At 37.7% G+C, this 115,343-nt stretch carries 108 protein-coding genes, 3 tRNA genes and 1 pseudogene (2 of these 112 cut by a window edge); 58 read left to right on the top strand and 54 right to left on the bottom strand.

Annotated elements, in window-relative coordinates:
- Together Q0874_RS15470 and Q0874_RS15465 are read right to left on the bottom strand one after the other, a co-directional pair.
- Positions 1-73: the beginning of a phosphotransferase enzyme family protein gene (locus tag Q0874_RS15470; protein WP_299164424.1), read on the bottom strand. Its footprint begins 983 nt before the window's first position; the window shows 73 of its 1,056 coding nt (coding positions 1-73); its start codon is at positions 71-73; its stop codon lies beyond the left edge, outside the window.
- 11 nt (positions 74-84) lie between these two features.
- Positions 85-981 (bottom strand): sugar phosphate nucleotidyltransferase, encoded by an 897-nt coding sequence (locus Q0874_RS15465; protein ID WP_299164423.1) that lies wholly within the window; start codon positions 979-981, stop codon positions 85-87.
- A gap of 142 nt (positions 982-1,123) precedes the next feature.
- Here Q0874_RS15465 and hemN point away from each other — a divergent pair, with 142 nt between their 5' ends.
- The 4 genes from hemN (at position 1,124) to Q0874_RS15445 (ending at position 6,039) form a co-directional block, all read left to right on the top strand.
- Positions 1,124-2,485 (top strand): oxygen-independent coproporphyrinogen III oxidase, encoded by a 1,362-nt coding sequence (hemN, locus tag Q0874_RS15460; protein ID WP_299164422.1) that lies wholly within the window; start codon positions 1,124-1,126, stop codon positions 2,483-2,485.
- Positions 2,486-2,516: 31 nt separating this feature from the next.
- Positions 2,517-3,341, top strand: coding sequence for a universal stress protein (locus tag Q0874_RS15455; RefSeq protein ID WP_299164421.1), 825 nt, complete (start codon positions 2,517-2,519; stop codon positions 3,339-3,341).
- 295 nt (positions 3,342-3,636) lie between these two features.
- A complete protein-coding gene (locus tag Q0874_RS15450) occupies positions 3,637-4,563 on the top strand; it encodes an RraA family protein (RefSeq protein WP_299164420.1) in 927 nt (308 codons plus the stop codon).
- A 45-nt stretch (positions 4,564-4,608) separates the two neighbouring features.
- Entirely contained in the window at positions 4,609-6,039 is a 1,431-nt protein-coding gene (locus Q0874_RS15445) for a mandelate racemase/muconate lactonizing enzyme family protein (protein WP_299164419.1), read from the top strand.
- A gap of 8 nt (positions 6,040-6,047) precedes the next feature.
- Here Q0874_RS15445 and Q0874_RS15440 read toward each other — a convergent pair whose 3' ends face one another.
- The 3 genes from Q0874_RS15440 to Q0874_RS15430 form a co-directional block, all read right to left on the bottom strand.
- Positions 6,048-6,920, bottom strand: coding sequence for a PIG-L deacetylase family protein (locus Q0874_RS15440; protein ID WP_299164418.1), 873 nt, complete (start codon positions 6,918-6,920; stop codon positions 6,048-6,050).
- Positions 6,921-6,930: 10 nt separating this feature from the next.
- Positions 6,931-8,322, bottom strand: coding sequence for a Gfo/Idh/MocA family oxidoreductase (locus tag Q0874_RS15435; protein WP_299164417.1), 1,392 nt, complete (start codon positions 8,320-8,322; stop codon positions 6,931-6,933).
- 78 nt (positions 8,323-8,400) lie between these two features.
- Entirely contained in the window at positions 8,401-8,832 is a 432-nt protein-coding gene (locus Q0874_RS15430) for an Rrf2 family transcriptional regulator (protein WP_299164416.1), read from the bottom strand.
- 123 nt (positions 8,833-8,955) lie between these two features.
- Between Q0874_RS15430 and Q0874_RS15425 the strand changes: the two genes are divergently transcribed.
- From Q0874_RS15425 to Q0874_RS15385, 9 genes are all read left to right on the top strand, one after another.
- Positions 8,956-9,462, top strand: a complete 507-nt coding sequence (locus Q0874_RS15425) for a cytochrome c (RefSeq protein ID WP_299164415.1) — start codon at positions 8,956-8,958, stop codon at positions 9,460-9,462.
- An 11-nt stretch (positions 9,463-9,473) separates the two neighbouring features.
- Positions 9,474-10,055 (top strand): fasciclin domain-containing protein, encoded by a 582-nt coding sequence (locus Q0874_RS15420; protein WP_299164414.1) that lies wholly within the window; start codon positions 9,474-9,476, stop codon positions 10,053-10,055.
- A gap of 33 nt (positions 10,056-10,088) precedes the next feature.
- Complete coding sequence (nosZ, locus tag Q0874_RS15415) at positions 10,089-12,044, top strand: Sec-dependent nitrous-oxide reductase (protein ID WP_299164413.1); 1,956 nt, start codon at positions 10,089-10,091, stop codon at positions 12,042-12,044.
- A 131-nt stretch (positions 12,045-12,175) separates the two neighbouring features.
- Positions 12,176-12,835: a hypothetical protein gene (locus Q0874_RS15410; RefSeq protein WP_299164457.1), complete on the top strand. Its 660-nt coding sequence runs from the start codon at positions 12,176-12,178 to the stop codon at positions 12,833-12,835.
- Positions 12,825-13,259 carry a nitrous oxide reductase accessory protein NosL gene (locus tag Q0874_RS15405; protein ID WP_299164412.1) on the top strand — a complete coding sequence of 145 codons (435 nt, stop codon included), beginning with the start codon at positions 12,825-12,827 and terminating at the stop codon, positions 13,257-13,259. Before Q0874_RS15410 ends, Q0874_RS15405 begins: the two co-directional genes overlap by 11 nt.
- Before the next feature lies 1 nt (position 13,260).
- A complete protein-coding gene (locus Q0874_RS15400) occupies positions 13,261-13,557 on the top strand; it encodes a cupin domain-containing protein (RefSeq protein ID WP_299164411.1) in 297 nt (98 codons plus the stop codon).
- Between the two features lie 8 nt (positions 13,558-13,565).
- Positions 13,566-14,798 carry a nitrous oxide reductase family maturation protein NosD gene (locus tag Q0874_RS15395; protein WP_299164410.1) on the top strand — a complete coding sequence of 411 codons (1,233 nt, stop codon included), beginning with the start codon at positions 13,566-13,568 and terminating at the stop codon, positions 14,796-14,798.
- Positions 14,795-15,505, top strand: a complete 711-nt coding sequence (locus Q0874_RS15390) for an ABC transporter ATP-binding protein (protein WP_299164409.1) — start codon at positions 14,795-14,797, stop codon at positions 15,503-15,505. The genes Q0874_RS15395 and Q0874_RS15390 overlap by 4 nt, the downstream gene beginning before the upstream one ends.
- Positions 15,498-16,280, top strand: coding sequence for an ABC transporter permease (locus Q0874_RS15385; protein ID WP_299164408.1), 783 nt, complete (start codon positions 15,498-15,500; stop codon positions 16,278-16,280). Before Q0874_RS15390 ends, Q0874_RS15385 begins: the two co-directional genes overlap by 8 nt.
- Here the strand turns inward: Q0874_RS15385 and Q0874_RS15380 are convergent.
- The 12 genes from Q0874_RS15380 to Q0874_RS15325 all read right to left on the bottom strand — a co-directional run bounded on the left by Q0874_RS15380 (position 16,277) and on the right by Q0874_RS15325 (position 28,132).
- A complete protein-coding gene (locus tag Q0874_RS15380; RefSeq protein WP_299164407.1) occupies positions 16,277-16,780 on the bottom strand; it encodes a DUF1643 domain-containing protein in 504 nt (167 codons plus the stop codon). The two genes, Q0874_RS15385 and Q0874_RS15380, sit on opposite strands and share 4 nt — an antisense overlap.
- Before the next feature lie 18 nt (positions 16,781-16,798).
- The gene (deoD, locus tag Q0874_RS15375; RefSeq protein ID WP_299164406.1) at positions 16,799-17,503 is read right to left on the bottom strand and encodes a purine-nucleoside phosphorylase; all 705 of its coding nucleotides are present in this window, start codon (positions 17,501-17,503) and stop codon (positions 16,799-16,801) included.
- Positions 17,504-17,506: 3 nt separating this feature from the next.
- Positions 17,507-18,157, bottom strand: coding sequence for a deoxyribose-phosphate aldolase (gene deoC, locus Q0874_RS15370; RefSeq protein ID WP_299164405.1), 651 nt, complete (start codon positions 18,155-18,157; stop codon positions 17,507-17,509).
- A gap of 9 nt (positions 18,158-18,166) precedes the next feature.
- On the bottom strand, positions 18,167-19,438 hold the full coding sequence (locus Q0874_RS15365) for an acetyl-CoA hydrolase/transferase C-terminal domain-containing protein (RefSeq protein WP_299164404.1): 1,272 nt from the start codon (positions 19,436-19,438) through the stop codon (positions 18,167-18,169).
- Positions 19,439-19,487: 49 nt separating this feature from the next.
- Positions 19,488-20,189, bottom strand: coding sequence for a sulfite exporter TauE/SafE family protein (locus Q0874_RS15360; RefSeq protein WP_299164403.1), 702 nt, complete (start codon positions 20,187-20,189; stop codon positions 19,488-19,490).
- Between the two features lie 8 nt (positions 20,190-20,197).
- Complete coding sequence (locus tag Q0874_RS15355; protein ID WP_299164402.1) at positions 20,198-20,644, bottom strand: FixH family protein; 447 nt, start codon at positions 20,642-20,644, stop codon at positions 20,198-20,200.
- Positions 20,645-20,672: 28 nt separating this feature from the next.
- A complete protein-coding gene (gene ccoG, locus Q0874_RS15350; RefSeq protein WP_299164401.1) occupies positions 20,673-22,082 on the bottom strand; it encodes a cytochrome c oxidase accessory protein CcoG in 1,410 nt (469 codons plus the stop codon).
- Positions 22,083-22,122: 40 nt separating this feature from the next.
- The gene (locus Q0874_RS15345; RefSeq protein ID WP_299164400.1) at positions 22,123-23,079 is read right to left on the bottom strand and encodes a cbb3-type cytochrome c oxidase N-terminal domain-containing protein; all 957 of its coding nucleotides are present in this window, start codon (positions 23,077-23,079) and stop codon (positions 22,123-22,125) included.
- A gap of 5 nt (positions 23,080-23,084) precedes the next feature.
- Positions 23,085-23,267: a CcoQ/FixQ family Cbb3-type cytochrome c oxidase assembly chaperone gene (locus tag Q0874_RS15340; protein ID WP_299164399.1), complete on the bottom strand. Its 183-nt coding sequence runs from the start codon at positions 23,265-23,267 to the stop codon at positions 23,085-23,087.
- A gap of 3 nt (positions 23,268-23,270) precedes the next feature.
- Complete coding sequence (ccoN, locus tag Q0874_RS15335; RefSeq protein ID WP_299164398.1) at positions 23,271-25,472, bottom strand: cytochrome-c oxidase, cbb3-type subunit I; 2,202 nt, start codon at positions 25,470-25,472, stop codon at positions 23,271-23,273.
- A gap of 2 nt (positions 25,473-25,474) precedes the next feature.
- Positions 25,475-25,690: a cbb3-type cytochrome oxidase assembly protein CcoS gene (gene ccoS / locus Q0874_RS15330; protein ID WP_299164397.1), complete on the bottom strand. Its 216-nt coding sequence runs from the start codon at positions 25,688-25,690 to the stop codon at positions 25,475-25,477.
- A 72-nt stretch (positions 25,691-25,762) separates the two neighbouring features.
- On the bottom strand, positions 25,763-28,132 hold the full coding sequence (locus Q0874_RS15325; RefSeq protein WP_299164396.1) for a heavy metal translocating P-type ATPase metal-binding domain-containing protein: 2,370 nt from the start codon (positions 28,130-28,132) through the stop codon (positions 25,763-25,765).
- Between the two features lie 115 nt (positions 28,133-28,247).
- Here Q0874_RS15325 and Q0874_RS15320 point away from each other — a divergent pair, with 115 nt between their 5' ends.
- A complete protein-coding gene (locus tag Q0874_RS15320) occupies positions 28,248-28,943 on the top strand; it encodes a Crp/Fnr family transcriptional regulator (protein ID WP_299164395.1) in 696 nt (231 codons plus the stop codon).
- Between the two features lie 157 nt (positions 28,944-29,100).
- The gene (locus tag Q0874_RS15315; RefSeq protein ID WP_299164394.1) at positions 29,101-29,943 is read left to right on the top strand and encodes a universal stress protein; all 843 of its coding nucleotides are present in this window, start codon (positions 29,101-29,103) and stop codon (positions 29,941-29,943) included.
- Positions 29,944-29,994: 51 nt separating this feature from the next.
- Here the strand turns inward: Q0874_RS15315 and Q0874_RS15310 are convergent, their stop codons facing one another.
- Together Q0874_RS15310 and Q0874_RS15305 are read right to left on the bottom strand one after the other, a co-directional pair.
- Positions 29,995-30,213: a hypothetical protein gene (locus tag Q0874_RS15310; RefSeq protein WP_299164393.1), complete on the bottom strand. Its 219-nt coding sequence runs from the start codon at positions 30,211-30,213 to the stop codon at positions 29,995-29,997.
- Positions 30,214-30,280: 67 nt separating this feature from the next.
- Entirely contained in the window at positions 30,281-31,468 is a 1,188-nt protein-coding gene (locus tag Q0874_RS15305) for a hypothetical protein (protein ID WP_299164392.1), read from the bottom strand.
- Positions 31,469-31,709: 241 nt separating this feature from the next.
- Here Q0874_RS15305 and Q0874_RS15300 point away from each other — a divergent pair.
- Positions 31,710-31,874: pseudogene (locus Q0874_RS15300) on the top strand (NAD(P)/FAD-dependent oxidoreductase); the annotation flags it as partial.
- A 266-nt stretch (positions 31,875-32,140) separates the two neighbouring features.
- Complete coding sequence (locus Q0874_RS15295) at positions 32,141-33,298, top strand: homogentisate 1,2-dioxygenase (protein ID WP_299164391.1); 1,158 nt, start codon at positions 32,141-32,143, stop codon at positions 33,296-33,298.
- On the opposite strand, the gene hutG is transcribed toward Q0874_RS15295, so the two are convergent.
- From hutG to hutH, 4 genes are read right to left on the bottom strand one after another with little or no spacing between them, the layout of a single operon-like run.
- The gene (hutG, locus tag Q0874_RS15290) at positions 33,290-34,258 is read right to left on the bottom strand and encodes a formimidoylglutamase (RefSeq protein WP_299164390.1); all 969 of its coding nucleotides are present in this window, start codon (positions 34,256-34,258) and stop codon (positions 33,290-33,292) included. The genes Q0874_RS15295 and hutG overlap by 9 nt on opposite strands.
- Before the next feature lie 4 nt (positions 34,259-34,262).
- The gene (locus Q0874_RS15285; protein WP_299164389.1) at positions 34,263-36,287 is read right to left on the bottom strand and encodes a urocanate hydratase; all 2,025 of its coding nucleotides are present in this window, start codon (positions 36,285-36,287) and stop codon (positions 34,263-34,265) included.
- Between the two features lie 5 nt (positions 36,288-36,292).
- A complete protein-coding gene (gene hutI / locus Q0874_RS15280; RefSeq protein ID WP_299164388.1) occupies positions 36,293-37,549 on the bottom strand; it encodes an imidazolonepropionase in 1,257 nt (418 codons plus the stop codon).
- 5 nt (positions 37,550-37,554) lie between these two features.
- Positions 37,555-39,135 carry a histidine ammonia-lyase gene (gene hutH, locus Q0874_RS15275; RefSeq protein WP_299164387.1) on the bottom strand — a complete coding sequence of 527 codons (1,581 nt, stop codon included), beginning with the start codon at positions 39,133-39,135 and terminating at the stop codon, positions 37,555-37,557.
- Positions 39,136-39,262: 127 nt separating this feature from the next.
- Here hutH and Q0874_RS15270 point away from each other — a divergent pair, with 127 nt between their 5' ends.
- The gene (locus Q0874_RS15270) at positions 39,263-39,817 is read left to right on the top strand and encodes a nitroreductase (RefSeq protein ID WP_299164386.1); all 555 of its coding nucleotides are present in this window, start codon (positions 39,263-39,265) and stop codon (positions 39,815-39,817) included.
- Between the two features lie 3 nt (positions 39,818-39,820).
- On the opposite strand, the gene Q0874_RS15265 is transcribed toward Q0874_RS15270, so the two are convergent.
- Complete coding sequence (locus Q0874_RS15265; protein ID WP_299164385.1) at positions 39,821-40,336, bottom strand: DUF456 domain-containing protein; 516 nt, start codon at positions 40,334-40,336, stop codon at positions 39,821-39,823.
- A gap of 130 nt (positions 40,337-40,466) precedes the next feature.
- Between Q0874_RS15265 and Q0874_RS15260 the strand changes: the two genes are divergently transcribed.
- The 11 genes from Q0874_RS15260 to Q0874_RS15210 all read left to right on the top strand — a co-directional run bounded on the left by Q0874_RS15260 (position 40,467) and on the right by Q0874_RS15210 (position 48,831).
- The gene (locus tag Q0874_RS15260) at positions 40,467-40,943 is read left to right on the top strand and encodes a hypothetical protein (protein ID WP_299164384.1); all 477 of its coding nucleotides are present in this window, start codon (positions 40,467-40,469) and stop codon (positions 40,941-40,943) included.
- A gap of 10 nt (positions 40,944-40,953) precedes the next feature.
- Positions 40,954-41,505, top strand: coding sequence for a crossover junction endodeoxyribonuclease RuvC (ruvC, locus tag Q0874_RS15255; RefSeq protein WP_299164383.1), 552 nt, complete (start codon positions 40,954-40,956; stop codon positions 41,503-41,505).
- A 6-nt stretch (positions 41,506-41,511) separates the two neighbouring features.
- The gene (locus Q0874_RS15250; protein WP_299164382.1) at positions 41,512-42,258 is read left to right on the top strand and encodes a DUF3667 domain-containing protein; all 747 of its coding nucleotides are present in this window, start codon (positions 41,512-41,514) and stop codon (positions 42,256-42,258) included.
- Positions 42,258-43,391 carry a radical SAM family heme chaperone HemW gene (hemW, locus tag Q0874_RS15245; RefSeq protein WP_299164381.1) on the top strand — a complete coding sequence of 378 codons (1,134 nt, stop codon included), beginning with the start codon at positions 42,258-42,260 and terminating at the stop codon, positions 43,389-43,391. Before Q0874_RS15250 ends, hemW begins: the two co-directional genes overlap by 1 nt.
- Before the next feature lie 18 nt (positions 43,392-43,409).
- The gene (locus Q0874_RS15240; protein WP_299164380.1) at positions 43,410-44,162 is read left to right on the top strand and encodes a cyclase family protein; all 753 of its coding nucleotides are present in this window, start codon (positions 43,410-43,412) and stop codon (positions 44,160-44,162) included.
- Complete coding sequence (locus Q0874_RS15235; protein ID WP_299164379.1) at positions 44,159-44,518, top strand: DUF4260 domain-containing protein; 360 nt, start codon at positions 44,159-44,161, stop codon at positions 44,516-44,518. Before Q0874_RS15240 ends, Q0874_RS15235 begins: the two co-directional genes overlap by 4 nt.
- Positions 44,511-45,134, top strand: coding sequence for a DUF4230 domain-containing protein (locus tag Q0874_RS15230; RefSeq protein ID WP_299164378.1), 624 nt, complete (start codon positions 44,511-44,513; stop codon positions 45,132-45,134). Before Q0874_RS15235 ends, Q0874_RS15230 begins: the two co-directional genes overlap by 8 nt.
- A 97-nt stretch (positions 45,135-45,231) precedes the next feature.
- The gene (locus Q0874_RS15225) at positions 45,232-45,561 is read left to right on the top strand and encodes a Dabb family protein (RefSeq protein WP_299164377.1); all 330 of its coding nucleotides are present in this window, start codon (positions 45,232-45,234) and stop codon (positions 45,559-45,561) included.
- 72 nt (positions 45,562-45,633) lie between these two features.
- A complete protein-coding gene (locus tag Q0874_RS15220; RefSeq protein ID WP_299164376.1) occupies positions 45,634-45,993 on the top strand; it encodes an MmcQ/YjbR family DNA-binding protein in 360 nt (119 codons plus the stop codon).
- 60 nt (positions 45,994-46,053) lie between these two features.
- On the top strand, positions 46,054-47,826 hold the full coding sequence (locus tag Q0874_RS15215; protein ID WP_299164375.1) for a DNA mismatch repair protein MutS: 1,773 nt from the start codon (positions 46,054-46,056) through the stop codon (positions 47,824-47,826).
- 3 nt (positions 47,827-47,829) lie between these two features.
- Complete coding sequence (locus tag Q0874_RS15210; protein ID WP_299164374.1) at positions 47,830-48,831, top strand: metal-dependent hydrolase; 1,002 nt, start codon at positions 47,830-47,832, stop codon at positions 48,829-48,831.
- 39 nt (positions 48,832-48,870) lie between these two features.
- Here Q0874_RS15210 and Q0874_RS15205 read toward each other — a convergent pair whose 3' ends face one another.
- Both Q0874_RS15205 and Q0874_RS15200 read right to left on the bottom strand, forming a co-directional pair.
- A complete protein-coding gene (locus Q0874_RS15205; RefSeq protein WP_299164373.1) occupies positions 48,871-49,971 on the bottom strand; it encodes a DUF4407 domain-containing protein in 1,101 nt (366 codons plus the stop codon).
- A gap of 157 nt (positions 49,972-50,128) precedes the next feature.
- Positions 50,129-51,520 (bottom strand): dipeptidase, encoded by a 1,392-nt coding sequence (locus tag Q0874_RS15200; RefSeq protein WP_299164372.1) that lies wholly within the window; start codon positions 51,518-51,520, stop codon positions 50,129-50,131.
- Positions 51,521-51,681: 161 nt separating this feature from the next.
- Between Q0874_RS15200 and Q0874_RS15195 the strand changes: the two genes are divergently transcribed.
- Positions 51,682-51,763 (top strand) — tRNA-Leu (locus Q0874_RS15195).
- 382 nt (positions 51,764-52,145) lie between these two features.
- Here the strand turns inward: Q0874_RS15195 and Q0874_RS15190 are convergent.
- The 4 genes from Q0874_RS15190 to Q0874_RS15175 all read right to left on the bottom strand — a co-directional run bounded on the left by Q0874_RS15190 (position 52,146) and on the right by Q0874_RS15175 (position 57,007).
- Positions 52,146-54,542, bottom strand: coding sequence for a DUF2309 domain-containing protein (locus Q0874_RS15190; RefSeq protein ID WP_299164371.1), 2,397 nt, complete (start codon positions 54,540-54,542; stop codon positions 52,146-52,148).
- Positions 54,539-56,023, bottom strand: coding sequence for a proton-conducting transporter membrane subunit (locus Q0874_RS15185; RefSeq protein ID WP_299164370.1), 1,485 nt, complete (start codon positions 56,021-56,023; stop codon positions 54,539-54,541). Before Q0874_RS15185 ends, Q0874_RS15190 begins: the two co-directional genes overlap by 4 nt.
- 114 nt (positions 56,024-56,137) lie before the next feature.
- Positions 56,138-56,422 (bottom strand): hypothetical protein, encoded by a 285-nt coding sequence (locus Q0874_RS15180; protein WP_299164369.1) that lies wholly within the window; start codon positions 56,420-56,422, stop codon positions 56,138-56,140.
- A 276-nt stretch (positions 56,423-56,698) separates the two neighbouring features.
- Positions 56,699-57,007, bottom strand: a complete 309-nt coding sequence (locus Q0874_RS15175) for a hypothetical protein (RefSeq protein ID WP_299164368.1) — start codon at positions 57,005-57,007, stop codon at positions 56,699-56,701.
- Between the two features lie 113 nt (positions 57,008-57,120).
- Between Q0874_RS15175 and Q0874_RS15170 the strand changes: the two genes are divergently transcribed.
- The gene (locus Q0874_RS15170; protein WP_299164367.1) at positions 57,121-58,044 is read left to right on the top strand and encodes a LysR family transcriptional regulator; all 924 of its coding nucleotides are present in this window, start codon (positions 57,121-57,123) and stop codon (positions 58,042-58,044) included.
- Between the two features lie 407 nt (positions 58,045-58,451).
- On the top strand, positions 58,452-59,750 hold the full coding sequence (locus Q0874_RS15165; RefSeq protein WP_299164366.1) for an MFS transporter: 1,299 nt from the start codon (positions 58,452-58,454) through the stop codon (positions 59,748-59,750).
- Positions 59,751-59,876: 126 nt separating this feature from the next.
- Here the strand turns inward: Q0874_RS15165 and Q0874_RS15160 are convergent, their stop codons facing one another.
- The 6 genes from Q0874_RS15160 to Q0874_RS15135 form a co-directional block, all read right to left on the bottom strand.
- Positions 59,877-61,172, bottom strand: coding sequence for a TRAP transporter large permease (locus Q0874_RS15160; protein WP_299164365.1), 1,296 nt, complete (start codon positions 61,170-61,172; stop codon positions 59,877-59,879).
- A gap of 5 nt (positions 61,173-61,177) precedes the next feature.
- Positions 61,178-61,636 (bottom strand): TRAP transporter small permease, encoded by a 459-nt coding sequence (locus Q0874_RS15155; protein WP_299164364.1) that lies wholly within the window; start codon positions 61,634-61,636, stop codon positions 61,178-61,180.
- The gene (locus tag Q0874_RS15150; protein WP_299164363.1) at positions 61,637-62,614 is read right to left on the bottom strand and encodes a TRAP transporter substrate-binding protein; all 978 of its coding nucleotides are present in this window, start codon (positions 62,612-62,614) and stop codon (positions 61,637-61,639) included.
- 546 nt (positions 62,615-63,160) lie between these two features.
- Entirely contained in the window at positions 63,161-64,522 is a 1,362-nt protein-coding gene (locus tag Q0874_RS15145; RefSeq protein WP_299164362.1) for a sugar porter family MFS transporter, read from the bottom strand.
- A gap of 62 nt (positions 64,523-64,584) precedes the next feature.
- The gene (locus Q0874_RS15140; protein ID WP_299164361.1) at positions 64,585-64,848 is read right to left on the bottom strand and encodes a hypothetical protein; all 264 of its coding nucleotides are present in this window, start codon (positions 64,846-64,848) and stop codon (positions 64,585-64,587) included.
- Between the two features lie 125 nt (positions 64,849-64,973).
- The gene (locus tag Q0874_RS15135) at positions 64,974-66,212 is read right to left on the bottom strand and encodes a glycosyltransferase N-terminal domain-containing protein (RefSeq protein ID WP_299164360.1); all 1,239 of its coding nucleotides are present in this window, start codon (positions 66,210-66,212) and stop codon (positions 64,974-64,976) included.
- Positions 66,213-66,306: 94 nt separating this feature from the next.
- On the opposite strand from Q0874_RS15135, the gene Q0874_RS15130 reads away from it, so the two are divergent.
- Genes Q0874_RS15130 through Q0874_RS15115 form a run of 4 tightly spaced genes read left to right on the top strand, consistent with a single transcriptional unit; the run spans position 66,307 to position 70,216 of the window.
- A complete protein-coding gene (locus Q0874_RS15130) occupies positions 66,307-67,461 on the top strand; it encodes a DegT/DnrJ/EryC1/StrS aminotransferase family protein (RefSeq protein WP_299164359.1) in 1,155 nt (384 codons plus the stop codon).
- Between the two features lie 57 nt (positions 67,462-67,518).
- Positions 67,519-68,535, top strand: a complete 1,017-nt coding sequence (gene galE, locus Q0874_RS15125; RefSeq protein WP_299164358.1) for a UDP-glucose 4-epimerase GalE — start codon at positions 67,519-67,521, stop codon at positions 68,533-68,535.
- A gap of 23 nt (positions 68,536-68,558) precedes the next feature.
- Positions 68,559-69,836, top strand: a complete 1,278-nt coding sequence (locus Q0874_RS15120) for an amidohydrolase family protein (protein ID WP_299164357.1) — start codon at positions 68,559-68,561, stop codon at positions 69,834-69,836.
- Positions 69,837-69,862: 26 nt separating this feature from the next.
- A complete protein-coding gene (locus Q0874_RS15115) occupies positions 69,863-70,216 on the top strand; it encodes a hypothetical protein (protein WP_299164356.1) in 354 nt (117 codons plus the stop codon).
- Between the two features lie 20 nt (positions 70,217-70,236).
- Here Q0874_RS15115 and Q0874_RS15110 read toward each other — a convergent pair whose 3' ends face one another.
- Complete coding sequence (locus Q0874_RS15110; RefSeq protein WP_299164355.1) at positions 70,237-70,767, bottom strand: alpha-ketoglutarate decarboxylase; 531 nt, start codon at positions 70,765-70,767, stop codon at positions 70,237-70,239.
- Positions 70,768-70,866: 99 nt separating this feature from the next.
- Between Q0874_RS15110 and Q0874_RS15105 the strand changes: the two genes are divergently transcribed.
- Genes Q0874_RS15105 through odhB form a run of 3 tightly spaced genes read left to right on the top strand, consistent with a single transcriptional unit; the run spans position 70,867 to position 75,894 of the window.
- The gene (locus tag Q0874_RS15105; RefSeq protein ID WP_299164354.1) at positions 70,867-73,683 is read left to right on the top strand and encodes a 2-oxoglutarate dehydrogenase E1 component; all 2,817 of its coding nucleotides are present in this window, start codon (positions 70,867-70,869) and stop codon (positions 73,681-73,683) included.
- The gene (locus Q0874_RS15100; RefSeq protein WP_299164353.1) at positions 73,683-74,645 is read left to right on the top strand and encodes a peptidoglycan DD-metalloendopeptidase family protein; all 963 of its coding nucleotides are present in this window, start codon (positions 73,683-73,685) and stop codon (positions 74,643-74,645) included. The genes Q0874_RS15105 and Q0874_RS15100 overlap by 1 nt, the downstream gene beginning before the upstream one ends.
- A 25-nt stretch (positions 74,646-74,670) precedes the next feature.
- A complete protein-coding gene (odhB, locus tag Q0874_RS15095; RefSeq protein WP_299164352.1) occupies positions 74,671-75,894 on the top strand; it encodes a 2-oxoglutarate dehydrogenase complex dihydrolipoyllysine-residue succinyltransferase in 1,224 nt (407 codons plus the stop codon).
- 28 nt (positions 75,895-75,922) lie between these two features.
- On the opposite strand, the gene Q0874_RS15090 is transcribed toward odhB, so the two are convergent.
- Positions 75,923-76,369, bottom strand: coding sequence for a retropepsin-like aspartic protease (locus Q0874_RS15090; RefSeq protein WP_299164351.1), 447 nt, complete (start codon positions 76,367-76,369; stop codon positions 75,923-75,925).
- Positions 76,370-76,409: 40 nt separating this feature from the next.
- On the opposite strand from Q0874_RS15090, the gene Q0874_RS15085 reads away from it, so the two are divergent.
- The 8 genes from Q0874_RS15085 to Q0874_RS15050 all read left to right on the top strand — a co-directional run bounded on the left by Q0874_RS15085 (position 76,410) and on the right by Q0874_RS15050 (position 81,784).
- On the top strand, positions 76,410-77,177 hold the full coding sequence (locus tag Q0874_RS15085) for a TatD family hydrolase (RefSeq protein ID WP_299164350.1): 768 nt from the start codon (positions 76,410-76,412) through the stop codon (positions 77,175-77,177).
- A 61-nt stretch (positions 77,178-77,238) separates the two neighbouring features.
- Positions 77,239-78,267, top strand: coding sequence for an asparaginase (locus Q0874_RS15080; RefSeq protein ID WP_299164349.1), 1,029 nt, complete (start codon positions 77,239-77,241; stop codon positions 78,265-78,267).
- Positions 78,268-78,336: 69 nt separating this feature from the next.
- Positions 78,337-78,427 (top strand) — tRNA-Ser (locus tag Q0874_RS15075).
- Between the two features lie 187 nt (positions 78,428-78,614).
- Positions 78,615-79,400 carry a MotA/TolQ/ExbB proton channel family protein gene (locus tag Q0874_RS15070; protein ID WP_299164348.1) on the top strand — a complete coding sequence of 262 codons (786 nt, stop codon included), beginning with the start codon at positions 78,615-78,617 and terminating at the stop codon, positions 79,398-79,400.
- Between the two features lie 24 nt (positions 79,401-79,424).
- Positions 79,425-79,868, top strand: coding sequence for a hypothetical protein (locus Q0874_RS15065; protein WP_299164347.1), 444 nt, complete (start codon positions 79,425-79,427; stop codon positions 79,866-79,868).
- A 13-nt stretch (positions 79,869-79,881) separates the two neighbouring features.
- Positions 79,882-80,490 (top strand): biopolymer transporter ExbD, encoded by a 609-nt coding sequence (locus Q0874_RS15060; RefSeq protein ID WP_299164346.1) that lies wholly within the window; start codon positions 79,882-79,884, stop codon positions 80,488-80,490.
- 20 nt (positions 80,491-80,510) lie between these two features.
- On the top strand, positions 80,511-80,993 hold the full coding sequence (locus Q0874_RS15055; RefSeq protein ID WP_299164345.1) for a biopolymer transporter ExbD: 483 nt from the start codon (positions 80,511-80,513) through the stop codon (positions 80,991-80,993).
- A 107-nt stretch (positions 80,994-81,100) separates the two neighbouring features.
- On the top strand, positions 81,101-81,784 hold the full coding sequence (locus tag Q0874_RS15050; protein WP_299164344.1) for a porin family protein: 684 nt from the start codon (positions 81,101-81,103) through the stop codon (positions 81,782-81,784).
- A gap of 2 nt (positions 81,785-81,786) precedes the next feature.
- Here Q0874_RS15050 and Q0874_RS15045 read toward each other — a convergent pair whose 3' ends face one another.
- The 6 genes from Q0874_RS15045 to pyrH all read right to left on the bottom strand — a co-directional run bounded on the left by Q0874_RS15045 (position 81,787) and on the right by pyrH (position 89,615).
- Positions 81,787-82,392, bottom strand: a complete 606-nt coding sequence (locus Q0874_RS15045; RefSeq protein WP_299164343.1) for a hypothetical protein — start codon at positions 82,390-82,392, stop codon at positions 81,787-81,789.
- Positions 82,392-83,849, bottom strand: coding sequence for an RNA polymerase factor sigma-54 (gene rpoN, locus Q0874_RS15040; protein ID WP_299164342.1), 1,458 nt, complete (start codon positions 83,847-83,849; stop codon positions 82,392-82,394). The genes Q0874_RS15045 and rpoN overlap by 1 nt, the downstream gene beginning before the upstream one ends.
- A 62-nt stretch (positions 83,850-83,911) precedes the next feature.
- Entirely contained in the window at positions 83,912-85,345 is a 1,434-nt protein-coding gene (gene asnS / locus Q0874_RS15035) for an asparagine--tRNA ligase (protein WP_299164341.1), read from the bottom strand.
- Between the two features lie 96 nt (positions 85,346-85,441).
- Positions 85,442-87,844, bottom strand: coding sequence for an MMPL family transporter (locus tag Q0874_RS15030; protein ID WP_299164340.1), 2,403 nt, complete (start codon positions 87,842-87,844; stop codon positions 85,442-85,444).
- Positions 87,845-88,313: 469 nt separating this feature from the next.
- Positions 88,314-88,868, bottom strand: a complete 555-nt coding sequence (gene frr, locus Q0874_RS15025) for a ribosome recycling factor (protein WP_299164339.1) — start codon at positions 88,866-88,868, stop codon at positions 88,314-88,316.
- A gap of 39 nt (positions 88,869-88,907) precedes the next feature.
- The gene (pyrH, locus tag Q0874_RS15020; protein ID WP_299164338.1) at positions 88,908-89,615 is read right to left on the bottom strand and encodes a UMP kinase; all 708 of its coding nucleotides are present in this window, start codon (positions 89,613-89,615) and stop codon (positions 88,908-88,910) included.
- 155 nt (positions 89,616-89,770) lie between these two features.
- Between pyrH and Q0874_RS15015 the strand changes: the two genes are divergently transcribed.
- Positions 89,771-91,642 (top strand): peptidase M61, encoded by a 1,872-nt coding sequence (locus Q0874_RS15015; RefSeq protein WP_299164337.1) that lies wholly within the window; start codon positions 89,771-89,773, stop codon positions 91,640-91,642.
- 135 nt (positions 91,643-91,777) lie between these two features.
- Here Q0874_RS15015 and tsf read toward each other — a convergent pair whose 3' ends face one another.
- The 4 genes from tsf to rplM form a co-directional block, all read right to left on the bottom strand.
- Positions 91,778-92,602: a translation elongation factor Ts gene (gene tsf / locus Q0874_RS15010; protein ID WP_299164336.1), complete on the bottom strand. Its 825-nt coding sequence runs from the start codon at positions 92,600-92,602 to the stop codon at positions 91,778-91,780.
- Between the two features lie 57 nt (positions 92,603-92,659).
- A complete protein-coding gene (gene rpsB, locus Q0874_RS15005; protein ID WP_299164335.1) occupies positions 92,660-93,832 on the bottom strand; it encodes a 30S ribosomal protein S2 in 1,173 nt (390 codons plus the stop codon).
- 231 nt (positions 93,833-94,063) lie between these two features.
- Positions 94,064-94,450: a 30S ribosomal protein S9 gene (gene rpsI / locus Q0874_RS15000; protein WP_299164334.1), complete on the bottom strand. Its 387-nt coding sequence runs from the start codon at positions 94,448-94,450 to the stop codon at positions 94,064-94,066.
- Positions 94,451-94,906 (bottom strand): 50S ribosomal protein L13, encoded by a 456-nt coding sequence (gene rplM, locus Q0874_RS14995; protein ID WP_299164333.1) that lies wholly within the window; start codon positions 94,904-94,906, stop codon positions 94,451-94,453.
- Between the two features lie 283 nt (positions 94,907-95,189).
- Here rplM and Q0874_RS14990 point away from each other — a divergent pair, with 283 nt between their 5' ends.
- On the top strand, positions 95,190-95,687 hold the full coding sequence (locus Q0874_RS14990; protein ID WP_299164332.1) for a hypothetical protein: 498 nt from the start codon (positions 95,190-95,192) through the stop codon (positions 95,685-95,687).
- A 164-nt stretch (positions 95,688-95,851) separates the two neighbouring features.
- Here the strand turns inward: Q0874_RS14990 and Q0874_RS14985 are convergent, their stop codons facing one another.
- The 3 genes from Q0874_RS14985 to Q0874_RS14975 all read right to left on the bottom strand — a co-directional run bounded on the left by Q0874_RS14985 (position 95,852) and on the right by Q0874_RS14975 (position 100,064).
- Positions 95,852-96,073 carry a T9SS type A sorting domain-containing protein gene (locus tag Q0874_RS14985; protein ID WP_299164331.1) on the bottom strand — a complete coding sequence of 74 codons (222 nt, stop codon included), beginning with the start codon at positions 96,071-96,073 and terminating at the stop codon, positions 95,852-95,854.
- 112 nt (positions 96,074-96,185) lie between these two features.
- Positions 96,186-99,023, bottom strand: a complete 2,838-nt coding sequence (gene polA, locus Q0874_RS14980; protein WP_299164330.1) for a DNA polymerase I — start codon at positions 99,021-99,023, stop codon at positions 96,186-96,188.
- A gap of 57 nt (positions 99,024-99,080) precedes the next feature.
- On the bottom strand, positions 99,081-100,064 hold the full coding sequence (locus Q0874_RS14975; protein ID WP_299164329.1) for an isoaspartyl peptidase/L-asparaginase family protein: 984 nt from the start codon (positions 100,062-100,064) through the stop codon (positions 99,081-99,083).
- Positions 100,065-100,105: 41 nt separating this feature from the next.
- On the opposite strand from Q0874_RS14975, the gene Q0874_RS14970 reads away from it, so the two are divergent.
- From Q0874_RS14970 to Q0874_RS14960, 3 genes are all read left to right on the top strand, one after another.
- The gene (locus Q0874_RS14970; RefSeq protein WP_299164328.1) at positions 100,106-100,828 is read left to right on the top strand and encodes a copper homeostasis protein CutC; all 723 of its coding nucleotides are present in this window, start codon (positions 100,106-100,108) and stop codon (positions 100,826-100,828) included.
- Positions 100,829-100,885: 57 nt separating this feature from the next.
- Complete coding sequence (locus Q0874_RS14965; protein ID WP_299164327.1) at positions 100,886-102,115, top strand: metallophosphoesterase; 1,230 nt, start codon at positions 100,886-100,888, stop codon at positions 102,113-102,115.
- 91 nt (positions 102,116-102,206) lie between these two features.
- On the top strand, positions 102,207-102,503 hold the full coding sequence (locus tag Q0874_RS14960; RefSeq protein ID WP_019670695.1) for a co-chaperone YbbN: 297 nt from the start codon (positions 102,207-102,209) through the stop codon (positions 102,501-102,503).
- A gap of 43 nt (positions 102,504-102,546) precedes the next feature.
- Here the strand turns inward: Q0874_RS14960 and Q0874_RS14955 are convergent, their stop codons facing one another.
- Complete coding sequence (locus tag Q0874_RS14955; RefSeq protein WP_299164326.1) at positions 102,547-105,906, bottom strand: DUF2723 domain-containing protein; 3,360 nt, start codon at positions 105,904-105,906, stop codon at positions 102,547-102,549.
- Between the two features lie 170 nt (positions 105,907-106,076).
- On the opposite strand from Q0874_RS14955, the gene Q0874_RS14950 reads away from it, so the two are divergent.
- Positions 106,077-106,148, top strand: a tRNA-Gln gene (locus Q0874_RS14950).
- A gap of 59 nt (positions 106,149-106,207) precedes the next feature.
- On the opposite strand, the gene Q0874_RS14945 is transcribed toward Q0874_RS14950, so the two are convergent.
- Complete coding sequence (locus Q0874_RS14945; RefSeq protein ID WP_299164325.1) at positions 106,208-107,512, bottom strand: cation:proton antiporter; 1,305 nt, start codon at positions 107,510-107,512, stop codon at positions 106,208-106,210.
- A 208-nt stretch (positions 107,513-107,720) separates the two neighbouring features.
- Between Q0874_RS14945 and rimP the strand changes: the two genes are divergently transcribed.
- From rimP to infB, 3 genes are read left to right on the top strand one after another with little or no spacing between them, the layout of a single operon-like run.
- Positions 107,721-108,182 (top strand): ribosome assembly cofactor RimP, encoded by a 462-nt coding sequence (gene rimP / locus Q0874_RS14940; RefSeq protein WP_299164324.1) that lies wholly within the window; start codon positions 107,721-107,723, stop codon positions 108,180-108,182.
- Positions 108,183-108,194: 12 nt separating this feature from the next.
- Entirely contained in the window at positions 108,195-109,427 is a 1,233-nt protein-coding gene (gene nusA / locus Q0874_RS14935; protein ID WP_299164323.1) for a transcription termination factor NusA, read from the top strand.
- Positions 109,428-109,469: 42 nt separating this feature from the next.
- Entirely contained in the window at positions 109,470-112,163 is a 2,694-nt protein-coding gene (gene infB / locus Q0874_RS14930) for a translation initiation factor IF-2 (RefSeq protein WP_299164322.1), read from the top strand.
- 87 nt (positions 112,164-112,250) lie between these two features.
- Here infB and Q0874_RS14925 read toward each other — a convergent pair whose 3' ends face one another.
- On the bottom strand, positions 112,251-112,622 hold the full coding sequence (locus Q0874_RS14925; RefSeq protein ID WP_299164321.1) for an SPOR domain-containing protein: 372 nt from the start codon (positions 112,620-112,622) through the stop codon (positions 112,251-112,253).
- Between the two features lie 235 nt (positions 112,623-112,857).
- Here Q0874_RS14925 and Q0874_RS14920 point away from each other — a divergent pair, with 235 nt between their 5' ends.
- Both Q0874_RS14920 and Q0874_RS14915 read left to right on the top strand, forming a co-directional pair.
- Entirely contained in the window at positions 112,858-114,246 is a 1,389-nt protein-coding gene (locus Q0874_RS14920) for a cytochrome c3 family protein (protein WP_299164320.1), read from the top strand.
- Between the two features lie 33 nt (positions 114,247-114,279).
- Positions 114,280-115,343: the 5' portion of a TAT-variant-translocated molybdopterin oxidoreductase gene (locus tag Q0874_RS14915; protein WP_299164319.1), read on the top strand. 2,059 nt of this gene lie beyond the right edge of the window; only the first 1,064 of its 3,123 coding nucleotides appear in the window; its start codon is at positions 114,280-114,282; its stop codon lies off the right edge, out of view.

The following is a 115,343-nucleotide window of genomic DNA, read 5'->3' as shown; positions in this document are numbered from 1 at the left end:
TGGGCTGTATTTTATACTCCTTTCTCTCAATGGAAAAATAAGGCAAAACAGCGTTGGGGCCATAGCTATCCATTGATATATGGTCTACGCAGATTCAACAGGCCATAGTGGCGTTCTGTATTCTCCATTATCTGTCATGTCCTGCAATTCTTTCATAGCTTTTTCCTTATCATCGGCATAGGTTATTCCAAACCATTTGCTGTCTGAAGGTATTACTGCAACGCTTACTTCATTTTGTTCTAGCATTTTCTGAATAACAAAAGGAATATATACTTCACCTCCGGCAATGTTTTCCTCATTTTCCAGAAATATTCGCAGATCATGTTCGATATGGTCAAAAATAGAAGGATTACAAACCCAAAAATTCATACTCACCAATTCATCACCACTAAAATGAAGTCCGGAATCCATGTCTGTGAGTCCGCCGTTCACTTTTTGAATTTTAGTGCGTTCCACTACCGAATGCAATTTATTTCCATCTCTTTTGCAAACTCCTCTGGAAACGGAACCATATTCTGAAAGGGTATCCTCAAGGGTATATGCTACCAAGGCATATGCATCTTTGTTCTCTCTTGTTTTGATAAAATTGGATGCATTTTTATATGCGGCCTTGCCATAGTAGTCGTCTGCATTTATAATGGCAAAGGGATTTTTTATGACATGTCTGGCAGTCCAAACAGCATGCGCAGTTCCCCAGGGTTTACCTCTTTCTCCATTAAATCCAGTTCCGTCAGGCAGGTCTGTAAGTTCCTGTGAAAGTACATCGAGTTTTATATGTTTGGGTAATTTTGGAGACAAGTAATTCTTTAAAAAATCAACATTGTCCTTTTGAGTTATTACAACTATATGATTAAACCCATTTTCTAAAGCATCGTATATACTGAATTCCATAAGAAACTCATTTTTGGGCCCCAAACCGTCAAACTGTTTAAGTTTTCCATATCGGCTGCCTCTTCCGGCTGCCATAAGTAAAAGTGTCATAATTCTATTGTTATGGCGGCAAAAATAAGTTTTTATAACGGGAATCGTAAACTGGATTAAGATTTTACCTAAAATTAAAACTGATTTATGTCATATTATATTGGACTTAAAACAAATAGATTTGTTGAAAACACTTTTTCTGATGGGCAACTTAGTACGCAAATACAATATCCCGGGTCCTCGTTATACCAGTTATCCTACAGTTCCCTATTGGAATATGGATACATTTTCGGGAAAAGCCTGGAAAGCTACGATAAAGAGAAGTTTTGATGAAAGCAATGCCACCGAGGGTATCAGTCTTTATATTCATTTGCCATTTTGTGAACAGATGTGCACGTTTTGCGGGTGTCATAAGCGTATTACTAAAAGACATGAGGTAGAAAAACCTTATATAAGCACCTTATTAAAGGAGTGGAGTTTATATTGCGAACTTTTTGATACCAAGCCCAAAATTAAGGAATTACATTTGGGAGGAGGTACCCCGACTTTCTTTTCTCCCGACCACCTTAAAGTATTAATTAACGGAATATTCAGGCATGCAGAAAAAGCAGAAAATTATGAATTTAGTTTTGAAGGGCACCCCAATAATACTACCAAGACTCATTTACAAATGTTGTTTGATCTGGGGTTTAGAAGGGTGAGTTTTGGTGTGCAAGATTATAACGATACCGTACAAAAAGCAATTCACCGTATTCAGTCTTTTGAAAAGGTAAGAGATGTTACGGAATGGTCTCGTGAAATTGGATTTACTTCTGTGGGCCACGATTTAATTTTTGGACTCCCATATCAAACGCTGGAACATGTTAAGGATACTATTTTAAAAACCAAATTGTTAATGCCTGATCGTTTGGCATTTTATAGTTATGCCCATGTACCCTGGCTTAAGGGGAACGGTCAAAGAGGATACAATGATAAAGATCTGCCTACCGCAGAAGAAAAGCGTAATCAGTATGAGAGTGGAAAAGCTTTATTAGCTGAGGTGGGTTACCACGAAATAGGAATGGATCATTTTGCTCTGGAAAGTGATTCCCTTTACATTGCTATGGTCTCTGGAAAACTTCATAGAAATTTCATGGGTTATACTGCCTCCAAAACGCAACTGATGATTGGTCTTGGAGTTTCTAGTATTGGCGACAGCTGGTATAGCTTTGCACAGAATGTTAAAAGCCTGGAGGAATATGAACATCTGGTAGGAAATAATATTATCCCTATTTACAGAGGCCATATTTTAACCGATGAAGATCAATTTATAAGAAGGCATATATTGAATTTAATGTGTAGATTTGAGTCAAGTTGGGATCAGGAAAGTGAAAATTCCGAACTTTTAGAGCAGATCTTGACAAGGCTAAGGGAAATGGAAAAAGACGAATTAGTTGAAATTAGCGTTAATAAAGTTAGGGTTACTGAAAAGGGAAGACCCTTTATAAGAAACATATGTATGGCATTTGATGTGTTATTACATAGGAAAGCCCCTGAAACCAGGCTGTTTTCCATGACTATTTAAAAGTGTTTAATTTACCTTAAAATCTAAGACAATGAAAACAATCATAGTACCTGTTGATTTCTCCGAGCAGTCCGAAAACGCTTTAAAAGTTGCGGCCTCCCTATCTAAAAAGCACGGGGCTGAAATTATTGCACTTCATATGCTGGAATTAAATGAAGCAATGATTTCATCTTCGGAAGGATTTCATCCTGAACAAACCGTGTTTCTCATTAAAATGGCTGAAAAACGAATTACCGAGTTTTTAGACAAACCCTACCTGAAGGGTGTAAAAAAAGTAACTCCTATTATAAAGCATTTCAAAGTATTTAGTGAAGTAAATGATATTGCTGAAAAACATGGGGCCGATATGATTATCATGGGCTCTCATGGCAGTGATGGACTTAAAGAAATATTTGTAGGTTCCAATGCCGAAAAAGTAGTGAGAAATTCTGAAATTCCGGTTCTGGTGATTAAAGATGAATTGGAAGATTTCAAGGCTGAAAACTTTGTATTTGCCTGTGCTTTTAAAGACGAAAGCCTTCTTGCATTTCGAAAAGCCAAGGAATTTGCAGATAAATTATCAGCTAAACTGCATTTGGTCTATATAAATACTCCGGGAGACAATTTTTTAAGTACTCAGGATGCTTATGAAAAAGTAAACAAGTATTTGCAAAAAGCTGGTGCTGGTAAGGAAGTCAATATATATAATGATTATAGCGTTGAGAAGGGTGTTTTAAATTTTAGCGAAAGTATCCATGCCGATGTAATTGGAATCCCTACTCATGGCAGAAAAGGGCTATCACATTTCTTTATGGGTAGTATTGGAGAGGATATTACCAATCATTCCAAAATTCCTGTAATCACATTCAAAATATAGTTTTAGGTTGATTAATTAATTGATATGATAAAGGGGAATCCAAAACGATTCCCCTTTATTTATTTATAAATACATCAAACCAACGAGACTTCTTAGTGCACCCTAAAATTGTCTGAGAAGCAGAACTAATGGATCAAATTCTTTCATGGTTTTCTGGAAATCGTAAACTTGTCTGTCCCTATCTATGGATTAATAGTTATTCTTTAAAAGGCCGTCACGGCCTTTGTTTACTAATTTTTTTTGGCTATCTTAATTACCTTAAATTTCCATATAACCTTGTAAGTGCTAACCAATTATGAAAGCCTATTTTTTATATTTCTCGCTGGTGTTTTATTTGTTTATAAACACAACTTTGAATGCCCAGACAATGTCCAGGGAACAAATGATTGAATATACTTCTGACTGGACAGGGGATCGATTTGAGGATGGTAGGCCAAAAATACCGGATAGTTACCTGGAACGTGCAAAGAATATCTCCATTGAAGAAGCCTGGGGCGCAATGAGAGGTCAGGGTTATTACAATCAATTTGAAGGTGATTGGATGATGATACATGAAGATATGCCAATGACCGGCCGAGCATTAACAGCTCAATACATGCCGACCAGGCCGGATATCAATGACATAATAACAAAAAAAGGTACAGCAGAAGGGAGAATAGGGGCATCCAATTCCTGGCCAATTGATGCATTACAGCAGGGAGATATTTACGTTGCTGATGGATTCGGAAAGATAATTGATGGCACCCTTATTGGCGATAATCTCGGTAATGCCATTTATACAAATTCTGGAAATGGGGTGGTCTTTGACGGTTCTTTAAGGGACCTGGAAGGCTTAGAACGCATTGAAGGGTTTAATGCATTTGTAAGGGGCTGGGATCCATCTTATATAAAGGATATGATGCTTACAGGTTTAAATACCCCAATAAGAATAGGCAGGGCTACGGTAATGCCGGGCGATTTGGTTCTGGCTAAACGGGAGGGTGTTATTTTTATTCCTGCCCACTTGGTGGAGCAGGTCATTACGCAAGCAGAATTTGTTGCATTAAAAGATGAATTTGGTCATCTGAGACTCAAACAAGCAAAGTATACACCAGGTGAAATTGATACAAAATGGACAGAAGCGATCAAAACTGATTTTTTGAACTGGATTGAAGAAAATCAGGATAAACTACCAATGAGTAAAGAAGAGCTTGATAATTACTTAAAAACCAGGACATGGTAAGTCTTTTAAATTTCTATTTCAATAACCCTTCAAACCCAACTAAATATGTACACCAATAAAAAAGAAAACCCCAGGGATAAGGAAATACAAAATGATACTAAAGGCAGGCGTTCTTTTATAAAGAAAGTAGGTTTGGGCGGATTAAGTCTGGCAGGATTAACGGCAGCTTCAGCCAATGAGCAACTTTCCTACGTATCCCAAAATGTAAATAGAAACTCAAGTCCGTCTACCCTGAAAATTACAGATATGCGAATTGCCGAAATTGGAGGAGATGTTGCATTCAGGACCCCAATAGTAAGGATTTATACAAACCAGGGTATTGTAGGCCATGGAGATGTTAGAGATGGCGCAGCAAAAGAATACGCTTTGTTTTTAAAAAGTAGGATTTTAGGGGAAAACCCTTGCAATGTGGAACGCTTGTTTGGAATTATAAAACAATTTGGATTTCACGGACGTCAGGGAGGTGGAGTATCAGCTGTGGAGATGGCGCTTTGGGACCTTGCCGGGAAAGCCTATAATGTCCCGGTTTACCAAATGCTGGGAGGGAAGTACAGGGATAAAGTTAGGCTATATTGTGATACAACAGTTTCCAAAGATGCCAATGAATATGCCAATAGAATGCAGGCCAGAATTGATCAGGGGTATACGGCACTTAAGATGGATATTGGCATTAACCTAATTAAAGACATCCCCGGAGCAATAATCAATTCTCCGGATGCGGACTATAATCCTTATCGCTATGAATACCGGTCCTATAATCTAACCAAACATCCATTTACCCGGGTTCAGATCACTGATAAGGGTATAGATTTATTAATGGAGTACCTTGATGTAATGCGTTCTAAAATAGGTTATGACATTCCTATGGGCACGGATCATTGGGGTCATTTTGGGGTGAACGAGGCTATCAAAATTGCCAGGGCAACAGAACCTTATAATTTGGCTTATATAGAAGATATTATCCCATGGCAATACACAGAACAATGGAAAGAAATTACGCAATCTTCCACCACGCCTACCCAAACCGGGGAAGATATTTACGGCCTCGAGGGAGGCTTTGAAGAACTTATCAAAACCAGATCTGTAGATATTGTCCATCCCGACCCAAATACTGCAGGGGGCATATTAGAAACCAAAAAAATAGGTGATTTTGCTTCAAGACATGGAATTGGTTTTATGCATCATCATGCAGCGGGCCCCATATCTTTTATTGGATGTGTACACAGTGCTGCAGCTACGGAAAATTTTATGTGGCTGGAACATCATGCAGTGGATAAAAACGACTGGGAGAACTTGGTTACTGGATTCGAAGGACCTATTGTAAAGGATGGTTATGTGACAGTTCCTGAAAAACCGGGTATAGGTGTGGAATTGAACGAAGAAGTAGTTAAAAAACACCTGATCAAAGGGGAAAAATTATTTGCACCTACCCCTGAATGGGACAAGATCCGTGCGTGGGACAGACTATGGAGCTAAGTGCTTTGCTAATTTTTTTGGAGCATAGGAAACAACTTTCTTAATTCCTCATCTGTCGGTTGATTTCCGTATTCACAAATTTCAAAACTCTCTACATGTTTTATTTCGGAGGCTTTATCACCATACCATTTTTTAAGAGCGGCTAATGCCGCTTTATTGGGTGCATTTGATCGCCAGTTCGCCAGCATTTTAAGTCGTTCCTGTTCTCCTATCGGAACCTTCTCCAGATTTCCTGATGTCCAGGGAAGCCATTCAAAAAATTGTGATTCATGCGCTGCCAGGGCGTAAATTTTCTGATCAAAAACAGCATCAATAGCCACAACAATATCCGGCTTAAATGGGTTTGGACGTTGAAAGCGATCTTCAGAATACAAAAAAACAGGATTCTTTTTTAGAGGGGGAGTATCGGCGGCAACATTTGGTACAATAACCATATAAGCCGCATCCTGAACCAGGATACCTGTATAGCGATGATCAGGGTGGTAGTCATTTGGCCTGGGGGCTATTACTACATCCGCATTCCATTTACGGATCTCACGGATGACCTTCAACCTGTTTTCCAGCGTAGGCATTAGTTCCCCGTCGTGGTTATCCAAAACTGTATATTCTACCCCAAAACGTTTTCCGGCTTCTTCGGCTTCGGCAAACCTGATTTTTGCCAATGTACCACCACCTTTGTTATAATGTCCGGCATCCCCATTGGTAAGAGAAACAAATTTTACCCTATGACCCATCCTTGCCAGTAGAATAGCTGTCCCACCGGCATCTGAATCGCAATCATCCGGGTGGGCACCAAATACAATGACATTTACAGTACTGGTTTGAGCATTACATAAATGGAAGGTAAATAATAAAATAAAAGTAAGAAGCAGACTTTTCATAATTTGCGGTTTAGGTTAGTTTCATTCCAACAGGGTCCCAGTTAACCGGTTTGTTCTTATAATAGCTTTCATTTGCCAGCAAAGCAGCTCCTGCTGCCCTAAGGCCAAAATTAGGGTCTTGTATTATTGTGTTCTTGCCACGGATTGCCTGGAAGAAATTAAAAAAATGGTCATAGTGACCTCCTTTGTAGTCGTCTGGCGCTTCCCAAAGTGTTTCCCCAATATTCAACGCAGATTCTCTGTTTTCCTGGTTTTTAGAGGCATATTCTGCTCTGATTTTCTTTTGAGTTTCTTCCGTATAAGCAATCATGGAATAATTACCAGGGGTCCTTCCCAATTTGGTGCGTACAAGTTTTACAGAATTTGAGCCTACCTCCATAACTCCTTCTGTTCCTACCAGCCTGAAGCCTCCTCCGCCACCAGATCCTGCAATAAAATTCACCCTGAATGAGGCGTTAAAAGCGGCATGCGTTTCAGTTTTGGGATAATCGTAAAAGGTTAATGTAACATCAGGAACATCGCGCCCGTCCTTCCAGTAGCGCAAACCACCTGTAGAAAGTGCCCGGGATGGTCCTTTTGAACTGATGATATAATTTAATGTGGAAAATGCATGAACAAACAGATCTCCGGCCACGCCGGTTCCATAATCCCTGTAATTCCGCCATCTAAAAAAACGTGTAGAATCAAATGGGACTTGTGGAGCTGTTCCCAGGAAGGTATCAAAATCTACTGTATTTGGATCGGCATCAGGAGGAATAGGATATTGCCAGGCCCCTTCCGCAGAATATCTGTCGTTATACATATCCAGAAGCACCAGGTCACCAATTGCACCATCTTCATAAAGAAGCCTTGCTTTTTCGTTTCCTAAAGAGGACATCCCCTGGCTTCCTACCTGGCAAAGCGCACCGGTATCTTTTTGAACTTTTATAATTTCATGGCCATCTACGAAATTTTGCACCATTGGTTTTTCACAGTAGACAGCTTTTCCTGCTTTCATGGCCTCAATTGTGATTTTTTTATGCCAGTGATCAGGGACCGCTACAATAACGGCATCAACATCACTCCGGTTAAGGATCTCTCTGTAATCTCTGGTAACAGCTATATCCTCTCCCCAAAGTTCTTTAGCCCTGTCTAACCTGCCTAAATAAAGATCACAAGCGGCTACAAGTTTAACACCTTTAACTTTTAATGCGGCTGTGGTGTCATATATTCCTTGGATACCGGATCCTATTAGCGCCAGATTTATCTGATCATTTATAGCAAAGGTATTTTCTTCATAGGTTCTGTTAAGTACTAGTTTTTGATGATAAGAGGAAGCTAAAATTTGTGGTGCTGTGGAAATTGCAGCTGCGCCTAAACCGGCCCGTCTTAAGAATGACCTTCTTGATTGATTCTTTTTCATGTTGGAGTACTAAGGTTGATACTTTCTTTTTAAAGAAGTTTAAATTACACTTTTTTAAGAAGTACTCCAAGAAGTTAATCAGACAGGTAAAAAAGTTTTGTTTAATTCTAAATCCTTCGCCAGGTCATTTATGGTTTTATTTTCCAGTAGTGTAATCATTTTTGATCTTGAAGGACTTATTAATCTGTGGATCGGACATGGTTTTTGCTCATTGCAGTCTTCTAAACCCAGCATACAGGTTTCCATCCTTTTTTTACCATCTATAACCTCTATTATTTGCATTACAGTTTCATTTTTATTAGATGGAGTAACGTAGAACCCCCCTTTAGGGCCCCTGGTGGAAGAGATAATTTTGCGCTTGGAAAGTTCTTGTAATAATTTGGCTATATAAGCTTTTGGAAGGTTTATTCTTTCACTAATATCCTTTACCATCATTTTATTATTCTCATCGGTATGTAGCGCGAGATATAAGACTGCTTTTAGGGCATATTTTGAAGAATTTGAGAGCATATTTTGAAATATTAAATTAATATATAATGATAAAAAGATATTATTGTCCTTAATATGATTAATATCATGTTTTTTCTTTCTTTCTCCTTTTATTTTTGAAAATTAATTGACAACTATCATAGAATGAAAAAACTTAATGAAATTACCGTATTCCTTTTTGCACTTTTAATGATAAGCTGTGGGGGAAAAGAAGAAAAGAAAAAAGAGGGTTTTAGTGTTACCAGGCAAAAAACAGACACTGAACAGCCCGTCACACCTCCCGAAACTTCTGCTACAAAAGCATCGGAGCGCGTTGATCTGGACAACAAGGGTATTGGCCCAGTGACTTCACTAACCTTAAATCCGGAAATAGACCAGGCAATGGCTGTAACTGGAAAAGAGGTGTATGACCAAATGTGCCTGGCATGCCATAGAATAGGCAAAAAATTTATTGGCCCGGCCCCTAACGGCATCCTTGAAAGACGTACACCGGAATGGGTTATGAACATGATTCTTAATCCTGATCAGATGGTAAAAGAAGATCCATTGGCGAAAGATTTGTTGCTAGAGTTCAATGGATCCCCAATGGCGAATCAAGGTCTTACTGAAGAACAAGCAAGGGCTGTGCTGGAGTATTTTAGAACTTTATAACAAACAATCATATGAAAACAATTACTAAATTAAGACTACTTGTTGGTTCATTTTTTATGCTGATTTTATTTGTCGGTTGTAAAAATGAAGCTAAAATAGAAGGAACAACTTCTTCAACAACACCAACAACTGAAGAAGATAAAGAACGTGGCCAGGCCTTTATTGAAGATGACGGATCAACTCCTAATGTACTACAGATTGCTATTGGTTCTCCGGATCATACAACGCTGGTTGCGGCTGTACAAGCTGCTGACCTTGAAAATGTTTTGGTAAATGCTGGTCCGTTAATGGTATTTGCACCTACTAATGAAGCCTTTGCTGCACTACCTGAAGGAACGGTTGACAACTTGTTAAAGCCGGAAAATAAAGAGGCGTTGGCCAATATCTTAAAATATCATGTTACGCCTGGAAATTATTCTAAAGATTTTCTAAAGAAGTTTAAAAAATTAGGGCAGGCCAATGATCAAAATGTAATGATTGTTGTTGAAGGGGATGATGTTTTTGTTGGAGGTGCTAAAATTATAGGCAGTGTTAAGGCAGGTAACGGAATTGTTCATGTGGTAGACAAGGTAATGTTACCACCGGAAGAATAAAAACATTAATCAATTAAAACTAAAAATAAAACAATGAAAAATTTAAGCTATTTAATTTGTGTCCTCTTTGGGTTAGGAATTACCTTAAGCAGCTGCAACAATCAATCTCAGAAATCAAATGGGGCTTTATCATCAAGCGCTGCTGAAAAAGTGTATGTAGCTCCTGGTGAACAAGACGAATTCTACGCTTTCCTTTCTGGAGGTTATAGCGGAAACCTTACGGTATATGGACTTCCCTCAGGGAGAATGTTCAAGGAAATCCCCGTATTCTCACAATTCCCGACTTCGGGATATGGTTATTCGGAAGAAACCAAACCGATGCTGAACACTTCTTTTGGATTCGTTCCTTGGGATGATTTACATCACCCTGATATTTCACAAACTAATGGTGAATTGGATGGTCGATGGATTTTTGTAAATGGGAACAATACTCCCCGTATAGCAAGGGTAAGTTTGAGTACTTTTGAGACCGAAGAGATTATTGAGGTTCCAAACAGTGCAGGTAACCACAGTTCGTCATTTATTACGGAAAACACGGAGTATGTCGTAGCTGGCACACGCTTCTCAGTGCCCGTGCCACAGCGCGATATGCCCATTAATGAATACAAGGGAAATTTTAAAGGCGCTTTATCTTTTATTAGTGTTGCGCCTGATAACGGCCGATTAAATCTGGAATTCCAGATATTGATGCCAGGTTTCAATTATGACCTTTCGCATCCCGGTCGTGGAAAATCTCATGGATGGTTCTTCTTTTCAACGTATAACACCGAAGAGGCCAATTCTCTATTAGAAGTTATGGCTTCGCAAAATGATAAGGATTTTATCGCTGCTGTAAACTGGAAGAAAATAGAGGAGTATGTTAAAAATGGTGGCGGGACTAAAATGCCTGCCAACTATGCGCACAATGTCTATGACGAGGAAACCCATACAGGGACTTCTACCATGATAAAAGAGGTAGTTACGGTAGATCCAACCAAAGTACCCGGAGCTTTGTACTTCCTGCCCACACCTAAATCACCACACGGCTGTGATGTAGATCCAACGGGAGAATATATTATTGGTAGCGGAAAACTGTCTGCAGACATTACGGTACATTCGTTTGATAAAATGTTGGCCGCAATCGAAGCAGAAAAATTTGATGGAGAGGCTTATGGTATTCCTATTCTCAAATTTGAGGAGGTCTTAGCAGGTACAGTAAAAAGTGGAGGTTTAGGCCCACTTCATACCGAATTCGATGACAAGGGGAATGCTTATACTACCTTCTTTATTTCCTCAGAAGTGGTAAAATGGAAAGTGGGAACCTGGGAGGTTGTCGATAGAAAACCGACTTACTATTCTGTAGGACATTTGATGATTCCGGGTGGAAATTCAAGAAAGCCTTTCGGGAAGTATGTTGTTGCTATGAACAAGATTACCAAAGACAGGTATCTTCCTACTGGTCCTGAAATGGAGCACTCTGCTCAGATTTATGATATTTCAGGGGAAAAAATGGAATTGATTTATGATTTCCCAACCCACGGTGAACCGCATTATGCTGCTGGTTGCCCTGCCGAGTTGTTAGCATCAAATTCGAAAAAGATCTATCGATTGGATGAAAATAAGCATAAATATGCCACTATGGGTGTTGATGATGCACGTGTAGAACGCAATGGGAATGAAGTACATATTTATATGTCTACTATCAGAAGTCATTTTACTCCAGACAATATTGAGGGTATCAAAGTAGGGGATAAGGTTTATTTCCATATCACCAACCACGAGCAAGATTTTGACGTACCACATGGTTTCTCCATAATTGGTCAGGGGACTTCCGAAATTCTAGTAATGCCAGGGCAAACCAAGACCTCGTTATGGGAACCTAAAAAGGTTGGGGTATGGCCATTCTACTGTACCGATTTTTGTTCTGCTTTACACCAGGAAATGCAAGGTTATGTTAGAGTATCTCCTGCTAATTCAAATATTGACCTTTCCTGGTCTTTAGGCGAATGAAAGTACTCTGGTAAATAATTTTATTTCACATATAAAAGCGGGCTGTGTCTAAGACCTGCCCGCTTTTTTCACAAATTAAAGTATCCTTCCAAAGCCACGTTTGATTTGTAAACAATCAAAAAGCAGAAATGATGAAAAAAGCAAGTATCCTGATGATCATTGGTCCTTTGTTTCTTTTGGGATTGTATGTTTTCCCGCTCTGGAACATAATGCTCGGAGCACCTCAATATCCGGAACCTTTGGGAATGAATATATATATTGATGGTATTAAGGGAGTTGATGAATTTGATATTCAGAACATTGACGGTCTTAACCACTACATTGGCATGCGTACACTACCAAAACCTGAGGATATGTGGGAGTTTAGTACCTTTCCATGGGTCATTGGAGGAATGGTAGCCTTAGGTGTATTGATAGGCCTGTTGGGATTTTTTGAAAAAGTTAGCTATAAATGGTTTATGGGATGGTTCGTACTCATGAGTATCTTAGGAGTACTGGGTATGTATGATTTTAACGAATGGATGGTAGATTACGGCACCAATTTAGATCCTAATGCTATAATGAAACTCACCAACGCAGACGGCACTCCTGTGAGCTACAAACCACCACTTTTTGGGCATGTAAAAATGCTTAATTTTGACGTAACCTCTTTGCCATCGACAGGTGCGTGGTTCATGTTTGTGGGTATGATGATGACTGTAATGGCATTTTTTGTGGGTAAAAAAGCATGGAAACCCGAAAGAAGTGCCAATTCGGTAAGACCGATTAAAGTAAAACCAAATGATAAATAAATTCATTTTTTTAAGTTTAGTCCTATTCATATTCGCTTCATGTGAGGTAAGTCCAAAACCAATTATTTATGGTTCTGATGGATGTCATTTTTGTTCAATGACCATTGTAGATAAGCAACATGCAGCTCAAATAGTAACTAAAAAAGGGAAGGCATTTAAATTTGATGCGGTGGAATGTATGCTTAATCATATGAAAGACATAGATACCGTTGAAGTTGCACTTTATTTCTGCAATTACTATGAGCAACCAGGAGAACTGATAGCCGCACAGGAGGCAACTTATCTGATAAGTGAAAATATACCCAGTCCCATGGGGGAATTCTTAACCGCATTTGACAATATGGAAGCTGCAACCGTGGCAAAAGAAGAAAATGGAGGAGAGCTCTATTCCTGGAATGAACTTTTGAAACACATGAATAATTAAAATGATGTATACGGTTAATAATGGAATTAATTCACAGGAGTATAATAAGCTTCAGATTCATAAGCTGGTAAATACTGAAAACTTAAAAATATTAAGTATTAGCCTTGAAAAAAACGCTATCTTTCCTGAACATGTGTCACCAAAAGATGTACAATTAATTGTCTTGGAGGGCGCTATTATTTTTTATATCAATCAGAAAGAGTACCATCTTTCCAAACATCAACATTTCTCCTTTCCTAAAGATGAAAAACATTGGGTAAAAGCACTCGAGAATTCAAAATTCCTTATAATAAGGTAATACTGATTATGGGTAAATATTTTCTATTAGGAATATTGTTTCTAAGTATCTTTAGTTTAAAAGCAAAGACCTTGGTAGTATGCTCAGACTGTGAGTTTAGGTCTATTAAAGATGCTGTTTCAAAGTCTTCAAAATTTGATACTGTTCTTATCAAAAAAGGCACCTACAAAGAGTTCAATATCCTTGTAGACAAACCCTTAACCTTAAAGGGTGAAAACTACCCCGTAGTAGACGGCGAAGACCGTGGCGAAATCATACGCGTTGTTTCCGATAATGTGACTATTGATGGACTATACATTATTAACGTCGGCACAAGTTACACTACAGATTACGCCGCTATCCGGGTAGTTAAAAGTGAAAACTTCCTGATACAGAACGTAGTATTGGAAAAGCTCTTTTTCGGTATATATCTTGAAAAATCGAATAACGGTAAAGTGTATAACAACAAGATTAATGGCGATGCAGTGGATGAGTATAATTCTGGTAATGGTATTCAATTATGGTATTGCCACAATGTTCAGGTAGACCAAAATATTGTACAAGGTGTACGCGATGGTATTTACCTGGAGTTTTCTGATAACATTACCATCAATAACAACCTAAGCACAAATAATCTGAGGTATGGCCTTCATTTTATGTTTTCAAACGATGATGTGTACACAAATAATACCTTCGAGAACAATGGCGCTGGTGTGGCCGTAATGTTTTCAAAGAAAATTACAATGCGCAACAATACTTTTTCAAAAAACTGGGGTACAGCTTCTTTTGGTTTGTTATTAAAAGAGATCAATGATGCAGAAATTACAGGCAATATTTTCACCAATAATACTATCGGTATCAATGTAGAAGGATCCAATAGAATAAATTATTACAACAATGAATTTATTAGTAATGGTTGGGCTTTGAAAGTAAAAGGGGCATGTTATGCGAATTCATTTGTAAATAACAACTTTCTAAATAATTCCTTTGATCTATCTTATAACAGTAAAATTAACGACAATGTCTTTAAGGAGAATTATTGGAGTAATTACGCTGGTTATGATTTAAATAAGGATGGGGTAGGAGATGTACCTTACAGACCTGTTAAACTATTTTCATATATTGTGAACAGAACCCCTGAAACTATTGTACTACTGCGCAGTTTATTTATGGATATCATAGATTTTTCAGAAAAAGTATCGCCCATTTTTACACCGGATAATCTAATGGATAATAGCCCCCTCATGAAAAGAATAAAATGATAAAAATTGAAGACCTCCACAAAAAATTTGGTAGGAATCAGGTACTGAGCGGAACAAACCTTTCTATTAAAAGTCCTGGTATTTATGCCGTGCTTGGCCCTAATGGTTCTGGTAAAACCACTCTAATAAAATGTATTTTAGGAATGGTAATTCCTACTTCAGGTGAAATTGAAGTCGAAGGTAAGGCTGTCAAAAAAAATTGGAAATACAGACAAGAAATCAACTACCTGCCCCAGATAGCCAATTTTCCGGGGAATTTAAGGGTATTTGAACTAATAGCAATGATCAAGGATTTAAGGCAAAAGCCAAGTCAGGATGATGTTCTTATTTCAAGCTTTGGATTAGCTCCATATTTAAATAATAAACTGGCTTCCTTGTCTGGCGGCACCAGGCAAAAGGTAAACATACTTTTGGCTTTTATGTTTAACAGTCCGCTAATTATTTTGGATGAACCTACCACTGGTTTGGATCCGGCTGCCTTAATTAGTTTAAAAAAGCTTATTCAAAAGGAAAAGCAGCAGGGCAAAACTATTTTGATTACAACTCATATCATGCAGTTTGTTGAAGAAATGGCTGATACAATAATATATCTGCTGGAAGGTAAAATCTATTTTAAAGGAACTATCAAGGAGCTCAAAGAAAGGACAGGTGAAAATAATTTTGACCACGCTATAGCTACAATAGCAACAAATTTTGAGAATGTTTAAAATACTGAAATACAGCTTTTACGACCTAATGCGAAGCAGATGGAGCTATGTGTATTTTCTGTTTTATCTTGCCCTTGGTTTTGTTCTTTTATTTCTAAACAATGATGTTTCCAAAGCAGTTATTACGCTTATGAATGTTATCATTGTCCTGGTTCCGCTAATAGGCACAATTTTTGGCGTAATGTACTTCTATAATTCCAAAGAATTCACTGAACTTTTACTGGCGCTGCCCATTAAGCGTTCTTCTATTTTTACAGGGCAGTATTTAGGCGTAGCGGGTTCTTTGACCTTAAGTTTGGTAATGGGACTTGGGATTCCCTTTATTGCATACGGACTTTTTAGGAGCAATGCCATTTGGGATTTTTCACTATTATTGGTCGTTGGAGCATTTCTGACGTTAATTTTCACCGCTTTGTCGTTTAACATTGCATTGTCCAATGAAAATAAGATTAAAGGATTTGGTTATGCTGTATTATTATGGTTGTTTTTTGCGGTAATTTATGATGGGTTGTTTCTATTATCACTTATAATATTTGAGGACTATCCTTTAGACAAATATTCTTTGGTGGCCACAATGCTTAACCCTGTAGATCTTTCCAGAACACTAATACTTTTGAAATTAGATATATCTGCCCTTATGGGTTATACGGGGGCTGTATTCAAATCTTTTTTCGGAACGAGATCAGGGTTCTTTATTTCAATCTTTATGTTGATTTTATGGACACTTATTCCATTGTATAATCTCATTAGAAAAGCAAACAAAAAGGATTTTTAGAAAGAATAAGGTTCGATAAAATCTTTATAAGTTCCTCTTGATGGATGTACCCTGGTTTTAAGCAGTCTTTTTTTGGGATAATCCTGTAATATGGCATGTATTACATTCCGGCGTTCCGAATAAGAATTGGTTTTGCCCCAGGCAACTATTACGATATCGGAATCTTCTATAGCCTGCCTTATAAAACTGTCATTCTCTTTCCCGATTTTAGATGAAGCTCCTTTAAAATCTTTAGTTTGTATATAGGCAAACAGATTAACTACTATAATAGTTTTTACGTTTCTAAATGGCTCAACTTCTTTTTCAAAAATGAGTTTTTCCAGAAATTGAACAGATTTGTCCGCAAATTTTGAATTGGCAACGCTGGGATTTTGCATGATAACACAAAGGGTGTTGCCGCTTGTTTTTACCGCATTTTCTATTGTAAGCTGATAGCGGAATTTTTTACAATCAGAAAATTTGGCTTTTACCAGTACGTCAGGGATGTGTTTATAAATCATCGTTCAACAAATGCTTAATCAGTCTTGGCAAATGTTCAGAGCAATTTTAACCATTTCTTCAAATGTTCGTTCCCGTTCTTCGAAACTGCATTTTTCACCGGTCACCAAAGAGTCCGAAATTGTAAGGATAGCCAGTGCCTCAATATTATTTTTTGCAGCTATAGTATAAAGCCCGGCGGCTTCCATTTCAACGCATAGCACGCCATAGTTAGCCCATTTTTTGTAGGCCAAAGGATCTTCATCGTAGTACTGATCTGAAGAAAGTACGTTACCGGCTTTTATAGGAATGTTGTTTTCCTGCGTGTATTGAACAGCCTTCATCAACAAATTAAAATTGGCCGTAGGTGCATAACTGACATCGTTAAAAATAGCATTATTTATACCCGAATTTGTAGAAGCGGATAGGGCCAAAATAATATCCCTAATCTTAACATCTTCATGATAAGACCCTGCGGTACCCACCCGGATTATTCTTTTCACATCATATTCTTTAATAAGTTCATGATAATAAATCATGGCCGAAGGGATGCCCATACCACTTCCCTGTATTGAAATGCGTTGCCCTTTAAATTCCCCGGTATAACCCAGCATACCACGAATATTTGAGTAACAATAAGCGTTATCTAAAAACGTCTCAGCCATCCATTTGGCACGTAGAGGATCACCCGGCATTAAAACTGTATCGGCAATCTCATTCTTTTTTGCATCAATGTGAGCACTCATAGATTATGGATTAGTCTCTTTAACTATTTCAATTCCTGAGGAAGTGCCGAGACGAGAAACACCCATATCTATGTAGCGTATAGCAGTTTTTTTATCCTTTATTCCTCCTGAGGCTTTGATTTGTATTTTGTTTTGAATTATGCGCTGGATTAATTCAATATCTTCAAAAGTAGCTCCTCCTGAGCCAAATCCGGTTGAAGTCTTTACAAAATCAGCCTTACCCTCAACAACCAGCATACTGGCTATTTTTTTTTCTTCAGCAGTTAAGTAACAGGTTTCAATAATTACTTTCAAATTCCTGGAGCCAATGACCTGTTTTATTTTAGCTATTTCATCTTTTACCAGACGGTATTCTTCGAATTTTAACCAACCAAGATTTATAACCATATCTATTTCATCTGCCCCATGTTCAATGCAGTATTTGGCCTCACACAGTTTAGCTTCAGTAGACATGGCACCTAACGGAAAGCCAACTACAGCGGCTATTTTGATATCGGAATCCTTTAATTCTTCCTTTGCCAGCGCAACATAACAACTATTAACGCAAACAGCGTAAAAATTAAATTCCCGGGCTTCAGCGCATAACTGTTTTATTGCCCTGGGCGTTGCCGTAGGCTTTAATAAAGTATGGTCAATATATCGCTCTATTTGCATTAATGCGTTTTAAGATCGTTCAAATCGTTCATATGCGGCTTTTATCAACATTTCACGATGGTCCGGGTGTGAAATAGATATCAGGGCTTTTGCCCTTTCATACAAATTTTTACCAAAAAGATTTACCACACCAAACTCAGTAACCACATAGTGAACGTGAGCTCGGGTGGTCGTAACTCCCGCACCCTCTTTAAGGGTAGGGGTAATCTTGCTTACTCCTTTTGCCGTGGCTGAGGAAAGTGCAAAAATTGGTTTTCCTCCTTCTGAAATAGCGGCACCTCTTATAAAATCCATTTGACCGCCTACACCGGAAAAGTGTCGTTGTCCAATACTGTCGGCACACACCTGCCCGGTTAGATCTATTTCAATGGCACTGTTTATTGCCGTTACTTTAGGGTTTCTTGAAATTACACTGGTATCATTGGTATATCCCGCTTCTTTGAAATGTACCAGTGGATTATCATCTACAAAATCGTATAAATTTTTAGTGCCTGCGGCGAAACAAGTAACAATTTTACCGGTTTTAATCTCTTTTTCTTCTCCTGTAATAATGCCTTTCTCAACCAAAGGTAAAAGACCATCGGAAAACATTTCTGTATGTACCCCCAATCTTTTATGGTTGTGTAAATTGCTTAAAACGGCGTTGGGAATATTTCCGATACCTAATTGCAAAGTAGCGCCATCCTCAATTAGTTCGGCAACATTTTTTCCAATTGCGTGTTCTAAATCTGTTATTTGTGTAATTGGTGCAACATGGATAGGCTGATCAACCTCAATAGCCATATCAATACTGTTTTTATGAATAATACCATCTCCGTGAGTCCTTGGTACCTGAGGATTAATCTGAGCGATTACTTTTTTTGCCGTTTGTATTGCCGGCAAAGCAATATCTACAGAAACTCCTAAAGAACAATACCCATGACGGTCCGGGGGAGATACCTGAACCACTGCCACATCAAGGGGTAATATATTTCGCCTGAAAAGAAAATGTATTTCGCTAAGAAAGATGGGTATATAATCACCTTTATTTGTATTCACGGCTTTTCTAACATTGCCTCCAACAAAACAACTGTTTATATTAAATGCCTGATTATAGGGAGGTATTGCATATTTCACCTCTCCTTCAGTATGAATTGAAATAATCTCTACTTGTTCTAGTTCCTCATATCTTTCACAAATACTATTAATTAAAGTATTGGGAGTCATAGCAGCTCCTTGCAGAAATATTCGATCCCCGGATTTTACAATGGCGGCAGCTTCTGCTGCGGTAACAATTTTCATGTTAGTATTATATTGGATTTATAAAGCGCCTCATTTAAATAAATTAAGGCTAATGACATTCTAATTCTGTAGAAACCATTTCAACCATTGGTTTTGGGGATACATATGGTATTCCTAAACCCATTCCTCTCAGAATAAAAAGTAATCCTATGATAACTACAAAAACGGGTATTAATTTACGTATTCGCCGCTTAGAAGAATCCTTTAATATTCCACTCAGATAAACGGCTGTTGACATTAATGGAACAGTACCTAAACCAAACAAAATCATATATAACGAACCTTCAAGAGCTGTACCCATGGCAATTGCTCCCAACAGGGCCATATAAACCAGTCCGCAAGGCAGGAACCCATTTAAAAAGCCAATAGTTAGAAAAGTATCTGCCGTTTTCTTTTTCAATGCTTTACCTAAACTACTTTTAATTTTTCCAATAATGCGATACACAGGTCTTGAAAAGCTAAGCCTGCTCATATAGTTAAAGGGCATGATTACAATTAATATCATGAGTACCCCAATAAGAATCGATAATTTTTGCTGTATACCAAAGATGTATAGTCCCTTTCCCAATAGGCCAAATAATAAACCAATAATGCCATATGCCATTAGTCTTCCAAAATGGTAAATGAAAACCTGACCTGCTTTTTTATACTTATTATTCCGACTTACAGGCAGCATAAAGGCAATGGGTCCGCACATGCCTATGCAGTGTAAACTCCCCAAAAGGCCTAAGACTAAAGCAGACAATAACATATTACTAATTAATAGGTGATACTTTCTTTTACCAGGTACTTTTTGCCCTGATAATTCCAGTAAATTTTAATGTCCCAGCGACCATCCAACAAACGTTTGTCAGGTATGAGCAAATGTTTATTGGATAAACTTAAAGGAAAGTCAAAATCCAAGTGTTTATTGGATGGTCTATATAGGGACACTTTACCTTCTATTTCTTTATAATTCATTTTTGGTGGGAAAGTAATGGCTATTCCATTTTCCTCGTTAACAAAACTGAATTGGGCAGCATAATCTTTGGCATTATTAAGTGCGTCAATCTCCTTCTGATAAGCCAGTTCTTCCTTGTAATACTCCTCTGTGACTAAATCATGATTGGCACTGTTATCTGTACTTGCAAGAATTACGAAATACATTATAAATGCAATAAATGCGATAAATGCCAAAACTATTCCTGTTCCCCAGTTAAACTTCATATTTTTTATTTCTTATTAATGAATACTCCTAATTATAGCTTCTAGGTGCCAGGAATCTGGCCGTTGTTGTTTCAATTAATTGATCTCCACTATATACCCCAATCTTCAATTTGTCTTTATCACCATTCAATGCAGCATTATTAATTTCTATAAACAAGGTGCCTTCTGCCAATTGCTGTGCAGGGACCTCAAAACTGCGATGTGATACCAAATCAATTTTTCCTTTATGAGAGAGAAGTTTAAAACTAACATCACTAATGTCTTTGGATGTTTTATTTATCAGCTTGTAGGTGTACACATTACTGATTATGTTACCTTCTTTATGTTCATATAGTTGTCCGGGTAACCTTAAAATATTGGCTTCCAGATCATTTCTTAAGAAAAGCATACCAATGAGCACTCCAATTAATATGACAAGTACTGCAGAGTATCCTTTTAATCTGGGACTAAAAGTAAATTTCGCCTTTTTTTCAATATTGTCTTCACTGGCATAACGAATAAGACCTTTCGGAAGGTCTATTTTTTCCATAATCGTGTCACATTCATCTATACAAGCCGTACAATTCACACATTCTAATTGAGTTCCATTTCTAATATCAATACCAGTAGGGCATACATTAACACATTGAAAGCAGTCTATACAATCTCCATAACCCTGTGCTTTCCTGTCTTCATTTTTTCGAAATTTCTTCCGACCATTTTCGGCTTCACCGCGTTTATGGTCATAGGCAACTACAATGGACTTATTGTCTAATAATACCCCTTGCATTCTCCCATAGGGGCAGGCAATTATGCAGACCTGTTCTCTGAACCATGCAAAAACAAAATAGAATACTGCCGTAAAAACAAGAAGAGACACCAATGTATTCATATGGGTAAGGGGACCATCTGTGATGTATTGCATTAATTTGTCACTCCCAATAAGATAGGCCAGGAAGACATTTGCAATTAAAAAGGACATTACAAAGAAGGCGAACCATTTTAGTAATCGTTTCCGTATTTTATCTGCATTCCATGATTGCTTTGCCAATCGCATCTGAGCACCTCTGTCTCCATCTATCCAATACTCAATTCGCCTGAAGACCATTTCCATAAATATAGTTTGAGGACACATCCATCCACAAAAAATACGTCCAAATGCCACGGTAAAAAACGCTATAAAAATTACCCCTATAATCATAGAAATAACAAAAAGGTGGAAATCCTGCGGCCAAAACGGAAAGCCAAAAATATTAAACCGACGCTCCAAAACATTAAACATCAGGAACTGGTTACCATTAAGTTTAATAAATGGTGAAGCAAAGAGGAAGATCAGCAAACCATAACTAACCCATTTTCGATACCTGTAATACCTGCCACTAGGTTTTTTAGGGAATATCCAGGCCCGCTTTCCTTCTTCGTCAATGGTCCCAATGGTGTCCCTGAAATTCTCTTCCATAGCTTTATCTTCTATCCCCTATTCATACCTAAGTATGAATTTATTCATTAATAACCACCGAGGTAGAGTCCGTCTCCTTATCCGGAGTAGCATCATTAGGCGCGCTTTCCTCTTCTGGAGCATTTTCGTCTACCCATAGGTCTCCTTCAGCTGCCTTGGGATTAGCTGGTGTAGTGCCTTGAAAACTTAGCAGATAACTGGCTACCTGTGCCATTTCTAATGGTTTAAGCGTTTGCTTCCATGAAACCATTCCTTTACCGGCCCGACCACCTTCCGAAATGGTATTAAACACATTTTTAATTCCACCTCCCAGGATCCAATATTCGTCTGCAAGATTTGGGCCAATCCCTCCGCCACCATCTGCCATATGACATACAACGCAATTGGTTTCAAATATGGATTTTCCTGCACTAATATCTGAGGCTTCAGTTAATAATGCCACAGTATTTACATCTACCAGATCTTTAGCAGTTTTTTTATAAGCTTCAATTTGGGCCTGTGCTTCTGCTACCTCCAGTTCATATTCTAAATCCTGATCATAATCGCCATAAATTTCGAATCTTATAAGGTATATAACCCCAAAAATAATGGTGGCATAAAAAAGGTAAACCCACCATGGCGGTAATTTATTGTCAAGCTCTTTTATACCATCATAGTTGTGATCCAAAATGATTTCACCTTCAGCCTCTATGGGTTTGGAGCCTAGTAGTTTTTGGTACATTTTCTTACCCCAACTCCATTCCAGTTGTTTAGATTTAGATTCCAAATACCTTTCTTTACCTTCTGAGGAAAGGGTTTGAAACATAACATTTTCTATAGACTTTAAAATAAGCTCAATTGCAATTAAAATTAATAACACCATCAACAGAAAGAACTGTGTTATAGGATATTCAATAAATGCAGGTTTTTCTCCGGAGTCAATAAAGTACTCCATCAGTCCGAAGATGATAAAGAATATTATAGGGATTCTGATCCACCAGGGTGACATATTTTTCATGGCTCTTATTGTTTTGGTTGATTATCTTCTAAGGGTATTTCACTTACTTCTTTTATATGCTCTTTGGAGGCGGTAAATACCCACCAAAAAAGAATGGCAAAAAATATAAAGAAGATAAGTAATGATATCATGGGATACGTGGCAATGCCTTCCATACTTTCCATGTGATTTTTTATAAATTTTAGCATGATCTACTTGTTTTCTGACAATAATTCGTCGGTTTCCTTAACTTTTATATCCGTACCTAGCCGCTGTAAGTAAGCGATTAGCGAAACTATTTCACGATCACGCATTTCTACAAAGTCCAATCCGTTATCCGCAGCGTATTTTTTATCTGCTTCATAGGATTTTACAAAATCGGGATCAGCATAAAGGTTTTCTTCTATTTGTATGGACTGTTCTTCCATAGAAGCCTCTGCATTCGCAATTTCCTCTTCGGTATAAGGTACACCGAGACTTACCATTGCTTCCATTTTTCCCTGTATATCACTTCTGTCGTGTTCATTGAGAACTAACCACTGATATGCCGGCATTATGGAACCTGAAGAGGTGCTTTGGGGGTCATACATATGGTTAAGATGCCAACTATCGGAATATTTACCCCCAATTCGCAATAAATCAGGCCCTGTACGTTTACTCCCCCAAAGGAATGGGTGATCATAAACAAACTCTCCTGCTTTGGCGTATTCTCCATATCGTTCCACCTCGCTTCTGAAAGGACGAATCATCTGAGAATGACAACCTACACAACCTTCACGTATATAAAGATCTCTTCCCTCCAATTCCAGAGGAGTATATGGTTTTACACTTGTAATAGTTGGTATATTTGATTTTACCAGAATAGTTGGGACTATCTGGACAATCCCCCCAATAAGAATGGCTATTGTAGCAAATATTGTCAATTTAATAGGTTTGCGTTCCAGCCAGGTATGATACGTTTCTCCTGCGGTTCTTTTTTTAGATACCCTGGTTAGGGCTGCCGCTTCTGCAAGTTCATCTTCCACCTTGCTACCCGAGCGAACCGTAACTACTATGTTGTACAACATTACAATAAACCCAACAATGTACAGGCTGCCACCAATCGCCCGCATCCAGTACATTGGCATAATTTCATTTACCGTCTCTAAGAAGTTCCCGTAAACAAGGGAGCCATCCGGATTAAATTCTTTCCACATCAAAGCCTGAGTAAAGCCGGCGACATACATGGGCAAGGCATATAATATGATTCCTAAAGTACCAATCCAAAAGTGGAAATTAGCCATAGGGATAGAATGCAGTCTGGTTTTAAACATTTTGGGCACCATCCAGTATATCATTCCAAAGGCCAGAAAACCATTCCAGGCAAGGGCACCTACATGGACATGTGCAATAATCCAATCACTAAAATGGGCTATGGCATTTACATTTTTCAGGGATAACATGGGACCTTCAAAAGTCGCCATCCCATAACCTGTAATTGCAACCACCATAAATTTAAGGGTTGGGTCTGTACGTACCTTATCCCAGGCTCCTCTAAGGGTCAGTAACCCATTTATCATACCACCCCAGGAAGGAGCAATAAGCATAACTGAAAATGCTACACCTAAATTTTGTGCCCAATCGGGTAAGGCCGAATAGAGTAAATGGTGAGGTCCGGCCCAGATGTAAATAAAAATCAATGACCAGAAATGGACTATGGAAAGTCTATAGGAGTATACAGGCCTGTTGGCCGCTTTAGGAACAAAATAATACATTAGTCCTAAAAAAGGTGTGGTAAGGAAGAAAGCCACAGCGTTATGACCGTACCACCATTGAACCAAAGCATCCTGAACTCCTGCATATACCGAATAACTTTTTAAAGCGCTAACCGGTAATTCCAAACTATTAAAGATATGAAGAACAGCTACTGTTACGAATGTGGCCAAATAGAACCAAATAGCCACATAAAGGTGACGTTGTCTTCTTTTAACCATTGTTCCAATCAGGTTCCATCCAAATGCGACCCATACAAGCGCAATTGCAATATCAATTGGCCACTCCAACTCAGCATATTCTTTAGAAGTACTATATCCAAGAGGAAGCGTGATTGCTGCCGCTACTATTATAGCTTGCCACCCCCAGAAGTTAAACTTACTTAGGAAGTCACTAAACATACGGGCTTTGAGTAAACGCTGGGTAGAGTAATAAACCCCGGCAAAGATAGCGTTCCCTACGAATGCAAAGATAACAGCATTGGTGTGCAATGGGCGAAGTCGTCCGAAACTTAGAAATGATATTCCATCTGTTATATTAGGGAATAGAAACATTAATGCAAGTAGTAATCCTACGAGCATACCAATGATTCCCCAAAACAAGGTGGCATAGAGGAAATTTTTTACGATCTTGTTGTCGTAATAGAACTGTTGTACTTCCATAATTACAAATTTTGCTTTTTATTTAGTTGGTTTGATTTTTTGATTTTAGTAGTAGGTTCTATAGTTGTGTTTTTTACAACTTCATCTTCAAATAACATTCTGACTGAGGGAGTATACGAGTCATCATACTGCCCGCTCCGAACAGAAATGATAAAAGCAGCAAAGAAAACCAGTGCTACTACAATACTAATTGTAAGCAATAAATAAATGACACTCATACCTACCTGAATTCTGGCGTAAAACTACATTTGTGGACAATTTCAAAAAATGACATATGTCAGGTTCTTTAATTAATTTAACTTCTTTCCTATTACATTGGTTGCAAGTGTAGCAAAAGCCACAATGCTAATTGAACTCAATGGCATTAAGATTGCTGCAATTACGGGTTCTAACTGTCCTGTCACAGCAAAATAAAGCCCAACCACATTATACATCAATGAGAGAATAAAACACAATTTAATAATTTTTATGGCCTTTTTAGAGGCCAGAATGTAATTGTTAAGATATTTAAATTTTGTAGCATCAAGAATTCCATCACAGGCGGGGGAGAAAACGTTTATGTTTTCAGAAATTGCAAGACCCACATTACTCTGTGCCAGAGCACCTGCATCATTTAGACCATCACCCACCATTAGGACCTTTTTGTCATTAGCCTGTAACTCGCTTATAAACTCCAACTTATCCGTTGGTTTTTGATTAAAATATAAAGGGGTCAATTTTGGTAAAAGCTTTTCCAGCCTGGTCTTTTCTCCTGAATTATCGCCCGATATTACGGCTAAATCCATATAGCGCCCCATTTCTTTAAAAACTTCCGAAACTCCTTCCCTGTAATTATTATTAAAAACAAAACACCCCTTATAGGCATCATTTGCGCTTACATGAACGGAGGTGCTGTTATAATCACTTTGTTGTTGATGCCCTACAAAATCTGCGGAACCAACTTTAACGTCGCTCTTGTCCTTAACCCCTTGTACTCCTTTCCCTGTATATTCCCTATACTCATCAAGGGTTTCTATATCGTGTTCTTTTAACAATGCATATAGTGATCTGCTCAGCGGATGGTTGGATGCCCTCAGGGTATTTTTTAGCAAGGATTCCTCCTCAACAGAAAGCTCCATGCCTTCATAGGAAATTGAACTAGATTGCGTTGTTGTTATTGTACCGGTTTTATCAAATATTGCAGTATCTATTTGAGCCAACTGCTCTATTACACTACTGTCCTTCAGATAGAATTTTTTACGTCCGAAAATCCGTAACATATTGCCCAGGGTAAACGGAGCTGCAAGGGCAATAGCGCACGGACAGGCAATGATAAGTACAGCTGTAAAAACATTAAATACCTTACTGCTGTCCTGATACATCCAAAAAGATGCTGCAATTATGGCAATAGCCAATACAGCTATTGTAAAGCGTTTTCCTATGCTGTCTGTTAAAGTTTGAAAAGCAGTTGTCTTGTCTTTTTGGAAAACCGAATTACCCCATAATTGCGTGAGATAGCTCTGAGAAACACTTTTTAAAGTTTCTATTTCAATTGCGCCATAACACTGTCTGCCACCGGCAAAAACTTTATCACCGGAAATTTTTTGGACAGGCTCTGATTCTCCGGTTACAAAGCTATAATCTATTTGGGCCTTCCCGTTTATAAGGATTCCATCTACCGGAATTAGTTCCTTATTCCTTATTAGTAACCTGTCGCCTCTTTTAATATCATATACCTGAACTGTTTCCTCTTTCTTTTTTTTGCTTAATCTGGTAACTGCAATAGGGAAATACGACTTGTAGTCGCGTTCAAAAGAAAGGAATGAATATGTTTTTTGTTGAAAGAATCTCCCAACCAATAAGAAGAAAATTAAACCCGTAAGACTGTCAAAGAAGCCCGAACCCAAGTCAAAGAATATTTCGAAACTACTGCGAGTAAAAAGCACCAAAACACCCAGGGCAATTGGCACATCAATATTTAAAAGTCCGGAACGCAATCCTTTGTAAGCAGAGATGAGATAATCACTACCTGCATAAAATACAACAGGGAGTGAAAAAGCAAACATCAACCATCTGAATAAACCTTTGTACTGATCAAGCCAAAATTCCCCCACCTCAAAATACTCCGGAAAAGATAAAAACATAATATTCCCAAAAGCAAAACCGGCAACACCAAGTTTATATAATATACTTCTGTCTGTTTTACTCTTACCCTTGTCATAATCATCAAGGGAGATATAGGGTTCATAACCAATTTTTGCTAATAATATAACCAGTTCTTTTAATGTAACCAGTTCCGCTTTAAAAGTAACTCTAACTGTTTTTTTTGGGAAGTCTACCTGTGAATTCGTAATTCCGGGATGTAATTTTTTTAAATTCTCCAACACCCAAATACACGAACTGCAATGTATACCTGGAATAAACAGATTAACAATTTGAACAGTTCCATCATCAAATTCAATTAATCGTTGTGCAATGGTATTGGAAGTGAGAAAATCGTATTTTCCTTCAATGGCTAATGGAGTAGTACCCGCGCCTGATTGAAGATCATAGTAATAGGTCAGATCATTAGACTGAAAAATCTCATAGACTGTTTTACATCCGTTACAACAGAAATTCTTATCGTCAAATACTATCGCCGTGATGTTGCAGTTATCACCACAGTGGTAACATTTACTCATATTAATAACATTTGCTTACTACCTGAATGCGAAATTGTAGTAATTTACTTAAAATATATATGATATTTGTCACCTTTTCGATAATTTTGAAGTTCAATAGCGTAAACAAAAATCCATGGGCTCTGAAAACAGGTGCGAGAATTGTATAGTACGTCAATTTAATTCCTTACGGGCTATGAGTAAGGATGAATTAAAACAGGTTTCTGATTCAAAGATTTCCAAAAGCGTTAGAAAAGGCGAAGCTATTTTCGAAGAAGGAGAAAAACTAAACGGGGTGTTTTGTGTTCGGGATGGGGTTTCAAAGCTTTCTAAACTAAGCTCTAACGGAAAAGATCAAATAGTGAAATTAGCCACAAAAGGTGAAGTTATGGGTCAACGTTCTGTGATTGCAGAGGAGACTTCAAATTTAAGTGCAGTCGCTGTTAACGATATGGAACTTTGCTTTATTCCCAAAGAAGTAATTGTGAATACCTTACACAAGAATCCTGGTTTTACATTTGAAGTCCTTCGCCTCATGTCACATGACTTAAGAGAAGCAGATGATGTGATTGTAAATATTTCTCAAAAAACTGTAAAACAACGTATCGCAGAAGCATTCCTTTATCTTAAATCTAACTATGGTGAAGACGCGGACGGATATTTAGTTCTTACCCTTTCAAGGGAGGATATAGCTAATGTTGTTGGCACTGCCACGGAATCCTGCATTCGAATTATTTCGGAATTTAAAAAGAAGGGCTTGCTAAAGAGTTCCGGGAAGAAACTTGGAATTTTGGATGAAAAGAAATTAAGCGAACTTGCTGAAGGATTTTAGTTCAGCACTTCAGTACTAATTCAGCCCCAATATAGTTCCTGCCTAAAGTAAATAAGTACTTGTCAATAATTATTCAGGATTTAAAAACCTGACATATATCATTGTTTCCATGTAATCCCAGAGGTATTTTTACACCGTTGTTTCTTTAATCGGGTGTATGAAAAACATATTATTACCAACAGATTTTTCCAAAAATTCTTTAAATGCTGCAAAGTTTGCAATTGAATTTTTTAAAGAAGAAGAATGTGCTTTTCATCTTTTAAATACATATACCCCTGCTATAGTACACAGCCGTTTTATGGCTGCTACTATTCATGGAGGGTTACTTGAAGATAATGTTCGATCCGAGTCTGAGAGTGGATTGGAAGAATTTTTGAATCAAATCAATACGTATTATAAATACCCTCAACACAGTTTTAATTGCGTTTCTTCGTTTAATCTGCTAACCGAAGAAATCAAAGAGCTTGTGGAAGCAAAGGATATTGATTTTATAGTAACAGGTACAAAAGGATCATCTGGCTTTGAGGAGGTATTTTTGGGAAGTAATACCGTAAGAATAATTAAGGCCGTAAGAACATGCCCAATTCTGGCGGTACCGGAAGATTTTGAGTATATAAAACCTGTTAGAATTGGTTTCCCTACCGATTTTAAAAGAAATTTTAGTGTAGAAGTAATTAAGCCTTTGATTCAGCTGACTGCTAAATTTGGAGCTACTATAAATATAATGCATATTAGCGAGGAGGAAGAATTGAACAAGTACCAGCATTCAAATAAAGATATATTACTGGAGTATGTTTCGTCTGTATCACATTGTTTGCATAGCATGCCTTATTTTGCCAGTAAATCAGATGTGATTGAATTCTTCATAAAGGAGTTTGACATCCAATTGCTTGCCCTTGTACATTATCGACATGGATTTCTGGAAGAATTGGTTAAAGAACCTGTGGTCAAACGCATTGCGTTTCACACGCCAATACCTCTTCTGGTATTACCCGACTAGTTCAGAAAAAAAATAAAGAAGAATTAATCTCTTCCAACCGAGGAGGAGCATTTATTTGCTTATTGGGTAATCCTCATAGAAGTCTTCAAATGTTTTTGAAGTTTTGTAGTTGTCTGTAAGTACTTTATAGACCATATAAACTATCATTATCTGACCAAGTACAGTGAGGTAAAAGACCCAGCTAAAAGCGAAATTCATAGTGGCCATTATGGTCACCATTATTAACAGGATAGTGGTTGCTCCAACCCAAAACATAGCAGAAGATTTCATTTTTTATTTTAAAGTTATCTAAAATCAAAAAACGCCGGTGTTAACGCAATGATAAATCTGTAGATATTTAAAAATTCCAGAACATATCTTCGGTTGGAATATTCTTTTGTTTGCCAAGATCCAGAGGGCTAAAATTTAATACGTTAAATAAGTACCAAATACTGGATGAGATTGCCGGAGTGCTCGAGGCATTTTCCCACAATAAAGAGGAACCATAACTGGTGCCTTCATTTGTTGCATACGGAAGGCCTAGTGAATTTAACTGGGCCGAATTATTCATTTGTGCATTTTTTAGTTGCTGTAGAATTCCATTGGCTTCGTTGGCCAAATTGGCTTCTTTGAAAGCGAGGGCCATTTGCGCGGTACCTTCTAACCAAATAACATCTTTATCTTCATCAAAACAATAACCGGTAATTTCTTTGCCGTTATAACTTGCCACCTGGGTGTTTTTGTAGCGTTCTGCTTTAATAAGTACTTCTTCGGGGAAATTCTTAAATATTAAATAACCCAGGGAATGCAAATCCATAGCATAATAATGGGTCTCATTTTCCGGCCACGCCACAAGCAGCTTGTCATTTGTGTTCCAGCGTTCTTGTTTAAGATAATTTAATATACCCTTATGAAAATCGTCATAACCTTCAACTGCGTTAAAAGCAGTTATAATTCCTTCGGTTATTTTGTGTATTTGTGTCCCATCTTCCCTGAACCCGCCCCATAGGCCTCCATCTTCATCCTGCAGGCTCCTTATCCAGTTTTCCAAAAGCTGGGCTAAAGGCGTATACTTATTATTTCCAGTTTTTTGGTAATAGTTATTTAGCGCTATCAATAACCAGGCATTATCGCCAAGCCAAATAGTGTTACCATTATTTCCAGCGCTATCTCTGAATTGAAAAAACCCTCCTCCGTTTAGAACGAATTCTAAATCGATTTGGTCATTGAAATAATCAAAAATATGCTCGGCTTTTTCATATTCTCCAACGGATATAAATGCCAGAGCAGCCAATGAATTATCGTACAGGGAAACAAAATTCGAATCTTCAGTGCTTGTTAAAAGGCCATTGCTAAGTTGAACATGGCTGATCCATTTATAGATTTCCAGCTCTTCCCCTTTGAGTGTATTTTCAAAATTATTTTCAGGGAGGTCAATACCAACTGCCTCAACCTCTTCAAGAGAAACAGACTCATAAACTGAATCCAGTGTGCAGGAAGAGATAAAAAAATATAAGATGGTATAAAATAGTAACTTCTTAAGCATGATGTAGGCGGTTTTTTGATTTGGGCAATCGTCTTATAAAATTAATACTCAATGGCCAGGGCTATAGAGTTTTACGACCAACGAATGGTATGTCCGACAAAATTCAATGCTAAACACAGCTTATCCCAAAAATGAGTTTTTAGCTGAAAGCTGATCTATTCAACTCCGTTAAAAAACATCGATGAACGGTAAGAGTTTCCTTATTTTTGTTTTAAATTATTTTATGAATCTTCCTGGTATTGAATTTGGAGGCTTCTTTGCAAGGTTTATCTGGATGTTTGTTCACCTAATGTCGCTCGTTGGATTCAGGAACAGAGTAATCGTATTTTTTAATTGGGTTTATAATTACATTAATTATGATAAAGCCGCATGCTTAATAGTCAGACCCTTCAAGAACAGATTATAAAACGGCTTAATTATAACATCTAATTTGGAATCCTTTTTATATCTTTGTGGTGTTGTGTTGTGCATCATTAATAATGGTGTATGTGTATAGATGCCGATATTGATTCGGTACTTACCAATGAAAGGCTTTCCAATTTGGGAGGCTTTTTTTTTATAAGCATACCTTGGTTGACGGAATAAAATAATTGCCGGATATTTATGGGGCTTTATTTTACAAAACCTTGAATTTGTCGTAATTTTAGTGATGACTTTTAAAGAGATCTGCTCATGCCATTATATCATAAACTTGGAAGTTTACCACACAAAAGACATACGGTTTTTAAGAAAAAAGATGGCAGTTTACACTATGAACAGTTATTTGGAACCATAGGCTTTGACGGAATGTCTTCCCTAATGTATCATCTATACCGGCCAACTATGGTTAAAGAGGTGGGTGATTCAAAGGACATTTCCCCTAAAGCGGCGGTTAAGTATAATATAAAATCCAGATTGCTAAAAGGTTTTCAGGTATCCCCGGAGGATGATTATCTCGAAAGCCGAAAAGTGGTGCTATTCAATAGTGATGTTCATGTTGGGCTCGCAGCCCCTAAAAAATCAATGACTGATTACTTTTATAAAAATGCAGACGCGGATGAATTACTCTTTGTTCACAGGGGAAAAGGAACGCTTAAAACGATGTTGGGTGAAATTCCTTTTGGATATGGGGATTATATTTTAATACCTCGCGGAATGATCTATCAAATAGAATTTGAAGATGAAGATAACAGACTCTTTATTACAGAGTCTTACCATCCCATTTATACCCCCAAGCGATATAGGAACTGGTTTGGACAACTTTTGGAGCATTCACCATTTTGCGAACGTGATTTTAGACTTCCGGAAAATTTGCAAACGCATGATGAACTCGGAGATTTTGTAATTAAAGTCAAAAAGCAAGGCCAGTTGCATCAAATGACGTATGCATCTCATCCTTTTGACGTGGTCGGCTGGGATGGATATAATTACCCATATGCTTTTTCCATATTTGATTTTGAACCTATTACGGGGAGGGTGCATCAACCGCCACCGGTTCACCAGACTTTTGAGACAAGTGCCTTCGTAGTTTGTTCCTTCTGCCCTCGCCTATATGACTACCACCCACAGGCTATACCAGCACCCTACAATCACTCGAACATTGATTCGGATGAGGTGCTTTATTATGTTGAAGGCGATTTTATGAGTCGGAAAAATATTGATCAAGGTTATATCTCTCTTCATCCTGCAGGAATTCCTCATGGTCCCCACCCTGGAACATACGAGGCCAGCATTGGCAAGAGTGGTACGGAAGAATACGCGGTAATGGTTGATACATTTAAACCACTGCAATTAACAGAAGCTGCGCTTGCAATTGATGATGGTACTTACTATCAGTCCTGGTTAGAGTAGGGCAACTTTATGTATAATAAAATGAAGCAGGCTTGCGGCCAGTTTGGCGGTTTGATCATCGCGGTCATATGTCGGATTGAGTTCGGCTACATCCGCACTTATTAATTTATTTGTTGCAATGAGTGTATCTAAGGCAACCATTGCAATATCTACCGAAAACCCCATGGGGGAGGCAGCGCTAACACCTGGTGCAAAAGCAGAAGAAAAACCATCTAAATCTATTGTCAGGTATACAAAATCTACTTCTCTACAGAACTCATTAATTTTATTAATCACGTAAGAAGTATTCTGCTTATGAAAGAGTTCGGCCTCAATATATTTTACATTCCATTTGCGGGCACACTCAAATAATATAGTGTCGTTGGCATCATTTCTTATCCCAAGACACAAATAATGGAAGTCCAAATTTTGGGTGTTATTATCGGTTGCAATTTGATAAAATGGTGTTCCGGAATTATTGCCATTTTCATTCGATCTTAGATCAAAATGGGCATCCAGGTTTACTATTCCAATTTTTTGGTCATTGCCCACAAATTTTTTAATTCCATTATAATGTCCGTATGCTATATCGTGCCCTCCCCCTAACAATAATGGCAAGCCTTTATGGTGCAAAATCTGAGCTGCTTTTTCAGCCAATACACTTTGCGCTTTCTCCATGTCATCTCCTACACATACCACATTACCCCCGTCATAAATGGCAGTACTTTCATTTAAATGATGTGGTAGTTTTGCCAACTGCCGGCGTGTAGCCTGAGGGCCTTCCTTTGTTCCTGTTCTGCCCTTATTTCTCTTTACACCTTCATCACATTCATAACCCAGGATTACGAAAGTTTTATCTCCGTATACCGGGATATTTTGCAACTCCAGATCTATTTGCTCTACCTTCTGGTAAACATATAGATTCTGATCGGCCTTTCGACCAGTCCAAATATTTTTGTCTGTTGGTTTGTATAAATTCATTGGGTTATTCAAATAAGCCATCTAATAATTTATCAGCCACTATGTTGGGTAGTGTAACTTTTAAATTAGGGCTGCGTTTCATCTCCCTTTTAATGGCGAACAGTGCTTCCTTATTTCTGGCCCAACTTCTGCGCGATATCCCATTATTTACATCATAGAATAGCATATTTTTAAGTCGTTCAGAGGCTTGGTCTGAACCATCAAGGACCATCCCGAATCCCCCGTTAATCACCTCGCCCCACCCAACTCCACCGCCATTGTGAATGGAAACCCAGCTTGCTCCTCTGAAGCTATCTCCAATAACATTGTGGATCGCCATATCTGCAGTAAACTGACTTCCATCGTAAATATTGCTGGTTTCCCTGAATGGAGAATCTGTACCGCTTACATCATGGTGATCCCGCCCCAGGACAATAGGTGCAGAAATTTTCCCAGAACGGACGGCCTTATTAAAAGCCTGGGCGATCTTAATCCTTCCTTCCGCATCTGCATAAAGGATACGTGCCTGTGAACCTACCACCAGCTTATTGGAATCGGCTTCTCGAATCCATTTGATATTATCTTCCATTTGCTGCTGAATCTCTTCAGGTGCAGAATTTCTGATTTTCTGCATAACACTTAAAGCTATTTCATCCGTCTTTTGAAGATCTTCAGGATTACCCGAGGTACATACCCATCTAAATGGACCAAACCCAAAGTCAAAACACATCGGCCCCAAAATGTCCTGAACATAGGACGGGTATTTAAAATCAATATTGTTTTCAGACATAACATCGGCACCGGCCCTTGAGGCTTCCAGTAAAAAAGCATTTCCATAATCAAAGAAATAGGTTCCTTTTTCCGAATGTTTATTAATTGCATTCACCTGCCGTCTCAAAGATTCCTGAACCTTTTCTTTAAACAATTCCGGGTTTTCCGCCATCATAATATTTGCTTCGTCAAAGGTCAATCCGGCGGGATAATACCCTCCTGCCCATGGATTGTGCAGAGAGGTTTGATCTGACCCAAGGTGAATAAATAATTCTTCCTCATAAAATCGTTCCCAGACGTCAACTACATTCCCAACATAGGCCAGGGATAATATTTCATTCCCGGCTATTGCCTGTTTGGTCCTACGAATCAGACTGTCCATATCAGCATGAAGTTCATCAACCCAACCCTGTGAATATCTTTTAGTTGCAGCAGCCTCATTTACTTCGGCACAGACCGTAATACAGCCAGCAATATTCCCTGCTTTTGGTTGGGCTCCGCTCATGCCGCCTAAGCCGGCAGTAAGGAATATTTTGCCTTTCGGGGATTCAGTTTTTAGTAATACCTTTCTGAAAGCATTCATTACCGTAATGGCAGTTCCATGTACTATGCCTTGCGGGCCAATATACATATAAGATCCGGCAGTCATTTGCCCGTACTGCGTGACCCCAAGAGCGTTGAATTTTTCCCAATCGTCCTGACTGGAATAGTTGGGAATCATCATTCCATTTGTAATTACCACCCTTGGGGCTTCCTTGGAAGACGGGAATAAACCCATAGGATGTCCGGAATACATATGAAGGGTTTGTTCATTGGTCATGTTTGCCAGATATTGCATGGTCAACAGATATTGTGCCCAATTCTGAAAGACGGCACCATTACCTCCATAAGTAATTAATTCTTCAGGGTGCTGTGCCACTTCAGGATCCAGATTATTCTGTATCATAAGCATTATCGCTGCTCCCTCCACTGTTTTGGCAGGATATTCTGAAATTGGCCGGGCATGTATTTTATATTCCGGTTTAAAACGATACATATAAATTCGACCATATTTTTCCAATTCCATAGCAAATTCTGCAGAAAGCTCAGAATGCCAGGCAGGAGGAAAATAGCGTAGCGCATTTCTTATCGCCAGCTTTTTTTCATCCCGGCTTAGGATCTCCTTTCTCTTTGGTGCATGATTCAATTCAGGAATTCGCAGCCTTGATGGAGGTAATACTTTAGGAATTCCCAGTAGGATCTCATCGCGAAAACTCAATTGTATTTTGGAACTTTGCATCTTTCCTATGGGTTATGTTTGTCGTAAATTAATTTACCTTTTTTAAATACCATACATGGCTTAAAAGCCCCCTGGTTGTAAAGAACTTCATTGAAATCGTCCGTATGAAACAGGTTAAAATCGGCAAGATAACCAGCTTTTAGTTTGCCTCTATCTGATAATTGAAGTGCTGCCGCTGCCCTAAATGTTATTCCGGCCAAAACTTCCGCATTTGTTAATTTTTGCATGGTTCCCAATATGGCCGCCTGGGTAAGTAGATCGCCCATAGGGGCAGACCCCGGATTATGATCACTTGCAATGGCCAAGGCACCACCGGCATCCAGAATTTTCCTGGCAGGAGTAAAATTACATCCCAAGCCTAAAGATGCCCCGGGTAAGGCTGTGGCTATCACATCACTTTTTGCTAATAATTCTATTTCATGGGTTGTACTTGCCTCCAAATGATCTGCACTGACCGCATTAAATTTTACGGCAACCTCACTTCCTCCCACAGAGAACTGATCTGCATGGATAGTAATTTCAAAACCCATTTTAGCAGCTTCGGAAAGGTAAGGCGCTATTTCAGCTAGGTTAAATGCGCCTTTTTCAATAAAGGCATCAACTCTGTTTGCTAATTTTTCTTTCTTTAAAATGGGGAACAGTTGCGCACTTATTTCTGATAGATACTCAGACGAATTACCCTTAAAATCCCTTGGGAGCATATGAGCTGCCAAACAAGTGGAGACAAAATCCAATGGGAACTGATCATCAGCCTCCTTAATTGCCTGTAGCATCTTTAGTTCTTCCTTTACTGAAAGACCGTAACCACTTTTGACCTCAATGGTGGTTACGCCATTTTTAAGATGCTGTTTGGCTCTTTTAATTATTCCCTTGATCAACTCTTTTTTTGTAGCCTTTCTTGTTTGTTGTACAGTATCCCAAATACCACCTCCTTCCTCCGCAATTTCTAAATAGGTTTTGCCCGCATTCCTCATAGCGTAATCCCTGGCTCTGGATCCTCCAAAACAAATATGGGTATGAGAATCCACAAATCCGGGAAGGCAAATATGCTTTCCTTCTAACCTAATCAATTTTACGTCCAGATCTTGTACGTCGGATTTGAGTTTTTTAAAACTATCCACGGTTTTAATAAGGCCGTCCACAAAAAGGATTCCTGCATTTTCAATAATCTGTAACTGACTATCAGAAACAGCGCCTTTTAAGGGTATTCCTGTCATAGGAATTACCTGGCTTAAGGGTCCAATAAGCGTTAATTGCTCCATAGTCATTAATAGTTTTCAAACTCTTCTGAAAAAGATGTCTGTAAAGAGAGATTCTTTTTTTTACAAACCTTATTTATACGCTGTATTATGGTTTGGTTTCTTACCAATTTTATTCCTTGTTCTATATCATCGGCAAAAACCCTGTCTTTTTTTGCGAAGGCCACTTTTTTACGAACTTCCTTATGCACTTCTTCAAGCAATATCCCTGATTTTAAAGGTTTTCTATATTCAAAAGCCTGGGTGGCCGTAAGTAATTCAATGGCCAATATTTTTTCCAAGTTTCCAAGTACTCTTAAAGCTTTTCTGCCTGCAATAGACCCCATGCTTACGTGGTCTTCCTGCCCCATAGAAGTAGGAATGCTGTCTGCGCTGGAAGGAAAACAAAGCCCTTTGTTTTCACTCGCCAAAGCCGCAGTGGTGTATTGAAGGATCATGTATCCTGAATTTATCCCTGTATCTTCCATGAGCAATTTAGGAACTCCCGGACTATTGCCTTCCAGTGCCAGGTAAATCCTCCTGTCTGAAATATTGCCCAATTCAGAAGCTGCCAGACAGGCATAATCTAATGCCATAGCCAGTGGCTGTCCGTGAAAATTACCACCACTTATTGTCAATTCTTCATTGATGATAATTGGATTATCTGTTACAGAATTCAGTTCTACCTGTACCAATTCCTTGAGGTGTAACCAGGCATTTCTGGATGCTCCATGCACCTGAGGAATACAACGCAGTGAATAAGGATCCTGCACCCGCTCACAATCAATATGATTTTCCATGATCTCAGAACCTTTCAGGAGTAATTTAACCCTTTGTGCCACATGTATATTACCCTGAAAGGGCCGTAGCTTATGCAGTTCATTATAAAAAGGTTTTACGGAACCCTGCAAACCTTCGATCATCATTGCGCCGATAATATCAGCATGTGAGAGGCAATTGTGTAATTTTTCCAATACTCTTATGGCATGTGCTAAGATAAACTGAGTGCCGTTTATAAGTGCCAATCCCTCTTTGGGACCAAGTTCCAGAGGTTTCAACCCTGTTTTTTTAAATAATTCCTCCGTTCCAATAATTTTGTTTTCAAAAAGGACCTTACCAAGCCCAATTAGTGGTAAAAACAGATGAGAAAGAGGAGCTAAGTCTCCTGAAGCCCCAACTGATCCTTGAGAAGGCACCAGTGGAATAGCATCGTTTTCTATATGCCAAAGAATTCTATCCAGGGTTTCTATGGCTATCCCGGAATATCCCTTGGCAAGTGAATGTATCTTTAAAATAAGCATCAGTTTAGCCAGTTCTGTCTTTATCGGCTTGCCAACGCCAACACTATGGCTTTTGAGAATATTTGTCTGTAAAATTCTGGTTTCTTCTTTAGAAATATTTGTAGTGCATAAGGGCCCGAACCCGGTATTTATCCCATAAACAGCCTGTCCTTTTTCAACTATATTTTCAACTACAAGTTTGCTCTCCTGAACTCGTTTACGTGAAGCATTTGATAATTGACCTTGAATTGTGCCTCTTGCAATTCCTAATGCGAGGCTACAGCTAAGTTCTTCTTCTCCATACAGAAAGGTATGAGTTGGTGAAACCATTAATTAGTATTTTTAGTACTATAAATGTATTCATTAAGTTTCAGAAAAATGGAATTGCAGCCCCACTTTAATTTGAATATTATATCACCGTTAGAAATTCTAACTTTGTAAAACTAAAATGTTTAGAATGATATTTGAATTGATTAAAAAGAGGCGATCTGTATTTCCTGCTCAATACACGAATCAGCCAATAGATAGATCAGAGATTGAAAAAATTCTGGAAGCAGCAAACTGGGCACCGACCCATAAAAAAACGGAACCCTGGAGGTTTAAGGTTTTTCTGGGAAATTCAAAAGAGCAGCTAGGCCAGTTTCTTGCAAAAAAATATGAGGAAACAGAGGCGAATCCAAAAGCTTTTAAAGTTAAAAAACTACTCGACAACCCAAGCAGGTCGGCGGCTGTTATAGCAATATGTATGCAAAGAGATCCGAACGAAAGCCTTCCGGAATGGGAAGAAATTGCAGCAACGTCAATGGCTGTTCAGAATATATGGCTTTGTTGCACAGAAATAGGAATAGGTTGTTATTGGAGTTCACCGGGACTCATAAAATATATGGGTGAATTTATTGAACTCGGTGAAGGGGAACAATGTCTCGGGTTTTTATACATGGGACATTACGAAGAGGAAATCTCTGTTGGGGATAGAAAACCTGTTGAGGAAAAGGTGGTTTGGTTTAATTAGGGGCTAGTAAAAAAACGGGAATAGGTCTTCCTTAAATTCCCAGGCTTTAGCTATAAACAGCCCTAAATAAACAATAGTTACCACAAATTTTAAGAATGTGCCGGTAAGAAAACCTATAAAAGAACCAAAAGCGGCCTTAAGTGCTGTTTTATTATCCGCCTTATTTATTAATTCTCCAATCAGTGCTCCAACAAATGGCCAAATAATTATTCCTAAAATGCCCAGAATAGGGAATAATATAGCCACAAGCAACCCCACTACGGTTCCGGCCATTCCGGCATTGCTGCCTCCAAATTTTTTCGTGCCCATTGCCGGGATAATATAATCTAATGCAAATACTATTGCCGCCACTAAAAAAGTGATGCCCAAAAACCACCAATCATTAGGTACTGCTCTGGTTAGAACCAATAGCAAAAGACCTATCCAGCTTATTGGAGGTCCGGGTAAAACGGGTAAAAAACTCCCCAGGATTCCAATGAACATAATGAAAAAACCCAAAAATAATAAGGCAATGTCCATAAAAATAATTTGTAATTGAACGAAGATAGCGTCTATTTGTTACATGTCTTTTTGGGGAAGCGGGAAATCCAGAAATTCTGGGGCTTATTTGCCCGAAAAAATCGTAATTTTCCGCAAGAATACCTATTAGATGAGGAAGTTGCTAATTTTGTTTTGTCTTTGCCTGATATCTTCCTGTGATTTGTTTACTTCAACCGAAGTTAAAACACAAAAACTGGTTGAAAAAGAATTACAGGCAATCAATTGGAATGATGTTGACCAATATCCTCTGTTCGATGATTGTGACGAAACGGCGTCTAAAGCTTCACAAAAAGAGTGTTTTGAAAACACCTTACTTTTGCATTTTTCGATGACCTTACAGGAATTCGAATTTATTTTAGACAAAGATATTGAGGAAGTAGTATATGTAGATTTCCTGGTTGATAAAGAAGGAAAAATTACCGTTTTGAATATTGATAAAAACAGACTTATTCAGGAACAGATTCCTGAATTTGATGGGATTGTCAGCAGAAGTCTTAAAAGTCTGCCTGCATTAGGGCCGGCTTTAAAAAGAGGAATTCCGGTGAATGCTAAGTTCAGGATTCCTATTATTTTAAATTCAGAGTAAACAAAATAAATTGCAAAACGAAAAAATTATATTGGGCATTGATCCGGGAACCACTATCATGGGATTCGGAATCATTAAAGTAACCGGGAAGAAGATGACATTTATTCAAATGAATGAATTACTCCTCAAAAAATACAATGATCCCTTTACCAAACTCAAACTTATTTTTGAACGAACCATAGAATTGATTGACACCTACCATCCGGATGAAATTGCCATTGAAGCTCCCTTTTATGGGAAGAATGTCCAATCTATGCTAAAACTTGGCCGGGCACAGGGCGTGGCCATGGCGGCCGGGCTATCAAGGCAAATTCCGATAACTGAATATATGCCAAAAAAAATAAAAATGGCAATTACGGGTAATGGCAATGCCAGTAAAGAGCAGGTAGCAAAAATGCTCCAGAGCACTTTAGGACTAAAATCACTTCCAAAAAATTTGGATAGTACAGATGGCCTTGCGGCGGCGGTATGTCATTTCTATAATGAAGGAAGGGTGGAAGTAGGCAAGAGTTATACAGGATGGTCTGCATTCGTAAAACAAAATGAAGATCGATTAAAATAAATAGGATTGACTTCGGAATCAAAATATTGCAAGAATTGCGGAGCATTAGCAAAAGATTTGTTTTGTGCACATTGTGGGCAAAGGACATCAGTTAATAAGGTAACGCTCGGAGATACATTCAATGACCTGACAGACAATATGTTTTCCCTCAGTGCCCCACTTCCCTTGACCTTAAGAAGGTTGGTTTTAAATCCGGGTGCATTGTTTAGAGAATACCTTAGTGGTAAAAGGAAAAAATACTATAGCCCCATTTCGTTTTTTATTTTGTCAACTCTGGTTTATCTTTTCATCAGGTGGGCCATTGATTTTGACAATTATCTAGAGATCTCAGCAGGAACCTTTGAGGAACAGATAGATATGGAACTATTTTCTCCTGCCAGGGATTATATGTTTCAAAACATTAAATCCCTGGCATTCATTCTTGTTTTCACATTAGCTGTATTCACAAAATTTTTCTTTAGTAAGAAATATACGCTGGCCGAATACATCGCCGTTTCTTTTTATCTGAATGGTTTTTATTCGCTGTTTGCTGCTTTAAATTTATTCTATATACAATATGTGAATCCCAAAATTCAGTATTTGGCCATGGTCGTTATGTGTGTCTATTTTATTTATGCTATGATATCATTCTTTCGAAACCAGCGATTGAAGGTAGGATTAAAATCTTTTATGATTTACTGGTTAGCATATGGTACCTATGTATTAATCGCAATTAACATTTCCTATCTTATTGTAATGTTTGAACAACTCTGATGGCTGGCATCTACATTCACATTCCATTTTGCAAACAGGCCTGTCATTATTGTGACTTTCATTTCTCTACTAATTTGAGGAAAAGGCAAGATATGGTAAGCGCCTTGCAGAAGGAATTATTGCTTCGCAAAGCTGAATTGAAAAATGAAGAAGTACAGACCATTTATTTTGGGGGCGGTACGCCATCGGTTCTAGAAATAGGAGAAATCAATGAAATTATAAAAACTGTTGATGAGAATTATAGGGTGATTAAGTATCCTGAAATAACCCTGGAAGCCAATCCGGATGACTTATCCATAAAAAAAATAAAGGAGTTGAGTGATTCTCCTATTAACAGATTAAGTATTGGCGTACAATCCTTTTTTGATCAGGACCTTAAATTGATGAACAGGGCGCACGATGCCAAAGAAGCCGATTTATGCCTCAATGAGGCCAAAAAGTATTTTGATAATATTTCTATTGACCTTATTTATGGGATACCCGGGATGACAAATGCGCGTTGGGAGGAGAATATTAATAAGGCCTTGTCTTATGAGTTGCCACATATTTCCAGTTATGCATTAACGGTGGAGCCCAAAACTGCTTTAAAAGCATTTATTGACAAGGGAATTATTCCCAATGTAGATGATGAAGTGGCCGAGGAACAGTTTAATATACTATGTACCCTTTTGGAGAAGGAAGGGTTTATAAATTATGAAATCTCCAACTTTGGGAAGGAAGGATATTTCTCTAAGAACAATACAGCGTATTGGAAGGGAAAAAAATATATAGGGATAGGACCTTCGGCACATTCTTATGACGGCACAAAAAGGGCATGGAATATCAATAATAACTCGAAATATATCAGATCAATTAAAGAAAATATACTGCCGTTGGAAGAGGAAGTACTCAGCAAAACAGACCGATACAATGAATATGTCATGACCGCATTGCGAACAATTTGGGGAGTTTCTTTGGATAAAATAAGAAACGAATTCGGGACTGGTTATTACGAGTACCTATTGGATCAATCTGATAAATATATCAAAGAGAAATTACTTGTAACAGAAGGGGATAAGCTCTCTGTCACTAAAAAAGGAAAGTTTTTATGTGATGGGATTGCTAGCGATTTATTTATGATTAAATTGAAATAAGATTTCTGATTAGAAGACATGCTCGCACGAATAAAACATAATAGCAAGGAATACAAGATAGATTTGTCAAAGCCTCTGGATATTTCGATTCCTTTGAGGGGCAATGAATCGAATGTAAGAGCCTGGAATCTGGATCCACCTAAGATACAACCACATAAGGAAGAGGGTTTTATTGGGAAAGTATCCGAAGGTGCTTCCGTAAATTTTAATGATATCAGTTTTAATCCACATGCGCATGGAACTCATACAGAATGCCTTGGACATATCACAGAAGAGACCTATTCCATAAATAGGCAATTGTCAGACTATTTTTTCCTGGCTGAGGTGGTCACCATCGCTCCTGAAAAATATCAGAATGATTTTGTGGTCTCCAAAAAGCAAATTCAATATGCGATTGGAAACAAAAAATGTGAAGCACTCATAATCAGAACTTTACCTAACATTGAAGATAAATTATCAAGAAAATATTCCGATACAAATCCACCTTATTTATTGGAAGAAACAGCTCAATATTTAGTGGATAGGGAAATTAATCACTTGCTCATAGACCTCCCTTCCATTGACAGGGAAAAAGACAATGGAGCGCTATTGGCACATAGGGCATTCTGGCAAGTTGAAGGCAAGATGCGTACCAGGGCCACTATTACAGAATTTATATTTGTAAACAATTCTATTAAAGACGGCACTTATATTTTAAACTTGCAACTGGCCCCAATGGAAAATGATGCCAGTCCTAGCAGGCCGGTAATATTTAAACCTATAAAGTCATGAATACCCTAATCAGGTTAGAGGAATTTGCAATGTTTGTATTTGGGTTCTATCTTTTCACATTCCTCCCTTTTTCCTGGTGGTGGTTTTTTGTGTTTCTTCTGGCCCCGGATATTGGAATGATAGGATATATTTTAGGCAATAAAATTGGAGCGATTTCATATAATATCTTTCATCATAAAGGTTTGGCAATAGTTATTTATATTTTTGGAGCGTATTATTCTCTTCCTTTGTTAGAAGGATCCGGGATAATTTTGTTTTCACACTCAGCTCTGGACAGAACTTTGGGTTATGGCTTAAAGTATAAGAAAGGATTTAAGTTTACACATTTGGGAGAAGTAGGAAAAAACAATGGATAGTATTTTTGAACTGTTTTTGGGGTTAATATTAGGGGCAATCTTAATGTATTGGATGTACTCATTATTTCGTATTAAGAGGAGCAAAGAGCTCACAGAGCATCAATCCACAATAATATTGGAAAAAATTAAAAGCGTCTGTAAATTGATCTCCGTGGAGGGTGATTTTGCTGAGATTTACAAATATGAAAATACCAGGGAGCACTTTATGAGTTTGCTTAGCAGCAAGAAAACGGCCCTGATAGTAATTAATGCAAAAGCTCAAATAGGTTACGACCTTAAAAAAGTATTAATGCATGCCGATACGGATAAAAAGAAAATAATTCTTACTAACTTTCCTCAGCCGGAAGTGCTTTCTATACAACCGGAGCTTGAATTTTACGATATAAAAAATGGCCTTTTCAATTCATTTACTCCAAAAGATTTGACAGCCCTAAATCAGGAAGCTAAAAAACATGTCATGGAGAAAATTCCCGAAAGCGGGCTCATGGATACAGCCAGGCGGGAAGCTTTGGAAGCTGTTTTATTAATTGAGAAAATTGTTGAAACTATCGGGTGGAAATTAGATTACTCGACTTTAGAATTAAGCGACCATAAAAAACCTTTTATTGAAAAATAGAGTTATAAATTTAAATCGTAATAACATGAAAAAGGCAGTTTGTATTTTAACCATTTTATTAATATCCATAACCGCATACAGTCAACAAGATAAGCATATGAAAAATTTAGATCCAGGTTTTGTACATACCGTATATTTTTGGCTCAACAATCCGGATGACACGGATGACCAAAAGCAATTTGAAAAGGCGATGAAGAAGTTCATGAAGAAGTCGAAACATGCAAATACACATTATGTTGGAAAGCCTCCAAAGGCTACGCGCGATGTTGTAGACGATTCATTTACATATGCTTTGATCGTAAGTTTTAAATCTGCCAAAGAACAGGAGAAATACCAGAAAGAAAAGGCGCATCTGGAATTTATTGAGGAGGCACAAAGCCTTTGGAATAAGGTAATTGTATACGACTCCCAGGGAGTCAAACTATGATCTTTCCAAGAAGTACCTGAGCTTTTTTCACAGTATATTTTAGCTAAATAGTACATTAAAACGCTTTTGAATATGAACATTGAAGAATTCAGAGAACTTTGTTTATATAAAAAAGGAGTTACGGAAGAATTTCCTTTTGATGCGGACACGCTGGTCTTTAAGGTGATGGGTAAAATCTTTACCATTGCCCCGCTTGAACGAATTCCATCTCAGGTGAATTTAAAATGTGACCCCGAAAGGGCCATTGAATTGCGGGAAACCTATGATGGAATTATTACCCCAGGATATCATATGAGCAAAGTACACTGGAACACATTATTTCTGGAACAGCTGCCGGCTAAACTGATATCAGAACTTGTGAATCATTCATACGAATTGGTGGTTTCTAAGCTAACAAAGAAACAAAAAGCCGCGCTCGAGGGTATGATATAATCTTTAAATCCCTTTAAGAATACCATATCTTTACCACCTCAATTTAAAGAGCTATTGTATATGCCTAACCCTGCCAAGTTCTACATAAAAAGAAAAGACAAATTGAGTGAGCTGCTTGTTCAGGTGAAACGACAATTATGGCTCTCCAGTATGATTAGGCTGACGGTTTTTATCCTGGCAATTTTTGGGATATACCTGTTTTATGACAACTCAAATTATATTCTTTTAACTGTTCTTTTTGCAGTAATACTTTTTCTTTTTTTGGTTTCGAGGCATAGCGACCTGACTTACCAAAAAAATAAATTGTTAGCCTTGATCTCCATTAATGAAACGGAGTTGCAGGTATTGGCTCGAAAATTTCATGAGCTCCCTGATGGAAAAGAATTCATTGACCGTGGACATTTTTACAGTCAGGATATAGATCTTTTCGGGAAGGGTTCTTTTTACCAATATTGTAATCGCACGGCTTTACCGGAAGGCGGTAAAACATTGGCAGGACTATTTACTGAAAACAATATCGAAAATGTAATAGAAAAACAGGAAGCCATAAAAGAACTGGGATCAGTAGCGGAATGGAGGCAGGAATTTTCGGCTGTTGCTAAATTGATAAAAACGGAAATCTCGTCGGCTAATTTAATAAGTTGGCTTAAAACGTATCAGACATTCGTTCCAAATCTGATGAAAATATTACCTAACGTGTTTTCGCTTTTGTCACTGGCAGTTATTTGCCTCTATTACTTTGATTATCTTCCGGGATGGGGGTTATTGTTTTGGTTTTTCCTTGGACTGGGTATCACTGGTAAGTATTTAAGCAGGGTCAATGCGCTTTCTCAGAATACATCGCAAGCACAGAGTAGTTTTCAACAATATCAAAAATTGATATTGCTTTTGGAGAATATGAAATACCAATCCCAATTGTTGCAGAATGAAAAGGAGTACATCCTGGAAGAAGGCATAAAGGTTTCTCAAATTTTAAAACAGTTTTCAGGGATGTTAAATGCTTTTGACCAAAGGAATAATATGATTTTTGGTGCTTTGGCTAATGGGTTTCTATTGTGGGACCTCAGGTATGCTTATTCCATAGAGAAATGGATTAGTGTTCATGGTAATAGTGTAGAGCGCTGGCTTAATACCATAGCTTTTTTCGACTCTTATAACAGTCTGGGAAATTTTGCTTTTAATCACCCCGATTATACTTTTCCTGAAATTACAAAAAATGATCTTATCATTGAAGCCAAAAATATCTCACATCCCATGCTCGACCCGGCTGAAGGGGTCACAAATAATTTTAAAATTAGTAAAGAAGAATTCTTTGTAATTACCGGTGCAAATATGGCCGGTAAAAGCACATTCCTGCGAACGATCTCCCTTCAGATTGTCATGGCCAATATGGGCCTGCCAGTATGCGCTACCTTTTTGCGATACCAGCCCATTAAACTGATTACGAGCATGCGAACTGTAGATTCTTTGACAGAACACGAATCCTACTTTTTTTCAGAACTTAAACGCTTAAAGTTTATTATTGATAGTATCAGTGATGATCAATATTTTATTGTGTTGGATGAAATCCTAAAGGGAACCAACAGTACAGATAAGGCTATAGGTTCCAGAAAGTTTATCGAAAAGTTAGTTGGTTCTAATTCAACCGGGCTTATAGCTACCCATGATTTAAGTCTGTGTGAGGTAGCCAAAAGTCTGGAAAAGGTTGATAACTACTATTTTGATGCTGCAATAGTAAATGATGAATTGCATTTTGATTATAAGTTCAAAAAAGGTATTTGTCAAAATATGAATGCTTCATTTTTGTTGAAGAAAATGAAAATAGTTGAATAATAGATGGATTCACTAACGCAAATAGTTTTAGGGGCCTCAGTTGGTGAGGTGGTACTTGGTAAAAAGGTGGGGAATAAAGCTATGCTTTATGGTGCAATTGCCGGCACAATACCCGATCTTGATGTCTTGAGTCGCTATTTTGTAGATACGGTTACTTATACCGAATGGCACAGAGGATTTAGTCATTCTATTCTGTTTAGCCTTTTGTTTGCCCCCGTTTTTGGATGGCTGATTTCTAAAATTGAAAAAAATTCCGGAGTAAGCTGGCAGGAATGGTCCAAACTTATGTTCTGGGGTTTGTTTACCCATCCTATTTTGGATTCCTTTACCACCTGGGGCACGCAACTTTTTTGGCCTTTTGATGTTCGCCTGGCCTTCCAGAATATTTTTGTAATTGATCCTTTATATACGCTTCCTTTTCTGTTTTTCCTGATTTTGACCATGAGACAACACAGGCTTTCACCGGCCAGAAGAAAGTATAATCGAATGGGTCTTATTGTTAGTAGCGGCTATCTAGTGGTAACCTTGCTGTTGAAGGGTATTACCTATAAGAAATTTACAGATAATTTGGAGGATCAGGAGATTGCTTATGAACAGATCCAAACCAGGCCAACCCCATTTAATTCAATACTATGGACTGCAAATGTGGATGCGGGGAAAGAATATTTAATAGGTGAATATTCCTTGTTTGATACCAAACCAATTGTGTTTAGGGGTTATCCAAAAAACCATGCCTTTTTAGGAGAACTGGCAGGTGAGGATAAGCTTAACCGGTTAATAAAAATTACCGAAGGCTGGTATACCATTTCGCGGAAGGAGCAAACCTTACTCTTTAATGATCTTCGTTTTGGTTTGATAAGCCTGAATCCCATTGATCCAAAATTTGCTTTTAGCTATAAGTTGCTTAAACTAAAAAATGAGGTCATAGTTGAGGAAACCCCAAAATTTAAAGAAGACGCACAAAACGTTTTAATTGAATTATGGGTGAGAATCTGGGGAAATTAATCCCCGTGTAACCAATTCTTTATTATTGGTTAATATTCCTTATAAGCTTTTTATCTGCAGATCGTGAAAGGTATCTGCCTGCAGCCGTAATAACTCTTCGGCTTTCTGTTTTTTATACGCGTAAACGGCTTCTTCTTCAGCTATCTCACCATATATTTTTTCATTCAGAGAAGTGTCTGTGGCCAGGATTTTTTGGCGTTGCAATACTTTTTGCATCACCCAGGTCTCTACGGCACTTTCCTCATCTTCCAGTTTTAGGTCATAAGGTCCTTTTGGAGCCAGAAGCTTAACAATTATAGGTGAGGTTTCTATAGCAAGGAATAGAAGGAAAATAAAGAAAGAGGGAAACCAAGCGAGTTCTCCCAGCGCATTTATTCGTGCCATAAGACCGTCAAATCCGTCAATAATGGGTTGAGAATCATTAACTGCCTGCGAATATTCTGTATTGAGCGCTGCAATCTGGGTTTCTATATCTGCAATCTTGGTTGCATTTGTTTCCTTTAATTGTTTTAATTCTAACAAAGCCGCATCATGCTTTTCGCGTTTTTCTTTATACACCGGTCCTTTGCCTAAAAGCATAGTACCTGCCCTTCCTTCCGCCTCGGAAATATAGGTGTCGTAGAGTGCATTTGTTTCAGCCTCTTTTACATTTATCTCATCTTTAAGTGATGCAACATCTTCATTCAGGCTGGCAACCACCGGAGTGTATTGCTGAGCAATCTGCGCTTTATTTGCCAGGGTGAGTTCGTTTTTTTGTTCCAATAAAACCTGGTTAATTTCCTTTTCGAAAATTTTCATTTCCAAAGGTTTGGAGATTACAACGGCAATAATGACTGCCAAAATTATCCTGGGGGTAGCCTGTAAAAATTCACTTTTAAGACTGTCTCTTTTTTTAATAGTAGAGACAATAAACCGGTCCAGGTTAAAAATTAGAAGGCCCCAGATAAGTCCAAAAAAGATAGCGGTATAAACGTTGTCAAATACAGTGTATAACGCATAACTACTTGCAATAAAGGCCATTACAGCGGTAAAAAAAACAGTAGCACCTATGCCTGCGTATTTGTTTTGTTCTCCTGAAGAACAGGATTCAAGAATGCCCGTGTCCGCTCCGGAACAGAGGATAAAAAAGCGTCGTATCATTATAGTGTTCGTTTTTGATTCTAATGGTTAGAACGCAATTTGCTATGATTTGTTACACTATAATGAAATAAAAATACCTCATTAAGAGGGTTTTATGATTTAAAGGAATTTTCCCTCTTAATTTTTAAACAAATCTGGCTTTTATTCAAATCTGAATTTACTTAGAAAATAGTTCTGTATAATATTTATAGAAATAGGGTATTGTTTCAATTCCTTTTAAAAAGTTCCATACTCCAAAATGCTCATTCGGGGAATGAATGGCATTGCTGTCCAGTCCAAAACCCATTAAGATGGACTTCGATCCTAATTCCCTTTCAAATAATGGTACAATAGGAATGCTACCGCCGTTTCTCTTGGGTACGGGTACTTTTCCAAAGGTTGTCTCATAGGCTTTACTGGCCGCCTGGTAACCTATACTATCAATAGGGGTTACATAACTTTCACCACCATGGTGAGGAATAACTTTTACCTTAACTCCCGCAGGGGCAATATTTTCAAAATGGGTTTTAAAAAGTTGAGTGATCTCATGCCAGTCCTGATGTGGTACGAGTCTCATTGATATTTTTGCATGTGCCTTACTCGCAATAACGGTTTTTGCGCCTTCTCCTGTATAGCCGCCCCATATACCGTTTACATCTAGTGTAGGCCTAATGGAGTTTCTTTCATTTGTAGTATATGAAGATTCGCCAAAGACATCATCAATATCCAGCGCCGCTTTATATGCCTCCAGGTTAAAAGGCGCTTTTTCCATAGCGCTCCGCTCCTCCCGGGAAAGTTCATCTACCTTATCATAAAATCCGGGAATGGTAATATGGTTATTTTCATCATGCAAAGAGGCAATCATTTTTGCAAGGATGTTGATAGGATTAGCCACCGCACCTCCGTAAAGCCCTGAATGTAAATCCCTGTTTGGCCCGGTTACTTCCACTTCCACATAACTCAACCCCCTCAGGCCGGTAGTGATAGAAGGAACATCATTAGCGATCATTCCGGTATCGGAAATTAGAATAATATCATTGGCTAATTTTTCATGATTCTCTTTTACAAATGCCCCCAGGCTTTCGCTTCCTACTTCCTCTTCCCCCTCAATCATAAATTTAACGTTGCAGGGAAGCTCGTTGTTTGCAACCATGAATTCAAGTGCTTTCACATGCATATAGACCTGTCCTTTATCATCAGAGGCTCCACGGGCATAAATGGCTCCATCGGGGTGGAGTTCCGTTTTTTTAATTATAGGCTCAAATGGTGGGGAGTCCCATAGGTCTAATGGATCTGGTGGTTGAACATCATAATGGCCATAAACCAGAACCGTTGGTAGATTCCTATCAATTATTTTTTCTCCATAAACGATTGGATATCCCTGAGTTTCACAAATCTCGATAACATCACAACCGGCATTTTTTAAAGAAGTGGCAAAAGCTTCTGCAGTATCCAGGACATCCTGAGAATAGGCAGAATCTGCACTGACAGATGGCATTTTTAGAAGTTGGATGAGCTCATTTATAAATCGATCTTTGTGTTGATTCAGGTAAGCCTTTATGTTTTGCATTATAAATAATTTCAAGAATCACTAAATTTACGAAAAGAAGGTTGATAAATTTAAAGTTCGATTATTTTTAAATTGAAATTTTGCTTTATATTTGCATCCCCTTAATACCGATAGTTACTCCTCCATAGTAATACTAAGGAGAAGACATCGGGCTGGGAAATGCAGGCGTGGTGGAATTGGTAGACACGCTAGACTTAGGATCTAGTGCCGAAAGGTGTGAGAGTTCGAGTCTCTCCGCCTGTACGAAGTAAAGGCCCATCCATTTTTGGATGGGTTTTTTTATGAAAGACGGAGAGAGGAGAAGTTTATCCCGCCATCGGCGGGAAGTCTCTCCGCCTGTACTTTGGAAAAGGCCCCTCTTTGTGAGGGGCTTTTTTCTTTTTCTGAAGCGTGGAATTAAAAATAAGGAGAGACGAGAAGTTTATCCCGCCATCGGCGGGAAGTCTCTCCGCCTGTACAGTTTAAAACCTCAACTAGTTAGTAATTTACATGTTGAGGTTTTTTAATTCTGAACAATATGCGATCAGTTTCGAGGAATGACCCTCTCCTGGTTGTACATGGTGGCAATAATAAGGGTACGGTCCTTAAGAACGTTATCCAGATGGCTTTCCTGGATCATAAGTCCTTATATTAAAATTTCATCGAAGATTTCAACATCAACCTTTGTACGATAATTTTCTTCACGAACACCTTCTTCCGTCGTTGGAACCCATTGCATATTTTTTTCGTAAAGCTTAATATCATTTTCTTGCAAGGGATCCATCACCATTAAATAGATCCATTCATTATCCAGTAATGTTTTTAAGTTTTCATTCCGTAAAAGTATATCTGTTACCCGCGTTATTGGTGCTTGTATGAGCACTGAGAGACGTATCGGCTTATGGTACATCTCGCGATCTGATTGAAATAATGATTGTAACGGCAGACCCATTTTTAGATCTCCGCCGTTGCCCTGGACCACCCCAAATTTACCAGTGATATTATGTGTAATTTTGGAGCCTCCTCCAAATTTATCATTGTCAACTGTGGAAAAATAATAATGGTTGTTGATCCACTGGGTGACTACCATAGGTCCCTGCATAATGCCTTCCAACGCCTTTCCTTTTATGTCCAATTCCCAGTCGTAGGAATGAAGGAAGCAACGGCTATCAAGGTTGTCATTTTTAGTAAGTGCCCTGGGTGCCACGATGAACCCTGCATTTTTTGCCAGACCCCATTCGGGTCTGGTCTCCCCCCAATCATTTGCTTTACGTTGGGCTAAAGCAATACTATTCCCTTGTATACCGAACCTATCTTGGGTTGCGGTTTGCTGTGCGCTTAACAAATCCGATTTTAAGTTAAGCAATTGCTCTTTATGTGAATCGGGAACTTCGGAATCAAAAATTACAATTTCATCTGTAGTCGTATTATGTTCGGCACCTATGAAATGAGTATCTGTCGGAATATTAAAATGATTATTATCCGCCAAGGCTTTTCTTACTTCGGGTAGATTTGCCAACTTGGCCAACATACGGGCGTTATGCCTGCCCGGGCTTGCCGCGCAGGCTCCACAGTCAAGGCTTGAACCAAACGGATTGTTTGCGGAATGGCTACCATGGCCTATAAAAAGTACTAAAGGTGAAAACTGTTTCCAACCTGTGAGGTCAAAAGCAGATTTTACAATGGCTACTTTTTCATCCAGGGTGATTTGAAGACTAATTTCATCTTGCGTAGTGGCGCTGTTGATTTCCGGTTCGCAAAAGGTCTCATATGATGAAATGTTTTTCTTTTTGAGGCGATAAAAATATCCTGGAGTTAAAGTACGGGCCAATAGAGATAATCCATAATAGAATCCCGATCCTTCCACATATCCAAAAGCAGAAGGAAGCATATTCTTCATCCTTCTTAGAAAATATTCACCGAATTTCAAGATTTCATTTTTCTTTTTATAAGCCAACATATTTTCATTTTTGCTAGCCTGTCGAATTTCAGAGACTTTATAGGCAGAAGACACGATTGGGGGGCATGATTTACGGACCAGGTCATCGTTCAAATTCTCATAGTCCATCGCTATGCCAAAAAATCCGGCGTAACCATAGGTCTCATAATTACCTTTGGATTCCACGTGTCTTCGTATAAGCTCCGATCGGGTATCTATACAGAAGACCATTTGTGCGTCAGGGCAAGGTTCCCCGTTCCTGGAAGGTTTTGTGGTTATCGATTCTTTCTTCAAGGTTTTGATAAGCTGGTTTTGCCAGCTTTTTTCCCAAGCTTTCAACCAGATATATTGAAGTTTTGAGATCATATTATCTGTCTCGTCCTTTTCAATTTCGGGTAGTATCTGATCCTTCAATTGTTGCGCTATCCATAGACGCACCCCCAAATAATCTTCTAGGCTGATAGGATATTCTTGCTGCCAAAGCGAGTTGGATTCAATGCGGTAATTGATAAAGCCGGTCCATCCCGGTAATGCGGCTAAATGATATGTGAAGATTTTAGTGCACTCTTCTTTGGAGTAGCCGGTTAAAACATGTGCCAATGCCTCCGAACTGGTTTTTGGTATTTCACAAAGAGCCTTTATTCCTATCTCACTGTCATATATGGCCAATTTTCGCCATGCTTTATAAAAACCATCTTTTTTTCCTGGCATTTCCCATTCGGCCAGACCTTCATCCATAAAAATGGCAAGCCACTTTGCCATGATCCTGTCTAAATCATGGTTTATATTTTTTTCCTGGACCCACTTTTGGGATTGCATTTGTTGCAAATAGAATTCCGGAGATTTGGACAATCCGTTTTCTCTCAATAGTGCAATGAGTATATTTTTTTCAATTTCTCCTTGCTCCCAAGCCTGGCGATATAATGAAGTTTCCGGGAAAATCTTCGCGTTTAAAAGATCTTTGGCGCTATTCACTGCATCTTTGAAAGATACTTTTTCATAGCCTGATAAAGGATTCGAGGTTACGAAAGAGTACAAAGGCCAGGTTTTTCCAATAACTTTAGATGCTTCTTCGATACTTTTAAGAATGTGTTGTTGGATCATAAAGATTTAGATTTATACATTAAGATGGATTTCTTATAGGGTTGGGATACGTTTAATAGCCTTACATAGAGCCAAGGGACTTTGCGGTAAATTCCTAATTTCATGATGAAAAAACCGACCAAAAACACAATACCAAATACAACCTGTATCACTGAAAGAGACCGAGGTACGGCTACCATAGGCATTTCAGCCATCAAAGCTGTTACCCATTTGTACATTAGGGCATATATCCCTATACCGCATATGAACAAAACTGGGGGTAAAATTGTTTTCTGTAAAACCGATAGACTTTGCTGCTTGACAATATTATAAGTTACCTGTCCTACTGTAATTGCTACAATAAGCGTAAGGAAAATTCCGCTGTCCAGTTCCGTTCCCTTTCCTGTTAATAGGGCAAACAGAATGGCTCCTAGTATACCGAAGAACAGTACAACTACGGCTTGAAACGGTTTTATCCTTATCTGTGGTGGTTTTTGTGGTTTTGAGTGTTCTATTGCCTCCCCGGAAGCAAGGAACAAATACGCCTTATAAAATCCATGTAGGATCAAATGTACAACGGCTGCATTGAAAAAGCCTAAACCACACTGCATGATCATAAAACCCATTTGAGCGATGGTAGAGCAAGCCAGTTTTTGCTTCACGTTGACCTGAAGAAGCTTGGTGAACTGTGCTATTATGGCTGTTAGCCCTCCGATGATAAAGAGAACGTTCAATGTATTTGAAGCAAACATTAAGGTTGAAAACAATGCCAGCAAAATTCCTGCACCATTAACAAAACCTGCATGCATGAGGGCCGAAGCAGGTGTGGGTGAGGTCATTGCAGAAAGCAACCAGCGATGGAAAGGGTAAATTGCCGATTGAACAATGGCGGCAGTAATGACGCATATGGCCGCGATAGATACAATATACAGCGGCAATTCATTCAATGAAGAAACCAGACCACTTACTGTAAATTTTCCGCTTTCGAAGGCCAGCAATAGTACTCCGGCGCTCAGGAAAAAGGTACCTGTGAGAAAATAACGCTGCGTAAATTTTGAAGCTTCTCGGGCTTCTCCCCAATTGGAATCTATTCCAATCAATCTGGACATAAAAAATCCCATTCCCAACCAGCTGAGCAGAAATAAGATAATATGATCGGACATTACAAATAACATAACGGATAAGGTAAAACCCAGGCATAGTGCCATAAAGCGAGAATGGTATCTAAAACCATTTAGATAATTCCCGGCATAGGTGCTGACTAGCGCACTAAAGAATGTGACGGTGGTTAAAATTAAAATGGTAAAGCCGTTAACCCTCAATATACCTCCCAGGGACCATTCGGGAATACTTGGAAAATAATACATCATGTATACCAGATTGCCTGTGAATAGCAGCCATAGAAAAGAAGTAATTATTTTTGGAAAGGCTAAGGAAAATGATTTATAACTTTTTTCAATGGAATTTTGAGTGCTTTCCTGTAAATTATTTTCAAGAGTCATTTTTAAGTTTTTAACAATTTTTAGTTTGCAAAAGGTTGATAGAAATACTTATATCAAATATGTTCTGACTATTTCTTGAACTTCAGGTTCAGAATCATTAAACATTCTCTAACATTATGAATAGGATTTCTCAAAAAGTTTAATGTCTATAGTGCTATTGATTTCCAGTTCGTAGCCATTTTTGTGGGCACTTAGCACTAGTTGCTCAATGATTTTCTTGGCTTCCTTCAACTCTTTGATCCGGTCTTCAGAGCTCAGATCGGCATCCGGCCCCTCATGTCTCAGGTTGAGTGATTTTACCGTATGGAATTTGATCTTGTCGTTGATCAGCGATAAAAGCACATCCGCAGCTTCAGCCGGACTAAATCGCCCTTTTATAAATGCGATGTTTTCTGTCATTTGGACAATATCTGATCTGTTCGATCTTTAGGGTTTGAGATTGTTCGATAATTGTTACTTCGTATTTTGGAGATGAAAATCATACTCAAAATAAGGCTACATATTAATATTCTATCCAGTAAAATAGAATCATTAACATAGGACATCATGATAAAGAATAGCAGGGCCACCATGCCTGCAATTGGTAAAATTTTAGATTTTGATAAATGCATCTGTTCTTTTTTTAAATATTAGATTTCGGTTTACCGCATAATTTTATTTTAGCTTTTAGAACCATCATTCGGCAACAGTAATTTGCAGGACACCATTTATCTTTAGATTACGTCCCAGGCCTCTGGTATTGGAAATGAATTCTTTTGCAATTCTTTTTTCTTCTCGAAGCTCATTGATTCGACCGTCTAGTTGGTTCGTTTCATATTTGTGGTTTCCTTCCCAAAGCTGGAGCCTTTGTATTTTGTGAAAATTGATTTTTTCATCGATCAAAGCAATGATTACATCTGAGGCCTCTGATGGAGTGAACTCCCCTTTAATCAATTGAATTTTTTGTGTAGTTTTTTCAGTTTGTACCAATTCTTTTGTTTCCATACTGCTTGTTTTTAGGATTTATACGAGTTCAATTTTTAATTCGGTGGCAAAGATTATACATTTTAATTATAAAAAATTATTTATATTAGTTATGTTATATATAAATAATATTTATGAATTATACTTTGCACCAACTCCAAATATTTTTGAAAATAGCTGAAATACAGAGTATTACCAAGGCTTCTGAAGAGCTCCATTTGACCCAACCTGCGGTATCCATACAGCTTAAAAATTTTCAGGATCAGTTTCCAATTCCACTTACTGAAGTTGTAGGCAGAAAGATTTACATCACAGATTTTGGAAAAGAAATAGCCCAGGCTGCGGAAAAAATAATCAACGAAGTATATGCCATCAATTACAAAACCTTGGCTTATCAAGGTGAACTTTCGGGGCGACTCAAAATATCGGTAGTTTCTACTGGCAAATATGTGATGCCACATTTTTTATCGGACTTTATGAACCGTAATAATGGTGTAGACCTTATTATGGATGTGACCAACAAATCAAGGGTAATTGAAAGTCTTGAAATGAACGAGGTGGATTTTGCTTTGGTCTCAGTCTTGCCCAAAAAATTAAAGGTGAATCGGGTGGAACTCATGCCAAACAGACTTTTTTATGTGGGCAGCAACAATTTAAAATTCAAGAATGCACCCACCAAAAAAAAACTGTTCGAAGTTCTTCCGTTAATTTATCGGGAGCAAGGATCGGCCACTAGAAATGCCATGGAGACTTTTATATCGAGGAACAAATTTTCAGTACGGAAAAAGATGGAGTTGACTTCAAATGAGGCGGTGAAACAAGCAGTAGTTTCAGGTCTGGGATGCTCGATCATGCCTTTGATCGGAATAAAAAATGAACTAAAAAACAAAGACCTGCAAATAATACCGGTCAAAGGGCTTCCTATTACAACAACGTGGAACCTGATATGGCTAAAATCGAAAAAACTATCCCCGGCGGCGATGGCCTATCTTGATTTTTTGAATTCTGAAAAAAAAGACATTATAAATGAGAAGTTCGAATGGATTAATGACTTTTAACTATGGTTGAAAATGGATAAGCGGAGTTAATTCCTATGCCATTTATTCCAACCCTGGTCTATTCCCGTATTACGATCATATTAAAGTTATAATAATTCAGCCTGCTTTTTGAAAAATTAATCATTCTCAATTAACACAAGGGTAGCATATTTTGTAGTATTAAATGGTGCCTAGTGGAATATCTTTTAATTTTAAATATCTAAAAATGTATTAGATCTTTTGGACACTCAAGTCAGAATTAGTTCAGTGACTATCTAAAGGGTCTAATTTGCTAACTTTACCCTATCGATCCAAAAAGGTCAGTTAGCCAACATTAATCAACTTTTTTTTTCGAACAGGAATACAATTTTACGTAAGATTTATAGTAAAGTTGTGGAGCTGGGTGTAATCGAATCAAAATACCAAAGATGCAAAAAACCACGAAGGAGCTTATTGACGGACAATCTCTGTCGAAATTACAATACGCGACCTTTTTTGTATGCTTCATTATGAATATTTTGGACGGGATGGACGTCATGATTATTTCCTATTGTGCATCCGCAATTGCAAATTCCTGGCAGGTGGGCCCGGAGGAGCTGGGCATTGTTTTCAGTTCGGGACTTGCAGGGATGATGATTGGAGCTATGTTTTTGGCACCCTTTGCCGATAGGATCGGAAGAAAGAAAATGATACTGATCAGTGCGTTTTTGATGGGTGCCAGTATGCTAATGACTACCTGGTCACAAAATGTTTCCGAATTGATATTGTTGCGGTTTTTAAGCGGTATAGGCATAGGAAGCATGTTGGCAAGTACAGCAGCACTGACCGCAGAGTATGCCCCCGACCGTAAAAGGGATTTTTGGGTCAGTTTTGTTTTGTCCGGCTATCCCGTAGGAGCTGTATTAACAGGTATAGTATCGGCAAGTTTAGTACCGGCTTATGGATGGCCTATTATGTTCAAACTGGCCGGACTAGCCTCCTTTATCTGCTTGCCACTTATCTATTTTTCACTGGCGGAATCGATTTACTTTTATATAAATAAACAACCTAAAGGAGCGTTGCTCAGGGCAAATACAATTTTGAGTAAACTGGGACATGAACCATTGGAAAGACTCCCGAAACGGGAGGTAAAATCTTCAGGTATTCCAGTGAACAAGCTACTCAACAAAGAGTACAGGATACCTACATACCAGTTATGGACGGCCTTATTCATGGCATTTGGATGTTTGTACTTTCTAATAAGTTGGATACCAAAACTTGCAGAGGCTACAGGTCTTTCAATGTCATTGGCAATCTATGCCGGTACGGTTTTCAATGTAGGGGCCTTTTTTGGGATCATTATCCAGGGCTATTTTTCCTCACGAACAGGATTAAAGAAAACAGTGACTGTTTTTTTGGTGTTAACAGGCATTTTGATGGCCACTTTTAAATTGTTTAGCGGCTCCAGTTCCTTGCTCTTTGTAATTGGTTTGCTCGGTTTTACGTTACAAGGTGGTTTTGTGGGATTGTATGCAGTTGCTGCAAGGATGTATCCAACAGAATTCAGGACTACCGGGCTGGGCTGGGCTATCGGTATTGGCAGATTCGGTGCTGTGATTGGGCCGGCTCTGGGTGGTGTCCTTATAGGAATGGGGCTTTCGATGGCGGAAAATTTTTTGATTTTTTCCATTCCGTCCATACTTGCAGGTGTGGTCACTTTTTACTTAGCTTCAACAAAACTATCCTAAAGTAAAATTCAAAAGGCCCTTATCATACAATTGTTAATAGCATAAGAGAGTTGGAAGAGAAATACAATTATAGTAATAGGATAGAGAATTTCCATTATGATGCGATGATTAAGCATGTCATTATTACTACAAATCAAACAAGCCAGGCAACCAAAGACTTAGTTGAGGGAAATAGGTAATAAGGAACAGCGCAATAATCATTACTACAAATAGTGGTAGCAAAGGTTTAATTACTTTTTCAATTGTAGTGTTGGCGATTCCTACGCCTACAAATAATACTGATCCTACCGGTGGTGTACATAAGCCAATACAGAGGTTTAAAATCATAATAATTCCAAAATGCACCGGATCTAATCCAAGCTTCATCACCACCGGTAAAAATATGGGGGTGAAAATAAGGACGGCAGGAGTCATATCCATAAATATTCCAACGAAAAGAAGCAGAAGGTTTATGATAAGCAATATCATAATCTTATTATCACTAATGCTCAACAAACCTGTACTGATGTCCTGCGGGATATTTTCAAAAGAAAGCGCCCATGACATGCTCATTGATGCACCTATCAATAACATTACAATGGCAGTTGTAGAGGATGAATCCAATAAGATTTGAGGAAGTTTCTTAAAAGTAATTTCCTTATAAATAAAACCAAGTATAACGCTGTAAAGTACGGCAATAGCCGATGCTTCCGTAGCTGTAAACATCCCTGTTACGATACCCCCAATGACCACCACCAACATAAATAAGCTGGGGATAGCATCAATAAATGTTTTAAGTATATTCTTAAATGTACTTCGCTTTCCAACTTTATACCCTTTTTTCCTGGCCCAATAAGAAGCTACCAGCATTAATAATAAACCTGTAAGTATTCCGGGAATATAACCGGCTAAAAATAATGCTGCTATAGATGCACCACCACTAGCAAGGGAATATACTATCAGCACATTACTTGGAGGAATTAAGAGTCCGGTGGTTGCCGAAGTAATATTTACCGCAGCACCAAATTCCCTGGAGTATCCCTCTTTTTCCATTTCAGGGCCTAATATGCTGCCCATGGCAGATGCAGATGCCATAGCAGAACCTGCAATAGCACCCATTAGCATGGCTGAAATAATATTAATAAGAGCCAAGCCACCAGGTAGGGCCCCAACTAATGTTTTTGCAAAAGCAATCAACCTGTGCGCAATACCTCCTTTATTCATTAACTCACCCGAGAGAATAAAAAATGGAATGGCAAGGAGTGCAAAACTGTCTAATCCCGTCCCAATGCGTTGAGCGACTGTTGTAAATGCAGGTAATGCGGGAATGCTCACCAACATGGTGAGCAATGCCGATATTGTTATACTCCAGGCTACAGGAGTACCTATTGCAAGTAAGCCTATAAAGCTAATCACCAAAACAAGGATAGGTATATACTCCATTTGACTTATTGATTTAAAATATCGGAAATTTTGTAATATATGATCAGCAAACCGCTTATAGGTATAACCATATATACTACAGCTAAAGGAACTTGTAATGCAGGGGAAAATTGATCGAGCACATAGGTAACATAGACCAATCTGAAGCCGCCAATAACCAGGGCAAGCAAGCAGAACAGAATAATTAAAATACGGACTACTAGTCTTAATTTTTTTTGAGTTTTTGCACTTAACCTGGAGGGGAGTACATCTATAGCAACATGCTTGTTTCGCCCCGAAACGTAGGCAGCTCCCAGTATACCTATCCATATCATCAGGTACCTCGCCAGTTCATCTGTAAAGGAACTGGGGGCTCCCAGGAAATATCTGCTAAATACCTGCCATAGAACATTAATAACCATAATACTCATTATGATTATTAAAAGCTTAGCCAAAACTTTGTCGATCTTATTCCTTATTTCCATTTATTGAGTTTCCTGAATCTCTTGTATTAATCTATACAGTTCTTCATTCTCTTTGTATTGTTCATAAATGCCCTTAACCTTTTCTGAAAACAGGGTTTTATCTGGTCTTATAATTTTAACACCTGCTTCCTGCACTGCATCTAAGGCTTCTTTTTCAGACTCCATCCATAATTTCCGCTGGTAACTTATCGAATTTTCTATAGCTTGTGTCAGCCACCCTTTTTCTTCTAAAGAAAGCCTATTCCATAAATGAGTGCCCGCAAGAAGTACGTCGGGTAGAACAGTATGCTCATCCAGCGAATAGTATTTGCAAACTTCATAATGACGGGAAAGGTAAAAACTTGGGGGATTGTTTTCAGCACCATCCACAACCCCTTGTTGTAAAGAAGTGTATAATTCACCCCAGGATATTGGCGTTGGGGAGCCGCCAAAGATGGTTACCATATCTATTGCGGTAACACTTTCCATGACCCTAATTTTTAGTCCATCAAGATCATCAGGCGAATTTATGGGCCTGTCTTTTGTATAGAAACTTCTACTGCCCGCATCATAATAACCTAAACCTTTAAGCCAGTATTTTTCTCCATCTTCCAAAAGTTGTCTCCCAACCGGACCGTCCAAAACTTTAAACGCATGCTGTCTGTCCCTGAAAAGGAAAGGGAGCCCTAATATTTTCATTTTTGGTGCAAAATTTTCTAAAACCCCAACAGAAACTTTAGTCATATCAAGGCTTCCAATTTGTAAAAGCTCCAAACATTGACGCTCTGTTCCCAGCTGTTGACTGGGATAAATTTCAAGAATGAGTTTTCCCTCTGAAAGCTCCTTTAGATCTACTCCCATTTTGACCATAGCTAAATGAACAGAGTGGTTTACATCAAGGCCATGGGCCAATTTAATGGTCCTGGTTTTCTCCAAATTTTTACAACCAAATAGCCCTGAAATTAGTATTAGAAAATATACCAACGTGCGAAAACGCATTAAATCCCGTTTAAAGTTTCTATATGCAATATACATAAGTAGGCGGTTATAATCCCGAATATTTAATTATGGAAATAAATTGACAATACTATTTGTGGAAATTTAGATTCCAAAAGGATATCAAGAAACTAATGCAACAGACTTATTATGAATACCAAGTTTTTCAATCTTAAGTTAAACATGATTGATTGTATGTGAATTCATGCAAAATAAGCTAATAAGGATAAATAAGATATAAGAAAAATGTAAAAGGGTAAGATTGGGGAAATTTGGATTTGTGTCCTGTCTAAAAGAAGCCTAAACCCGCCAAAATAAGGCAAATTACAACTGAGGCCAGAATTAAGACCAAAACCACTACCATTATGCTCAGGAACCCGTTAAGGAGCTTTGTGCCAAAAGATAATTGATCTTCCATATTTCATATAATTTCCTACAATGTACATATTTATGACAATAAATTACATTTGGGATGCCATAATTCGACTAAAAGTCAATCAGAATGGGCCTTTTTGAGACGTAATACCTGAATTTTCGGTAAAAGGTAATTTACTTTTTCCTCGAATTTTTATCCGGACTTAACTTTTTTCCTAGTTCTTCTAGTGAAATTCCTTTGGTTTCAGGCATCATAAATAATACAAATAACAGTTGTAATATCATCATAAATGCAAAAAACAGAAAGATTGGCCACGGATTGTCCTTAAAGATCCCATCATTTGCATCCAGGAATATAGGAGTAAGCAGAGTGATTAAAGCCGCAAATACCCAATGTGTACCTGTACCCCATGCTTGGCCAAATGCCCTTACTTTATTTGGAAAAATCTCGGAAATAAAAACCCATATGACGGCACCTTGTCCAATTGCATGTGATGCTATAAAAATTAGAATGAAGACAAGAAGAACATTAGAACTGGCTCCGCTATAAAAACACCAGCCGACCATTGTAAGACTTATGATATAGCCCACAGACCCTATTTTCATCAATTCTCTTCTTCCCATTTTATCAATTAATCGTATCCCTATAAGGGTAAAAATTAAATTTACAATACCTATGGAAATGGAACTGAACAAAGATTCTCTGGCGGCCAAACCAGCCCTTTCCAAAATCTCCGGTGCGTAATAGAGAACAAAATTAATTCCAGATAACTGGTTAAAGAATGCAAGTAAAAAAGCAAGAATAAGCGGCTTTTTGTACTTGCTTGTAAATAACTTTTCTTTTTTGTCTGAAGCATTAAAAGAATTCTTTATTTCTTCGAGTTTTACCTGGGCATGTTCTTTGTTAGAAAGGTATTCCAATACTTTTAATGCGCCCGCATCATCCTTTTTCTTTATCACCAACCAGCGTGGGCTGTTGGGTATTTTAAGTACCAGTATAGTGTATATTAAAGCAGGAATTGCCTCTACACCGAGCATCCAGCGCCAATCGCTAGCCCCATCAAAACCTTTGAGTAAATAATTAGAAATAAAAGCGATAAAAATTCCAAAGACAATATTAAATTGATATAAAGCTACCAACTGACCTCGGTTTTTAGATGATGAAATCTCCGATACATAAATTGGAGCAGCGACAGAGGAAGCACCTACCCCGATACCACCGACAAATCTGAAGAAAGAAAACATATAGGGGTCTACTGCCAAGGCAGATCCCATGGCAGAGACAAAATATAAAACACCAATCCAGAATAAGGTTTTCTTTCTGCCAAAAAGATCACAGGGTATGCCTCCAAAAAGAGAACCTGCTACCGTGCCCCATAAGGCCATAGACATTATAAAAGTACCATGGAACCATGGTGAAGTGTTCCACAATTCTTTAATAGGTAAATTGGCACCACTAATTACAACGGTATCAAAGCCAAATAAAAAACCCGCTAGCGCGGCGGTTAATGAAATTCTGAAAATCCTTTTGTCCATGGTTTGCTGGTTTTGGTAAATCTAGCAAAAAAAGGGAAGAGAAAATAAAATAGAAATTGAAGTCAGGCAGTCTTAGGTTTCAAAGAATCTAAAATACTTGTTTTTTTCCTTTTTTCAATAGCGCGGTCCAGCTGTTCTTTTGTTGGCTTTATAGAACCTGGTTTTGATTTTAAATCTCTGTCTTTCTTAATGTTACTATAAGGTACAGAATCTGTGGTAGTATTTTGTTTTGTGTTGGGGTCATTAACTTCTTTTGCATTCTGCTTGCATGAAATAGCACAAAACAAAAGACATAACAATAAGGCATGAAAAGGGGCAAATTTCATCAGTCTTGTTTTCGGATTAATTACAAAGGAACTGCCAGTTTATAATTAATTGGATTTTCCTTTAAACCACTACTCCCTTGGCTGGATGATCCTACTTTGGTTTTCATCAGAAATACAATGAATAGCTATATTAATGTACGGATATGATTCATTACTTGGATGCTTGCCCCTTTGTTTTTATTAATGTAGGAAACATTTATATCACCAGCTGTAAGTCTGAAATTAGAATCAAGAATCAGTTTATCTGCCAGTTTTGTAAACTCGGCTTTATCACGTACAGGAAAGATGCCATTTAGCTTAACTAATTCTTCAGCTTCCTTAAATCCTTCATAATTAGGTCCAATAATCACCGGAATTCCAAATACTGCAGGTTCCAGAGTGTTATGAAGTCCCCCTTTTAAGAAAGCCCCTCCTACATAGGCTATATGGGCGTAGCTGTATATTTTGGTCAATAGTCCAATTGTATCCACGATCAAAACTTGTGTGTCTGCCAAAAGATTTTCTGAAGTATCTGATAACAACACATTATTCTTATTAATACTTTGCCGCAGACGTTCTATATCTTTGGGTATAATCTTATGAGGCGCAATTACATACTTCATTTCATGGGAAGAGGCATTGATATAATCAACCAATATTTCCTCATCTTCAGGCCAGGTGCTGCCCATTACAAAACAAGGGTAATTTTGGGTTAACCTATCCATAAATTCCAGTGAATTATTTTGCTGAAGGATTTCAGAAACCCTGTCAAATCTTGTGTCACCACTTATAGTAGTATTGGCTATACCAATAGAGTTCAACAATTTTACAGACTCCGAATCCTGAATAAAGAAATGGGAAAACTTTTGCAATGCATTTCTCATAAATCCTCCGTACCATTTGAAATAGATCTGGTCACTTTTAAAAATTGCTGAAATAAGAAGTATAGGAATGCCCCTTCTATTAAGCTCCTTGAGCATATTAGGCCAAATTTCATATTTTATGAAAATGACAATCTTTGGTTGCAGGAATTTTATAAATTTCTTCGCATTATTCGTTGTGTCCAGAGGAAGATAGGTTACCAAATCAGCCTTAGTCGAGTGTTTTATTACCTCGTAACCTGATGGAGAAAAAAATGAAATTACAATTTTATAAGAAGGATATTCTGCTTTTAATTTTTCTACTATTGGCAAACCTTGTTCAAACTCGCCAAGTGAAGCAGCGTGTATCCAAATAGTGGAGTCTTTATCTGTAATATGCTTTTGCAATTCCGTAAAAACATTCTTTCTTCCATTTATAAAAAGATTGACTTTGGTGTTGAAAAAAGCAATAATATGCAAAAAGGGTGAAGTAATATATATTGCTAAATTATAGAGGATATACACGTACTGAGAATTTGCTGCTAAAATACGCTTCTTTGTTAAATTTCATTGGTAGCGGTTCCTTATTTTTGTAATATTGCTCACTTAACAAGCACTTATGAAAAAGCTTCAAATGGTAGACCTGGTTGGCCAGTACCAGGGGATTAAAAAGCAAGTAGATGAGTCCATAGCGCAGATATTGAATTCGGCGGCTTTCATTAATGGGCCTGAAGTGCATGCCTTTCAAAAAGATCTGGAAGATTATTTGCAGGTGAAGCATGTAATTCCTTGTGCTAATGGTACAGATGCCCTTCAAATTGCAATGATGGGTCTTGGACTTCAACCAGGTGATGAGGTAATTACAGCAGACTTTACCTTTGCGGCTACCGTTGAAGTAATAGCCTTATTGAGATTAACTCCCGTCCTGGTAGATGTTGAGCCTGACACCTTCAATATTGACCCGATTGCCATTGAAAAGGCAATAACTTCCAAAACCAAGGCTATTGTACCTGTTCATCTTTTTGGGCAGTGCGCAAATATGGATGCTATTATGGATATCGCCCAAAAACACGGGCTTTTTGTTATAGAGGATAATGCCCAGGCAATAGGAGCCAATTATACTTTTAAGAACGGGAAAAAGAAAAAAGCGGGTACTATTGGACATGTAGCCTCTACCTCATTTTTTCCATCCAAAAATTTGGGTTGCTATGGAGATGGCGGAGCAATATTTACAGATAATGACGACCTGGCTCATACAATAAGAGGAATTGTAAATCATGGAATGTATACTCGTTACCATCACGATGTGGTTGGAGTAAATTCCAGGTTAGATACTATCCAGGCAGCCGTGTTAAGCGCAAAACTGCCACATCTTGACAATTATTGTAACCGGCGAAGAGAGGCCGCACGTAAATATATGAAAGCTTTCCAGGGACAAGATTTTATTATTTTACCTAAAACAGGGATCGATTGCTCCGGACTTTGTGAGAACTGCGATTGCCATGTATTTCATCAATTCACTATTCGAATTATGAACGGAAAAAGAGATGAACTTGCTGAACATTTGGCAGCAAAAAATATCCCTTTCGGAGTTTATTACCCAATTCCATTGCATAAGCAGAAGGCGTATATAGATAAACGTTATAAGGAATCTGATTTTCCAGTAACGAACCAACTTATTAAAGAAGTTATTTCACTTCCCATGCATACGGAATTGGAGGATGACCAAATCTCATTTATTACCGATACTGTAATTCAATTCTTAAAAAATTAATTATACAAAAAGGTGTAAACCGGGATTTGACCATCCATTTAAACTAAAACTATTTATATGAAAATACTTGTAACTGGAGGGCTCGGATTTATTGGTTCTCATACCGTGGTGGAGTTACAAAGTTCGGGCTATGAAGTTGTAATTGTTGATGATTGTTCTAATTCATCTGAAAAGGTTTTAGATGGCATTTTTGCGATTACGGCAAAAAGGCCGGTCTTTGAGAAAATTGACCTTCGTGAAAAAGAAAAGGTCCGGGATTTTTTCAAAAGACATGCCGATATTAAAGGAACCATACATTTTGCAGCTTCAAAAGCTGTTGGAGAAAGTGTGGAAAAACCTTTATTATACTATGAAAACAATTTAAATACGCTAATATATTTACTTCAGGAAATAACCGCAGGGAAGAGGCAGAGTTTTATTTTTAGTTCATCTTGCACTGTTTACGGACAAGCAGACCAAATGCCCATTACAGAAGATGCTCCTGTGAAAAAGGCTGAATCACCCTACGGTAACACCAAACAGATTGGCGAGGAAATAATTAGTGATACATGCAACGTAAATCCAGAATTGCAGGCCATCTCCTTAAGATATTTTAACCCTATGGGTGCTCATCCCAGTGCGGAAATAGGTGAATTACCCATTGGTGTTCCCCAAAATTTGGTTCCCTTTATAACGCAAACAGGTGTTGGTTTAAGAGAAAAACTCTCTGTTTTTGGCGATGATTATCCAACACCGGATGGCACCTGTATTAGAGATTATATTCATGTGGTTGATTTGGCAAAGGCCCATGTGGTAGCCTTAGAGCGACTTTTGGCAGGGAAAAATCCACAGAATTATGAAGTCTTTAATGTAGGTACAGGCGCGGGTAGTTCTGTACTGGATGTCATTTCAAGTTTTGAAAGGGTTTCAGGAAAAAAGCTGAATTATAAAATTGTAAACAGAAGGGAAGGAGATATCACGGCAGCATATGCTGATACTAAAAAGGCCAATGAAATTTTAGGCTGGAAAGCAGTTTCTACTTTAGACCAGGCTATGAAATCTGCCTGGGATTGGGAACAAAGAATTAGAAATTAAATACTTAAAATATCCTTATTTAAATGAAAAAATTATTTTTCTTAATAGCCATAGTATATACACTCGGTAGTTTCGGTCAAAAAACCTATTTGCATTGTGGTAATTTGATGGATGTGCAAACTGGAAATGTGTTATCACAGAAAACCATTGTGATCTCCGAAAATAAAATAATAGAGATTCAAAATGGCTATGTAAGTGGTGCCGCAGAAGATAAGATTATTGATTTAAAGGATAAGTATGTGCTACCTGGCTTTATCGACATGCATGTGCATATCGAGAGTGAATCTAGCCCTAAAACTTACATAAACAAGTTTACCCTAAACGATGCCGATGTGGCTTTTCAATCATCGGTTTATGCTAAAAAAACACTTATGGCAGGTTTTACAACGGTAAGAGATCTTGGAGGTACCGGAGTTAATATAGCGTTGAGAAATGCCATTAACAAAGGCTTAATTGAGGGGCCTCGAATTTACACAGCAGGAAAATCGATTGCCACAACAGGAGGGCATGCAGATCCCACAAATGGCCGTAGAAAAGAATTAATGGGAGATCCCGGTCCCAGGGACGGAGTAATTAATTCTCCGGAAGACGGAAAAAAAGCAGTTCGTCAGCGTTATAAAGAAGGTTCGGATGTAATTAAGATAACTGCCACAGGAGGAGTACTTAGTGTTGCTAAGAATGGAAAAAACCCGCAATTTACAATAGAAGAAATAAAGGCAATTACTGAAATTGCAAATGATTATGGTATGCTTACCGCTGCTCATGCCCATGGTGATGAAGGTATGCAAAGAGCAATAAAAGGAGGTATTAAGACAATAGAACACGGTAGTTATATGAGTGAGCAGACCATGCAATTGATGAAGGAATACAATGCCTATTTGGTGCCCACTATTACGGCGGGAAAACAAGTAGTAGAGAAAGCGAAAATACCTGGGTTTTTCCCAGCTGTGGTTGCTCAGAAAGCTTTAGAAATAGGGCCTTTGATACAAAATACATTTGCAAAAGCCTATAAAACCGGAGTTCCAATTGCCTTTGGAACAGATGCGGGAGTTTTTCCTCACGGACTTAATGCGAAAGAATTTGGATATATGGTTGAAGCCGGTATGCCGGTTGTGGAAGCACTTCAGTCTGCCACAATAACCAATGCAGGATTATTAGGTATGGGAGATGAGCTAGGGCAATTAAAAGAGGGGTTTTATGCAGATATAATAGCAGTAGAAGAGAATCCGGTAAAAAATGTTCAAACTCTTGAGAAAGTAGTCTTTGTTATGAAGGATGGAGAGGTCTATTCTAATAATTAGAATAAAAATGAGGTGTTAACTTTTTTATGATACCTGTATTCAAAGAAAGTGCGGAATTAATAAAGTATGCGAGTTCGCATCAACTTTATGACGACCTTATATCGCAATTAAAAAAGGATTTTGGCTTGGCTAATTTGACATTCGACCTGCCTGCTGATTGTAATCCTGATGAACTAAAATATTTACTTCAAAAAAATATTCAGTTTCTTATTGAGGAAAAATTTTCAGATTTTTTGAATCTTTTATATGTAATCGATTTACCTGAAACCACTGCTAAAAAAATCATGAACATCCGCGACCAGAATATAAGTAGTCACTATACTTTTCTCATCTTAAAAAGAGTATGGCAAAAAGTATGGTTTCGACAGAATTATAAATAGTTAAAGCGCGGAATACTAAATTAAAAAAACACCCTTATAAAAGGGACCCAGGGATCGGCATAAATACTTCTGTCGTTATGTAACACGTCGTATTGGATGCCAAAAGTTACATTCCTGGTACTGTATCCAACTCCCATAAAAAGGGCTGTAGTCCAATAGTTTTCATCCAATAATAATGATGCAGAACTATAATTTGTACTAACCCTTAACTGTTGAAGTACTGCTGATAATTGAATTGCTCTTATTGGATTAAAAAAGTTTAAAATGCTTCCCCCATATGCAGTGAATTCAGAATCTCCAAATTTGGAATATTCAAAGTTCAAGCCCAAACCGGTTCCAAACTTCTCACTTACCTGGTAAATAGCACTTGGAGCAACTGCTATGCTAAAACTATTACTTCCGAATCCCAGACCTAATGCACCACCATATCGCACATTTCTCCAAAACTCATTTTGTGGCTTTAATTGCTGGGTATAAGAAGTTAAACCTATAAAGGAGAAAATTACTATTAAAACAAAAGTTTTATATCGGGATAAGTGTTTCAAGGTCATAAACTGTGATTTTTAATTAATACACTTCTATATAATCTCATAAACTATTAATTATTGTATTTTTGACCTAATTTTTTAGAATAAATTGAATTGGCGTACATGGATAAATATTCCTTTTTAAATACAGCACATACGTCTTTCTTTGCTGAATTATATGACAGGTATCTTACAAACCCTGACAGCGTTGAACCTAGTTGGCGCGCTTTTTTCCAGGGCTTTGATTTCGGAATGGAAAGTGCCCTGGATGAAGTAGGCATAGAGAGTCATAATGGACCATCTATGGTTGTTGATGGGAAATCAGTAGCGATTCCTGAAAACTTGTTCAAAGAATTTCAGGTGGTAAAATTAATCGATGCATACCGTAACAGAGGCCATTTGTTCACCAAGACCAATCCCGTTAGAGAAAGAAGAAAATATACACCTACACTTGACATAGAAAATTTTGGATTAACTCAAGGCGACTTAAACACCGTATTTAATGCCGGTGAAGTGATTGGGTTAGGTCCGAGAAAATTGGGTGATATCCTCAGCCATTTACAGCGCATATATTGTGATGCAATAGGTGTGGAGTATATGTATATAAGAAAGCCTGAAAGAGTTCAATGGATTCAGGAATGGCTGAATGTAAATGACAATCACCCGAATTTTAGTCAAGACCGAAAGAAACACATACTTCGAAAACTTAATCAGGCTGTATCTTTTGAGGCATTCTTACACACAAAATATGTGGGTCAAAAAAGATTTTCACTTGAGGGAAATGAATCGCTCATCCCTGCAATTGATGCTGTTGTTGAAAGAGCGGCTGAAATGGGTGTAAAGCAGTTTGTAATGGGTATGGCCCATAGAGGAAGACTTAACGTATTGACAAATATTTTTGGAAAATCTGCTAAAGATATTTTTAGTGAGTTTGATGGCAAGGATTATGAAGAGGAAATTTTTGACGGGGATGTAAAATATCATTTGGGATGGACCTCTGAGCGTAAGGCAGATAATGGCAACAAAATTAATATGAACATTGCACCTAACCCTTCGCATCTGGAAACTGTAGGTGCGGTGGTAGAGGGTATTAGCCGGGCAAAACAAGATACACATTATCCGGAAGACTTTTCTAAGGTTTTACCTATTGTAGTTCACGGAGATGCCGCAATTGCCGGACAGGGAATTGTCTATGAAGTAGTGCAGATGGCACAATTAGATGGTTATAAAACCAATGGTACAATTCACATTGTTGTAAACAACCAAATTGGTTTTACAACTAATTATCTCGATGGGAGATCTTCCACATATTGTACGGATGTTGGTAAAGTTACATTGAGCCCTGTATTACATGTAAATGCGGATGATGTAGAGGCAGTAGTCCACGCGTCCCTATTTGCCTTGGAATATAGAATGCGTTTTAAAAGCGATGTTTTTATTGACTTATTAGGATACAGAAAGTATGGACATAATGAAGGGGATGAGCCACGTTTTACTCAACCTAAATTGTATAAAGCCATAGCCAAACATAAGAATCCGAGAGATATATATTCCGAAAAATTAATTGACCAAGGTATTATTAATAAAGATTTTGTTGAAGAGTTAGAACAGGAGTATAAAGCCAGTTTAGAAGAAGAATTAGAAGATTCAAGAAAAGAGGATAAAACCATTATTACTCCTTTTATGGCGGATGAGTGGAGAGGTTTTAAAAATGTCCGCGAATGGGAAATGTTGGATGCTGTGGACACTTCATATGATAAGGCAAAATTAACTGAAATTGCTAAGACTATTACGGAACTGCCCAAGGATAAGAAGTTTTTGCGTAAAGTTGAAAGACTCGTTGGGGATCGTAAAAAAATGTTCTTTGAAACAAATAAGCTGGATTGGGCTATGGGAGAATTACTTGCCTATGGAACCCTTTTAGAAGAGGGTTTTGATGTTCGTATGTCTGGCCAGGATGTGGAAAGGGGAACTTTTTCACATCGTCATGCAGTAATGAAGGTTGAGGAAAGTGAAGAAGAGATAATGTTATTAAACAATCTGAATGATAATCAGGGAAGATTTCAAATTTATAATTCGCTTTTATCGGAATATGGTGTAGTCGGTTTTGATTATGGATATGCCATGGCCAGCCCAAATACTTTAACTATTTGGGAAGCACAGTTTGGTGATTTTAGTAACGGGGCCCAGATTATGATAGATCAGTATATATCTGCAGCTGAAGATAAATGGAAATTACAGAATGGACTCGTAATGCTGTTACCCCACGGATATGAGGGTCAGGGTGCGGAGCACTCATCGGCAAGAATGGAAAGGTATCTTCAATTATGTGCTAGAGACAATATGTATGTGGCGGATTGCACTACTCCTGCAAACATATTTCACTTGCTAAGGAGGCAGATGAAGGCTAATTTCAGAAAACCTCTGATTGTATTTACACCTAAAAGTTTGTTGCGTCACCCAAAAGCAGTTTCTAGCGTAGAAGAATTTTACAGTGGTAGTTTTCAGGAAGTAATTGATGATGAAAGTGCTGAAATTAATAAGGTTAGAAGCGTCGTCTTTTGTACGGGGAAATTCTATTATGACTTGTTGGCATTTAAGGATGAAAACAAACGAGATGATGTTGCTTTAGTGCGTGTTGAGCAATTATTTCCTGTTCCTGAACAAAAAATGACCGCTATTATAAATAAGTATAAAAAGGCTGATGATTGGGTTTGGGCACAAGAAGAACCGAGGAATATGGGAGCTTGGAGTCATATGTTTACTCATTATGGTGAAACACAAAAGTTTCGTGTGGCATCCAGACGTTTTTATGCATCGCCTGCAGCAGGCAGTGCTGTTCGTTCTAAAATAAGACAGCAGCAAATCATAGATTATGTTTTTGATAAAACCAAAGACAATATGACCAGGAGGGTTGTTAAAAGTGATTATAAGAAATAATGAGACCAGTACTACTCTTATTGATATTCTTTACACTTAAACTCTTCTCGCAGGATGAGCAACCTAACTATGAAAGATTTGTATCCGTATTTACTGAACGGTTTAACAGTGGCGATTACGATGGAATTTACGATATGTACGATGCTGGGATGAAAAATGCATTTACCAATATCGAAACCAGGAATTTCTATGAGAATAATATAAACCGGTTGACTGGTGAGATTAAATCAATGCAGTTTTATACGTTGCGGGAAGGAGCTCATGTTTATAGGGTGGTTTTTGACAAATCCGTAGCAGATTTGACAGTTACGCTGTCTCCTGAGAGTAAAATAAACGGTTTATTAATCTCCAGACCAAAGCCACTAGGGATCCCATTACTGGAAAGGAATACAACCATCATGAGTTTGCCATTTAATGGGGAATGGTTTGTATATTGGGGTGGAGTTACGAAAACGCAGAATTACCATGTTAATGAGGTAACACAGCAATATGCCTATGACATTATGAAGGTAAAAGATGGCGCCTCTTATGAAGGAGATCCTTTGCTTAATGAGAGTTATTTTGCCTTCGGAGAGGATATTATTGCTCCTTGTGATGCCAGGGTAGTTTCAGTTATTGATGACGTCCCCGACAATATTCCGGGAGAAATGAATCCGCAGCAGCTTACAGGAAATACGATAGTTTTGCAGACTGATAATGATGAGTATTTGCTTCTGGCTCATTTAATGAAAGGTTCTATTGTTGTTCAAGAGGGGCAGGATATCAGGAAGGGAGAAATTCTTGCTAAATGTGGTAACTCCGGAAATTCAACGGAGCCTCACTTGCATTTAAGCTTGCAAAATGCGGCAGAAATGGAAGAATCAATAGGAGCCAAATTATATTTTGACCGTATAGAGGTCAATGGAGAGATTAGATTGGATTATCTTCCTGTAAAAGAAGATTTTATTAGTAATAGTTATTAAAGAAACCATAATAAAAGTGTAAGGCATGATTTTAGAAATGAAAGTTCCATCTCCGGGTGAATCCATTACTGAAGTTGAAATCGCAGAATGGCTAGTTAGTGATGGAGATTATGTAGAGAAGGACCAGGCAATTGCTGAGGTAGATTCAGATAAAGCGACCCTGGAATTACCGGCTGAAGAAAGCGGTATAATTACCTTGAAAGCAGAAGAAGGTGACGCTGTAGCTGTTGGAGAAGTTGTATGTCTTATAGATACTAGCGCCGAAAAGCCAAAAGATGGAGCTGTAAAAACCGAAGAAAAAAAGGTTGACAAAACTGAAGTTACAGTTGAACATGAAGAACCTGCCAGGAAAGAAGTTGTGAAAGAATCCTATGCCAAGGGAGTGCCTTCACCGGCTGCAAGGAAAATACTTTACGAGAAAGGTATAGATCCTGCAAGTTTGAACGGAACCGGCAAAGAAGGTAGAATTACTAAGGAAGATGCAGTGCAATCTGTGCCTTCAATGGGCAGCCCTACAGGTGGAAGTCGTGGTGAGCACAGAACTAAACTTTCTATGCTAAGACGTAAAGTGGCTGAACGCCTGGTAGCTGCTAAAAACGAAACAGCCATGCTTACTACTTTTAATGAAGTAGATATGTCGGCAGTTTTTGAATTGAGAAAACAATACAAAGAAATTTTTAAAGATAAACATGATGTAAGTCTTGGATTTATGTCGTTTTTTACCAAGGCCGTGATAAGGGCTTTAAAGATGTTCCCTTCTGTAAACTCGATGATTGATGGTAAGGAAATGCTCACTTTTGATTTTTGCGATATAAGCATTGCTGTTTCCGGGCCAAAGGGGCTCATGGTACCCGTAATTAGAAATGCGGAAAATCTTACTTTTAGAGGGATAGAAGCAGAAGTGAAACGCCTTGCATTAAGGGCCCGTGATGGACAGATTACAGTAGACGAAATGACTGGAGGTACTTTTACGATTTCTAATGGTGGTGTTTTTGGTTCAATGTTATCAACGCCAATAATAAATCCGCCGCAAAGCGGAATTCTCGGGATGCATAATATTGTGGAGCGACCTGTGGTTAAGGAAGGAACTATAGTTATCGCACCAATTATGTATGTTGCACTTTCCTATGATCATAGAATTATTGATGGAAAAGAATCTGTAGGATTTCTGGTTGCAGTAAAAGAGGCTTTGGAAAACCCGGTGGAGTTATTGATGGAAGGATCACCGGAAAAATCACTTGAGTTGTAGATGAATTACGAGTAGCAAGTCACAAAAGTTATTTTTTATTTTTCAAAAATAAATTCCCGGAAGCGTAATCAATTACAGCCTTGCATTTTATTAGAATATCTGCCCCTATAATCCCGTCAACCGGTAGAGACTTGTGTGCTTTGAGAGCTTCATTTACGTGAACCAGGTCAAACACAACTATCTTTTGCTTTTCTTTTTTCCAACCACCAATGGCGATTTTATTTTTTGTTGAAACCAGTGTTTCCATATCGGTAGCGCCAGCACCAGCTGCTTTAATTTTAGAGTCCTTTGAAACAAGTTTAAAATAACTGGCTTTATCAACTCCAACACAAGTATTCGATGCACCCGTGTCTAAGATAAAACGCCCGGTAATTCCATTAATACTGGCATTAATCTCCAAATGATTGGTACCTGTTATAATCAGGGGAATTTTAGAATATCCTTTATTCTTTAAAACTTTTTTCAGATTGCCCATCCAATATGTTTTTTGACAAAGATAATTCTATTTTTGCTCTATGATTATTACAGATACGCACACCCATTTATATAGTGAAGCCTTTGATGAGGATAGAGATTCGGTTATACAAAATGCCATTGACCACGGAATTGAACGCTTTTTCATTCCGTCTATTGATTCTTCCTATACCAAATCAATGTTGGACCTTGAACTGCAATACCCCAAAAACATGTTTCTGATGATGGGTTTACACCCGACTCATGTAAAAGAGAATTTTAAAGAAGAGCTCATGCATGTTGAACATATGTTATCAAAAAGGCCTTTCTATGCCGTAGGCGAGATAGGAATAGATCTCTATTGGGATAAGACTTATTTAAACGAACAACTTGAGGCATTTAAATGTCAAATACACCTGGCGAAAAAGTATGGCTTACCTATAGTAATTCATTGCAGGGATTCTTTCGACGAAATTTTTGAGGTGCTCGAAGAGGAAAAGGGAGAAGATCTTTTTGGGATATTTCACTGTTTTACTGGTACTGAAGAACAAGCTAAAAGAGCATTAGGTTATAATATGAAGTTGGGAATAGGGGGAGTAGTTACCTTTAAAAACGGAAAAATTGATACATTTTTAAACAAGATTGACTTGAATCATATTGTACTGGAAACAGATAGCCCTTATCTCGCACCTGCACCTTATAGAGGTAAACGCAATGAAAGTGTATATTTACTACAGGTATTAAAAAAACTCTCACAGATCTATGATCAGGATGAAAAAGTGATTGCAAATATTACAACACAGAATTCAAAAGAGGTATTTGGGGTATAGTACTTTTTAACTTTTAAACATATATTCCATAATAGTATAAAACATAAAATCACTTAGCTGAATGAGCAAAAAAGTTAGCATATTACTTATCTATACTGGAGGCACCATAGGAATGATTAAAGACTACCCTTCAGGAACCTTAAAAGCTTTTGATTTTAATAAACTAGTAAGTAATATTCCTGAATTAAGTCAGTTGGAGTGTAAAATTGAAAGTATATCATTTAAAAAACCAATTGATTCTTCCAATATGGACCCTTCACATTGGGTTTCTATAGCTACCATAATTGAGAAGCATTACGATAGATATGACGGTTTTGTTGTTCTTCAGGGCAGTGATACCATGAGTTATTCTTCATCTGCTTTGAGTTATATGCTCGAAAACCTTTCTAAACCTGTAATTTTTACAGGTTCACAATTGCCTATCGGGGATCTTCGCACAGACGCTAAGGAAAATCTTATCACTTCTATTCAAATAGCTGCCTTGCAAGAAAATAACCAAGCGGTAATACAGGAGGTATGTCTGTATTTTGAATATAAATTATACCGCGCGAACAGAACTACTAAAATTAATGCGGAACACTTTGAGGCATTCACATCATTGAATTTCCCTGCTCTGGCGGAATCAGGGGTTCATTTAAAGATCAATCAAAATTATCTTTTAAAAAATCAGAAGAATAAAAAGTTAACGGTCCATAAAATGATGGATACCAACGTTGCAATTTTTAAACTTTTCCCAGGTTTTAGGCGGGAATTGTTAGGGGCAATATTGAACACGCCAAATTTAAAAGCCTTGGTTTTTGAAACATATGGTGCAGGCAATGCACCTACCGATGATTGGTTGTTGTCAGATCTCAAGGAAGCTATAAAAAAAGGATTGCATATTGTCAATGTTACTCAGTGCTCAGGGGGTTCAGTAATTATGGGTAGATATAGTACGAGTGAAGAGCTTAAGAAATTACAACTTATCGATGGAGGTGATATCACCTCTGAAGCGGCAATTACCAAACTTATGTACCTTTTAGGTAGTGGTGTTTCACATAAATCGTTTAGAACAATTTTTGAAACATCACTGCGAGGAGAATTGACCTAAAATTAAGTGGTTAAAGTTTTTTAAACCAGTTTTTTTTTTGTTAATTGCTCGCCCTGTTATTTACAGGATAGAGAGGTGGCCGAGTGGTCGAAGGCGCACGCCTGGAAAGTGTGTATACACCAAAAGTGTATCGAGGGTTCGAATCCCTTCCTCTCTGCCATTAATAATAAATTAGTATTTTACTTTAGGTTTATAAAGAAGTTAAATTCATCTTTTTTATTCCTAATAAGAAGGAATTGGGAAATTCAATAGCATCAGCCTTCTAATAGTACGAAGTTTTAATTTTTTAATTGTATTTTTTTTTTATCTTTAACCCTATTAACTAACTAAATTTAAGTTTGAAAGAAATGAAAAGATTATTCTCGATCCTGGCCATGGCCGGGTTATTTGTTCTAAGCACAAATACGGTAAGCGCAAAAGCGAACGCAATAGTTTCTAATTTATCTACAACTGTGGCTACGGCTACAATAATGCTTCAGGACGAGGCTATGGATGAATCAACCAAAGGTTTTACCCAGGTTTTAAAAGAGCAGTTTATTCAAGGTGGAGCTGGTTTTATGGGGATTGTTCTCTTATGTTTGATTTTAGGTTTGGCTGTTGCTATTGAAAGAATCATTTATTTGAATATGGCAAGCACCAATACTACAAAATTAAAACAACAAGTAGAAGATGCTCTTGCTTCAGGAGGTATCGAAGCTGCAAAAGAGGTATGTAGAAATACAAAAGGACCGGTTGCTTCTATTTATTACCAGGGCTTAGATAGAGCAGGTGAAAGTATTGAATCAGCTGAAAAAGCAGTTGTCGCTTACGGTGGTGTTCAGATGGGACAATTAGAGAAAAACGTTTCCTGGTTATCCTTATTTATAGCTATTGCACCTATGTTAGGGTTCATGGGAACGGTTATTGGTATGATCCAGGCCTTCCAAAAGATTAGTGCGGTTGGTAACCTTAGTGCCTCATTAATTGCAGGGGATATTCAGGTTGCGTTATTAACCACGGTTTTTGGTCTGATAACGGCTATTATTCTTCAAATATTTTATAATTATATTATCGCTAAAATAGATAGTATTGTAAATGACATGGAAGATTCGTCGATCACTTTGATCGATATGTTGGTAGACCACAAAAAATAAATCGCACACTAAATAATAAATATTATGAATAAAATAGTTAAAATAGTATTGGTTGTTTTAGGAGCGTTATCTGCGATACTATGGTATCAACTGCCAGGAAGAGATGTTCCTGCTTCAGAAGCAGTAGAAAGTGGGGCTATGAATTTTATGTTCATTATAACCTATCTTCTATTGGCAATTGCAGTGGCTGTGAGTCTATTATTTACGCTAAAGAGTTTATTTGCAAATCCTCAAAGTCTGAAAAAAACCCTTATGGTTATTGGTGGCTTTATAGTGGTTGTTATCATTTCTTATGTTCTTGCAAGTGGCACGGACGTCAGTATTGAAGAAATGGCCAACAGGGGTATTGCAACTTCAGAAACTACGATAAGAAGAATTGGGACTGGTCTCAATATGTTTTTTCTCCTTGTCCTTATAGCTCTTGTAGCTATGTCCTTGGGAGCATTTAAGAATATGACAAACAAATAAAAACATTTAAACTATGCCTAGAAGAGGAGGACCACCAGAAGTTAATGCAGGATCTATGGCAGATATAGCCTTCTTACTGCTCATTTTTTTCTTAGTAACTACTACTATTGAAACAGATGCGGGGTTAGACAGGATGCTTCCGCCGATGGAGCCGCCAGACACCGATGTTGTCATTAAGCAAAAGAATATTTTTACGGTTAATATCAATAAAAATGGTCAGTTGCTGGTAGAAGAAGAGTTGCTGGATCTTAAACAGCTTAGAGCGAGAGCTATAGCATTTTTAGATAATGGAGGTGATGGTAGTTGCAATTACTGTAAGGGTAAAAGGGATGCCAGTTCTTCAGATAATCCAACAAAGGCAATTATATCTCTAAAAAATGATCGAGAAACCAAGTATGGCACTTATATAACGGTGCAAAATGAGTTGGTGGGTGCCTACAATGATCTTCGAAATAGAGAAGCACAACGTCTTTTTGGAAGAGATTTTACGGAAATGGAATCTGAGTTTCTAAATCCCGAAACACCATCTAGTATTAGGGAAGATTTAAAGGAAAAGGTTCAAAGAATACAGGAAATATTTCCTCAAAAATTGTCCGAAGCAGAAACATCAACTAGTAATTAACCGGGAGTTAAGTTATAATTATGGCAAAATTTAATAAGAAAAAAGATGGGGATTTACCCGCAGTATCTACGGCATCCTTGCCAGATATTGTTTTTATGCTATTGTTCTTTTTTATGACGGTAACCGTAATGAAAGACAGCTCGTTAATGGTTCAGAATACCTTGCCAAATGCCAGTGAGGTAAAGAAGTTGGAAAAAAAGGATAGGGTATTGTACATCTATGTGGGTAAACCCACTCGAGAATATCAAAAGGTTTTTGGTACTGAACCAAAAATACAACTGAATGATAAATTTGCAAACGTTTCAGAAGTTGGAGATTTTATTTTGCAGGAAAGAGCTAAAAAATCTCAGGAACTGCAGAATGTTTTAACTACGGCTCTTAAAGTGGATAAAGATGCCAATATGGGTCTTATATCGGATATAAAACAAGAGTTACGAAAAGTAAACGCTCTAAAGGTTAATTATACAACTTATGAGGGTGATGCTTTTAGAAATTTGCAGTAAAGAATTAACTTTCATACTTATATAATTGTAAAAAGCGCTTCAAAATATATTTTGAAGCGCTTTTTTTTTTACGCTTGGTTTCGTTTATTATTTACCTTTAATTTAATATGAAGCGCTATCTACCATTTTTAATTTTAGGTTTCACGATAACTCTTTGGGCACAGGAGAATCCTGAGGTTGAGGATCTTAAATACCTGGAAGATCAATTTTATCTTGGTATAACGTATAACTTGATACTGAATAAACCTGAAGGAGTTACTCAGGGAAATTTTTCTTATGGATTAGAAGGCGGCTTTATAAAGGATATTCCCTTAAACAGTCGAAGAAATTTTGGAATTGGTGTCGGTCTTGGTTATGCATATAATACGTATTATACGAACTTGTTTGTTAATGAAACTGTGAGTGGTCTGGAATATACCGTACTTGATTCTGATGTATCCTATAAGCGTAATAAATTAGATACACATGTGATAGAAATGCCCATAGAATTAAGATGGCGCACATCCACCCCAAGTGTATACAAATTTTGGCGAGTTTACGCAGGAATGAAATTGGGTTATATTGTAGGTAGTAGATCCAAGTTTGTCTCTAATTCAGCAAAGATTTCTTTTAATAACTCCGATATCCGTAATTTTAGATATGGTGTAATGCTTAATTTGGGCTATAGTACCTTTAATGTGCATGCTTATTATGCATTAAGTAATTTGTTTAACGATGGTGTAAGCACCGTTGAGGGAGATTCAATTGAATTCCGACCCTTAAGAATTGGAATTATCTTTTATATTTTATAAAGCTATAACCAGAATTTGATAGTCAATAATTGGGACCCAAATCCAATTAGAAAACCTATTAATACTTCTGCTCTGCTGTGCCTATTCAGATAGAGCCTGGCGGTAGCTAGAATTCCCGTTAAGAGGGTAAAAAGGCTTATGGCAATAATTATATTAATTTCAAAATGAATGCTTAGGGCTATTAAAAACATAAGATAACTGCCCATACCCACCATATGTAAACTGGTTTTAAATTTAAAAAAAATCAAAAAAAGGCAGGCCATAGTAGCACTGAGTAAGCCTACAAAGAAAAAATACACTTCAAGGGTGTAATTATTGGGGATTACCTTTATTATTATCATAAGGAGTAGGGCAATTTGAATCATCAAAGGATATTTGCGTTCATTTGTGCCCGGTAAAAAAATTGAACGTACAACTCCCAGGTTTTTCAAAATAAAAAAGCTAATAATCGGAATGATGATAGTAAGTATGAAAATTGGTAATATGTTGCCACTTTGAAGTTCAAGCGGGCTGTATTTCGGGGTTATAACAAAATAAGTAATGGTGCCGGCAATAGGCACAAAAATGGGATGGAATAAATGAGAAATTATCTTGAAAAACAGTTTCATTAAATCTGCTTTCTAAGACGCGCTACAGGGATACCCAATTGTTCTCTGTACTTAGCTACGGTTCGCCTGGCAATTGGATATCCCTTGTCTTTTAACAAGGCCGCCAATTTATCATCTGTGAGTGGTTTTTTCTTTTCTTCATCGCTTATTACAGTCTCCAATATACTCTTGATTTCCCTAGTTGAGACATCTTCCCCTTCTTCATTCTTCATTGATTCGGAGAAATATTCTTTTATTAATTTGGTGCCATAGGGAGTATCAACGTATTTACTATTGGCTACTCGTGATACTGTGGATACATCCATATGAATAGCATCTGCAATATCTTTTAAGATCATTGGTCGCAATTTGCGTTCATCACCGCTAAGAAAGTATTCTTTTTGATATTGCATTATTGCATTCATGGTGATATAGAGTGTTTGTTGCCGCTGTTTTATAGCATCTATAAACCACTTTGCAGAATCTAACTTCTGTTTGATGAACATTACAGCATCTTTTTGTGACTTGGACTTATCCTTAGCACTTTTATAACCAGCTAACATATTACTATACTCATTCGAGATATGTAGTTCAGGAGCATTTCTTCCATTTAAGGTCAATTCCAGTTCTCCATCCACTATCTTAATAGAAAAATCCGGAACAATATGTTCAATAACCTTATTACTACCAGCATAAGATCCACCTGGCTTAGGGTTTAATTTTTCAATTTCTGATACAGCTTCTTTTAACTCATCTTCCTTTATATCGTATTTCTGTAGCAGTTTTTTATAATGCTTTTTGGTAAACTGCTCAAAGGATTTATCCAGAATGTTGATGGCTAATTCAATATTTGGTGTTCTCTCTTTTCGTTTAAGCTGAAGAATAAGACACTCATCTAATGTTCTTGCAGCAACGCCAGGTGGATCCAATTCCTGGACTATTTTTAAAACCCTTTCAATATCCGCCTCTTCGCAATGGATGTTTTGGGTAAACGCCAAATCGTCTGCAATATCAGCTAAAGGTCTTCGTATATAACCACTCTCATCGACACTACCTACTAAAAATTCGGCAATGGCCCATTCAAGGTCATTAAGATATACTGTATTTAATTGATTAATTAGGTATTGATTGAACGAGATCCCGGCCGCATAAGGAATGCTCTTTTCATCATCATCCGGGCTATAATTATTGGCCCTTGTCTTATAATCAGGCACTTCATCATCACTTAAATAATCATCAATATTAATATCTTCTGCACCTATGCTTTCACTATCTGATTCCCCTTCATAGTCTTCACTAAAATCTTCATCTAATGAACTTTTTTCTTCTTTGCCACTTTCTAAGGCCGGATTTTCCTCAAGTTCCTGATTTATTCGCTGTTCAAATGCCTGTGTAGGAAGCTGAATAAGCTTCATCAACTGAATCTGTTGAGGAGATAGCTTTTGCGATAATTTAAACTGTAAATGTTGTCTGAGCATAAGCTTATATTCTTTTCCTATCTATAAAGTTAAAGAATTAATATGATGTAACGACTTAGGCTTTAAAACTCTGCATTTTGCGGTGTTCTTGGAAAAGGAATCACATCTCTTATATTACCCATTCCGGTAACAAATTGTACCATTCGTTCAAAACCGAGTCCAAATCCACTATGAACCGCAGTTCCAAATTTCCTTAGATCTAGATACCACCAAAGTTCTTTTTCATCGATCCCTAAAGCGGCCATTTTTTCCTTTAAGACGTCCAGTCGTTCTTCACGCTGAGACCCACCTACTATCTCTCCGATTCCCGGGAATAGAATATCCATGGCTCGTACCGTTTTGCCGTCTTCATTTAAACGCATATAAAACGCCTTTATTTTAGCAGGATAATCAAATAAAATAACTGGGCATTTAAAATGTTTTTCTACTAAATAGCGCTCGTGCTCACTTTGTAAATCTGCACCCCATTCGTCAATTTGGTATTGAAATTTTTTCTTTTTGTTTGGCTTGCTATTCCTTAATATTTCGATTGCTTCAGTATACGTAATTCTTTTAAAATCATTATCCACTACAAATTTCAACCTTTCTATTAACCCCATTTCACTTCGTTCGGCCATAGGCTTTGTTTTTTCTTCATCGAGAAGCCTTTTTTCAAGGAATGCCAAATCTTCTTCACAGTTTTCTAACAGATAAGAAATGATATTTTTAATGAAATCTTCTGCCAGATCCATATTATCAGTAAGATCATAAAAAGCCATTTCAGGTTCAATCATCCAAAACTCTGCGAGATGTCTTGAAGTATTGGAATTTTCTGCCCTAAAAGTGGGACCAAATGTATATACCTTGCCCAATCCCATGGCGTAGGCTTCGGCTTCGAGCTGCCCTGAGACCGTTAGATTCGTTTCCTTACCAAAAAAATCTTCTTTATAATTCACCTCTCCATTATCTGTCAATGGCGGGGTTTTTGGATCCAGTGTACTAACTCTAAACATTTCACCTGCTCCTTCTGCATCTGAACCTGTAATTATTGGGGCATGAAAATAATAAAAACCGTTTTGTCGGAAGTAAGAATGAATCGCAAATGAGAGGGCAGATCTGACACGCATAACGGCTGCAAAGGTATTCGTGCGTATCCTCAAATGGGCCTGTTCCCGTAAAAATTCCATTGAATGCTTTTTGGGTTGAATAGGATAACTATCCGGGTCAGATACGCCATGAACAAAGATTTCATGTGCTTGTATCTCAACGTTTTGTCCTTTTCCCAAGCTTTCCACCAAGACACCCTTTATTTTCAAAGCAGCACCTGTTGCAATTTTCTTTAGTAAGTCTTCATTGAATTGTTCAAAATCAACCACACATTGGATATTGTTAATGGTGGAGCCATCATTTAAAGCGATAAAACGATTGCTTCTAAATGTTTTGACCCATCCATTTACTTCTACCTCCTGTTTTAAAGGCGGTAACTGAAGTAGCTCATTAATGCTGTATGATTTCATATGAGATCAATTCTGAATTTGAATGTCAAAGATAACTTTTTGGTAAAAATATTTAGCTTTAAACCGTTTATAAAATACCTGGCGTGAACCTACAACTTAATTTTCCAAGCCACTTCTGGGTAGTTCTTCCTTGGGAAGAATATCTATTTGAGGTTTTTTGAGCACTTCTTTGTTTGCAATACTCCGTTCCAATGAAAGAAGAAGTGAAGGAAGCAAAATTAAATTTGCTAACATGGCAAAGAGCAATGTAGCAGAAACCAATGCACCCAGAGCTACAGTTCCCCCAAAACTCGAAATTGTAAATACCGAAAAGCCAAAGAAAAGGACAATAGAAGTATAAAACATACTAACGCCGGTCTCGCGCAAGGCGGCATAAACCGATTTTTGAATTCGCCAATGGTTAGCAGTCAGTTCTTGCCTGTATTTCGCCAGAAAGTGAATGGTGTCATCTACTGAAATCCCAAATGCGATACTAAAAACTAATATCGTTGAAGGTTTAATGGGCACACCTACAAAACCCATAATACCTGCAGTAATAGCCAGGGGTAATAGATTTGGAATTAAAGAAATAACGATCATTCTGAAAGAACGAAATAAATAAGCCATAAATAGAGCTATTAAACCAACAGCAAGGGATAAAGAAAGCACTAAATTCTTTACTAAATATTTAGTACCTTTTAAAAAAAGTAATGCTTTTCCGGTCACATAAACATTAAAACGATCGGCCGGAAAAATCTTCTTGATTTCATCTAGCATCGATTTTTCAATTTCTTCCATTCTGTCTGTCGGTACATCTTTGATGAAAGTGGTAATCCTGGCAACCTGCCCAGTGCTGTCGACAAAATTTTCAATTAACCCTTCATTACCCTGAGATTTTCGGGCTACATCCATAATAAAATTGTATTCCTGAGAAGTGGGTAATTGATAATATTTAGGAATCCCGCTATAAAAAGCCTGCTTGGAATACTTTACTAAATTAACAACGGATATGGGTTTGGATAATTCAGGGGTCTCTTCAATCATTTCCCCCAACTCATTCATTTTTTTCAGTGTAACAGGTTTTAACACCCCTTTTTTCCTTTCTGTATCTATAACAATTTCAATGGGCATGATTCCGTTAAACTCTTCATCAAAAAATTGGATGTCTTTATAAAAGCCTGTGTTTTTAGGCATATCTTCAACAAGATTTCCGGAAATTTTAATTTGATAAATCCCAATAATGCTAATTATTAGTGCTATCAAAGAGATGGAATAAATAGTTATCCTTTTTTCCCGTACTATATGCTCCATCCAGTTTACAAAACCATCTATCCATTTTTTGTTGAGGTGTTTCAGATGTTTTGTTTTTGGAGGGTACATAAAACTATACACGATTGGTATAATAAGTATTGAAAGCATAAAGATGCATAGTATATTTATGGATGCCACTATACCAAACTCGGTCAAAAGTTTACTGTCTGTTATAATAAAGGTTGCAAAACCACATGCGGTAGTCACGTTGGTCATGAGTGTTGCGTTACCAATTTTTGATATTACTCTTTTTAAGGATAAAGCCTGATTTCCATGTTTTTTGACTTCCTGTTGGTATTTATTGATTAGAAAAATGCAATTAGGAATCCCAATTACTATGATGAGAGGTGGAATTAACGCTGTTAGAACCGTAATTTCATATTTTAAGAGCCCAAGTATACCAAAGGCCCACATAACTCCAATTAGCACTACACACATGGAAATTAGCGTTGCTCGTACACTGCGGAAAAAGAAAAAGAAAATTAAGGAGGTAACAATAAGAGCTGCTGCAATGAATATCCCTATTTCATCAATAATATGTTGAGTGTTCATTGTTCGTATATAGGGCATCCCCGATACCCGAACATCCATTTTGGTTTCCTTTTCAAAATCTTTTATTAGTGTATGAAGGTCTTTTAAAATAAAATCTTTCCGAACAGGAGTGTTTACAATATCCTTGTCCATATAGACAAGTGTTCTTATGGTTCTTGTTTTTTTATTATATAACAGGTTATCATAAAAAGGTAAATTATTCAACATATATTCGGTTAGACTATCCACTTCAATATTATTGAGCGGGGTCTGCTGAATTAATGGACGCAGAATAAATTGCTGTTCTTCTTTGTCTCGTATAAGTTCCTTAAGATTATCTACAGATACAACATAGTCCACTTCGGGAAAAGCAGCCAATTGTTTACTTAATCTGTTCCATCTGTTAAAATTTTCAACTTCATAAAGTAAACTGTCTTTAATGGCAAAAGCAATGGTATTTCCCTCTTCACCAAATTTTTCAAGAAAATCTTCATAAGCAATATTCAGCGGGTGATCATCGGGGAGTAGATTCGCCTCAGAAGTAGAAAATTGCATATTCTTCCATTGAAAACCAAGGAAAACAGTGATACCAGTAATTGCAACCAGGATAAGAATTCTGTTTCTAAGAATAATTCTTGCAGCCTTTCCCCAAAATCCTTTTGTAATCTTCGCAACCATACTATTATTTAAGAATTGAATGTGTTTCTTAAGAACACTTAGGTCTGATGACCAATTCAATTAGGACAATCTTTATTTACTATTGTGTTTTTTGATCGCGGCAAAGGTAGAAAACAAGCAGGACTGTACCTAGAAACGCCCTATAAAATAGTGAGCACAATCATACGTAGCACAAAGTATTATTTGCTTAAGAATTTATGTAAATTGAGGAGAAATAAAATCACAAATTAAAAAACGCCATTAAAATAAAAAGGGTTTAACGAAATGATACTATGTCTGATGAGAAAAACTATAGTAGAATTGCCATTATACTATATCGGGTATTGATAGTCCTTTGTGCTATTATCGTGGTAATAGCCATTATAGCAATTTATTTTGAAGGATAGATTTTACTTCTTAAAAGACTTTAGCCCATAGCTTAAGGTTAATACGCCATAAACTTCCGGTAAACATCTGGTGAAATAAAGAATTAGACTTTCATAATCTCTGCTTCCTTTACATGAAGTATGTTGTCTATTGTTTCTGTGTAAGTGTTAGTCATTTCCTGAATATCAATTTCCGCATTTTTTTCAAGATCTTCAGATATCCCCAGGTTTTTTATTTCTTTATTAGCTTCCTGCCTTGCACTACGAACACTTATTTTAGCTTCTTCCGCTTCCGCTTTCGCCTGCTTTACTAATTGTATTCTTCTTTCTTCAGTTAGAGGAGGAACATTAATAATGACCACCTCTCCATTATTCATAGGATTAAAACCAAGGTTGGCATTCATAATAGCTGTTTCTATTTCGGACAGCATATTTTTCTCCCAGGGTTGAACAGAAAGTGTTCGTGCATCAGGAGTATTTATATTTGACACCTGAGACAAGGGAGTCTGTGAGCCATAATACTCCACCATTACCGACGATAACATGGCGGGGTTAGCTTTCCCTGCTCTAATTTTTACTAATGCCTTTTCCAAATGTAATATAGCACCGTCCATGCTTTCTTTGGTGGCCTCCAAAATAAATTTAACATCTTCGTCCATAACAAATTTTTATAACCTATTTATACAAATTATACCAAACTAAAGATCTACTACTGTTCCAATATTTTCACCTGATACTATTTTCATAAGATTGCCTTTTTTGTTCATATCAAAAACAACAATTGGAAGATTGTTTTCCTGACTAAGTGTAAAAGCAGTAGTATCCATTACTTTTAACCCTTTGGTTAGTACATCATTAAAGCTAATAGTATCGAATTTGGTAGCCGTTTTGTCTTTTTCAGGATCACTGGTATAAATACCATCAACTCTAGTGCCTTTTAAAATAACGTCAGCTTCAACTTCAATGGCTCTTAAAACTGCAGCAGAATCTGTAGTGAAATATGGGTTTCCGGTACCTCCCCCAAAAATAACTACCCGTCCTTTTTCTAAATGGCGCATTGCTCTCCTTCTGATAAAAGGTTCCGCAACTTCGTTGATCTTTATAGCAGATTGTAATCTTGTTTGTACCCCATTGTGTTCCAAAGCACTCTGTAATGCCAAACCATTGATGACTGTTGCCAACATCCCCATATGATCCGCTTGAACCCTATCCATGCCGTTACTTGCACCGGCAAGTCCCCTAAAAATATTTCCTCCCCCAATGACAATTGCTACTTCAACCCCCAGGTCTACGACTTCCTTAATTTCTTTTGCATAGGCCGCCAGTCTCATCGCATCTATCCCGTATTGCTTGTTGCCCATTAGTGCTTCACCACTGAGTTTAAGAAGTATTCGTTTGTATAACATATTGTCTTTACCTGATTTGGAAACAAAAATAATCAAAAATATTTATGGGAACTCTTCGTTAAGGTTTAATGATCATCTTAATTATTTCCTAATAACTCGTATGATCTAGATTAATTTTAATAATCTTGTTTTTAACAATACTATCTCAGGTTCAAATGAAAAAATTAATTATCCTATACGTTTTCCTTGTATTATTATATGGTTGTGGTTCTACAAAGTCCGTATTGTCGGCAGATAAAGCAGTTATCGAAACAACAATAGATTTGGTAAACGTTGATAATGACAGAGTAAGAGTAACAATGAACCCGGGGTCATTTAGTAAACAAAACATTTCTTTTTTTATTCCAAAAACCGTTCCAGGGACTTACAGTGAGGATGACTATGGCAAGTATATAGAAGACCTCAAGGCTATTGATTATCAGGGTAATGAACTTTTGGTTACTTCAATCGGAACCAATGAATGGAATATCTCCGATGCAACAAAATTAGATAAGATCGCTTATTATGTAACGGATACTTATGATAGTGAAAGTGAATTAAACGATCCGGTATTTTCTCCTGCCGGGACAAATATTTTAAAGGGCAAAAATTTTGTATTGAATCTTCATGGATTTGTAGGTTATTTTGAAGGCTTAAAGGAAGTACCCTATGAGTTAATTGTTTCTTCTCCTTCCGATCTAATACCTACAACATCATTAATTAAAAAGCAAGATGATTCCAGTAATACGACAGATATCTTTGTTGCTTCAAGGTATTTTGAAGTTGTAGATAATCCAATTCTATATGCGAAAGCAAACATAGCTTCTTTTGCCATTAATGATATTACAGTTAATTTGAGTGTTTATTCTCCAAATGACATTTATTTGGCTACAGATCTGAAGGAGAGTATGGAGCGTATGATGAGAGCTCAAAAAGAATTTCTTGGCGAGATTGATGGTACTAAGGAATATAATATATTATTGTATCTGTCTACCTTAGACGAAAGTGATGCTTCCGGATTCGGGGCCCTGGAACATTATACTTCTACCGTTGTGGTACTTCCTGAGCAAATGCCCATAGAAACTCTTGAAAAAGCAATGATAGATGTGGTTTCACATGAATTTTTTCATATTGTTACACCCTTGAATGTGCATTCAAAGGAAATTCAATTTTTTGATTTTAATGATCCTAAAATGTCTGAACACTTATGGATGTATGAGGGGACTACCGAATATTTCGCCAACCTGTTTCAGATTCAACAAGGTTTAATAGATGAGGCTGAATTTTATAGACGAATTGTAGATAAAATAAATAATTCCAAGTCCTATGATGATGCAATGTCATTTACAACAATGAGCAAAAATGTTTTGGAAGATCCATATAAAGGGAATTACGCCAATGTATATGAAAAGGGAGCCTTAATAAATATGTGTTTGGATATTAAGCTGAGGGACTTGAGTAATGGGGAAAAAGGAGTATTATGGTTAATGAAGGAGCTTTCAAAAAAATATGACAATGACACACCATTTGAGGACGGGGATATTATTGACGAAATTGTGGCATTGACCTATCCGGAAATCAAATCATTTTTTGATATTTATGTTATAGGTAATACACCTTTGGATTATGATGAGATTTTGGCTTCTGTTGGATTGAGGATGACAGACATGCAGGAGCGGAGCGGTTATTTCTTAAATGGTGAAATACCATTTATAGATATTGATCAAACTAATAATGATGCGATATTTATTAGAAGCGGTATTGAGTTAAATACTTTCTTTACAGATCTTGGTGCAAAGGGTGGTGATACTATAAGAAGTATTGATGGGATGCCTATTTCATTAGAATCGATTAGGCCTATAATTGGTCAAAGTTTTGGATGGACATCCGACAGGAAAATTACTATGGTCGTTCAACGCGGAGAGGAAGAATTAATACTGCAAGGAAAAGTTGGGACACCAACCCTTAAAGTAACCACTATTGTACCCATAGATAATTTGGAAAACACCCCACAATCCAAACTTAGGAGAGCCTGGCTCAAAGGCTAAGTGTCTTTTCGGAATAGTTAAGATTTCAGTAAATAAACTTTTTGACTGGAAGAACAGGATTGAACTAAATTGATCAAATAAAAAAACCACTTTTCTTTTTGAAAAGTGGTTTTTATTAAACATTAAATGGGTTTTTTATCCTAAAGCGACCCTTTCAAAACCTGTGATTTTCAAATCAGGATTAACAGATTTGATATATTGAGAAACACTCTGTTTACTATCTTTAATAAAATCCTGGTTAACCAGAGTATTGTCTTTAAAGAAACGTTTTAATTTTCCTTTTGCAATATTATCCAGCATGGCCTCAGGCTTACCTTCCTGACGTAATTGATCTTTGGCTATTTCTATTTCCTTATCAATAACGGATTGATCTACCGCGGATTCATCAAGCGCAACCGGATTCATAGCAGCAGCCTGCATTGCTATATCTTTGGCAGCTACGGCAGCACCTTCAACGGCACTCGAAAGACCTACCAATGTTGCAATCTTATTGCCCGCGTGAATATAAGATCCTACAAAAGGAGCATTTAGTTTTCTAAAGCCACCGATTTCAATTTTTTCACCAATTACACCGGTTTGTTCAGTTAGTTTTTCCTGTACTGATATGCCATTGTAATTAGCATTAAGGAAATCATCTTTACTATCAAAATCAAGTGCAAGTTTAGCCAGCTCATTAGCAAGGGCAACAAAACTATCATTCTTGGCAACAAAATCGGTTTCACAATTCAGCGATATAATAACTCCACTAGTTTTGTCAGAATTAACCTGAGCTATAGTGGCCCCTTCAGAGGAATCTCTGTCTGCTCTTTTAGCAGCTACTTTCTGTCCTTTTTTTCGAAGGATTTCAATAGCTTTTTCAAAATCTCCTTCGGCCTCAACCAATGCATTTTTGCAGTCCATCATTCCTGCACCTGTGGTCTTTCTTAAATTGTTAACTTCTGCAGCGGTAATTTTTACCATTTTATTTTCTTTTTATAGAACACGATAGCCCGTATTCAGTTGTCAATTAATTTATAATTATACTACTCCACCCTTAGCCTTATCCTGCCAATCTTTTAATTCATCCCAGTTTCCATCAGCCGCCATTTTTGCTTGTTTTGGCCAGGAGCCCGGATCTAAATGTGCCATTCTGGAACTTGCTTCGGTCAGGATTTCCTTAATTTTATCTGCATTTGCTTTAGCTAATTTCGCATATGAATTAATTCCTGCCTTGGTAAGTGCCTCGGCTGCTTTTGGACCAATACCTTCAATCTTTGTAAGATTGTCAGCATCTGCTTTTACTGTTTTTTTAACTGCAGCAGCTTCCTTTTTCTCGGTTATCGGCTCAGCATCTTCCTTTGTTTGCTTAGGCGTATCTTTTTCTTTAACAGCTTTAGCTTTTTCTTCTTTAGGTGCTTTGGTAACCGCAACGGTTTCTTCCTTTTCTTTTTCTACAACTGCTGTTTCGGATTTAGCAGTAGTTTCATCAGAACCACCTTCTTTTCCAGCTTGTTTTTCGGATTTACGCTCTTCCAGTCCAGCTGCAATTGCATTTGTAACTTCCGTTAATATCACATCAATAGATTTAGATGCATCATCATTAGAAGGAATTACGTAATTAATGGGTCTTGGATCTGAGTTGGTATCCACCATAGCAAATATGGGGATATTCAATTTTTGAGCCTCTTTTACGGCAATATGCTCACGCATAGTATCCACTATAAACAAGGCTCCGGGTAAACGCGTCATGTCAGATATTGAACCAAGGTTCTTTTCTAATTTAGCACGAAGGCGATCTACCTGTAAGCGTTCTTTTTTAGAAAGGGTGTTAAACGTTCCATCTTTCTTCATCCTATCAATGGAAGCCATTTTTTTTACTGCCTTTCTAATAGTAACAAAGTTGGTCAACATACCTCCGGGCCATCTTTCTGTGATGTATGGCATGTTCACGTTAGATACTTTCTCAGCAACAATATCTTTTGCCTGTTTCTTAGTGGCTACAAATAGGATCTTCCTGCCAGAGGCCGCAATTTTAGACAAGGCTTCATTAGCCTCTTCCAATTTTGCAACCGTTTTATATAAATTGATTACGTGAATTCCATTCCGCTCCATGTAGATGTAAGGAGCCATATTTGGATTCCATTTTCGTGTAAGGTGTCCAAAGTGCACACCTGCTTCTAATAATTCTTTAACTTCAGCTTTCTTAGCCATTTTAATACTTAGTTTACGTTCTTTTGAATTAGCAATGTTGAAGTGGTATTCCTTCTTAGTGGAAAGCCTCCAACATTTAGATGCTAAACTAAATTTAACCTTTACCTGCTTTATAGTTACCTTAAATATAAGTAACTAAAAGGTTTAGATTTTTAATTGTCTCTAATACAAGAGACTTTCAATGAACTTGGGTTAAAAATCCTGAATTTATTCCAGGACTATATAATATTTTTATCGTTTCGAGAATTGGAATTTCTTCCTTGCTTTTTTCTGACCAAACTTTTTACGCTCAACCATTCTAGGATCTCTAGTAAGTAATCCTTCAGGTTTTAAAACCTCCCTGTTTTCGGCCTCAATCTCACATAGAGCCCTTGACAAAGCCAGGCGTACTGCTTCTGCCTGTCCTGTAATTCCACCTCCGTAAACATTAACTTTCACATCATAATTATCCACAGTATTAGTTAAAGCAAAAGGTTGTTTTACTTTATACTGTAAAGTAGCTGTAGAGAAATAATCTTCTAATGTCCTTTTATTAACGGTAATGTTGCCTTTTCCTTCTGAAATATAAACGCGTGCAACAGCCGTTTTTCTTCTACCTATTTTATGAATTATGTCCATCTATTTAAGGTCATTTAAGTTAATAGCCTTTGGTTTTTGTGCTTCCTGATCATGATCAGTGCCAACATAAACTCTTAAGTTTCTAAACAGCTCAGCTCCTAATTTGTTTTTAGGAAGCATACCTTTTACTGCTTTTTCAATGATACTTGCAGGATTTTTATCCAAGAGTTCCCGAGCAGTGGTTGATCTTTGACCTCCGGGATATCCGGTATACCTAGTGTAGGTCTTGTCTTCCCATTTATTACCGCTAAGTTGAATTTTCTCCGCGTTGACAATAACAACATTGTCACCACAATCAACGTGTGGCGTAAAATTTGGTTTGTTCTTACCTCTTAAAATTTTTGCCACTTTAGAAGCAAGACGTCCCAATGTTTGGCCCTCAGCATCTACTAATAACCACTGCTTTTCAACAGTATTCTTATTAGCAGATTTGGTCTTGTAGCTTAATGTATCCACTACTTCTTTTTTTTATTAATTAAACACTTCAATCCCGTTTAACGGGCTGCAAATGTACAACTATTAAGTTTAAATGCAAACCGTTATTTCTCTAATTTTTAAAAATAATGATGACTGTTTAAATCTGATATTTTAAGCAAGATTTTAAGAATAATGTATAAAGCAATATATAAGGGCTGTTAGATGAACTTTAAAATCGTCCTCTAATCTAGCCCCCTAGATATACTATATGGCCATTTTTTACGTTTTTCAACAGATAAAAACATTTGTAAACCCAATTAAAATGATACGTAACCTATTAACTCTTTTTATTGCAACAGCTCTTTTATTTTCCTGTTCATCAGACAAGGATGATTCAAATCAAGATAATGATATTGTTGGGTCATGGGAACTAACCGCATTGGAAATTGATGAAAGTACGGCAAGTGATGATGAAAAATACGCCCAGGATATTTTAAGCTTCTTATCTGCAATAAATTGTTCTATTATGACCATTACTTTTAATGCAGACTTAAGCGTCATTACGGAAAATTCAGGAAACTACCTCGAGATAAACGTAAATCCCGGAGGTACAGGACTCGATGTTCCATGTCCAACTCAGAAAGACACTAGCATAGATAGCTATATGTTTGAAGGAGGAGTATTAACCTATATAGATGAGAATGAGGTTGAGACTACTGTGAATGTTGAGATTTCAGGAAATACTATGAGAGTAAATGCCACGGAATTAGATTTTACGAATTTTAATGATGGCGGTGTTTTGGTCTTTACCAGAAAGTAATAAGAAATTCAACTGAAACTAAAAACCCTTCGTTTTTTAACGAAGGGTTTTTAGTTATTATAAAACTTGGTTTGTAAACTCTGTTCTTTAGATGAAATAGAAATTCTTTCTATTCCAGCCTTGAGGAGGGCAATTGGAATATTAAGGGCATGGATGCGAATTTCCTATCTATATTTCTGGATGATATTACCGGATATATCAGAAATAAGGATATCTGCTTTTGAACTATTCTCTAGTCCAAGCAGATTAACAACATTGGTAGCCGGGTTGGGGAACACCTTTATCTCAGTCTGATAATTTTTATTATCCGAATTAACATCTTGCTGAGCATTTAAACATAAAGTGCTCAAAACCAAAAAAAAGAAACAGACAGGAACTTTTGCCATGACTTAGTTTTATTTTGAAGAGATTAATAACCTCATTTTTCGAGGCAAATAATCATATCACAGAGTAATAATCTTACCCTAAAAATAAAACGGATAATTCCTGCTTTTCTTATCAGTGGGCTTCGAGCCAATTTGTTCCTGTTCCTAATTCTACATCTAAAGGCACAAGAAGTTCATAGGCGTTTTCCATTTCGGTTTTAATCATAACCTGGAGATCTTCCAGTTCTGGTTTAAAAACGTCAAAGACCAGTTCATCATGGACCTGGAGAAGCATCTTGGTTTTAAAATCACCTTCTTTAAGCTTTCTGTGGATATTGATCATGGCTATTTTTATTATATCGGCTGCGCTTCCTTGTATAGGTGCATTCACTGCGTTCCTTTCTGCAGCACCGCGAACAATGGCATTACTGCCATTTATATCCTTTAAATAACGCCTCCTGCCTAATACCGTTTGTACATATCCATGTTCCCTCGCAAAGTCTATCTGATCACTAATATAATTTCTCAGTTTTGGATACGTCTTGTAGTAAGTATCAATTAATTCCTTAGCCTCCGTCCGTGATAGATCAGTTTGATTGCTCAATCCAAAGGCAGACACACCGTAAATTATACCAAAATTCACCGTTTTCGCATTACTTCTTTGATCTCTGGTAACTTCGTCAAGGGGTACATTAAAAACTTTTGAAGCGGTTGAGGCATGAATGTCTTCCCCGTTTTTAAAGGCTTCAATCATTGTTGTTTCTTCACTTAGGGATGCAATTATTCTAAGCTCTATTTGTGAATAATCAGCTGCCAAAAGAAGATAATTATTATCTCTGGGAATAAAAGCTTTACGTACCTGCCTGCCTCTTTCTGTGCGTATTGGTATGTTTTGAAGGTTAGGATTATTGCTGCTTAACCTTCCTGTGGCAGCTACAGTTTGCATATAATCTGTATGTACTCTGCCAGTACTTTCTTCAACCTGTTCCGGTAATGCATCAATATAGGTACTCTTTAACTTGGCCAGGCCTCTGTAATTTAGGACATCTTTAATTATTTGGTGTTCTTTGGCAAGATAGGAAAGCACATCCTCCGATGTGGAATACTGACCTGTTTTTGTTTTTTTTGGCTTGTCTACAAGTTTCAGCTTATTAAATAAAATATCACCTAACTGCTTTGGAGATGCAATATTAAATTCTTCACCAGCTTCCTTGTAGATCTTGACTTCCAGGTTTTTTATATCATTTTCTAAATCTTTTGAAAGCGAATTAAGAAATTCTATGTCAAGGTTTATTCCCTCTAATTCCATATCTGCCAGAACATTTACCAAAGGAATCTCAATATTCCTGAAAAGATCTTCTGTTTTAGCTTCCTTAAGTTCTTTTGCAAACTGCTTTGCTAACTGAAAAGTTATATCAGCATCCTCTACGGCGTATTCTGTTTGTCTCTCTATACTAACCTCACGCATGCTCAATTGGTTTTTACCTTTTTTTCCAATAAGCTCAGTTATAGATACTGGGGTATAGTTCAGGTAAGTCTCTGCTAAAACATCCATATTGTGACGCATATCAGGATTTATAAGGTAATGCGCTATCATTGTATCAAATAAACTTCCTTTTACAGGAACATTATATTTGTGAAGTACTTTTATATCATATTTTAAATTCTGTCCGATTTTCTCTATGTTTTCAGCCTCGAAAAAAGGTCGGAGTTGTTCAATTAATTCCTGAGCATTTTCCCGTTCTTCAGGAAAAGGAACATAAAAACCTTTACCGGCTTCCCAGGAGAAAGCTATTCCAACCAGCTCGGCTACAAGAGGATTTAAAGAAGTTGTTTCGGTATCAAAACAAACTACAGATTGTTTCATTAAATTTTGAAGGAATAATTTCATGCCCATTCCTGATGAGACACTCTGATAAACATGAGATACATCATTAATGGTTTTTCTGCTGGAAAATTCTTTTAAAGTTGCAGGAGAATCGCCAGTACTTCCAAATAGTGAAAACTGACCACTTCCAGCAGCCTGGGGCTCTTTTTTTGGTTGTGGTTCATCACTGTTCACTTTTTCATCTGTCACAGCAGCTTCTTCTGAGAAGATCCTTAAGAATTGTTCTTTAAGCCTTCTAAATTCCAATTCCTCAAATATTTTCTGTACTCCTTCGCTATCGGGTTCAGAGAGTTCATAATCCTTTGCATCAAAAGTAACGTCGCAGGTCACACAAATAGTAGCTAATTTTCTTGAGAGGCGTCCCAATTCGGCATTTTCTTCCACTTTCTCTTTCATTTTCCCTTTCAGTTTATCCGTATTCGCAAGCAGGCCTTCAAGGGTGCCAAATTCTGCTATAAATTTTTTGGCGGTTTTATCGCCAACTCCCGGAAGTCCGGGAATATTATCGCTGGCATCGCCCATCATTCCCAAATAGTCAATAACCTGTTCGGGATGTTCTACTCCAAATCGATTTTGTATTTCAGGGATTCCCCAAATTTCAACTCCATTGCCCATGCGGGAAGGGCGGTACATAAAAATATTTTCTGAAACCAATTGCCCGAAATCTTTGTCGGGCGTAACCATATATACTTTGTATCCTTCTTTCTCTGCCTGTTTGGCCAGTGTACCAATAATGTCATCTGCTTCCAAGCCAGATACTTCTATGCAGGGAATATGCATGGCTTTAAGAATGTCCTGAATTATAGGTATTGCCACCCGAATGGCGTCCGGGGTCTCAAGCCGGTTTGCCTTATATTCTGCAAATAATTCTGTGCGCTCCGTACTGCCGTCTTTATCGAAACAAACGGCCAGGTGGTCTGGCTTTTCTCTTTTAATTACGTCGAACAAGGAATTTACAAACCCCATGATTGCCGAAGTATCCATTCCTTTGGAATTTATCCTGGGGTTTTTTATAAGGGCATAATACCCCCTAAATATTAATGCATATGCATCTAATAAAAAAAGTCGCTTCTGGTCTGCCATATTTAATGTGCTTGTAGAGTTCCAAAACTACAAAGTTTATGCGCTTTAGTAAAGTATTTAAGAGCTTATATAGCTGCTTGCTGTTTTATTATTATGTCCTTGTTCAGAATACACCCTGTAGGTAAAGCCGGGCTGTATGCAATACCCTCCGGTCTCTCCTTTTTTGTTGATGGCAATAAAGCCAATTTGGAAATCCAGTTTCTCATTGTTTTTGGATATGATGCGTTTGACTCCTTCTTCACATGCTTCCTGAGGCGTTTTACCCTGCCTCATCAATTCAACGATAAGAAAACTTCCAACAGTACGAACAACTTCTTCACCAACCCCTGTGGCCGTAGCTCCCCCAACTTCATTATCCACAAATAATCCGGCTCCGATAATTGGGGAATCGCCAACCCGACCCCCTATTTTATATGCCATCCCGCTTGTGGTGCAAGCACCGGCAATATCTCCTTTACTGTCAATAGCAAGCATCCCGATAGTATCGTGATTTTCTATGTTTATTATTGGTTGGTATTTCGAAGTTTTTTTCCATTCCAACCATTCTGCCTTCGACTTCTCAGTAAGTAAGTTTTCTTTTTTAAAACCCTTTTGATAGGCAAACAATTCCGCCCCTTTGCCTGCAAGCATTACATGAGGTGTTTCCTCCATTACTTTTCTGGCAACCGAAATAGGATGGACGATATTTTTAAGATATAATACAGCTCCGCAATTACTGTCTTTGTCCATTATACAGGCATCCAGAGTAACATTGCCATCCCGATCCGGTCTGCCTCCCTTACCTACAGATTGATTGTTTATATCTGCTTCTTCAATCATTACTCCCTGTTCTACAGCGTCCAAAGCGGTACCAGCATTGTTAAGAACTTTCCAGGCTTTATTTGTTGCATTGAGGACATCCCATGTTGCTATGACAATAGGTTTAATCGTTTTATTAACTGCCTGAGGTTTCTTATCCGTTTCGCAGGAAGCTAATAAGGATGCGGAAAAGATTCCGGCTGTACTTAAGGAAGAATTTTTTAAAAATTTTCTACGTTTCATCTGGGCTGGGTTGCTTACTTTTATAGGTCTAAATATATGAAATGATCGTAGAAGTATGTGCTAATTCCTATCAATCTGCTGTCAATGCAGAGGCAGCCGGAGCGGACAGAATTGAGCTCTGTTCAGAATTAGCGGTTGGAGGTATAACTCCGTCCTATGGTTTGATAAAGAAAGTTTCAGAAAAACTTGGTATTCCCATTCATGTTTTGATTAGACCTAGAAGCGGGGATTTCACTTATTCCAGGGACGAATTTCAGATCATGAAAACAGATATTGCAATCTGTGCAGATCTTGGTATATCGGGAATAGTTTCAGGAGTTTTGTATGCCGACGGTACATTGGATAAGAGACGGACAGGCGAACTGATAGCTGCAGCCGGGGATTTACAATTTACTTTTCACCGGGCATTTGACTGGGTAACTGATCCTTTAAAAACACTGACAGAACTTGAGAATTTGGGAGTAGACTGTATTTTAACCTCAGGAGGAAGACAATCAGCAGAGGAGGGTATAAATCAGTTGGTCTCGTGGAGAAAGAAGGCAGAAAAATGTGTTGTTATGCCTGGTGGAGGAATACGAGAACACAACGCACTGGTTTTTAAAAATGAAGGTTTTAAAGCGATTCATCTTTCGGGAATAAAGTTTAGTAAAACCCTGAATAAAAAACCCCAACTTTCAATGAATACTGCCTCGTATCTCAGAGATGATGAAATTGCCCTAACTGATTTCGAGATTGTTCGTGCCTTAATTCAAAGCGTTAAATAAAAGGTAAAGATGTAAAGCGATACCCTGTTAAAGAAATATATTTGTAAAAAATAGCATATGTTACGCTGGATTGTTTTTATAATAATTTATTTTATTTTGGGCTTCTATACCTTACAAGCCTTGAAGACCGCAACCAGGTTTCCCTGGGTTTACTTTGTTTTTGTTGCCATGTCGTTAATAGTACTTGGGAACTTTATTTTTCAATTTACCTGGGGCGAAACAGACGGCAGGGTTTTAAGCAGACCTAAAAGTTATGCTTTTGGGTTTTTGGCAGCCATCCTTACCTTCAAAATAATTACAATTATATTTCTTTTTTCTGAAGATATTTTCAGGGTCATTGCGGCGGGGTACCAGAAATTTTACGGCACTACAAGGGAGTTCAGCCTACCGGAGAGAAGAAGGTTTTTGAGCTTAATTGCCATGGGTATAGCAGCAATTCCTTTTGGGGCATTACTATACGGAATGTATAGAGGGAAATACAATTTTAAGGTATTAAAATACAAAATGGAATTTGAAGATCTGCCCCCGGCTTTTGACGGATATCAGATTACTCAAATTTCAGATATTCACAGTGGGAGTTTTGACAATAGAGGAAAAATCGAATATGCGGTTGATTTGATTAATAAGCAAAAGAGCGATGTTATTTTTTTTACCGGAGATATGGTAAATAATAAAGCGGAAGAAATGATACCATGGGCTGAATTGTTTTCAAGCCTTAGCGCTGTAGATGGGAAATATTCAATTCTGGGAAACCATGATTACGGTGATTATGTTACCTGGAATACCGAAGAAGAAAAGATGAAAAATTTGGATGAACTTAAGCTTATGCAAAAGGAAATGGGTTTTGATCTCTTGCTGAATGAGAGTCGATATCTGAAAAAAGAGGAAGATAAATTAGCTTTAATTGGTGTTGAAAACTGGGGAAGAGGCGGTTTTAGAAAGTCGGGTGACTTAAAAAAGGCAGCCTCTGAAATTAGCAAGGATGATTTTAAAATCCTATTGAGTCATGATCCATCTCATTGGGAGGATGTAGTTTTAAAAGATAAGTATCATTATCATCTCACATTAAGCGGTCATACGCATGGAATGCAGTTTGGAATAGAAATTCCAGGATGGGTCAAATGGAGCCCGGTTAAATGGCGCTATAAATATTGGGCAGGTATTTATGAGGAACTGGGAGAGTTTATAAATGTAAACCGGGGTTTTGGATTTTTAGGGTACCCGGGAAGAGTAGGTATATGGCCGGAAATCACTGTAATTACTCTAATAAAGAAAGATTTAACGTGAATTTAACTTGCATGTTCTGCCCAAAATTATGGGCATACCCGATTTTTTAACATTTTTTCATACATTTGATCTATAACCCAATGTAATTTATATGTCCAAATTCGGTGAACTTATAGATCTAAATATACCTGTACTACTTGACTTTTATGCTGAGTGGAATGAGCAATCTACCTCTATGCATCCGGTTCTGCGGGATGTTGCAGCAGCTTTAGGAGATAAAGGAAAGGTTATAAAAATAGATGTTGATAAGAATAAAGAACTATCACAAGCACTTAGAATTAAAGGTCTCCCTACCCTTATGATCTACAAAAAAGGGGAAATGGTGTGGAGACAAAGTGGCGAGCAGGATGCAAACACACTTATAGGGATACTTAACGAATACCTATAAAAGTAACTTCGTATTTATAGCAATAACCTGGATGATTGGAGAATCAGTTTCCACCACTAACGGTATCCAGCCCAGTCGCTGAATCTAGTGAGTTACCTGAAACCGAATCACCTTCAAGGGGCGAAGTATCTCTCATATCAGGATTAGATTGCTCTAATAATGGAGGCTCTTCCAAGATCTCATCCTTGTAAAAGTGACTGAACCTGTCTATATGCTCATTAAAAATTAAGGTTTCTTTTTCTGCCAACTCCCGGTCATTATTTTCGATAAGAATATCAATGTTTCTTCTATAAGCTTCCATGTCACCAATAATATCTTCAATATTATCATATTGTTCGTCCAAAGGAATGCTTGAATAATAGTCCAATCGATCCTGATAAATATTCCTTAACCTATAAAATAAATCTCGGGCTTTCTCTGTTTCTCCTACCTTATAATATCCATCCACATAAGGTTCAACAAAAGCGTAAAAGCCATAGTATTCCAAAGGCATATTTGTCATGGCAATGTTAATCACATCTTTTGCTTTGTCTATTTTGTTTTCTTTTATAAGAGCTTCTGTTAATCGTGCAAGATTGCCCCGGAAAGATAAACCTTGTGTTCTGGTTTGTGGATCATGATAGATCTTTGAACTTCCTGAATTGCCCCAATCCCATCCTTTTACGATATCGTACATCAGTTCTGTATCTATTCGCCCCATCTCAAAAGAACTTTGATTTTTCGTTTGGATAGGCACTAATTTATAGGCTAATCCCTCCAGCTGTAAATACTCTTTCATCCAGATGTATTCTGCTTTGTCGAAACTACCGCCGGAAAAGTAGATTGGGCGTTTCCAATCATTATTAGCAATGATATCCAGCATCATAATCCTGTTTTTCGGCAGTGCACTTTTCGGCAGGTCAATATCAATATAATCAACAATTAATGCAGAATCTTTTTCTTTGACCAGGCCACTTTCAAGTACGTTTTTCTTGTTAACCGGTACTCTTATTTTGTTAGTTGGATAATATACAAGGTCTAATGTGCTCTCCGAATATTCGCTTAGATCAGCACCCTGTTTTTCAAGTATATATTTGAATTTTGTCTGAGGCTTATTACTGCCTACCCAATTCATAAAATCCTTGATGTTCCATCTTTTTTCCTCCAAACCAGGAAGACCCTGATAATAAATTACATCCCTGTTGCCATATCTATAAAGATCATGCGTCAGCTGAGAGGGTATAGGCTCACTTTTATAGGCCTTTCGCTTCATTTGATCCACATACCAATCTGTTGCAAAAAGGCTGGTACAAATTATTCGTACATCGGTACGGTATCCCTCAATTTCCTGTGCATACCAAAGCGGAAAAGTGTCATTGTCTCCAATAGTGAATAACATGGCACCCGCATCTTCCTGGCATGAATCAAGATAGGCCATGGCACTTGCGCGGGCGGTATAGCGATTAGAACGGTCATGGTCATCCCAATTCTGAAAGGCCATTACCCCCGGGACAGCCAAAAGGCAGATCACAAGGATAGCTGGTCCAAGCACCTTTGGATTTATTAATTTTTTAAATTCTTCATAGAGGCCATAAACCCCTAAACCAATCCACAAGGCGAAAATATAAAAGGAACCTACAAGCGAGTAGTCACGTTCACGTGGCTGAAAAATATAGGGATTTGTGTAGAATTGAATTGCAATTCCTGTAAAAATAAAAAACACAAAAAGAGCCCAGAATTGCTTAGGATTTTTGGTAAACTGGAAAACCAAACCTATAATGCCCAGAATTAAGGGCAAAAAGAAATACGTATTTCTACCTTTATTATCCAATACATCCTTTGGGAGATTTTCCTGAGTTCCCAAACGAAGGCTGTCTATAAACCCAATTCCGCTTAACCATTCACCATTGCCATTATAACGGCCCTGCACATCATTCTGTTTCCCAACAAAATTCCACATAAAATAACGCCAGTACATATAACCAAATTGGAACTGAAACATATATTTCACATTCTGCCAAACGCTCGGGGGTTCTACTTCCAGATATTCTCCAAACTGCCTTAAAAAGCCAATGTATTGTGCTTCATCTATTTCACCATTGGCAAGACCAGATTTAACTTGGGCAACTGCTTTGCGCAACTCTTCGTTAGATGTCTTCATCCTAAAATTCAAAGGGCCGAAATATTTCATGTAGTTTTCAGCGTTCTGATCACTCCACATTCGTGGTAATAAACCCCTGTGATCTTCATTGGGCCCCTGCATTGCATTCTTGTATTTATTTACAACAATGTATTTGCCCAATTCTTTATCTTTTTCATATTTGGGTTTATCATCCTTCTCAGGTCCTGCCGGAGCAAACGTATCTGAATAATAAGTGCCATAAATTGGGCTGTCTACCTGTGGGTATTGTTCTCTGTTGTAATAGGCAAGCAACGAACGAGCATCTGAAGGATTATTTTCGTTGACTACCACATTGGCATTTGCTCTGATTGGTAACATAAGCCAGGAAGAAAAACCAAGAAATAAAAACATAGCGCAGAGCACCAAAGTATTGGCTACTCTGTAATTGTTTTTTCTGGTATACCGCAATCCAAAGTAAAAGGCACCAATAAATACCAAAAGCATAATTATGGAACCCGAATTAAAGGGTAAACCTATGCTATTGATAAAGAAAACTTCGCTCCAGCCAAATAATTTTAGCACGTATGTAAGCGAAAATTTATAGACCAACATTAAAATTGCAATTACACTAATGTTGGCTAAGAGAAAATTCTTAACGGTGGTGGTTTTATATTTTTTGAAATAGTATAGTAAACCTATGGTTGGAATTGCCAAAAAGCCCATAAATTGAATACCAAAGGTAAGCCCTACTACAAAGGAAATGAGGATCAACCATCGATTACCCCTTGGATCCTCAAGGTCATCTGTCCATTTTAACCCTATCCATAACAGCAGCGCCATTATAAAACTGGCCATGGCGTAGACTTCAGTTTCTACGGCATTAAACCAAAAACTATCTGAAAAGGTAAAAGTCAAAGCACCAACAATGCCACTGCTAAATACGGCGATGGCATTACTGTTTGTGAACTTATCTTTTTTGGATATTAACTTTCGTGTTAGATTGGTAATGGTCCAGAACATAAACAAAATGGTAAAAGCACTGGAAACCCCAGAAACATAATTTACCATTCTTGCAACCTGGTCCGGTTCCAAAGCGAACATGGCAAAAAAAGCGCCAATCATTTGAAGCAAAGGTGCGCCCGGTGGGTGCGCCACCTGTAATTTTGCAGAGGTTGTAATGTATTCTCCTGCATCCCAGAAACTACCTGTAGGTTCTACCGTAATAGTGTAAGTAATAAGGGCTATAAAAAAAACGACCCACCCAAGGATGGTGTCCCATTTCTCGAAGTTCTTTGAAAACATGTACTATGAAGTTTACCAGTCTGGGCGAATTTACTAATTAAAATAGATATGGGCTTATATTTTTGTCAAACCTTTAACAGGAGGCCATTGTTCTTTTTTTTGATTGATTGTATCCAAAATATTTGTGCAAATAAAAGTTTGTCTTAAATTTGCAGGCTCTTATGCACTAATGGCCTATGGTGTAATTGGCAACACAGCTGGTTTTGGTCCAGTCGTTCTAGGTTCGAGTCCTAGTAGGCCAACGAAAATTGTATACCCATCCCAATGCTTCTTTAGTGTTGGGATTCTTAATTTTAGTTTCTTAGTCTAAGTCCTCAGGAATTTGAGGCTCATCTTGAATTTTCAGATCATTTTGTTTTAGTAGTTCGTCTGCTTCCTTTAATTCATCTATTTCATCGTCTACCAGGTCCAATATGGTGCTCATTTTTTTCTTATTCTTAATCATAGCCCATGTCATGATAAGACTTGTGCCTATAATCACAAAAAGCAGAATCCCCGGTTCAAATGTAGCTACCTGTACTTCTGAAGGAATTGCATAAAACAGTAATATTGTAATGAGGCCCCTTGGAGCAATAAATAGTTGTGGCAGTATATCGCTGCCTATAAAAGTTCTTAAGATTACAAATCTAATAGCGTAGATGGAAAGAATAATAAGGACACTTACCAGGGCTACCTGAAAGTTAAATAAAGATGCAATGGCTATGGTCAACCCAAAAATAACGAAGAAGAAAGTACGCACTACAAATGCCGTTTCGAGGGTCACAATATGAAGTTCATGATAAATACGATGCGCTTTATCATACTCTAGAAAGTGTGATAATTTTCCACCAAAAAATAACTTCATATTCGCAATTACTAAACCGAATATCAAAATGATAAGTAAAGAGGAGAGATGAAGTTGTTTGCCTATTGCATATAAAAGAAGCAAGACGGCAATTAGCAGGAAAAGTTTGGCCTGACTTTTTATCTGTTGAAAAATAAGAATAATTGCATAACTCGCAATAAGTGAAATTACTATAGTTAGTAGAATATTAAGAGCAAAACCTCCGGCACCCGAATCCTCTGCAGGATTTAGCCCACTCACAAGGAAATAGAACATCATGATTCCCATAATATCAGAAAATGTACTTTCATAGATGTGGAATTCCCTTTTCTTTTCCGCAAGCTCACTAACGCTTGGAATAATAATAGCGCTGGAAAGTATAGATAAAGGTGTTGCATACAACCAGGCGGCCTGCATAGACATATCCGGGATAAATTGATGAAGAATTAGCGTAGCTACCCATGCAGAACCTATCAGCCCTGTGAGTGCTATTGCCATAGATTTCAAAATAGGGATTATTTTTTCCTTTTTTAATTCAAGTTCAAGTGCAGCTTCGAGTACTATCATTATAAGGCCAATAATACCCAGCACCTCCAATGCTGGAAAGAAGTCAACTTCTTCGGAGGTAAAAGTTTTAAGTACAAATTGCAAAATAAACCCAAGAAGTATAAGTAATAGGACAGACGGAATATTTGTTCTTTTTGAGATACCATTAAATAGAAAAGAAAGAATAAGTATTACCGATGCTTCAATAATAAGGTTATAGGAGTTAAAGACGTCCATTTAAATGTTGATTAATGCGATTAGATTTAATTCATTTATACTAAAGTTACTATTAAAAGTGAAACGTTGGTGATCTTGCTATAAGTATCTTATATAAATGGAATAAGCTTCTGTTTTAAAATCAAAAAAAATTGTATATTTGCCCACTGAAAGGATATAATTGTATTCATGAGGGGACAAATTGTCCCCTCTTTTGTTACTTATGGTTATGTTAAAGGCACAAGTTGAAGAGCTTTTGGAAAAAGCACTGGAGGAGAATAAAACCTTGTTTTTAATTGATTTTTCAATTACTCCTGATAACACTATTAAGATAGTTCTTGATGGAGATGAAGGAGTGAATCTTAAGGACTGTATGGCCGTAAGCAGGGCTATTGAACATAATTTGGATAGGGAAGAACATGATTTTTCATTAGAAGTTACTTCAGCCGGTGCTGCGGAGCCTATTTTGCTGGCCCGCCAGTATCCTAAAAATATTGGCAGGAAGTTAGTCGTAAAAACAGCGACCGAAAATTACGAAGGTGATCTTACCGAAGCAACAGAGGAGACCATTACCCTGGAATGGAAAGCAAGAGAACCTAAACCGGTGGGGAAAGGCAAAATAACCGTTCAGAAAAGAAAAAAAATTGCCATTTCTGAAATTGAAGAGGCAAAAGTTAAATTAATATTTTAATCACAGCGCAAAATGGAAAATATTGCATTGATCGAATCTTTCTCCGAGTTTAAGGATGACAAATTTATTGACCGGGTGACCCTAATGGCGATATTAGAAGACGTTTTTAGGAATGCTTTAAAAAAGAAATTTGGTTCCGATGATAACTTTGATATCATTATTAATCCTGATAAGGGAGATTTGGAAATATGGAGAAATAGAATTGTTGTGGAAGATGGGGAAGTAGAAGAACCAAATGAAGAAATATCCCTTTCAGAAGCTCGTAAGATAGAACCGGATTTTGAAGTTGGTGAAGATGTTTCTGAAGAAGTAAAGCTTATAGATCTCGGAAGAAGGGCAATATTAGCCTTGCGCCAAAACCTGATATCCAAAATTCACGAACACGACAATACAACCATTTATAAGCAATTTAAAGACCTTGAAGGGGAGATATATACGGCTGAAGTGCATCACATAAGACATAAGGCAATTATCTTGTTGGATGACGAAGGAAACGAAATAATTCTTCCTAAGGATAAACAAATACCCTCTGATTTTTTTAGAAAGGGTGATAACGTTCGGGGAATTATCGAAAGCGTAGAGCTCAAGGGTAACAAACCAATGATCATCATGTCTAGAACTTCACCAATCTTCCTTGAGCAATTGTTCTTTCAGGAGATTCCGGAAGTATTTGATGGATTAATTACAATAAAAAAGGCAGTTAGAATTCCAGGTGAAAAAGCTAAAGTAGCGGTAGATTCTTATGACGATAGGATAGATCCCGTAGGGGCTTGTGTCGGAATGAAAGGTAGCCGTATTCATGGAATAGTACGTGAGCTTGGAAATGAAAATATAGATGTGATTAACTGGACAAATAATCCTCAGTTAATGGTTACCCGTGCCCTTAGTCCCGCACGTGTTTCTACCGTGACCTTAAACGATGAAAAAAAGACCGCACAAGTTTACCTAAGGCCCGAGGAAGTTTCAAAGGCCATTGGAAGAGGTGGTCATAATATACGTCTTGCTGGTCAACTTACGGGTTATGAGATAGATGTATTCCGTGAAGGCGTGGAGGAAGATGTGGAACTTACAGAATTCTCTGATGAAATTGAAGGCTGGGTAATTGAAGAACTTAAAAAGATAGGTCTTGATACTGCCAGAAGTGTTCTGGAGCAGGATATAGACGATTTGGTAAAACGTACCGACCTGGAAGAGGAAACTATTTCAGACGTTGTGCGTATCCTGAAAGAAGAATTTGAAGATTAAGCTATATATTAGCAACTTAAAAGTAGAGAGTAAACAGTATTTATGGCAGACAATGCAACAATAAGGCTTAATAAAGTCTTGAGAGAACTTAACATTTCTTTGGATAGAGCGGTGGAATATCTTGCGTCTAAAGGACACAAGGTGGAGGCAAGACCTACCACAAAGATTTCTGAAGACATACATCAGGTTCTTTTAGACGAATTCCAGACGGATATGAGCAAGAAAGTTGCATCCCAGGAAGTTGGTGAGGAGAAACGAAAGGAAAAAGAAGCTATAAGACTGCAGCTGGAGCAGGAGCAGGAAGAAAAAAGACTGGAAAGAGAAAAAAGAGCTGCTTCAAGGGAAGTAGTGAAGGCAAGGGTTGAACTTTCCGGACCGAAACAAGTAGGTAAAATTGATCTAACCCCCAAGAAGAAAGTTAAGCCTGAACCTAAGAAGGTTGAAGAGAAACCAGCCCCAAAGGAAGAGGTAATTGCTGAGGTAAAGGAAGAAGTACCAGTTAAAGAAGTAAAAGAGGAAATAAAACCTGAAACCGCACCAGAGATAAAGAAGGTTGAGGAGAAAGCTCCGGAGGAGGAAAAGCCAGAGGAGCCCAGCTCTATTGCCACAAAGTATAAAAAGCTTTCCGGGCCTAAAATTATGGGAGATAAAATTGATCTCTCTAAGTTTGATAAGCCTAAGAAAAAGAAAGAACCTGTAAAGGCACCTTCCGAAACAGCAAAGCCAAAAAGAAGGAAGAGGATTATTAGTAATAATGGTGCGCCAGGTGCTGGCAGAGCGAGAACTACTGTTAAAAAGGGACAGCGTTTTGCCTCTACTCCAAAGGCTGAGCCAACGGAAGAAGAAGTACAAAAACAAGTGCGTGAGACTCTTGAAAAACTTCAGGGTAAATCCAAAAAAGGAAAAGGAGCAAAATATAGGAGAGATAAGAGAGACCAGCACAGACAACAGACGGAGAAGGATCTGGAACAACAAGAGTTGGAAAGCAAAATACTTAAGGTTACTGAATTTGTGACTGTTGGAGAAGTTGCTACGATGATGGATGTTGCTTCTACTGAGATAATCTCTGCTTGTATGTCTCTTGGGATTATGGTTACCATGAATCAAAGACTGGATGCTGAAACTCTCTCTATTGTTGCAGAAGAATTTGGTTATGAAGTTGAATTTATTACGGCAGACCTTGAAGAATCGATTGAGGAAGAAGTAGATGCACCAGAGGATTTAAAGCCCAGGGCCCCTATTGTTACTGTAATGGGTCATGTAGATCATGGTAAAACCTCATTATTGGATTACATTCGTGAGGAAAACGTAATTGCAGGGGAGAGTGGAGGAATTACACAGCATATAGGTGCTTATGGCGTTACCTTATCTGGGGGGCAAAGAATTACCTTTTTAGATACACCGGGTCACGAAGCATTTACTGCTATGCGTGCACGGGGAGCACAGGTAACGGATATTGCCATAATTGTAATTGCTGCAGATGATGATATTATGCCTCAAACCAAGGAAGCCATTAGTCACGCACAGGCCGCTGGAGTTCCTATAGTTTTTGCGATTAATAAAATAGACAGACCTACAGCAAATCCTGAAAAGATTAAAGAAGGTTTGGCCGCTATGAATTTACTTGTAGAGGATTGGGGCGGAAAAATTCAATCTCATGATATCTCGGCAAAAACCGGAGATGGGGTAAAGGAACTTTTAGAAAAAGTACTTTTAGAAGCAGAACTTTTGGAATTAAAAGCTAATCCCGACAGATTAGCTTCTGGTACTGTGGTAGAGGCATTTCTTGATAAAGGAAGAGGATATGTCTCCACTATTTTGGTGCAGGGAGGTACTTTGGAAATAGGTGATTACGTTTTGGCGGGAACATGCAGTGGCAAGATTAAGGCAATGCAGGATGAACGTGGCAAGATTGTTAAAAAAGCGGGTCCATCTACACCAATTTCAATTTTGGGATTAGACGGTGCGCCTCAGGCCGGGGATAAATTCAATGTGCTTGAAGATGAAAAAGAAGCAAAACAAATTGCTTCCAAAAGGAGTCAGTTACAACGCGAACAATCTGTAAGGACACAACGGCATATTACGCTCGATGAAATTGGCAGACGAATCGCATTAGGCGAATTTAAAGAGTTGAATATTATTCTAAAAGGTGACGTGGATGGTTCTGTAGAGGCTTTAACGGATTCCTTCCAGAAATTGTCAACCGATGAAATACAAGTCAATATTATTCATAAAGGAGTAGGTGCAATCACAGAATCTGATGTATTATTGGCTTCGGCATCTGATGCCATTGTTATTGGGTTTAATGTTAGGCCAATGGGCAATGCCCGGGATATTGCGGATAAAGAGGAGATCGATATTAGGATGTATTCTATTATTTATGATGCCATTAATGATCTTAAGGATGCAATGGAAGGCATGCTGTCTCCGGTGATGAAAGAAGAGATTACGGGTACGGCTGAAATTAGAGAGACCTTTAAAATATCTAAAGTAGGCACAATCGCCGGCTGTATGGTAACCACTGGAAAAATCTTTAGAAACTCGAGTATTCGTCTTATTAGGGATGGTGTGGTAATTTTTACTGGAGAACTATCATCTTTAAAAAGGTTTAAGGATGATGTTAAAGAAGTGGCCAAGGGCTATGATTGTGGACTTCAGGTTAAGAATTATAATGATATAAAAGAAGGGGATATTGTGGAGGCCTTCCAGGAAGTTGCGGTAAAGAAAAAGCTTTGATCTGAAATTTGGAAAAATTTTGGAAGTACCGCGAAACGAAATAGTAGTCCTCAGATAGACTTAGATGACAATAAAATAAAAAACGACCTATTTGGTCGTTTTTTCTGGTTTTAATAAAAGCGATTCAGGATATTTTATGCGAACCTCTTTAAATTTGCGTTCCGCATCCAATTTAGATTTAAACTGACCAATCTGAACTCTGTACGTAGGAGAATCAAAAATTATTTTTGATTTTAAGTCGGGAAAATCAATATCTACCTGCTGTTTAAGTTCCTCTGCCTTGGAATAAGAGCCAAAGCCAACCTGAATTGTAAAGAAATTAGATTTTGAATTACTAATTTTATATACTTCCAGAAGGCGGGTAATATTAGCGTCTTGTTCAATGTTTATTTTCCCGCTTTGTGCCATTCCGCAAGTAATGAATCCACCTAGTATGACTGATAGGATTGCTTTTTTCATGATATTAATTTTAAAGAGATCAAACATAAAATGCAAAAGTAATTTATTGAAGGTTAAACAAAAGTTTTCATGCTTATTTAGAATCAATATAAATTATAAATTATAAAACCCTTAACATTTCTCAAATAAAGTCAAAGTCTTATTTTTGTCGTCAATTTGAGCGGCGATAAATTACCTTTTTGACTTATTATAGTAGTAATTATCGTGCCAGAATTAAGATAGAAATATTTTAAATATGAAAAAGGTTTTGTACCGCCATCAGATTTCTAAACTTTTTGCTTTTGCTTTAGTAGTTTATCTACTCTTTTCAAATTCTCTTTTTGCCCAGGAAGAAAGCCCGGAACAAAATGCTGCAGCCGCTACTGAAGTTGCCGCTGAGCAGGCTGGTTCAGACTCTGGCGATGCTGCGAAAGGGAAACAATTATTTAATCAGAATTGTGCGGCTTGTCATGCGTTAAATCGAAAAATGACGGGGCCGGCATTAGCTAATGTCGAAACCAGACTCGCTGAAGATGAAGGATTGGACAGGGAATGGTTATATACCTGGATTAAGAATAGCGCCGGTATGATTAGTTCCGGGGATGCATATGCAAATAAGGTGTATGCCGAATACAATCAGGCTGCGATGACTGCTTTTCCTACGCTTTCAAATGCAGATATTGATAATATTTTGGCTTATACTGCTGCTACACCTCCAGCACCGGTTGCAGCGGCTGCAACAACGGCTGCAAGCGAGGGAGGGGGTGATTCTTCGGGGATTACCAATGAAATTATTTTGGGAGCACTTGTAATGGTTTTTGCCTTACTGGTGATGATGCTGTTTTTAGTCAACAATACTTTGCAACGCATAGCCGAGGCTAACGGAGTTGTAATGGAAAAAGATAAAGCTGTTAAACGAACTCCATTATGGAAGGCATTTGCACATAACCAATTCCTGGTACTCGTATCTTCCATTTTCCTGTTATTGGCGAGTGCATATTTTGCATATGGTTGGATGATGCAGGTGGGTATAGACCAGGGTTACGCGCCAATTCAACCCATCCATTACTCGCATAAGGTGCATGCTGGAGATAACAAAATTGAATGTAAATATTGTCATTCATCGGCTAGGGTATCTAAACATTCAGGAATCCCCTCTTTAAATGTATGTATGAATTGTCATAAATCCATTTATGAATACAAAGGGAACCCTGAAGGTCCAAGTCCTGAAGATTTGGCTAACGGGTATACTAATGAATTTTATACCGGGGAAATTAAGAAGTTGTATAAAGCTGTTGGTTGGGATGAAGAGAATCAAAAATATACAGGTGAGAGTCAGCCAGTAGAATGGGTTAGGATTCATAATCTTCCGGACTTAGCTTACTTTAATCACTCGCAACACGTTTCCGTTGCAGGTATTGAATGTCAAACCTGTCATGGCCCCGTAGAGGAAATGGAAATCATGTACCAATATTCGTCATTGACAATGGGATGGTGTATTAATTGCCATAGAGAAACAAATGTTAAGGTAGAGGATAACGCTTACTATGCCAAAATACATGAAGAATTATCCAAAAAATATGGCGTTGAAAATCTTACCGCTGCTCAAATGGGCGGTTTGGAATGTGGCAAGTGTCACTATTAGAAAAAAATAAGCATCTAATTACAGATATATAATATGGCATCAAAAAAGTATTGGAAAAGCGAAGCGGAGTTAAATCCCAACGATTCCATTGTGGAGACGCTGCGACAAAACGAATTTCCGGAAGAAATACCAGTTGATGAATTTTTAGGAGATAAGGAGAATTTGTCTGCCAGTACAACAAATAGGCGCGATTTTCTAAAATATGTGGGATTTAGCACCGCTGCAGCTTCTTTGGCAGCTTGTGAAGGTCCGGTGAGAAAGTCTATACCTTATGTTATTAAGCCTGAACAAATAATACCGGGTATCGCAAATTATTATGCGACCACTATAGCTGATGGCTATGATTTTGCCAGTATACTGATAAAAACACGTGAAGGCAGACCAATTAAAGTGGAAAATAATAAGGATGCAAAAACCAATGGTAATAGCAATGCCAGAATACAAGCATCTGTTCTTTCTTTATATGACAGCACGAGATTACAGGGTCCATTAGCAAATGGAGAACCTGCGGAGTGGACTGCAATAGACACTTCAGTAAAAAATAAGCTGGAAGCATTAAAAGGCTCAGAGAAACAAATAGTATTGCTCACTCAGACTTATGCAAGTCCATCTACCTCAAAATTGATAAGTGAGTTTAAGGAAGTTTACGGGAATGTAAATCACATTGCCTATGATGCCATAAGCGAAGATGCGGCTTTAACTGCATTTGAAGCTAAATTTGGAGAAAGGGCATTACCGACATATGATTTTGAAAAAGCTGATATCATTGTTTCTTTTGGTGCAGATTTCCTGGCCGATTGGCAAGGTGGAGGTTATGACAGTGGCTATTCCAAAGGGCGAATTCCCAAAAAGGGTAAAATGTCCAGGCATATTCAGTTTGAATCCAATATGTCTCTTACCGGAGCAAATGCAGATAAGCGAATTGCAATTAAACCGTCGGAGCAGAAAAAGGCACTCGCTAGTTTATTTGGAAAACTAAATAATAGTTCGGTTAATGTTGATCTTAGCGAGAATATCAGCAAAGCGGTTGACGATGTTGCTGCTGAAATAAGGAAGGCTGGAAATAAAGCAGTTGTCGTAACAGGATTGGATGATGT

Source organism: uncultured Eudoraea sp. (genome assembly GCF_947490415.1).
Taxonomy (GTDB): Bacteria; Bacteroidota; Bacteroidia; order Flavobacteriales; family Flavobacteriaceae; genus Eudoraea.
Note: the sequence above shows the minus strand (reverse complement) of the source record. Positions and strands in the feature narration are given on the sequence as shown.

Bases quoted from the DNA above. Each gene is read 5' to 3' on its own strand.
- asnS (WP_299164341.1), bottom strand. From the start codon at position 85,345: ATGAAATCATACAGCATTAATGAGCTACTTCAGTTACCGCCTTTAAAA.
- Q0874_RS15155 (WP_299164364.1), bottom strand. From the start codon at position 61,636: ATGGAAATAAGGAATAAGATCGACAAAGTTTTGGCTAAGCTTTTAATA.
- Q0874_RS15110 (WP_299164355.1), bottom strand. From the start codon at position 70,767: ATGACCTTGAAACACTTATCCCGATATAAAACTTTTGTTTTAATAGTA.
- Q0874_RS15080 (WP_299164349.1), top strand. From the start codon at position 77,239: ATGAGCAAAAAAGTTAGCATATTACTTATCTATACTGGAGGCACCATA.
- Q0874_RS15405 (WP_299164412.1), top strand. From the start codon at position 12,825: ATGATAAATAAATTCATTTTTTTAAGTTTAGTCCTATTCATATTCGCT.
- Q0874_RS15390 (WP_299164409.1), top strand. From the start codon at position 14,795: ATGATAAAAATTGAAGACCTCCACAAAAAATTTGGTAGGAATCAGGTA.
- Q0874_RS15440 (WP_299164418.1), bottom strand. From the start codon at position 6,920: ATGAAAAGTCTGCTTCTTACTTTTATTTTATTATTTACCTTCCATTTA.
- Q0874_RS14970 (WP_299164328.1), top strand. From the start codon at position 100,106: ATGATCGTAGAAGTATGTGCTAATTCCTATCAATCTGCTGTCAATGCA.
- Q0874_RS15105 (WP_299164354.1), top strand. From the start codon at position 70,867: ATGGATAAATATTCCTTTTTAAATACAGCACATACGTCTTTCTTTGCT.
- frr (WP_299164339.1), bottom strand. From the start codon at position 88,868: ATGGACGAAGATGTTAAATTTATTTTGGAGGCCACCAAAGAAAGCATG.
- polA (WP_299164330.1), bottom strand. From the start codon at position 99,023: ATGGCAGACCAGAAGCGACTTTTTTTATTAGATGCATATGCATTAATA.
- Q0874_RS15015 (WP_299164337.1), top strand. From the start codon at position 89,771: ATGAAAAAATTAATTATCCTATACGTTTTCCTTGTATTATTATATGGT.
- ccoN (WP_299164398.1), bottom strand. From the start codon at position 25,472: ATGGAAGTACAACAGTTCTATTACGACAACAAGATCGTAAAAAATTTC.
- Q0874_RS15305 (WP_299164392.1), bottom strand. From the start codon at position 31,468: ATGCTTAAGAAGTTACTATTTTATACCATCTTATATTTTTTTATCTCT.
- Q0874_RS15295 (WP_299164391.1), top strand. From the start codon at position 32,141: ATGCCATTATATCATAAACTTGGAAGTTTACCACACAAAAGACATACG.
- hutH (WP_299164387.1), bottom strand. From the start codon at position 39,135: ATGGTTTCACCAACTCATACCTTTCTGTATGGAGAAGAAGAACTTAGC.
- rpoN (WP_299164342.1), bottom strand. From the start codon at position 83,849: ATGCTCAGACAACATTTACAGTTTAAATTATCGCAAAAGCTATCTCCT.
- Q0874_RS15225 (WP_299164377.1), top strand. From the start codon at position 45,232: ATGAAAAATTTAGATCCAGGTTTTGTACATACCGTATATTTTTGGCTC.
- rpsI (WP_299164334.1), bottom strand. From the start codon at position 94,450: ATGGACATAATTCATAAAATAGGTAGAAGAAAAACGGCTGTTGCACGC.
- Q0874_RS15090 (WP_299164351.1), bottom strand. From the start codon at position 76,369: ATGGGCAATCTGAAAAAAGTTTTAAAGAATAAAGGATATTCTAAAATT.
- Q0874_RS14925 (WP_299164321.1), bottom strand. From the start codon at position 112,622: ATGAAAAAAGCAATCCTATCAGTCATACTAGGTGGATTCATTACTTGC.
- Q0874_RS15170 (WP_299164367.1), top strand. From the start codon at position 57,121: ATGAATTATACTTTGCACCAACTCCAAATATTTTTGAAAATAGCTGAA.
- Q0874_RS14975 (WP_299164329.1), bottom strand. From the start codon at position 100,064: ATGAAACGTAGAAAATTTTTAAAAAATTCTTCCTTAAGTACAGCCGGA.
- rpsB (WP_299164335.1), bottom strand. From the start codon at position 93,832: ATGGCTAAGAAAGCTGAAGTTAAAGAATTATTAGAAGCAGGTGTGCAC.
- Q0874_RS15395 (WP_299164410.1), top strand. From the start codon at position 13,566: ATGGGTAAATATTTTCTATTAGGAATATTGTTTCTAAGTATCTTTAGT.
- Q0874_RS15160 (WP_299164365.1), bottom strand. From the start codon at position 61,172: ATGGAGTATATACCTATCCTTGTTTTGGTGATTAGCTTTATAGGCTTA.
- hemW (WP_299164381.1), top strand. From the start codon at position 42,258: ATGGCTGGCATCTACATTCACATTCCATTTTGCAAACAGGCCTGTCAT.
- Q0874_RS14960 (WP_019670695.1), top strand. From the start codon at position 102,207: ATGTCCAAATTCGGTGAACTTATAGATCTAAATATACCTGTACTACTT.
- Q0874_RS15320 (WP_299164395.1), top strand. From the start codon at position 28,248: ATGGGCTCTGAAAACAGGTGCGAGAATTGTATAGTACGTCAATTTAAT.
- Q0874_RS15055 (WP_299164345.1), top strand. From the start codon at position 80,511: ATGGCAAAATTTAATAAGAAAAAAGATGGGGATTTACCCGCAGTATCT.
- Q0874_RS15070 (WP_299164348.1), top strand. From the start codon at position 78,615: ATGAAAAGATTATTCTCGATCCTGGCCATGGCCGGGTTATTTGTTCTA.
- odhB (WP_299164352.1), top strand. From the start codon at position 74,671: ATGATTTTAGAAATGAAAGTTCCATCTCCGGGTGAATCCATTACTGAA.
- Q0874_RS15165 (WP_299164366.1), top strand. From the start codon at position 58,452: ATGCAAAAAACCACGAAGGAGCTTATTGACGGACAATCTCTGTCGAAA.
- Q0874_RS15285 (WP_299164389.1), bottom strand. From the start codon at position 36,287: ATGCAAAGTTCCAAAATACAATTGAGTTTTCGCGATGAGATCCTACTG.
- Q0874_RS15235 (WP_299164379.1), top strand. From the start codon at position 44,159: ATGAATACCCTAATCAGGTTAGAGGAATTTGCAATGTTTGTATTTGGG.
- Q0874_RS14920 (WP_299164320.1), top strand. From the start codon at position 112,858: ATGAAAAAGGTTTTGTACCGCCATCAGATTTCTAAACTTTTTGCTTTT.
- Q0874_RS15400 (WP_299164411.1), top strand. From the start codon at position 13,261: ATGATGTATACGGTTAATAATGGAATTAATTCACAGGAGTATAATAAG.
- Q0874_RS15190 (WP_299164371.1), bottom strand. From the start codon at position 54,542: ATGATCCAACAACACATTCTTAAAAGTATCGAAGAAGCATCTAAAGTT.
- Q0874_RS15045 (WP_299164343.1), bottom strand. From the start codon at position 82,392: ATGAAACTGTTTTTCAAGATAATTTCTCATTTATTCCATCCCATTTTT.
- Q0874_RS15100 (WP_299164353.1), top strand. From the start codon at position 73,683: ATGAGACCAGTACTACTCTTATTGATATTCTTTACACTTAAACTCTTC.
- Q0874_RS14955 (WP_299164326.1), bottom strand. From the start codon at position 105,906: ATGTTTTCAAAGAACTTCGAGAAATGGGACACCATCCTTGGGTGGGTC.
- hutI (WP_299164388.1), bottom strand. From the start codon at position 37,549: ATGGAGCAATTAACGCTTATTGGACCCTTAAGCCAGGTAATTCCTATG.
- Q0874_RS15325 (WP_299164396.1), bottom strand. From the start codon at position 28,132: ATGAGTAAATGTTACCACTGTGGTGATAACTGCAACATCACGGCGATA.
- Q0874_RS15310 (WP_299164393.1), bottom strand. From the start codon at position 30,213: ATGAAATCTTCTGCTATGTTTTGGGTTGGAGCAACCACTATCCTGTTA.
- deoC (WP_299164405.1), bottom strand. From the start codon at position 18,157: ATGCAAATAGAGCGATATATTGACCATACTTTATTAAAGCCTACGGCA.
- Q0874_RS15270 (WP_299164386.1), top strand. From the start codon at position 39,263: ATGATATTTGAATTGATTAAAAAGAGGCGATCTGTATTTCCTGCTCAA.
- Q0874_RS15220 (WP_299164376.1), top strand. From the start codon at position 45,634: ATGAACATTGAAGAATTCAGAGAACTTTGTTTATATAAAAAAGGAGTT.
- Q0874_RS15205 (WP_299164373.1), bottom strand. From the start codon at position 49,971: ATGATACGACGCTTTTTTATCCTCTGTTCCGGAGCGGACACGGGCATT.
- Q0874_RS15355 (WP_299164402.1), bottom strand. From the start codon at position 20,644: ATGAAGTTTAACTGGGGAACAGGAATAGTTTTGGCATTTATCGCATTT.
- hutG (WP_299164390.1), bottom strand. From the start codon at position 34,258: ATGAATTTATACAAACCAACAGACAAAAATATTTGGACTGGTCGAAAG.
- Q0874_RS15360 (WP_299164403.1), bottom strand. From the start codon at position 20,189: ATGTTATTGTCTGCTTTAGTCTTAGGCCTTTTGGGGAGTTTACACTGC.
- Q0874_RS15180 (WP_299164369.1), bottom strand. From the start codon at position 56,422: ATGACAGAAAACATCGCATTTATAAAAGGGCGATTTAGTCCGGCTGAA.
- infB (WP_299164322.1), top strand. From the start codon at position 109,470: ATGGCAGACAATGCAACAATAAGGCTTAATAAAGTCTTGAGAGAACTT.
- Q0874_RS14945 (WP_299164325.1), bottom strand. From the start codon at position 107,512: ATGGACGTCTTTAACTCCTATAACCTTATTATTGAAGCATCGGTAATA.
- Q0874_RS15345 (WP_299164400.1), bottom strand. From the start codon at position 23,079: ATGAAAAATATGTCACCCTGGTGGATCAGAATCCCTATAATATTCTTT.
- Q0874_RS15175 (WP_299164368.1), bottom strand. From the start codon at position 57,007: ATGGAAACAAAAGAATTGGTACAAACTGAAAAAACTACACAAAAAATT.
- Q0874_RS15445 (WP_299164419.1), top strand. From the start codon at position 4,609: ATGTACACCAATAAAAAAGAAAACCCCAGGGATAAGGAAATACAAAAT.
- nusA (WP_299164323.1), top strand. From the start codon at position 108,195: ATGGAAAATATTGCATTGATCGAATCTTTCTCCGAGTTTAAGGATGAC.
- Q0874_RS15455 (WP_299164421.1), top strand. From the start codon at position 2,517: ATGAAAACAATCATAGTACCTGTTGATTTCTCCGAGCAGTCCGAAAAC.
- Q0874_RS15065 (WP_299164347.1), top strand. From the start codon at position 79,425: ATGAATAAAATAGTTAAAATAGTATTGGTTGTTTTAGGAGCGTTATCT.
- Q0874_RS15120 (WP_299164357.1), top strand. From the start codon at position 68,559: ATGAAAAAATTATTTTTCTTAATAGCCATAGTATATACACTCGGTAGT.
- Q0874_RS15465 (WP_299164423.1), bottom strand. From the start codon at position 981: ATGACACTTTTACTTATGGCAGCCGGAAGAGGCAGCCGATATGGAAAA.
- Q0874_RS14965 (WP_299164327.1), top strand. From the start codon at position 100,886: ATGTTACGCTGGATTGTTTTTATAATAATTTATTTTATTTTGGGCTTC.
- Q0874_RS15385 (WP_299164408.1), top strand. From the start codon at position 15,498: ATGTTTAAAATACTGAAATACAGCTTTTACGACCTAATGCGAAGCAGA.
- nosZ (WP_299164413.1), top strand. From the start codon at position 10,089: ATGAAAAATTTAAGCTATTTAATTTGTGTCCTCTTTGGGTTAGGAATT.
- rimP (WP_299164324.1), top strand. From the start codon at position 107,721: ATGTTAAAGGCACAAGTTGAAGAGCTTTTGGAAAAAGCACTGGAGGAG.
- Q0874_RS15420 (WP_299164414.1), top strand. From the start codon at position 9,474: ATGAAAACAATTACTAAATTAAGACTACTTGTTGGTTCATTTTTTATG.
- Q0874_RS15145 (WP_299164362.1), bottom strand. From the start codon at position 64,522: ATGGACAAAAGGATTTTCAGAATTTCATTAACCGCCGCGCTAGCGGGT.
- Q0874_RS15200 (WP_299164372.1), bottom strand. From the start codon at position 51,520: ATGCAAAACATAAAGGCTTACCTGAATCAACACAAAGATCGATTTATA.
- Q0874_RS15140 (WP_299164361.1), bottom strand. From the start codon at position 64,848: ATGAAATTTGCCCCTTTTCATGCCTTATTGTTATGTCTTTTGTTTTGT.
- Q0874_RS15365 (WP_299164404.1), bottom strand. From the start codon at position 19,438: ATGAAAATTGTTACCGCAGCAGAAGCTGCCGCCATTGTAAAATCCGGG.
- ccoS (WP_299164397.1), bottom strand. From the start codon at position 25,690: ATGAGTGTCATTTATTTATTGCTTACAATTAGTATTGTAGTAGCACTG.
- Q0874_RS15230 (WP_299164378.1), top strand. From the start codon at position 44,511: ATGGATAGTATTTTTGAACTGTTTTTGGGGTTAATATTAGGGGCAATC.
- Q0874_RS15380 (WP_299164407.1), bottom strand. From the start codon at position 16,780: ATGATTTATAAACACATCCCTGACGTACTGGTAAAAGCCAAATTTTCT.
- Q0874_RS14990 (WP_299164332.1), top strand. From the start codon at position 95,190: ATGATACGTAACCTATTAACTCTTTTTATTGCAACAGCTCTTTTATTT.
- Q0874_RS15130 (WP_299164359.1), top strand. From the start codon at position 66,307: ATGAAAAAGCTTCAAATGGTAGACCTGGTTGGCCAGTACCAGGGGATT.
- hemN (WP_299164422.1), top strand. From the start codon at position 1,124: ATGGGCAACTTAGTACGCAAATACAATATCCCGGGTCCTCGTTATACC.
- Q0874_RS15265 (WP_299164385.1), bottom strand. From the start codon at position 40,336: ATGGACATTGCCTTATTATTTTTGGGTTTTTTCATTATGTTCATTGGA.
- Q0874_RS15060 (WP_299164346.1), top strand. From the start codon at position 79,882: ATGCCTAGAAGAGGAGGACCACCAGAAGTTAATGCAGGATCTATGGCA.
- Q0874_RS15030 (WP_299164340.1), bottom strand. From the start codon at position 87,844: ATGGTTGCGAAGATTACAAAAGGATTTTGGGGAAAGGCTGCAAGAATT.
- Q0874_RS15435 (WP_299164417.1), bottom strand. From the start codon at position 8,322: ATGAAAAAGAATCAATCAAGAAGGTCATTCTTAAGACGGGCCGGTTTA.
- Q0874_RS15215 (WP_299164375.1), top strand. From the start codon at position 46,054: ATGCCTAACCCTGCCAAGTTCTACATAAAAAGAAAAGACAAATTGAGT.
- Q0874_RS15185 (WP_299164370.1), bottom strand. From the start codon at position 56,023: ATGACTCTTGAAAATAATTTACAGGAAAGCACTCAAAATTCCATTGAA.
- Q0874_RS15150 (WP_299164363.1), bottom strand. From the start codon at position 62,614: ATGCGTTTTCGCACGTTGGTATATTTTCTAATACTAATTTCAGGGCTA.
- Q0874_RS15260 (WP_299164384.1), top strand. From the start codon at position 40,467: ATGAGGAAGTTGCTAATTTTGTTTTGTCTTTGCCTGATATCTTCCTGT.
- Q0874_RS15450 (WP_299164420.1), top strand. From the start codon at position 3,637: ATGAAAGCCTATTTTTTATATTTCTCGCTGGTGTTTTATTTGTTTATA.
- deoD (WP_299164406.1), bottom strand. From the start codon at position 17,503: ATGAGTGCTCACATTGATGCAAAAAAGAATGAGATTGCCGATACAGTT.
- ccoG (WP_299164401.1), bottom strand. From the start codon at position 22,082: ATGGAAGAGAATTTCAGGGACACCATTGGGACCATTGACGAAGAAGGA.
- Q0874_RS15115 (WP_299164356.1), top strand. From the start codon at position 69,863: ATGATACCTGTATTCAAAGAAAGTGCGGAATTAATAAAGTATGCGAGT.
- Q0874_RS15050 (WP_299164344.1), top strand. From the start codon at position 81,101: ATGAAGCGCTATCTACCATTTTTAATTTTAGGTTTCACGATAACTCTT.
- Q0874_RS15410 (WP_299164457.1), top strand. From the start codon at position 12,176: ATGAAAAAAGCAAGTATCCTGATGATCATTGGTCCTTTGTTTCTTTTG.
- tsf (WP_299164336.1), bottom strand. From the start codon at position 92,602: ATGGTAAAAATTACCGCTGCAGAAGTTAACAATTTAAGAAAGACCACA.
- Q0874_RS15085 (WP_299164350.1), top strand. From the start codon at position 76,410: ATGATTATTACAGATACGCACACCCATTTATATAGTGAAGCCTTTGAT.
- Q0874_RS15430 (WP_299164416.1), bottom strand. From the start codon at position 8,832: ATGCTCTCAAATTCTTCAAAATATGCCCTAAAAGCAGTCTTATATCTC.
- pyrH (WP_299164338.1), bottom strand. From the start codon at position 89,615: ATGTTATACAAACGAATACTTCTTAAACTCAGTGGTGAAGCACTAATG.
- galE (WP_299164358.1), top strand. From the start codon at position 67,519: ATGAAAATACTTGTAACTGGAGGGCTCGGATTTATTGGTTCTCATACC.
- Q0874_RS15210 (WP_299164374.1), top strand. From the start codon at position 47,830: ATGGATTCACTAACGCAAATAGTTTTAGGGGCCTCAGTTGGTGAGGTG.
- Q0874_RS15315 (WP_299164394.1), top strand. From the start codon at position 29,101: ATGAAAAACATATTATTACCAACAGATTTTTCCAAAAATTCTTTAAAT.
- Q0874_RS15425 (WP_299164415.1), top strand. From the start codon at position 8,956: ATGAAAAAACTTAATGAAATTACCGTATTCCTTTTTGCACTTTTAATG.
- Q0874_RS15240 (WP_299164380.1), top strand. From the start codon at position 43,410: ATGCTCGCACGAATAAAACATAATAGCAAGGAATACAAGATAGATTTG.
- Q0874_RS15340 (WP_299164399.1), bottom strand. From the start codon at position 23,267: ATGCTAAAATTTATAAAAAATCACATGGAAAGTATGGAAGGCATTGCC.
- Q0874_RS14985 (WP_299164331.1), bottom strand. From the start codon at position 96,073: ATGGCAAAAGTTCCTGTCTGTTTCTTTTTTTTGGTTTTGAGCACTTTA.